Source organism: Ruania suaedae (genome assembly GCF_021049265.1).
Classification (GTDB): domain Bacteria; phylum Actinomycetota; class Actinomycetes; order Actinomycetales; family Beutenbergiaceae; genus Ruania; species Ruania suaedae.
Map to the genome: position 1 here is coordinate 1,365,797 of NZ_CP088018.1, position 112,310 is coordinate 1,478,106.

Sequence of the window (112,310 nt, forward strand, 5' to 3'; positions counted from 1 at the left end):
GTGCGTGAGCACCTGGAGCGGGACGGGCGCGGGCTCGGGGCGCTGGTGGCCCCGAACTTCGCCCTCTCGGCGGTGCTGGCGATGCAGTTCGCCGCGCAGGCAGCCCGCTACTTCGAGTCGGTCGAGATCGTGGAGCTGCACCACCCGAACAAGGTGGATGCGCCGTCGGGCACCGCAATGCACACCGCGCAGGCGATCGCACGAGCCCGGCAGGGGATGCCGGCGGCCCCGGACGCGACCGAGAGCGGCCTCGAGGGCGCACGCGGAGCGCTGGTGGACGGCGTCCCCGTGCACGCCGTCCGGTTGCGCGGCCTGGTGGCTCACGAGGAGATCCTGCTCGGCAACCCCGGTGAGCAGCTGACCATCCGCACCGACAGCTTCGAGCGCTCCTCCTTCATGCCGGGCGTGCTGCTGGCCGTGCGGACCGTCGGCACTCGTCCCGGCCTGTCCGTCGGGCTGGACGCCTACCTGGAGCTCGGCTGAGGAGGCCGGCGCACCCCGGTCACAGCAGGGCCGACCATGCCTCCTCGCGGACCTGCGAGCCGGCGACGTCCAGCACCCGGCGCACCCCGATCGGTTCCAGCCCGGCCGTGGTGAGGAAGTCCGCGCGGACCTGGTCGCCCTCGATCGTCCAGGCGCGCACGTGCGAGGCACCGGTCTTGCGCAGGATGTCGGTGCAGGCCGCGAGCAGGCGGGACCCGTGCCCGGCGCGGACGTGCTCCGGGTCGACCTCCAGCGCCACGACCTCCCCGGTCTCCTCGGTGCCCGGCGCCGGTGCGAGGGCGGCGAAGCCCACGACCGTCGGCCCGTCGCACGCCGTGAGCATCCGGTGCTTGGCCGAGGGCGGCGAGGTGATGGCCGAGCGCCACGCCCGCGCCAGGTCGTCCTCGTCGAGATCGTTCAGCGCCGTGACCGGGAGCGTGCCGGCGTGAGCCGAGCGCCAGGCCTGCGCCTGGATCCTGCCCAGGGCCGGGGCGTCCGAGGCGACCGAGGGCCGCACCGACACGTCGGCGTGCAGGTCGGCGGAGCCGGGGTGGGTGTGCGAGTGAGCCATCGCTCCAGCGTAGGCGGTGGTGATCCTCACAGGCGCCCGGCCTCGCGTACGCGTGTGCGAGCCGCCGGCGCCGGGCGGAGGCGGTAACGTCGTCCCCATGTCCCGCTCGTCGCGCCCCTCGCGCTCCTTCGGTTCGGTCAGCATCGCCATGGTGACTCCGATGAGACCCGACGGCACGATCGATGTCGGCACCGCCCGGCGGCTGGCCCGCCACCTCGTGGACAGCGGCGCCGATGGGCTAGTGCTCAACGGCACCACCGGCGAGTCCCCGACGACGCACCAGCCCGAGAAGGACGAGTTCGTGGCCGCCGTCGTGGACGAGGTCGGCGCCGAGGCGATGATCATCGCCGGCGCGGGATCGAACGACACCGCGCACGCCGTGCGGATCGCCGAGGCCGCCGAGCGCACCGGCGCGCACGGGCTGCTCGTGGTCTCCCCCTACTACAACCGGCCCTCCCAGGAGGGTGTCTACCGCCACCTGCGCGCCATCGTGGAGTCCACCAGCCTGCCGGCGATGCTCTATGACATCCCCGGGCGCACCGGCGTGGCCATCGGCGACGAGATCCTCGACCGGCTCGCCGAGCACCCCCAGATCCGGGCGGTCAAGGACGCGACCGGTAACGTCGCCCAGGGCTTCGACCGGATGCGACGTACCGGGCTGGAGTACTACTCCGGCGACGACAACCTCAACCTGGCCTGGCTCGTGCACGGCGCCTCCGGCGTCGTCTCGGTGGTCGGCCACGTCGAGGCGCAGCGCTACTCCCAGATGGTCGGGGCGGTGGACTCCGGTGACCTCTACCTCGCCCGTGAGCTCTCCGCCCAGCTGGCCCCCGTGGTCGAGGCCATCATGGGCACCGGCCAGGGCGCTGTCATGGCCAAGGCGGCCCTGCAGCTGCAGGGCCACCTCCCGCACCGCTCGGTGCGCTCGCCGCTCGTCGAGGCCCATGCCGCCGAGATGGCAGACTTGCGCACCGCATTGACCCTGCACGGACTACTTGAGGACTCCGATCGATGAGCCATCCCCACCCTGACCTCACGCTCCCCGGCCCGCTGGCACCGGGAGCGCTCCGGATCGTCCCGCTCGGCGGTCTGGGCGAGGTCGGCCGGAACATGGCCGTGCTCGAGTTCGGCAAGCGCCTGCTGATCATCGACTGCGGTGTCCTCTTCCCCGAGGACCACCAGCCGGGGGTGGACCTGATCCTCCCGGACTTCAGCTACCTCGAAGGCCGGATGGATCAGATCGAGGCGATCGTCCTCACCCACGGGCACGAGGACCACATCGGCGCGGTCCCGTACCTGTTGCGCCTGCGCAAGGACATCCCCATCGTCGGATCCAAGCTCTCGCTGGCGTTCATCGCCGCCAAGCTCAAAGAGCACCGGATCAAGCCGGTGCTGCGTGAGGTGGCGGAGGGCCAGCGCCGCAAGTTCGGGGCCTTCGACCTCGAGTTCGTCGCCGTGAACCACTCGATCCCGGACGCGCTCGCCGTGGCCGTGCGCACGCCGGCCGGTCTGGTGCTGCACACGGGCGACTTCAAGATGGACCAGCTGCCGCTGGACTCGCGCATCACCGACCTCCGCGCCTTCGCCCGCCTGGGGGAGGAGGGCGTGGACCTGTTCATGACCGACTCCACCAACGCCGAGGTGCCGGGCTTCACCACCTCCGAGCGCGACATCGGCCCGGTGCTGGACGGAGTGTTCGCGCAGGCCGAGGGCCGGATCGTGGTGGCCTCCTTCTCCTCGCACGTCCACCGCGTGCAGCAGGTGCTGGATGCCGCGGAGGCGCACGGACGCCGGGTCGCGCTGGTCGGCCGCTCGATGGTGCGCAACATGACGATCGCCTCCGAGCTCGGCTACCTGAACGTCCCCGACGGCGTACTGATCGACGTCAAGAAGATCGACGACCTGCCCGAGGACCGGATGGTGCTGATGTGTACCGGCTCGCAGGGCGAGCCGATGGCAGCCCTCTCGCGGATCGCCAACCGGGACCACCGCGTCTCGGTCGGGCCCGGGGACACCGTCATCCTCGCGTCCTCGCTGATCCCCGGCAACGAGAACGCCGTCTTCCGCATCATCAATGGCCTCATCCGGCTCGGTGCGAAGGTGGTGCACCAGGCGAACGCCCGCGTGCACGTCTCCGGGCACGCCTCGGCCGGTGAGCTGCTGTACTGCTACAACATCGTCCGACCGAAGAACGTGATGCCGGTCCACGGTGAGGTGCGCCACCTCGTGGCCAACGGGGCGCTCGCCGTCAAGACCGGCGTCCCGCCCGAGCGGGTCGTGCTCGCCGAGGACGGCGTCGTGGTCGATCTCGTCGACGGGAAGGCGCGTATCGCGGGCGCCGTGCCCTGCGGGTACGTCTTCGTCGACGGCTCGTCCGTGGGTGACGTCACCGAGACCGAGCTGAAGGATCGCCGGATCCTGAGCGAGGAGGGCTTCATCTCGATCTTCGCCGTCGTGGACTCCTCCACCGGCGAGGTGGTGGCCGGGCCGGAGCTCCACGTCCGGGGTGTGGCCGAGGGTGAGGACAAGCTCGCGGCGATCGTGCCGGAGGTGCGCAAGGCACTCGCCGATGCGGCGGCCGGCGGATCCACCGACACCCACCAGCTGCAGCAGGTGATCCGGCGGGTCGTCGGGCGCTACGCCTCGACCAAGCTGAAGCGACGCCCGATGATCATCCCGGTGGTCGTGGAGTCCTGATCCGCTCGGTGCTCTCGGATGGGTCGTCGCCACCCCCGCCGACCCTGCTGTCCGTGGCGGCCGAGCCGGTGAGAGCCGCGCGGTAGCGGCGCTCCCGTTCCTCGGCGTCACCCGGCAGCAGGCCGGCCAGCTCGAGCCCGACGAGCCCGTGCACGAGCGCCCACAGCCGGATCGCCTCGGTCGTGGTCGCGGCCTCGGTGGCCCGCGGGTACCGCCGTGCGACCGCGTCCCTGAGCACCAGGAAGGTGGGTTCGGCCGTGCTGTCGGCGCCCGCGCGCAGTCCGGAGCCGAACATGACCTGATAGAAGTGCGGGTCGTCTAGGGCACTGCGCCGGTACGCGAGGCCGAGGGCGAACAGGTCGGCTGCCGGCTCGCCCGTCCGCGGTGCCGCGACCAGGTGGGCGGCGAAGCGGCGCAACCCCTCCTGGATCACCGCAGCGACGAGCTCGTCGCGCCCACCGAACAGGGCGTAGACGGCGGCCGTGGTGGTCTCGGCGTCGGCGGCCAGGCGCCGCAGCGAGACGCCGTCGGCGCCGTGGGTGGAGACGAGCCGGGAGGCGTGGTCGAGCAGGCGCCGTCGGACGGCGTCGTCGTATCGGCGAGGTCTGGCCACCCGCCCATGCTAAGGCCTTGACATGCCATTTCCGAACAGTGTTTGCTAACGCTGTTCGGAAACCTCGTCACAGGGAGACATGATGCTGTCCGATGCTGCTGCCACCACCGCCGGAATCGTCCTGATCGCCGCCGTCACGGTGACCACGGGCGGAGCGTTTCTCGCCCGGGTCGCCTCGGGCAGGGTGGCGGCCACCGAATTCCAGCGCACCTTCTACCGTGCCGGTCACGGTCACGCCGGGGTGCTCATCGTCTTCGGCCTGGTGTGCCTGATCCTGGCCGAGTCCACCTCGCTGACCGGCGGGTGGGCGTGGCTGGCTCGCTCGGGGGTGCTGGTCGCCGCGATCGTGATGCCCGCCGGCTTCTTCCTCTCGGCGATCGGCGCCGGGCGCACCTCCCCGAGCCGATGGGTCGTGCTGCTCTGGGCGGGGGCCGCCCTGCTGGTCGGAGGGCTCCTCACGCTCGCCGTCGGGTTGCTCACCGGGTGAGGCGGGTGGCGGAAGGGGTGCCGTGGACGGGTCGACTGTGCCACGATCGCCCTATCCGGCTCGAGGAGTGCTCATGGCCCGTCCCGTCCTGCGCGCGTCGCCTGCGCTGCCCGTGCTGCCCGTGCTGATGGCCGTGCTCGCGCTCGTGGCCTGCGCCCCCGACGCCGGTACCGGTAGCCAGGGCGGCACGACACCGGCCTCGCCGAGCCCAGCCGAGGAGGCGGAACCGGCCGAGAGCACGCCGTCCGAGCCCTCGCCCGAACCTACGGCCGAATCCTCGCTCGAGGCGGTCGTGACCGGACCGCAGGCCTGCGGGTCGGTGGTCTCCACCATCGGGGAGACGCTGACGGTCGAGATCATCGCCGGGGACCTCGATTGCGTCGCCGCCGAGGAACTGCTCGACACCTACTACAACGATCCGCCGTCGATCCCGGAAGGCAGTGGCGCCTACCTCACCATCGGCGAGTGGGAGTGCAACTCCTCCTCCAGCCAGGAACCGGGCCGGGCATCCACCTGCCGGCACCCCGGCGGCGGCGAGATCGTGAGCCTGCCTGCTGAGGGCGGCGCGCCGACTCCGGCGGAGGACGGCTACTGCGAGCAGATCGATGACCCCACGCTCGACCAGCTCTTCGGAGACGAGCCCCACGACGAGCAGGTCTGTGAGACCTACATCGCCGGCGAGAATGCGATCGACCAGGCCGACTGATCCGCCTCCGCCCGCGTGTCAGTCGGCGCGCCTGCCGGCCTCGACTGGTTGAGTAGAGCCCGACAGGCCTGTCTCGGCATGCCTGACTGAGGAGGGACGAGACACATCATGGCGACCCGGACGACTTCCCCCGGACGGTCCGCCGCACCAGGACGCAAGAAGAGCACGAGCACGGGTGCCAAGAGTGGCGCCCGGTCCGGTTCGTCGACGTCCCGTGGTCGCGGTCCGCAGCAGCCGGGCAAGCCCGCCCTGCCCATCCGCGTGGTGCGCGGCATCTGGATGGGCGCCGCCCACGTGGTGGGGGGTACGGCCCGCTCGATCGGGTCCGGGGCCAAAGGCCTCGACCCGGCACACCGCCGGGACGGTCTGGCCTTCCTGCTGCTCGCGCTCGCCGTGATCGTCGCCGTGCGCGAGTGGTTCGGGCTCTCCGGGACCGCGGGGGAGTGGGTGCACGCCGCCGCCGCCGGCGGGGTGGGCGTCCTCGCCGTCGCGATCCCGGTGATCCTGGTGTTCCTGGCGGTCCGGCTGATGCGCCATCCCGATCGCCCCGAGGTCAACGGCCGTATCACCATCGGGTTGAGTGCGATCGTGGTGTCCGTGTGTGGCCTCGTCCACGTGGCCTCCGGCCGTCCCGCGCCGCCCGAGTGGTTCGACGTCTTCGGCGCCGGAGGGCTCATCGGCTGGGTCGCGGCGAACCCCGTCTCGACGGCGCTGACGATCTGGGTCGCGATCCCGCTGCTCTCGCTGCTCGGGTTCTTCGGGCTGCTCGTGGTGACGGCGACGCCGGTCGCGGCGATCCCGCGCCGGTTCCAGCAGGGGATCGACTGGATCACCGGCCGCGACGTCGAGGACGTCGAGCCCGAGGATGACGCGCACAGCGGTGGGGACGAGGAGTTCGGGAGCTCAGACGCCGGCGACGCGGCCCGCGAAGCCGTCGGTCGCCGGCGCAAGCGTGCGAGCAAGGCGAAGGCGGGCTCCGCCGTCGAGCCGGGCGCATTCCAGGGCGACGAGGCGTTCGAGCAGGCGGCCCAGGTCGCACCGGAGGACCCGGCCTCGCTCGCGCCTGCGGCAGCCGCCGAGCCGGAGCCCGAGCACGCCGACCCGAGCGAGGGCCTGGCTCCGCCACCGACCGAGGCGCTCCCGGCGCGGGCCGAGCAGCTCGTGCTCGACCCGGGCCTGACGTACACGCTTCCCGGCGACGACGTCCTGCTCCAGGGGCCTCCGCACAAGACCCGCTCAGCGGCCAACGACCGCGTGGTCGAGGCCCTGACGGCGGTGCTGACCGACTTCGGCGTCAATGCCGAGGTCACCGGTTTCACCCGTGGCCCCACGGTCACGCGCTACGAGGTCGAGCTCGGTGCCGGCGTGAAGGTCGAGCGGGTGACGGCCCTGAGCAAGAACATCGCCTATGCGGTGGCCTCGGCGGACGTGCGCATCCTCTCCCCGATCCCCGGGAAGAAGGCGATCGGGATCGAGATCCCGAACGCCGACCGCGAGACGGTCGCCCTCGGCGACGTGCTGCGGTCGGGTCCGGCCCGCCGGACCGAGCACCCGATGGTGATGGGCGTCGGCAAGGACGTCGAGGGCGGCTACGTGGTGGCCAACCTCGCCAAGATGCCGCACATGCTGGTGGCCGGAGCCACCGGCGCCGGTAAGTCCTCCTTCGTGAACTCGATGATCACCTCGATCATGATGCGCTCCACGCCGGAAGAGGTCCGGATGGTGCTGGTCGACCCGAAGCGCGTGGAGCTGACCATCTACGAGGGCATCCCGCACCTGATCACGCCGATCATCACCAGCCCGAAGAAGGCCGCCGAGGCGCTGGAGTGGGTGGTGCGCGAGATGGACACCCGCTACGACGATCTCGCCACCTACGGTTACAAGCACCTCGACGACTTCAACGCCGGGGTGCGCAGCGGGAAGGTGCAGCCGCTGCCGGGCAGCGAGCGCACGATCACCCCCTACCCGTACCTGCTCGTGATCGTCGACGAGCTCGCCGACCTGATGATGGTCGCCCCACGGGACGTCGAGGCCTCGATCCAGCGCATCACCCAGCTCGCCCGCGCCGCCGGTATCCACCTCGTGCTCGCCACCCAGCGACCGAGCGTGGACGTGGTCACAGGGCTGATCAAGGCCAACGTGCCCTCCCGGCTGGCGTTCGCGACATCCTCGCTCGCCGACTCCCGGGTGGTGCTGGACCAGCCCGGGGCCGAGAAGCTGATCGGCCAGGGCGATGCGCTGTTCCTGCCGATGGGCGCCTCCAAGCCCATGCGCGTGCAGGGGGCGTGGGTCACCGAGTCCGAGATCCACGAGGTCGTCGAGCACGTCAAGAGCCAGCTCAAGCCGAGCTATCGCGAGGACGTGATCGTCCCGCAGGCGAAGAAGCAGGTCGACGAGGACATCGGCGACGACCTCGATCTGCTGCTGCAGGCGGCCGAGCTGGTGGTGACCACCCAGTTCGGCTCGACCTCGATGCTGCAGCGCAAGCTCCGCGTCGGCTTCGCCAAGGCCGGTCGCCTGATGGATCTGCTGGAGTCGCGGGAGATCGTCGGCCCCTCGGAGGGGTCGAAGGCGCGCGACGTGATGGTGCAGCCCGATGACCTGCCCGCCACGCTCGCGACGCTGCGCGGTGAGACGCCGCCAGGGGCGGTCGAGGACGCCGAGGACGCCGCGGGCCCGATCGACTACTCCGACGGCGAGGACCAGTCCGATGAGGAGTCCGAGGACGCCTGGTCGCTGACCGACCGGGGCTGACAAGGCCGGGCTGACAGGTCGGGGCTGACAGGCCGTCAGGAGCGGGGGACCACCTCGGGCTCGGGTCCGGTCATCTCGGGTGGGCGCGTGCGCTGGGAGAAGTCGGCGCCGGTGGACTCGGCCATCACCTCACGCACTCCCTCCGCCCGGGAGGCGAGCACCGAGTCGCTGAGGGTCATCCCCTCCGGCTGGGCACCGTCGAGCAGGTCGGCCAGCGGATAGACGTGCTGTCCGCCGACCCGGTCGACCGTCATCGCGGTCCACTCCATCCCGCTCACGCGGACCGGCCCCTCGGCGGGCACCTGCACCGTCGCGGTCATGAACAGGCCGGTCGCGGTCTGGGGCACGCAGCAGGCGTCGTCCTGGTTGGAGATGAAGTTCCCCAGCGACCAGGCGACCCACATGCCCGACCCGTCCGGGCCGCCGTCGAGGAGCTCGTACGGCTGTGGCACGTGCGGATGGTTGCCGATGATTAGGTCGATCTCGCCCGAGGCGGCCAGCTCCTCGGCCAGGGCGCGCTGATCCGCGTTCGGCGCCGACTGGTACTCCATCCCCCAGTGCAGGGTTGCCACGACGAGGTCGGCCCCCTCCTGCCGGGCGGCACGGGCCTGGTCGACGAGCGCGTCGGCGTCGAGCAGGCTGACCGCCCACGGGGCGTCGTCGGGGATCGGCAGGCCGTTCGTGCCATAGGTGCCACCCAGTTGAGCGACGGTCACCGTGCGGCCGCCGCGCTCGAGCCGGTACAGCTGCGGGGTGGCTGCCTCCGCGTCGCTACGCGCCGATCCGGCGTGCCCCAGCCCCACCTCATCGAACACGTCGAGGGTGTGGACGAGGTTGTCGTAGCCACGGTCGAGCGAGTGGTTCGTGCCGGTCGAGCACCCGTCCCAGCCGAGGTCGGCCAGGTTCGCCGGGAGCTCGCCGGGAGCGCCGAAGAGCGGGTAGCCGGTCGGCTCCTCGCCGGGCAGTGCGAGCGGCACCTCCATGTTGCACAGGGCCAGATCGACACCGGTGCTCCATTCCCGGGTGGCCTCGAGCATGGGCGTGAAGTCGTAGCCCTCACCGGTGCGCGCCTCCCGGATCGGGGTATCGTGCGGGAGCACGTCGCCTGCCGCCCCGATGGTGAACTCGGCGTCCTCGGCGGGCTCCGCGGTGGGCTCCGGCGTGCCGTTCTCGGTGGGATCGGCGGGTTCGCTGGTCGGGGAGGGCGCCGAGGTCGTCGTCGAGGTGGGCGGGGAGCCCGACCCGAGCGGGAATGCGAGCGCGGCCGCGACACCCATCCCCACGACCAGGACGAGGACGAGGACGGCGGGAAGGAGCCAGTGCTTGCTGGTGTCGGTCGCCACGGCGGCAGAGTACCGCGACCCGCTGTACACCCGTGCACTGACGCCGGGGGCTGGTTCCCCTACGCTGGGCAGGTGACGAGCTCGCCGGAACCAGCTGCCCACCCGATCTCACCGGTGTGGAACCTGCCGAACGTCCTCACGATGCTGCGGATCGCCCTGGTCCCGGTGTTCGTGGTGCTGCTGTGGCAGGACACGTCGACGATGCGGCTGGCGGCGTTGGGTGTCTTCGTGGCCGCCGCCATCACGGACAAGCTCGACGGGTCGATCGCCCGCGCGCGCGGGATCGTCACCGACTTCGGCAAGATCGCCGACCCGTTCGCGGACAAGCTGCTCACCGGCTCGGCCTTCGTGGTCCTCTCCGTGCTCGGCGATGTCCCGTGGTGGGTGACCGTGCTCATCCTGGTGCGGGAGATCGGCATCACCGTGCTCCGGTTCGTCATGGTGCGGCGCTCGGTGATGGCCGCCTCGAACGGCGGCAAGCTCAAGACCGTGCTGCAGGTGATCGCGATCTGTCTGCTGATCCTGCCCGCGCAGGCCTTGCTCGGGGATCCGGTGGGGGCCGTCGTGAGTGTCGCGGGGCTGGTCGTCCTCTATGCCGCCACCGCGGTGACCGTGGTCACCGGTGTGGACTACTGCTGGCGGGCCTGGCGGATCGCAGCCCAGCAGCAGCCGTGAGCACCGCGGCGGTGCGGGCTGCCGGCCGGGTGATCGACCGGGCGCGGGAGGCCGGGGTCACTCTGGCCGTGGCAGAGTCGCTGACGGCGGGGGCGCTCGCCGCGCGGCTTGCGGACATCCCGGGGGCGTCGGCGGTGCTGACCGGGGGCGTGGTGGCCTACGCCACCGAGGTGAAGGCGGCGCTGCTGGGAGTGGACCGGGATCTGCTGGACCGCGGTGGTCCCGTGCACCCGCAGGTGGCCGTGCAGATGGCCGACGGCGTCCGCGGCCTCCTCGGGGCCGGACTCGGCCTGGCTACGACGGGTGTCGCCGGGCCCGGGCCGGCCGATGGCCGGCCGGCTGGGACGCTCTATGTGGCAGCGGTCCTGGCCGGCGCGCACCCGGAGGACGAGACCCTGGTGCACGTGCGTGGATACCACCTGGCCGGGACCCGGCCGGCGGTCCAGGCCGCGGCAGTCTCGCTCGCGCTGGCTGCGGCCGGTGCGGTGCTGGCTGATCGGACGTGAGCGTGCACGCACTGGGTGGGGGAACAGAACACCGGGGTGCGGCGTTGATCAGGGTGATGATCGAGACCAGGAAGCCCAAGTCGCCTGCACGGCGTGGCGCGACGCGCCCGCCGGCCCGCACCCCGGGTCCACGTGGTGGCACCCGTCACGCGACTGTCACCCGGCCGGGGTACGGTAAGAGTCCCATGAGCAGCACGAGCAACGCAGAGCGAGAGGAGGGACACACCATGGTGGTTCTACGACGAGAGATCGGTGATGTCCTCCGGGGCGCCCGGCAAGGCCAGGGCAGGACGCTGCGTGAGGTGTCCTCGGCGGCACGTGTGTCGCTGGGATACCTCTCCGAGGTCGAGCGCGGTCAGAAGGAGGCCTCCTCGGAGTTGCTGTCCTCGATCTGCTCGGCACTGAACATTCCGCTCGCGGTCGTGCTGCGAGAGGTCTCGGACCGCGTGGCCATCGCCGAGGGCGTGGCGATTCCGGACACCATTCCGCCGGACTTCGTCTACCAGGTCGGCCGGGACCGCGACGAGGATCTCGCGGCCGTCTGACAGTTCCCGCCGGTGTCCTGCACGGAGCTGCCCGGTCAGTCCGGCTGACAGGCGGGGCAGTGGAACGCGGGCCGTTCGTAGGGCGGGTCTCCCACAGGTGCGACAGCGATCATGCTGCCGCACCTGTGGCATAGCAGCCCGGCGCGCCCGTGCACGGGGGTGGGCCGCTCCCGGTGACCGGTGGCCGTCAGCGTCGGGGCATCGGCCGACTGGCGCATCAGGGCGGCGGCGGTCCCGTAGACCGACTCCGGATCCTCCACCCCCGAGGCGGGCCGCCACGGGCTGATGCGATGCCGCCACAGCGTTTCCGCGAGGTAGATGGTCCCGATGCCCGCGGCGACGCTCTGGTCCAGCAGGACGGCACCGACGGCGCGCCCACCCTGACCGCGCAGGTTCTCGGCCGCCCGCGCCAGATCGGGATCGTCGGCCATCAGGTCGGGTCCGAGGTGGCCGAGCAGGCGCCGTTCATCGCGCGTGCGCACCACCTCCAGCATGCCCAGCTCGTCCCCGACGCAGGTCCAGCGCTCGGTGGCCAGCACGGCGCGCACCAGCGGTCGACCGAACGGTTGTGGTGGCATGCGCGTTCGATGGACGAGCCATCGCCCGTCCATCCGCAGGTGGGAGTGCACCGTGCGACCGTCATCGAAGCGCGTCAACAGGTGCTTGCCGTAGGAGACCGTCCCCAGACTGGTGCGGCCGACCAGATCGATCCCGGAGGCGCCCGGCCATCGCAGCTCGGACCGCATCAGCGGCAGGTCGGCCAGCGCCGCCGTCAGCCGGCGAGCCACCCGGCGCAGGACGTCACCCTCGGGCATCGCTCACCTCCGGCGGATCCGCAGGCCGCTCGGGGTGGCGAGGAACCCGGCCTCGAGCAGTGCCTGGGCGAGAGGCGCGTCCGAGCTCAGGGCCGGGACGCCGTCGAGCCGCGTCACCGTGAACCGGCCCAGCCCGCCGGACTGGGCCCGGCGCACGAGCTCGGCCGCGGCGGCTTCCAGCCGGACAGGCTCGGTGCTGAAGCTGAGCACCGAGCGCGCTCCCCGTTCGAGGTAGAGCACCGGCTCGCCGTCGCAGAGGATCACGCTGGCCCCGACCTTGCGCCCGGGCCGGTGCGCAGTGCCCTCGCCGGTCATGCCGACCGGGTCCGGCCAAGAGAGCGCGGCGCCGTAGGGGTTCGCCGGATCCGTCGCGGCCAGGAGCAGCGCCGGACTCGACGCGCCTGCGCCTGTGCCGCGGAGGCGCTCCACGGCATCCGGGACGGCGAACTGAGCCGCTCCGAGACCTTCGACGAAGTACCCCCGCCGCACCTGCCCGCTCTCCTCGAGCGAGGCGAACGCCCGGTAGGCGGTGCCGAAGCCACCGGGGACGGCGAGTGCGGCGCTGCCGCGGGTGACCAGGCCGTCGCGGTCGAGCAAGGCGATGGCCGCCATCGTGGCGCGGCGTGACCCATCGGACCGTGCGCCCACCCGGGACCACCGGCCCACGCCGGTCTCAGGGACCGGCGGGCCACTGTGCAGGGCACGCAGGGAGCGGCCCCGCGGGCGGGCTCGAGGGCGGGCGCGCCGGGCCGAGCCTGCGCCCGGGCGCGGCCGTGCACCCAGGCGCGCGCGCAGCGGCGCGAGGCTGTCGTTGGTGACGCTGCCAGCCCACAGGCACTCCCACAGGGCCGCGAGCACGGCCTCCGACGTCGGTGGAACCTCCTCCTGCCACTCCTCGCGCAGGGTCGTGACCAGGTCGCGGTAGAACAGACCACCACCTCGGCCGAGGATGTCCAGCAGTGCGCGGTGCACCGGCGTCTCGACCGCCAGTTCACCGGCCGGGGCGAGGTCGGCGACCGCGTCGGCCGGGAGCAGCGCGACGAGTCCGTCGTTGCCCGGGCCGGAGCCGGCGCCCACCCAGACCACCTCGCCGGCGGTGGTCAGTTCATCGAGCATCTCCGGCGTGTAGTCGCTGACCCGGGCGGGCAGCACGAGCGATTCCCACGCCGAGGCGGCCACCGGCGTGCCGGCGAGCTGGTCGATGGCGGTGAGGACGCCGTCGGTGCCGCGCAGTGCCTGCACCTGGTGCCAGCGGGGGAGGAAGACTCCCAACCGCGCCGGGGGTACGGCTTCCACCTCCGCGCGGAGGGCGGCCAGACTGCGGCGCCGGATCCGCCGCAGCACGTCGGCGTCGCAGTAGTCCGGCCCAGGCATCGAGGCTCCGGCCGCCGTCTGGGCCCCCGGTGGACGTAGAGCCCCGCTGGTCAGCGCCCCCGCACGCACGAGCTCGGTGACGGTGGCGGTGAGCGCGCCGGGTCCCAGCCCGAGCCAGTGTGCGAGCTCACCGGCGCGGAACGGGCCGTGGGATCGGGCGAATCGCCGCACGAGATCCTCGAGCGCGCGCGGGACGGGTTCGGTGAGCGCCTCGGGTAGGCCCGTCGGCAGGGGGACCCCGAGGGCGTCGCGGATGCGCCCGGCGTCCTCCACGACGATCCACCGGCTCTCACCGGCTACCCGCACCGGGAGCACCCGGCGCTCGCCCTGCAGGGCCGAGAGCCAGTCCGCCACCGAGGCAGGTTCGGTGCATCGCGCGGCCAGGTCGTCCTCGGTCACCGGGCCGAGGCGTCGCACCAGGTCCAGCAGTCCCTCCCGGTCCCGGGCCCGGGCGGACTCCGTGCGCCAGCCGACCTCGTCCTCCACCGAGCGCAGCGCCTGCGGATCCAGCAGGTCGGCGATCTCGGCGCCTTCGCCCAGCAGGTCGGAGAGCAGTGAGGCGTCCAGGGTGAGGGCTGCTGCCCGCCGTTCGGCCAGCGGCGTGTCCTCGCCGTAGAGGAACTGCGCGACGTAGCCGAACAGCAGCGACTGGGCGAACGGGGACGGGGAGGGGGTGCTGACCTCCACCACCTGCACGTCCCTGGCCCGGATCTCCCGCATCAGCGCGGCCAGGGCGTCGATGTCGTAGTCATCCTGCAGGCACTCCCGCACCGCCTCCAGCACGACCGGGAAGTCGGCATGGCCGGCGGCCACCGAGAGCAGCTGGGCACTGCGCTGGCGCTGTTGCCAGAGCGGCTGGCGGCGGTCCGGTCGGCGGGCCGGCAGCAGCAGGGAGCGTGCTGCAGCCTCGCGGAACCGAGCCGCGAAGTGGGCGCTCCCGGAGAGCGCGGCCAGCGCCTGAGCGCGCAGCTCGTCCGGGTCGAGCAGCAGGTCCTCCAGCGTGACCTCGGCGGCCGCCGAGGCTCCCGGCGGGTCCGCGAGGCCCTGCGTGTCCGCTCGCACGGGACCGTAGGGGTCGTCCGCCGGCCCGGACCCGGTCAGCGACCAGGTGGCGTCGGTGTCCGGGAGCCTGAGCACGATGCCGTCGTCGGCGTGCATCGCGGCCACGTCCATGCCGAAGCGTTCCCGCAGCCGGGCGGAGAGGATCAGCGCCCAGGGCGCGTGGACCTCCGCGCCGTAGGGGGAGTGGATGACCACCCGCCAGTCCCCGAGCTCGTCGCGGAAGCGCTCGACCACGATCGAGCGGTCGGTGCTCAACCGGCCGGTGGCACTCTGCTGCTCACGCAGGTAGGTGAGCAGGTTCTCCTGCGCCCACGCGTCCAGGCCCCAGTCCTGGACGGCCTCGGGGGTGATCCCGCGGTCGGCGACCTCGCGCACCATGGCACCGATCGCGCGACCGAGCTCAGCCGGCCGCCCGGGTCGGTCGCCCTTCCAGAACGGCAGTCGGCCGGGTAGACCCGGTGCGGGGGAGACGAGCACCCGATCGGGCGTGATGTCCTCGATGCGCCAGGTGGAGGAGCCGAGGGTGAAGGTGTCGCCGGTGCGCGACTCGTAGACCATCTCCTCGTCGAGTTCGCCCACGCGCTTACCGCCGCGTGCGCTCGCATCCTGCCCGACGACATAGACTCCGTACAGGCCACGGTCGGGGATGGTGCCGCCGCTGGTGGCGGCCAGCAGCAGCGTGCCGGGGCGCCCGGTGAGGGTGCCGGCCACCCGGTCCCAGGTCAGGCGGGGGCGTAGATCGGCGAACTCCTCGCTCGGGTAGCGCCCGGCGAGCATGTCCAGCACGGCGGTGAGCACACGGTCGCTCAGGTGGGTCAGGGGTACGGAGCGGCGCATGAGCGCGGCGAGCTCCTCGACGGTCCACACCTCCTGCGCGCACATCGCCACGATCTGCTGCGCGAGCACGTCGAGCGGATTCGCCGGGACGTGCACCTCCTCGATCGCGCCGTCACGAGCCCGCGCGGAGGTGGTGGCCGCGGCGAGCAGGTCACCGCGATGCGTGGGCAGGACGACGCCGCGGGAGAGGGCGCCGACCTGGTGACCGGCGCGTCCGATGCGTTGCAGCGCGCTCGCCACCGACGGCGGTGCTCCGACCTGGACGACGAGGTCCACGGCGCCCATGTCGATGCCCAGCTCGAGCGAGCTGGTGGCGACGACAGCCGGCAGGGTGCCGTTCTTGAGCGCAGTCTCGGTCGCGGTGCGTTCCTCGCGGCTCATCGATCCGTGGTGGGGGCGCGCGATGATGGCGTCGGCGGGAAGGTGGTCCGGCTGCGGAAGCGCGGTGCCCGACTGTGCGGGGAGCTCGGCGGCCCAGGCCGATCCCTCGTCGAGCTCGGAGCCGAGCCCGAGCCGCTCGGCGTAGTGCTCGTTGATCCGGGCGGCCAGGCGTTCGGCGCCGCGCCGCGAGTTGGTGAACACGATGGTGGAGGTGTGGCTGGTGATCAGGTCGACCACGCGTTCGGTGACGTGGGGCCAGATCGAGCTGCCGGACGGGGTCTTGCCCTCGGGCACCATGCCGGCTGCGTCGCCGCTGAGATCCGCGCCTGAGCCGGGACCGGAGGCCGCTGAACTCAGATCGGAGAGGTCCGGGACGGGGACGACGACATCGATCTGGAGTTCTTTGTCCACGTGGGGCTGGACGATGCGGGTGGAGCGGCCGCCTTCGTCCAGGCTGCGGCTCCCGGCGAGATAGGCGGCCACCGATTCCGGCGGGCGCACGGTCGCCGAGAGGCCGATGCGCTGGGCAGGCCGCTCGAGCAGAGCGTCCAGGCGCTCGAGCGAGATCGCCAGGTGGGCGCCGCGCTTGTTCCCGGCCAGGGCATGCACCTCGTCGATGATCACGGCCTCCACACCGCGTAGTCCCTCGCGGGCGGAGGAGGTCAGCATGAGGAACAGTGACTCGGGGGTCGTGATGCAGATGTCCGGTGGGTGGGTGGAGAATCTGCGGCGTTCGGAGGCTGGGGTGTCGCCGGTGCGGACGCCGACCTGGACGTCGTTGACCGAGGCGCCCTGCGCCGTCGCGGTCTGGGTGATCCCCACCAGCGGCGAGCGCAGGTTGCGCTCGACGTCGGCGGCGAGGGCCTTGAGTGGCGAGACGTAGAGGACGCGGCAGCGTCGAGAGCGCTCGGCGGGCTGGGTGCCGGTGAGCAGTTGGTCCACCGCCCAGAGGAAGGCAGCCAGTGTCTTTCCTGAGCCCGTCGGCGCGATGACCAGAGCGTGCTGGCCGGAGGCCACGGCCTCCCAGGCGCCCGACTGCGCGGTGGTCGGGGCCTCGAACGCACTCGTGAACCAGCGACGGGTGGCGTCGCTGAATGCGGTCAGCGCATCGCCAGGTGGGCCGGCGTCGGAGGTTCGGGGCACGAACCTCATTGTGCCGCGCCGGGCTGACATCGTGCCCTCCGGACCTCGTGCCCTCCGGACATCGCGCCGGCCGTCCTGAGTTCGGGCTGGCATCGTGCCCTCGTGACATCCCGCCGGGCCGGCACGGCGCATCGGCTGTCAGAAGGGCGGGGCATCGTCATCGAGCGGGTGGTGCCCGTCCCGTTCGAGGTCGACGGTGGTGCCATCTCGCTTGCGCCGGTAGCGATGCCCGGTGGGGGTGATCCACTCGAACACGCCGGGCTCGGGCTGGTTCAGGGTGAAGTCGCCATGGGTCTTGAGCAGATGATCGCGGGTGCACAGGGCTCCGAGGTTCGCGTCGCTCGTGCGGCCGCCACGGTCATAGGCGGTGGTGTGGTCGAGCTGTGCCTCGATCGCGCGATGTGAGCAGCCCGGGCGGACGCACGTCCCGTCGCGAGCGCGGATGCGATCGGCCATTGCTGCCGGTGGCGTGTACCGCGTCCGCCCGAGGTCGACGGGCGCGCCGGTCACGGGATCGGTCACCATCCGGCGCCAGATCCCACCCGCGGCGAGGGCGCGAGCGGTAGCCGGGGCGATCGGGCCGTATCCGTCGAGCTCGGGCACCTCGCCGAGGGTGAGGGCTGGAGGATCGGCATCGATTCCGAAAACACCGGGGGAGCGGGAGTCTCCTGCTGCCGGGAGCAGTTGATCGAGTCCGACGGTGACGTGGACGCTGGGCCGGTGGCCGTTGCGCGTCGCCAGCGGCCATCCGTCCGCTTCAGCGGGACCGGAGTGCGGGCCGGACGCGGCCAGGACGCCGGTGCCCAGGGCCTGATGCCCGAGGCCGGTCAGGATGTCGAAGCGCAGTTGCTCGAGCGTGCGTTCATCACCACCGGCCCTGGCGGCCCGCGCCGCACCATCGAGGGCCAGGTCGAGGGTGAGCACATCCGCCACGGGTCCTTCCACGCGTAGGGAGGCCACGCTGTCGGGAAGGGCTCGTGGGCGGCTGACACGCCGTTGACTTCGGCGCCGGCTCGCGCGGGCATGTGCTTCGTCCGGATCGACTGCGATCAGCGCGGCCGCGACGTCGGCGCGAACCTGGGCCGGGGTGCGCCCTGGGGCACGGTCGAGGACGGAGTCCTCCACCGCGAGGGCGATCTGCCAGGGGACCTGCTCCAGCCCGTCGGCGATCGCCACGGCGCGAGGGCGGTCGATCGCTCCGGTCGCGAGCGCGTCGTCGGTACGGGTGAGCACCGTGGCGAGCTGCTTGCCACGTCGCACCAGGTCATGCCCCTCCCGGGTACTGCACCGCAGCCGCAGGGCCAGACAGTCGCCGGCCACGCCGACCGGGCCGTTGGTGTGCTCGGCCATCGCCTCGGGGTTCAGCGGTGCCCGGCCGGCGAGGGTGGCGGCGGCCCGCAGCTGGATCTGTTGCGCGCGGGAGGTGACTCGGGCGGCGGCGGCCGCGACCTCCACGAGCGCCGACTCGTCCAGTTCGTCGAGATCGATACTCTCCAGTTGAGCGAGCAGCGGCGCTCCGCCCGGTTGATCACGCAGTCGTTCGTCCCAGGGGGTGCGGTCCTCGACGACGACGGCGAGCATCCCGAGCTCGATCTCCGAGAGGGCGGACCAGGACAGTTCCAGACCGGCCTTCCGGCCGGCCTCCATGTCATCCCTCTGCGAGTCGAACATACGTTCTATCCTACGGTGGTTCGTCGGGACCCGCAAGGGGTCGGCGGACACCCGTCGGGCACGGCCCCGCCCCTTCGCTGCGCTCGTCTCTCGCTTATCCCTCGCCATGTTTCCTACGGTTCCACGACCCTCTGACATCGCCGGTGGACGTAGGCTGGTGGTGTGAAGCACTCCGAGTTCCAGGTCGCGATGCGGGACACCTTCGGTGCCTACGCGCCCTCGCTCGCCGAGGATCTCGTGCTGGCGCCGCTCGGCAGCCGCACCGCGAATCAGGCGCTGGCCGACGGCGAGTCGCCGAGGAACGTCTGGGCGGCGATCTGCGAGGTCAACGAGTTGCCGGAGTCGGTGCGGTGGCGGCATCGGCGGGCGGAGCGGTCGCGCTGACGGAGCGGCGCGCGGGCATGCGCCGGCGGCTGGGTCGACCACGCGTGCGTACCGCGGCCGGCGGGCGACCGTCGAGGGGGCGCAGGAGCCTCGCCACCCATTGATCGCGGCGCGCCCGGCGCGTCGATGCTGCGATCGAACACGCGTTCGCCTACTGTGTGCACAGACGTAGGAACGGTGACGCGTCGTCCACAACCCGTGGTCGGCCGGATCCGGATGTCGGTGGTCGGACATAGCCTGCGTTCGAGGTTGCCGCCCGGAGAGGGCGGGTCCCTGAAAAGACCAGTCCCATCCGAGAACGAGGCGGATCACCGCCCATCAGACGAAGAAGGTGAACCATGGCTGCAGCACCCGCAGCAGATCGCAGCAAGGCTCTCGACGCCGCGCTCGCACAGATCGATCGGAACTTCGGCAAGGGCTCGGTGATGCGCCTCGGCGACGACACCCGGCCCCCGGTGGCAGTGATCCCGACCGGGTCCATCGCCCTGGACGTCGCTCTCGGAGTCGGCGGACTCCCGCGCGGACGCGTCATCGAGGTCTACGGCCCGGAGTCCTCCGGTAAGACGACCGTGGCACTGCACGCGGTCGCCAACGCTCAGAAGAACGGCGGCATCGCTGCCTTCATCGACGCCGAACACGCGCTCGACCCGGAGTACGCCAAGAAGCTCGGCGTGGACACTGACGCGCTCCTGGTGTCCCAGCCGGACACCGGTGAGCAGGCGCTGGAGATCATGGACATGCTGATCCGCTCCGGTGCCCTGGACATCATCGTGATCGACTCGGTGGCGGCACTGGTGCCGAAGGCCGAGATCGAAGGCGAGATGGGCGACAGCCACGTGGGTCTGCAGGCGCGGCTGATGTCGCAGGCGCTGCGCAAGATCACCGGTGCGCTGAGCTCCTCGGGCACGACCGCGATTTTCATCAACCAGCTCCGCGAGAAGATCGGCGTGTTCTTCGGGTCCCCCGAGACGACCACGGGTGGCAAGGCGCTGAAGTTCTACGCCTCGGTGCGTATCGACGTGCGCCGGATCGAGACCCTCAAGGAGGGTACGGACTCGGTGGGTAACCGTACCCGCGCCAAGATCGTGAAGAACAAGATGGCCCCGCCGTTCAAGCAGGCCGAGTTCGACATCATCTACGGCGTCGGGATCTCGCGCGAGGGCAGTCTCATCGACCTCGGTGTCGAGCACGGGATCGTCCGCAAGTCCGGTGCCTGGTACACCTACGAAGGTGACCAGCTCGGCCAGGGCAAGGAGAACTCCCGCCGATTCCTCAAGGACAACCCCGAGCTCGCAGTCGAGATCGAGGAGAAGATCAAGACCAAGCTCGGCATCGGCGTCAAGCTCGAGGCGGTCGAGGAAGCAGCCGACAAGGCGGAGGCTGTCGACTTCTGACCCGGCCGCGAGCGGTCCGCCGGCGGCGTGACACCCAGGCCGTCGGCGGCCGCTCGACTCATCGATCGTCGAGGTTGACCGGAGATCAAGCCGAGCACCCAGGGGAGTGGTTCGACGTGAGGACTCGACGCAGGGGCGCGCCCGGTCAGGACCCACCTGATCGCGGCGCAGCGGCCCAGGATGCCGAGCCCGACCCGGAGAACGTGGCGCGCACCATCGCGTTGCGCAAGCTGAATGCGGCACCGCAGTCCCGCGCACAGCTCGCCGAGGCCATGGCTGCCAAGGACGTGCCGGACGAGGTGGCGGAGAAGGTGCTCGACCGGTTCACCGAGGTCGGGCTCGTGGATGACGCCGCCTACGCCGAGATGTTCGTGCGCAGCCGCCACAACGATCGAGGACTCGCGCGGCGTGCCCTTGCCCAGGAACTCCGGCGCAAGGGCATCGAGGGGGATGTGGCGGACGAGGCGCTCGAGGCGGTGCAGCCCGAGGACGAGCATGAGCGCGCCCGGGAGCTGGTCCGGCGCAAGGCGCGCAGCACCACGGGGCTGGAGTTTCAGAAGCGGCGCCGCCGGCTCGTGAGCATGCTCGCGCGCAAGGGGTACGGTCCCGCTGTGGCACTCAGCGCCGTGGATGAGGTGCTGCGCGATGAGGCCGAGGAGGTAACAGGGCAGGAAGCCGAGCAGCACGAGGGGTTCCTGGAGACCCCCTGACGCACGCGGAGCCACAGAGGGTCCCGCTCACGACTACAGGCCTGCTGGTGTAGCGGCACCGCGCTTGTCACATGTTCCCGGTTTCGTCCCTGGTGTCGGCCGTGCCGGCAAGGCCGGTCGTGATGCCGACGCGGGGTGCGGCCTTGCCGGCAGCGCCGGACCGACCGCCGATTCGGCGCGCCAGCCGCCCGGCGACGAACGACAACACCACGTTGATCACGATGAACATCACGGCGGCGACGGCGAAGGCCTGCAGGATCGGGAATGGCGCATTGGAACCGATCAAGCGAGCCGAGCGCAGCAACTCCGGATAGGTGATGATGTAGCCGAGTGCGGTGTCCTTGAGGATGACGACGAACTGGCTGATCAGGGACGGCAGCATGGCGATCAGCGCCTGCGGCAACTCCACGGAACGCAGCGACTGACCGCGGGTCATGCCGATCGCCAGCGCGGCTTCGCCTTGGCCCTTCGCCAGCCCGTGCACGCCGGAACGGACCAGCTCGGCGATGATCGAGCCGTTGTAGAGGGTCAGGCCGATCACGACCCCGAACAGTGGCGCATCCTCGGGCGTGACATTCAGCACGAGTGCCGCAGTGAACCAGCCGGCGATCATCATGATGAGCACCGGCACAGCGCGGAAGAACTCCACGATCAGGCTGCAGAATCCGCGGATCACCGGATTCCGGGCGAGTCGGCCCACCCCGAAGAGCAGGCCGAAGATCATCGCGAGCACGATCGAGTACGCAGCAGCCGTCAGCGTGTTCTGCAGCCCGGGGAGGAAGTAGAACTGCCACGTGTCCGGCTCGATCATCGCGGCCCACTTGGCTGGATCGAACTGGCCCTTCTCCGCCATCTGGACGATGGCCCAGGCCAGGATCCCGAGGACGAGGATCGTCCCAGCGACGTTGCCGATCCTGATATTGCGACGCGCCTTGGGGCCGGGGGCGTCGAACAGGACTGATTGTGCGCTCATCGGGACACCGCCAGACGTCGTGAGAGGTAGGTCGTCACAAGCCCGACCGGGACCACGATGATCACGAAGCCGACCGCGATGGTCAGGAAGATGGGAACGACGTAGTTCGCATCGTTCTCGATCATCGACCGCATCAGCACCGAGATCTCGGGGACGGATGCGGCGGCGGCGACCGTGCTGTTCTTGATCAAGGCAATCAGGGTGTTGCCCAGTGGTGCGATGGCGCCCCGAAGCGCCTGCGGAAGGATCACGAGCCGGGCTGCAGGAAGGAAGGCCAGACCGATCGCGCGAGCGGCCTCGGCCTGGCCGACCGGCACGGTGTTCACTCCTGATCGGATCGACTCGGTCACGAAGGATGCGTGGTAGATCGTCAGCGCCACCACGGCCAGCCAGAAGAAGTTGGTCGCGAAGTCGTCCGAGAACTGAATACCGAGTTGCGGCCAGAGCACGAGAATCCCCGAGGCCATCACGATGGTGAGTGGCGTGTTCCGCACGAGGTTCACGTAGCCCGCGCCGGCGAGCTGCAGGGAGGGGATCGGTGAGATACGCATCATGGCCAGGACGGTGCCCAGCACGAAAGCGAAGATCGCGGCGAAGAAGGTCAGCTTCAGGTTGACCCAGTAGGCACCAGCGATGTCGTAGGTGGAGAGGACCTCGAGGAAGTCACTCACCGGCACACCACCTTCGTCAGGTCGGGCCTCGATGTCACGAGGCGATCAGCGGGGACATGCGTGTGGTGGCGGCCGATCGTGCCGCCACCACACGCACTCCGGTCAGGACGAGCAGCCGCGCATCTCCGGCGGGTTCAACTCGCTGTTCGGCGTGTACCCGGTGCCGTCGGTGTTGGACGTCACCGCTTCTTCCCACGAGCCGTCGTCGATCATGGCCTGGATCGCTGCGTTGATGTCCTCGCAGAGGTCCGAACCATCGGGAAGGCCGACGCCGTAGTTCTCCTCGGAGAACGGGCTGCCGACCACCTGCAGGCTCCCGCTGCCCTCGGCAGCGGCGAGGCCGGCGAGGATGATGTCATCGGTCGTCACGGCGTCGACCTGGCCGCCGGTGAGGAACTGGATGCACTCGGAGTACCCGGGCTGCTCGATGAGGTTGGCGCCCGCCGCGTACTCGTCCACGACGCGCTGCGCAGATGTCGAACCCGAGACGGAGCAGAGGTTGAGCTCGTCCAACGACTCCGGCCCCGTGATGGTGCCCTCGTCCTCGGCACGGATGAGCAGGTCCTGACCCGCGACGAAGTACGGCCCGGCGAAGTCGACGGCCTCGTCGCGTTCGTCGGTGATCGAGTAGGTCGCGAAGATCATGTCGACCTGCCCGTTCTGCAGCATCGTCTCGCGCTGTGCCGACGGTGCTTCGACGAACTCGATCTGATCCGGCGAGTACCCGAGCTGCTCGGTGACGTAGAGCGCCACGTCGACGTCGAAGCCCGTGTAGTCACCACCGTCCTGGAAGCCGAGACCCGGCTGGTCGAACTTGATGCCGATCCGCAGGCCCTCGGACATCTCGCCACCGTCGTCGGTCGCTTCGCCGCCGTCGTCGGTCATCTCCTCGCCGCCGGTCTCCTCCTGCTCGCCCGGCTCGGCGGTGCTACAGGCCCCCAACGTCAGTGCCCCCACGGCGGCGAATGCCGCCAACGCTACGCGTGTGCTCTTCATGATGTCTCCTTCAGGTTGTGCGGGAGTGGTTCGCCGGGCTGCGAGGGTTCCTCGACGGCCCGGGCTTCTCAGTGCGCCAGGATCTTCCCGAGGAAGTCCTGGGCACGATGGCTCTGTGGATCGGTGAAGAACTTCTCGGGTTCGGCCTCCTCGACGATCTGGCCGTCGGCCATGAAGACCACCCGGTCGGCCGCCTTGCGCGCGAATCCCATCTCGTGGGTGACGACCACCATCGTCATGCCCTCCTTGGCGAGGGCGACCATGGTGTCGAGCACCTCGTTCACCATCTCCGGGTCCAGCGCCGAGGTGGGCTCGTCGAAGAGCAGCACCTTCGGCTCCATCGCGAGCGCGCGGGCGATGGCGACCCGCTGCTGCTGTCCGCCGGAGAGCTGTGCCGGCAACTTCTCCGCCTGGTTGGCCACCCCGACCCGCTCCAGCAGCTCCATGGCGCGCTTCTTCGCCGTCGCGGGCTTGGCCCGCTTGACCTTGATGGGACCGAGCGTGACGTTCTCGAGGATCGTCTTGTGCGCGAACAGGTTGAAGGACTGGAACACCATGCCGACGTCGGCGCGCAGCCTGGCCAGCGCCTTGCCCTCCTCCGGCAGCGGCTGCCCGTCCAGGGTGATCGTGCCCGAGTTGATCGGCTCGAGGCGGTTGATCGCCCGGCACAGGGTCGACTTCCCGGATCCGGACGGGCCGATCACCACCACCACCTCGCCCCGATGCACGGTGAGGTTGATGTCCTGGAGCACGTGCAGATCGCCGAAGTACTTGTTGACGTCGGCGAGCACAACGAGCGGCTCGCCGGAATGGCTTGGCACCTGGTCGCCGTCGGGTGTGACGGAGTTCACGGAGCTGTCAGTCATAGACGCAACCTAACTCCTCTGTGTGACGCGGGGGAGGCACATCGGTCACAGAACGGACACGATCCGTTCATCGACCCTCGTGCGGCAGCCGCGTCGGAGCCCCGCGCCGGGGGCCGGGCAACCGCGAGATCCTGCCGACGAGCGCGTAGAATCAGCACGCGTGAGCACCCTCGACCGCCCCCGCACCTACATGGTGCGCACGCTCGGCTGCCAGATGAACGTGCACGACTCCGAGCGCATGGCCGGCCTGCTCGAGGACGCCGGCTACACGCCGGCTACCACCCGCGGTGCGGGCTCGCTGATGGCCGAGGCCCAAGGGGCCGATGTCGTGGTGATCAACACCTGCGCCGTCCGGGAAAACGCCTCGGATCGCCTCTACGGCAACCTCGGCCAGCTCGCCAGCCTGAAGAAGACCAACCCGCACCTGCAGATCGCCGTCGGCGGCTGCCTGGCCCAGCAGGACCAGGGCGGCATCGTCGATCGCGCGCCCTGGGTGGACGTCGTCTTCGGCACCCACAACATCGACGTCCTGCCCGCCATGCTCGAGCGCGCCCGGCACAACGAGACCGCGCAAATCGAACTGGAGGAGTCGCTCAAGACGTTCCCCTCCACGCTGCCCACCAAGCGGGAGAGCGCCTACGCCGCCTGGGTGTCCATCTCGGTCGGCTGCAACAACACCTGCACCTTCTGCATCGTGCCGCACCTGCGCGGCAAGGAACGCGACCGTCGACCCGGGGACGTGCTTGCCGAGGTGGAGGCCGTCGTGGCGCAGGGAGCCATCGAGGTGACCCTGCTCGGCCAGAACGTCAACTCCTACGGCGTCGGGTTCGGCGACCGGGGCGCCTTCGCCAAGCTGCTGCGGGCCACCGGCAGGATCGACGGCCTCGAGCGGGTCCGGTTCACCTCCCCCCACCCGGCGGCGTTCACCGACGACGTCATCGAGGCGATGGCCGAGACCCCGAACGTGATGCCGCAGCTGCACATGCCGCTGCAGTCCGGCTCGGACCGGGTGCTGCGGGCCATGCGCCGCTCCTACCGCAGCGCGAAGTTCCTCGGCATCCTGGACCGGGTCCGCGAGCAGATCCCGCGCGCCGCGATCACCACCGACATCATCGTCGGCTTCCCGGGGGAGACCGAGGAGGACTTCCAAGCCACCCTCGACGTGGTCGAGGCGTCCCGGTTCGCCAGCGCCTTCACCTTTCAGTACTCCCCGCGCCCGGGCACGCCGGCTGTGGATCTACCCGACCAGGTACCGCCCGAGGTGGTCGCCGAGCGGTACGCGCGCCTGGCAGCACTGCAGGACCGCATCTCGGAGGAGGAGAACGCCGCGCAGGTGGGCCGCACCCTCGACGTCCTGATCGCCCAGAGCGAGGGCCGCAAGGACACCGCCACCCAGCGGCTGACCGGGCGCGCCGAGGACAACCGCCTCGTCCACGTCGGGCTGCCCGAGCATGTGGCCGGCCTGCCCGAGATGGAGCGGCCGCGCCCCGGGGACATGGTCACCGCGACCGTCACCCGCTCCGCGCCCTACCACCTCATCGCCGACTCCGGTCTTGCCGGTGGCACCTTCGCGGTGCGTCGCACCCGCGCCGGGGATGCGTGGCAGGCCCGCCAGGAAGGCGGGCACTCCCACGGCGCGCCCGGATCTCCCGACGGCGGCCCGCCCGCCGGCGCCCCGGTCACCCTGGGCATGCCCTCGCTGCGCGTGCGCGCCTGACACCGTGGCTGATCCACCGCTGATCGCCGTCGTCGGCCCCACCGCGACCGGCAAGTCCGATCTCGCCCTCGACCTGGCTGAGTTGCTGGGCAGCGAGGCCGGCGGTGAGACCGGAGCCGAGATCGTCAACGCCGATGCGATGCAGTTCTACCGGGGCATGGACATCGGCACCGCCAAGCTTCCTCCGGCCGAGCGTCGAGGCATCGCCCACCACCAGCTCGATGTGCTGGAGGTGACCGAGGAGGCCAACGTGGCCCACTACCAACAGCAGGCCCGAGCCGATGTGGCGGCGATCCACGCGCGCGGCCGCGCGGCGATCGTGGTGGGCGGCTCCGGCCTCTACGTGCGCGCTCTGCTGGACCGGATCGAGTTCCCCGGCACCGATCCGCAGGTCCGGGCCGCGTGGGAGCGGCGCGCCGCCGACGAAGGGCCAGGGATGCTGCACCAGGAGCTCGCCCGGCAAGACCCCGAGGCCGCGAGCCGGATCGATCGTGCCAACACCCGCCGGATCGTACGGGCGCTGGAGGTCATCGAGCTCACCGGCCGGCCGTACTCGGCGAACCTGCCCGACCACACCTACGAGATCCCGGCCGTGCAGATGGGTCTCGACCTGCCCGACGACGACCTCGACCGGCGCATCGCCGCCCGGGCGCGGCGGATGTTCGCCGACGGGCTGGCCGCCGAGACCGAGCTCCTGCTCGAGGAGGGTCTTCAGCAGGGGCGCACCGCCTCCCGGGCCGTCGGGTACGCGCAGGCCATCGCCTGGATCCGGGGGGAATGCACGGAGGCCGAGGCCATCGAGAGCACTGCCGTGGCCACCCGTCAGCTCGCGCGCCGCCAGCGCAAGTGGTTCCGGCGCGACCCCCGCCTGACCTGGCTCGCCCCGGGGCCGGACCTGCTCGACCGGGCACGTAGGCTGAGCGCGTGAACGCAGCGGATCTGCCCACCTTCGTCAAGGGCCACGGCACCGGCAACGACTTCCTCCTGTACGCCGACCCCGACGGCGTCGCCGACCTGACCGCCGAGATGGTCGCCGCGGTGGCCGACCGGCACACCGGCTTCGGAGCCGACGGCGTGATCCGGGCTGTGCGCACCAGCGCGCCCGGTCTCCCCGCGGGGATCGCCGGGAGCGAGGCGGAGTGGTTCATGGACTACCGCAACGCCGACGGGTCGATCGCCGAGATGTGCGGCAACGGCATCCGCGTGTTCGCGGCCTTCCTGCGCCACGAGAGCCTGCTCGACCTGCCCGAGGGCGCCACCACCGCCATCGCGACCCGGGCAGGGGTGCTGCAGGTGCGCCGCGAGGGCGAGGAGTACGCCGTCGACATGGGTGTGTGGTCGGTCCCCGGCGGTGCGGAGGCGCTCGCCGAGGGCTTCGACGTCAGCGTCGTGGTGCCCGGCCTGAGCGAGCAGCGCCCCGGCCTGCGCCTCGATCTGCCGAACCCGCACACCGTCGTGGCGGTCGAGTCGGCCGAGGAGCTCGAGGAACTGGACCTGCACCGGGCTCCCGGGGTCGACCCGGTCCCCGACCACGGCACCAACGTCGAGTTCGTGCTGCCGCTCGGGGAGCAGGAGGTGGACGAGGTCGACCGGGACGGTCAGGTCACCGGCACCGTCACCATGGGGATCATCCGGATGCGCGTGCACGAGCGCGGCGTGGGAGAGACGCTCTCCTGCGGCACCGGTGCCTGCGCCGCGGCGCTGGCCGTGCGGACCTGGTTCGGCGACGGCGCCCCCGACGAGTGGCAGGTGCAGGTCCCGGGCGGCACGCTGCGCGTGCGCGCGCTCGCCGGCCAGCACGTGGAGCTGGCCGGACCGGCCGAGCTGGTGGGGCGCGTCACGCCGCTGTAGCGGGCCTCAGGCGCCGCGGACCTGCAGCACCCGGAAGCCCTTCGCGCTCGCGACGCGGTCGGCCGTCAGCCCGAGCTCGGCCGTGATCCAGCGTTGCAACGAGTCCGAGCCGAGGTTCTTGGCCACCACGAGGTGGGCCAGCGCCCCGGGACGCAACCGGGGCAGCCAGGTGCGCAGCAGCTTGTGCAGGGCGGGCTTGCCGATCCGGATCGGAGGGTTGGACCAGAGCGCGTCCAGCCGCAGGTCCGGTTCCGCGCCGAGCAGGTCCTCCGGTCGCCACGCCTCGACCCCGTGCCCCGCCCCGTTCAGCCGGGTCAGCTCCAGTGCACGCTCGTTGACGTCGACGGCCAGCACGCGGGCGCCGGGGCTCGCCTGGGCCAGCGCCAGCGCGATCGGCCCCCAGCCGCAGCCGAGGTCGAGCAGGATTCCCGACGGCGGAGGGTCGCCCACGGTCTCCAGCAGCACCGTGGTGCCGGGGTCGAGCCGTTCGGCCGAGAACACGCCGGAGTCGACCTGCACCGAGGTCCGGGTGCCCCGCAGGGTGACGGTGAGCGTGCGCCGTCGGCCGGGTCCCTCGGGTGAGGTGAAGTAGTGACTGCTCACGAGCGTCCACCCTACTGACGTCACCTCCCTGCACGTGCCGGTGCGCGGCACCTCCGACGTGTGCTCTGGGTGAAATCCCTTGGCCGCCACGCGCGCAGGTGGGATCGTAGAGGATCGCTTCCTGATCGAGAGGACACCATGACCGAACCTTCCGCCCGCACGACCCCGCCGCAGCCCGGGCCCTCCACCGAGGACCGCGCGCAGGACGTCGTGGCTCGCATCCTGGCACGGGCGGGAACGGCCATCCAGGCCACCGATGACGAGCACGGCTCCCACGGCGGTGATCAGCTCGACCTCGACGAGCGCGCCGCGCTCCGGCGGGTCGGAGGGCTCTCGACCGAACTCGAGGACGTCACCGAGGTCGAGTACCGGCAGCTGCGGTTGGAGCGCGTGGTGCTGGTCGGCCTGTGGACCCGCGGCACCGCCGAGGCCGCCGAGGTCTCGCTGCGCGAGCTCGCCGCCCTGGCCGAGACGGCCGGTTCGGAGGTCCTCGACGGGCTGTTGCAGCGCCGCTCCGCGCCGGATCCGGGCACCTACATCGGGTCGGGCAAGGCGGCAGAGCTCGCCGACGTCGTCAAGAGCACCGGCGCGGACACGGTCATCGTCGACTCCGAGCTCGCTCCCTCCCAGCGCCGCGCGCTGGAGGACGTGATCAAGGTCAAGGTGATCGACCGCACGGCGCTGATCCTCGACATCTTCGCCCAGCACGCCAAGTCCCGTGAGGGCAAGGCGCAGGTCGAGCTCGCCCAGCTCGAGTACCTTCTCCCGCGCCTGCGCGGCTGGGGTGAGTCGATGTCGCGCCAGGCCGGTGGCCGCGCCGCCGGCGGTGAGGGCATCGGCTCCCGCGGGCCAGGTGAGACCAAGATCGAGCTCGACCGGCGCCGCATCCGCACCCGCATGTCCAAGCTGCGTCGCCAGATCGCCGGGATGGCACCGGGCCGCGCCGCCCGCCGGAGCTCGCGTCGCACCGGAGCCGTGCCCTCGGTGGCGATCGCCGGGTACACCAACGCCGGGAAGTCCTCCCTGCTCAACCGGCTCACCGGAGCCGGGGTGCTGGTGCAGAACGCCCTGTTCGCCACCCTGGACCCCACCGTCCGCCGGGCCGAGACCGAGGACGGGCGGCTGTTCACCCTGGCCGACACCGTCGGATTCGTCCGGAACCTGCCCACCCAGCTGGTGGAGGCCTTCCGCTCCACCCTGGAGGAGGTGGGCGAGGCCGACGTGATCGTGCACGTGGTCGACGCCTCCCACCCCGACCCCGAGGGCCAGCTCACCGCCGTGCGGGACGTGCTCCGCGACATCGAGGGTGTCACCGACATCCCGGAGATCGTCGCCCTGAACAAGGCTGATCTCGCCGAACCGGAGACCATCGCCCGGTTGCGCACGCGGGAGCCGCGGGCGATCGCGGTCTCGGCCCGGACCGGCGCCGGCGTGGCGGAGTTGCAGGCGAGGATCGCCGAACTGCTGCCACGGCCCGCCGTCGAGGTCGATCTGCTGGTGCCCTACTCCCGCGGTGATCTGCTTCACCGCGCCCACACGGCCGGCGAGGTGATCTCCATCGATCACCTGGCCGAGGGGACGCACCTGGTCGCTCGGGTGGACGAGGCGCTCGCGGTCGAGCTCGACGCGGCTGCCCGCGCTGCCTCCTGAGGGTCCACAGCCGGTCGGTCGCAGTCGGCCCGGGCGGGCCGCACGCGCTACCGTCGTCGGGTGGCTGCTGAGGTGAGGACCGCGACCGACGGGTCGGGCGAGACCGCGACTGCGCATGCCATCGACGCGGTGCTCGACGCGGTCGTGGAGTCGATGGGCGGTGCACGCCGGGAGGGGCAGCACGCCATGGCGCGCGCGGTCGCCGACACCCTCGACGACGGCGCCCACCTGCTCGTCCAGGCCGGGACCGGGACGGGCAAGTCGCTCGCCTATCTCGTGCCCACCCTCGCCCGCGCCGTCGGCTCCGGCCAGCGTGCCATCGTCTCGACCGCCACCCTGGCGCTGCAGCGCCAGGTGATCGGGCACGACCTCCCGCTCGTGGCCGACGCGCTGGCCGAGCACCTTCCCCGGGCCCCCGAGGTCGCCCTCCTCAAGGGCTGGCACAACTACGTGTGCAAGCACAAGCTGGCGGGCGGCTACCCCGAGGACGAGGAGGGAACGCTGTTCTCGGCCACGGAGGCGGCGCCGTCGGCGGCGGAGGAGCACCCGGGGCAGGCGGCGGTGGACGACTCGCTCGGCACCCAGGTGGTGCGCCTGCGCGAGTGGGCCGCCGAGACCGAGACCGGCGACCGCGACGACCTGGTGCCCGGCGTCAGCGAGCGGGCGTGGCGGCAGGTCTCGATCACCTCGATGGAGTGCCTGGGGCAGAAGTGCCCGCTGCTGGCCGAGTGCTTCCCCGAACGCGCGCGCACCGCCGCCCGGGAGGCGGATCTGGTCGTGACCAACCACGCGATGCTCGGGATCGCTGCCTCCGGCTCGCCCAAGGTGTTGCCCGAGCACGAGATCCTCATCGTCGACGAGGCGCACGAGCTCGGCGACCGGGTCACGGCGCAGGCGACGGTGGAACTCTCGGCCGCTGTGGTCGAGCGCACCGCCCGGACGGCTCGCCGTCACGGCGGCATCGCCCTCGCCGGGATGGACGACGCCGCCGCCGAGCTGCGCACGCTGCTGATGCAGGTGCCCGAGGGCCGGCTGCCGGCGGGTCTGCCCTCGGAGCTGACCGGCGTCGTGCGCTCGGTCGCCGACGCCGCACGCGAGGGTATGTCCGCGATGAAGGGCGAGGGCAAGGGGGAGGCCGCCGGTGGGGTGACCATGGCCAAGAGCGCGCTGCTGGTGCTCTTCGAGGTGGCGGACCGGCTGCTCTCGGACCGGGTGACCGACAAGACCGATGTGCTCTGGTGCGAGCGCGGCCGCCGACCGGGGGAGGCCTCGCGACTGATGGTCGCACCGCTGGACGTCGCGGGACCGATCGCCGGCGAGCTGCTGGCCGGACGCAGCGCCGTGCTGACCTCGGCCACCCTCGCCCTCGGTGGCACCTTCGAGGCCACTGCCGGCGCGCTGGGCCTGCGCGCCGGCAGCTACCGCGCCGAGTCGGTGGCCTCGCCGTTCGACTACGGCCGGCAGGGGATCGTCTATGTGGCACGGCACCTGCCGCCGCCGGGACGGGACGGGACGGACGAGCGCGTGCTCGACGAGATCGAGGCACTGGTGGCCGCGTCCGGAGGCGGCGCCCTCGGGCTGTTCTCCTCACGCCGCGGCGCGCAGCTCGCGGCCGAGGCGATGCGCGAGCGGCTGGACACACCGGTCCTGCTGCAGGGCGAGGACGTGCTGCCGACGCTGGTGCGGGAGTTCGCGGCCGATCCCGCCGCCTCGCTGTTCGGCACGCTCTCGCTCTGGCAGGGGGTGGACGTCCCGGGGCAGTCGAGCCGGCTCGTGCTCATCGACCGCATCCCCTTCCCGCGTCCCGACGACCCGGTCAAGGCGGCCCGGGCCGAGGCCGTGGCTGCCCGCGGCGGGAACGGCTTCATGGCCGTCTCGGCCACCCACGCCGCGCTGCTGCTCGCCCAGGGCGCGGGCCGGCTGATCCGCTCGACATCCGATCGTGGGGTGGTCGCGGTGCTCGACCCGCGCGTGCGCACCGCACGCTACGGAACCTTCCTCACCGCGAGTCTGCCGCCGCTGTGGCCGACAACCGATCGTGACGTGGTGCTGGCCGCCCTGCGACGACTGGCGTCGTCGTGAGCGCGGGCGCGGGCACGATCGCCGTCGTCGGAGCCGGTGCGGTGGGCGCCACCTACGCCTATGCGGCTCTCATGCACGGCGTGGCGCGGCGGGTGGTGCTCTACGACGTCGACGGAGCCAAGGTGCGGGCGGAGGCGCTCGACCTGGCACACGGGATCGAGTACGTGCCGATGGGCAGCGTGGAGGGATCGGACGAGATCGACATCTGTGCCGGCGCGGATCTGGTGGTGGTGACTGCGGGCGCCAAGCAGCACCCCGGGCAGAGCAGGATGGACCTGGCCGGCACGACCGTCGCACTGATGCGGACGCTGCTGCCCGGCCTGGTCCGGGTTGCTCCCGACGCCGTCTATCTGATGGTCACCAATCCGGTCGACGTGGTCACCTACGCCGCCCAGCAGATCTCAGGACTGCCACCGGCCCGGGTCCTCGGCTCGGGCACCGTGCTGGACTCCTCCCGGCTGCGTTACCTCGTCGCGACCGCCTGTGGTGTGGCCGTGCGCAACGTCCACGCCTACGTCCTCGGTGAGCACGGGGACTCGGAGGTCGCGATCTGGAGCTCGGCGACCATCGGGGGCGTGCCCGCTCGTGAGCTCCCCGAACTCGGTGCGTCGGTGCGCGACCGCCTCGCACGGGAGGTGGTCGAGTCCGCCTACCGCATCATCGAGGGCAAGGGCGCCACCAACTACGCGATCGGTCTCGCTGCCACCCGCATCAGCCAGGCCATCCTGCGCGCCGAAGGTGCCGTGCTGCCCGTCTCCGGCCTGCTGGAGGGATACCACGGGATCTCCGGGGTCTGCCTCTCCGTCCCGTCGGTCGTCGACGGCACGGGTGTGTCCCGTCAGCTGGAGATCCCCCTCGATGACGCCGAGCTCGCGGCACTGCGGGCCAGCGCGGACTCGGTCCGGGAGACGGCGCGGCGCTGCGGGCTCTGACTGCCGGCCGGCGCCGTGCTCAGAGCGAGCGCAGCACGCTCACGACCCGGCCGAGGATCTCGGCGTCGGTGCCGTCGATCGGGCTGTAGGCGGGGTTCGCGGGGAGCAACCAGAGCGCCTCGGACGTGCGCTTGAGGGTCTTGACGGTGGCCTCGCCGTCGATCATGGCGGCGACGATCTCACCGTTCTCGGCCACCTTCTGCTGCCGGACCACCACCCAGTCGCCATCACAGATGGCGGCGTCGATCATCGAGTCACCGACCACCTTGAGCAGGAACAGGTCACCCTCGCCGACGAGCTGGCGGGGGAGTGCGAAGACGTCCTCCACCGCCTGCTCGGCGAGGATGGGTCCGCCGGCGGCGATCCGGCCGACCACCGGGACGTAGGTCGCGCGCACATCGGCCTGGCCACCGTCGTGCAGGGTCAGCTCCTCCGGCTCCGCCGCGACCTCCTGTGCGTCATCGGGGTGGATGATCTCGATCGCACGGGTGGAGACCGGGTCCCGGCGCAGGTAGCCCTTCTTCTCCAGCAGGTGCAGCTGGTACTTCACCGACGACGGGCTCGCCAGTCCGACCGACAGGCCGATCTCCCGCATCGTCGGCGGGTAGCCCTTCTTCTCGAGGCTCGTGCGGATCGAGTCCATGATCTTGCGTTGACGCGGGCTGAGCCCGTCCGGTCCAGGACGGTCCTTCGGGTCTGATTTCGCGCGGCTCACGGCGTCCTCCAAGGGGCCTCGGGTCTCGACGGTGGAGTCGATGTCGGTGGTCGGTGGTGTGCTCTCCAGAGTCGATGTTCACCCTACGGCGAGCGTCGCAGCATCGGAAACATCTGTTCGACTGGCGTGTCGACAACTGTCGCACATGCGTGCTACGGTCGCAACAGATGTTCGACGAACGAGTGTTCGATGCCAGCTGGCTCGAATTGCTCCCGAGAGCACGATCGAGAGGAGAGCGCAGATGAGCGCCCTTGCCCTTCCGACCCCGGAGTTTCGCCCCGCCCCCGCCCGTCCCCGCCACCTGGTGGCGGTACCGGAACTCGTGCCGGCGCCCCCAACGCAGGATGCGCGGTCGTCGGCTGACGCCGCCACCGGCCCTGCGCGGCTGACGCGCCGCGGGCAGGTCGTCCTCAGCCTGCTGGCGTTCGTCGCGGCGGCCGCGCTCGGGTCGGCGCTCGGTCTCGCGCTTCCTGCTGACGAGTCCGCACCGGCTGCGGTGGCGACGGTCACCGTCGGTGCCGGCGAGAGCCTGTGGGTGGTGGCCGAGGGCGTGGCCGCGCCGGGTGAGGATGTCCGCCCCGTGGTCGAGCAGATCATGGCGCTCAACGGACTCACGGACTCGACCGTGCACACCGGCCAGCAGCTGAGCGTGCCGGCGGCGGGATGACGTCGTGCCCGTGACGGCCCGTCCGTGGCGGTCCGCCCGTGCCTGCACGCGGACGGCCGGGTCCTGTCCGCCGCTGCCCAGATCTAGTAGTTACACTAGTGTGACTGCCGCAGATCTTGGGTTCTTGCGGCCTCGTCTCGACGAGAGGTATCCCGACCGGTGCACTGTCCGTTCTGTCGCCACGGCGACTCGCGCGTGGTCGATTCGCGCACGGCGGACGACGGCGCCTCCATCCGCCGCCGGCGGCAGTGCCCTGAGTGCGGGCGGCGGTTCACGACCGTCGAGAGCACGAGCCTGAGCGTCGTCAAGCGTTCCGGTGCCGTGGAACCGTTCAGCCGGGACAAGATCATCGCGGGTGTGCGCAAGGCCTGCCAAGGCCGCCCGGTCTCCGATGACGATCTCGCCCTGCTCGCCCAGCAGGTCGAGGAGGCCGTCCGCTCGACCGGCGTGGCCGAGGTCGACGCGCACGAGGTCGGCCTGACGATCCTCGGCCCGCTCCGGGCGCTGGACGAGGTGGCCTATCTGCGCTTTGCGAGCGTGTACCGGTCCTTCTGCTCGCTGGAGGACTTCGAGGCAGCGATCACTGCGCTGCGAGAGGACCGGGCGCAGGCCCGGTCCCTGCCCTGAGACGGCCGTCGGTGGCTCGGGAGGGGAAGCCCGGGCCACCGACGGCGACACCCCGGGGAGGCTCCCGGCGGCGCGGTGCCGGGCTCAGAGCCGGCTGGACCTGTTCGCCCAGATGTTCACGCCGCCGTCGTGAGCGTGCTCGTCGATGGCGGCCAGTTCCTCGCGCGTGAAGTCCAGGTGGTCCAGCGCGCCGAGCGTGTCATCGAGCTGGTCCACGCTGGAGGCCCCGATCAGCGCGGTGGTGATCCGTGGGTCGCGGAGCACCCAGGCGATGGCCATCTGCGCGAGGGTCTGGTTGCGTCGCTCGGCGATGGCGTTCAGCGCCCGGATGCGGGCCAGGTTCTCCTCGGTCAGGAACGAGGTGCGCAAGGGCCCCTCGCCCGCTGCGCGCGATCTCTCCGGGATGCCGTGCAGGTACTTGCGGGTCAGCATCCCCTGGGCGAGCGGCGAGAAGACCGCGGCGCCGAGGCCGACGTCGTCGAGCACGTCCAGCAGGCTCTCCCCGCTCCCGTCCGGCTCCTCGACCCACCGGTTGATCATCGAGTACGAGGGCTGGTGGACGACCAGGTCGAGACCGATCCGGCTCGCCACCGCCATCGCCTCACGGGTCCGCGCCGCCGAGTAGGAGGAGATGCCTGCATAGAGTGCCTTGCCGGAATCGATGGCGCTCTTGAGCGCGCCGAGCGTCTCGTGCAGCGGTGTGGTCGGGTCGAAGCGGTGGCTGTAGAAGATGTCGACGTAGTCGACCCCCAGCCGCCGCAGCGAGGCGTCGAGCGAGGCGAGCAGGTACTTGCGCGAGCCGCCCTCACCGTACGGGCCGGGCCACATCCGGTATCCGGCCTTGGTGGCCACGACGAGCTCGTCCCGGTGGGCCCGGAGTTCGCCGGTGAGGAGCCGGCCGAACACGGTCTCGGCGGCACCGGGCGGGGGCCCGTAGTTGTTGGCGAGATCGAACTGGGTGATCCCGCGATCGAAGGCGTGGAGCACGATATCGCGCTGGGTCTGCAGGGAGCGGTCCGTCCCGAAGTTCTGCCAGAGTCCGAGGGAGATGGCCGGCAGGTCGAGGCCGGACCGGCCGCAGCGGCGCCACGGCATCGAGTCGTAGCGCGAAGGTGCGGCGTGATACGGCGTCGTCATGCCACGATGCTATTTCCCTGGTGGTAGCCGAGCATCCGGTGCACGCTGGGGGAGGGCCGAGTACCGCCGTCCGGGCCCGGGCCGACCGGCCCCTCAGGGCGCGACGACAGGAGGACCTGTGGCACACGCACCGCATGCAGAGGAGGCCGGCGCGCCCGAGCGGGAGGATCCGATGGCAGCGGCCAAGGCTCGGATGCGCGAGGCGCTCGACCGCAAGGCCGAGCGTGACCACCCGAGCGCCCAGGGCGCGCGCAACACCGGCCAGGTGCACGGACCCGAGGTCGAGGGCAGCGGGGGTCGGCGAGTCTTCCGCCGCAAGTCCGGCTGACCGACCAGCTCCCGGGCCCGGCGTGGGTCCGGGAGCGTGCGTCTGTGCGTCTGTGCGTCTGTGCGTCTGTGCGTCTGGGTCTGTGTGTCTGTGTGAGTGTCAGTCCTCGGCCCCTGGACGCAGCGCGCGAACGCGGATCGTCGCCTCCATGGCCTCCAGCCGGGCGATCGTGTCCGCCGGCAGGTCGCTGCCGACGTCGGTGACGACGTAGCCGGTCGAACCGGATGTGCTCAGGGTCTGACGCTCGATGTTGACCCCCGCGCTCGAGAGCGTCTGGTTGACCGCCGCCAGCACGCCCGGGACGTTGTGGTGCAGGTGCGCGATCCGCAGCGTCTCCTGATCGGGCCGGTCCAGAATGAGGGCGGGCAGGTTCACACTGAGCGCTGTGGCCCCGTTCTCGAGGTAGTCGCGCAGCTTGCCGGCCACGAACGTGCCGATGTCCTGCTGAGCCTCCTCGGTCGACCCGCCGACATGCGGGGTGAGGATCACGTTCGGCAGGTCCCGCAGCTCGGAGTCGAACGCGTCGCCCTGGCTCTTGGGCTCGTGCGGGAACACATCGACCGCGGCACCGGCGATGCGGCCCTCGAGCACCTCCCGGCGCAGCGCGGCGTAGTCCACCAGGAACCCGCGGGAGAGATTGAGGAAGATCGCGCCGGCCTTCATACGACCGAACTGGCCGGCCCCGAACATCCCGGCGTTCCCGGCGCGGCCGTCGACATGGAGCGTCACCACGTCGGCCTCGTCCAGCAGCGCGTCCAGGCTGGGCATCCGCCGTGCATTGCCCAGCGCCAGCTTCTCGGCGGTGTCGTAGAAGATCACCCGCATGCCGAGCGCCTCGGCCACGACCGAGAGCTGGGTGCCGATGTTGCCGTAGCCGACGATGCCCAGCGTGCGGCCGCGCACCTCGTGGGCGCCGCTGGCGGACTTGTCCCAGATCCCGGCGTGGAGCGACTTGTCCTTCTCGGTCAGCCGCCGGGTCAGCGCGATGATCTCGGCGAGCGCGAGTTCGACCACCGATCGGGTGTTCGAGAACGGGGCGTTGAACGCCGCCACGCCCGCCTCGGCCGCAGCGCGCAGGTCGATCTGGTTGGTGCCGATGCAGAACGCGCCCACGGCCAGCAGGTCAGGGGCGTTCTCGAGCACGCGCTGGGTGAGGTTGGTCTTGGACCGCAGGCCCAGAACCTGGACGCCACGGAGCGCCTCGATCAACTCGTCCTCGTCGAGCGCACCGGGCCGGGTGCTGACGTCGAAGCCGGAGCCCTGCAGAAGTTCACTGCCGAGGTGATGGATGTTCTCGAGGAGGAGTGCCTTGACCACGGCCCCATCGTGCTCCTGCCGGCGCCGAAGTCCCAATCGTTCTCAGGTGCTGGACGCCTCGAGGCCCGCGGGCAGCGGCTCGGTGTGGACCATGTGCAGCCGACGGGTCGGGCGTGTCATCGCCACGTACAGGTCGCCGGGCCGCCCGGCCTCGGCGAGGATGCGCGCGGGCTCGGCCAGCACCACGACGTCGAACTCGAGCCCCTTGCTCGCCGTCGGATCGAGCACCACGACCTCCTGGGTGAGGTCGATCCGCCCATGTCCGCCGAGCGCGTCCACGACGGCGGAGCGCAGCCCGGTCGGCACGATCACGGCCAGGCGGCCGCCGTCGAGGCGGGCACGCTCCTGGGAGACGACGTCGGCGAGCGTGGTCAGCAGGTCCTCGGCTCGGGAGACCGCGACGGCGTCCGGCACCTCACGTGCCGAGGTGACCGGCGTCGGGGGATGGTCGGGGTCCGCAGCAGTCATCATGGCGCGGGCGGCCGCCATCACGCTGGCGGGCGTGCGGTAGTTCACGGTGAGCGTCGAGGTGCGGTACCGGCCGCGCAACGGGCGTTCCAGCATCTGTGACCAGCTGCGTGCACCGGAGCGGCTGGAGGTCTGCGAGACGTCGCCGACGATCGTCATCGAGCGGGTGGGGTTGCGCCGCAGCAGGGCGTGCCACGCCATCGGTGAGAGCTCCTGGGCCTCGTCGATGACGACGTGCCCGTAGGTCCACCGGCGGTCGGCCAGGGCCCGCTCGGCCGTGGTCAGCTCCGGACCCGAGGAGGAGAAGCGTTCGGCGACGGTCTGGGCGTCGATCAGGCCGTCGCCGGCCCCGGACTGCTCCAGCATCTCGCGCGCGTACTCGACATCGGCCTCACGCCGGCTCTGATCGGCCTGTGATCTGGAGCGTTCCGCCTCGTCGTCCTCACCGATGCGTTCGGCCGCCTCGTCCACCAACAGCACGTCCGCCGGCGTCCAGGGTTCGCCGCGCCCGCGCTCGAGCAGCCGGCGATCCCGGGCGGACAGCCGGGGCGCGGCCTCGGCGAGCCGGTGGGGTTTGGCGTAGAGGTCCTCGAGGAGACCGGTCGCCGACAGCGGCATCCAGCACAGGTTCAGGGCGATCCGGACATCGCGCGAGCCGCGCAGCTCCTCGATGATGTCGGCGCGGTCGTCCTCTCCCACACCCGGCACCTTCTCCGAGTACTGCGCGGCCAGCGACGAGAGCATGTGACGCACGAATGTCACCCGGGCCACATTGTGCGGGGAGCGCGTGCGGCGGGCCCGCTCCTGCGCCCGGCGCACGTCGTCCTCGAGCAGGCGCAGCCGGACCGAGCCGACCACGAGGTCCCGCTCGGGCAGCACCCGCTGGCGGGCACGGACGGCTGCCGCGATGATCGAGCTCCACTCACGGCGGCCCTTGATCTCGGCGACCTCGTCGCTCTCGGTGCCGGTGGCGTCGATCCCCGGCACCAGGTCCGCCATCGTGATCGCGACCACGCCGGTCTCGCCGAGGGAGGGCAGGACCTTCTCGATGTAGCGCAGGAACACCCGGCTCGGCCCGATCAGCAGCACTCCGGAGCGCTCGATCCGCTGACGGTGGGCGTACAGCAGGTAGGCCGCGCGGTGCAGCGCGACCGCGGTCTTACCGGTGCCCGGCCCGCCCTCGACAATCAGGACGCCGTCGAGCCCGGAACGGATCACCGCGTCCTGCTCGGCCTGGATGGTGGCGACGATGTCGCCCATGCGTCCCGTGCGCTGGGCGTTCAGCGCCGAGAGCAGGGCGCCCTCGCCGGACAGCACGACGTCGGTGTCTGCGACGGCGTCCAGATCCAGCACGTCGTCCTCGATGCCGACCACCTGGCGGTCCTTGGTCTGCAGGTGCCGGCGCAGCACCACGTCACCGGGATGGGCGGCCGTGGCCTGATAGAAGGCGCGCGCGGCCGGCGCACGCCAGTCGGTGAGCATCGGCACGTGCTCGGCGTCGGAGAGGCCGAGGCGGCCCACGTAGCGGCGCTCGTCCCCGGCCAGGTCGAGCCGGCCGAAGACGAGGCGCTCCTCGACCGCGTTGAGCTGGGCGAGCCTGTCCTCGTACAGAGTGGCGAAGGCGTCCCGCTCGGAGCGGTTCTGGTGACTGCCCGTCGCGCCCGTGCGGCGCACCGCGCCGAGACGGGTGCGGGTGTGCTCGCGCAGGTCGTCGAGACGTGCGTAGACGCGGTCCAGATGCTCCTGTTCGAGCCGGTGAGCCACCGAGGAGTCCGCCGAGGCAGGATCGGGCACCGCATCGCTAGAGGCCACGTATCGGCGCTCCCTTTCGTGCTCGGGTCGTGAGGCGACGATCTATTATCCACGATGACGCCGGGCTCTCGGGCGCCCGGCGGCGACCGGCGCGGCAGGGTTTCGCTGCGGGTGAACGAGGGAATCGTGAGCACCCGGCCACTGTTGCCGCGTGCAGTCAATGGACGTGCTGGGCGAGGCGAAGGATGAGGATGAGCGATCCCCGGGAGCTGTACCGCGTGGTCGAGGACCCGCCGGAGTTGCACGAGGACGAGTCACCGGTGCTCGTGCACGCCATGCAGGGTTCGATCGATGCCGGCCACGCCGGGCACCTGCTGGCGCGCCACCTCACCGAGAAGCTGCCGTCGCGGCGGCTGCTGGAGTTCGACGTCGACCGGCTGGTGGACTACCGCTCGCGCCGGCCCGTCATGACCTTCGACGAGGGCACCTGGACCGAGTACGACCAGCCCGAGCTCGTCGTCGACCTCGTGCGTGACGACGACGGCGCCCCGATGCTCCTGCTGCACGGGATGGAGCCGGACCTGCAGTGGGAACGATTCGTGCGTGCCGTCGGCACGGTGGTCGAGGACTACCGCGTGGGGTTGACCATCGGCGTGCACGGGATCCCGATGGGCGTGCCGCACACGCGCCCACTCACGGTGACCGCCCACGCCTCGCGCGGGGAGCTGATCGAGGCCTACCCCAACTACTTCTCCCGGGTGCAGGTACCCGGCAGCGCCGCAGCGCTGCTCGAACTGCGGCTCGGCCAGGAGGGGCGCGATGCGATGGGCTTCGCCGTCAACGTGCCCCACTACCTGGCGCAGTCGGAGTACCCCCAGGCTGCCGCCGAACTGGTCCGGCACGTCACGCGCGTGTCCGGGATGAGCCTGCCGGTGGGTGACCTGGAGGCGAGTGGCGCGCAGGTGCGAGGCGAGGTCGACCGCCAGGTGTCGGAGTCGGAGGAGGTCACCGCCGTCGTCCGGGCGCTGGAGCGCCAGTACGACTCCTTCGTGGAGGCCTCCGACGACGAGACGCGGCAGGCGCTGCGACCGGCGATGGAGGAGTTGCCCAGCGCCGAGGAGCTCGCGGCCCAGTTCGAGGCCTTCCTGGCCGGCCGGGAGGAGCCCGACGGCGACCGGTGACCCTGCCGGCCTGCCGGCCTGCGTGCTGGTCACGGTGATCGACGCCGGACAGTGGCGATCGGACGCGGGTGCGTGCCAGAATTTCGTCGTTGCAGACGTTTCACCACGTACGACCCGGGGCACGCGCCTGGCGGTGCGGGTCTCACGGCCGACCGGCGGTCCACCGTCGGCCGACCGCGCTGGCGTGCGGCGAAGCATTGCGGCACCACCAGCGGTGGGCACAAGGGCCCGCCGACCCACGTCCCCGGAAGGACATGCACGACATGGCACAAGGAACCGTCAAGTGGTTCAACGCGGAGAAGGGCTTCGGCTTCATCGCCCAGGACGGCGGCGGCGACGACGTCTTCGTCCACTACTCCGCCATCCAGTCGGACGGCTACCGCACCCTCGACGAGGCGCAGCGGGTGGAGTTCGAGATCACGCAGGGTCCGAAGGGCCCCCAGGCGGAGAGCGTCCGCGCCGTCTGAGCGGATCGACGCCGGTGGCCCGTACCCGAGTCGGGTGCGGGCCATCGGCGTCTGCGGGTGCAGCTAGGACGCCGGCGGCGCGCTCGGGTCCCGCAGCGGTGGGAAGGTGCCCACGAGTTCGCCGAGGCGCCCCCCGACCAGCAGTGTCGCCGGCACCGGCAGCGTGCGCATCCGCCGGTCGAGGGACGCCTCCGGTAGCGGCGACATCGAGGCGATCACCACGAGGTTGCCGTAGCGGCGGCCCTTGAGGACCGCAGGTTCGGCGACCACGGCGACGTGCGGGAAGACCTCGAGCACGGTGGCCACCTCGCGACGGGCGTGGTCCAGCGGCGGCCGGTCGGCGGTGTTGAGCAGGTACACGCCGTGGGCGTCCAGGGCCGCCGCGGCGGCCTGGGTGAACTCGACCGTGCACACGTGCGCGGGTGGTCGCCGCTCGGCGAACACGTCCCGGACGATGACGTCCTTGCTCCCGGGATGCACGCCCTCGATCGCCTCCCGCGCGTCCGCGACGCGGATCCGCAGCGCCGGCGAGCGCGGCAGGTCGAACCACTGCCGGACGTACTCCGCGAGCCGGGCATCGATCTCGACGGCCAGCTGGCGCGAGCCCGGCCAGGTGGCGTCCACCGCGCGGGGGAAGGCACACCCCGCGGCACCCAGGTGAACGGCCCGCAGCCGGGCGCCCGGGTCGAACATCTCCTCCAGCGCGGCCATCATCTGTTGCATGTACTCGAACAGCAGCCGGCGGGGGTCGGCCAGGTCGAGATGGGAGCTCTCGGCCCCGTCGAGCAGCATCATCACGCCCGTCGGATCCGCACTGTCGGTGGTCAGCTCTACCGTGGTCATCGAGGTCGGGACGGGACCTGCCGGCAGTGCCTGCACCGCAGCGGTCCCCGTCGAACGCGCGGGGGTGGACGAGCCCCCGCGGCGGGAGGCGGAGCGTCGCGGCATGGACACGACGGTACCGCCCCGCACCTCACCCGCCAGAACGACAGCCCTTGACTCCGGTCGAACCGATGTTCGATAATGGAAGGGCGGTCGACGAGGAGCACGAGCGGCAGGAGGTCCCGCCATGGTCGGAACGACAGCAGGGCAGTTGCTGCGCCGAGCGCAGCTCGAACTGGGGCAGGTCCACTCGGACGGCGATCTGGCCGGCTCCTTCCTGCACGCCCACATGGCGGCGCTGCGCGCGGGCGCCGCGGTGCTGGCCCTCCACCCCGGCCACAGCACCTCACGCTCACGCCGCCGGCAGGTGCGCAGCGTGTGGGAGCAGCTCGGCGAGTGCGGACCCGAGTGGGAGCCGTGGGCTGCCTACTTCGCGCAGGGGGCAGCGGTTCGGGCAGCGATCGAGACCGGGCGGCCCGTGGACCTGAGCGCGCACCATGTCGAGGAGGTGGTCGCCGCGGCCACCGACCTGGTCGATCGTGTCGCCCAGGTCGCGCGCGAGCGACAGCCCAGCGCCCCGGCGTTGGCGTCATGACCGGGGCCCGGCGGTGAGCCGTGCACCGCGGAGTGCCGACGCGCGACGCGACTGGGGAGCGGACGACTCCCAGACCCCGATCCTGCACGTGGACATGGACGCGTTCTTCGCCTCGGTGGAGCTGCTGCAGCGGCCGGAGCTGCGCGGCCGGCCGGTCATCGTCGGCGGGCGCCACCGGGGGGTGGTCCTGGCGGCGACCTACGAGGCCCGGGCGAGCGGAGTGCACTCGGCGATGCCGATGACGCGCGCCCGCGTGCTGTGCCCGCAGGCGATCGTGATCCCGCCCGACCACGGCAGGTACCGCGAGATGTCTCGCGGCGTGATGCGCATCCTTGGTGACATCACCCCGGTGATCGAGCCGCTGGGCATCGACGAGGCGTTTCTCGACGTCTCCGGTGCCCGCCGCCGGCTCGGGCCCCCGGCCGCGATCGCCCAGGCGCTGCGCGCCCGGATCGCCGAGGAGCTGGGACTGCCGGCATCGGTGGGGATCGCCTCGACGAAGTTCGTGGCGAAGCTCGCCTCGAGCCATGCCAAGCCCGACGGGATGCTGCTCGTGCCGCGCGCCGCGACGGTCGGGTTCCTGCATTCGCTCCCGGTCGGGGCGCTGTGGGGGGTCGGTGAGAGAACCGAGGCGCACCTCGCTCGGCTGGCGATCCGCACGGTCGCCGACCTGGCGCACACCCCCGCCGACACCCTGCGAGCGGCGCTGGGGGAGTCCGGTGGCCGGCGGCTGCTCGATCTGGCGTGGGGCCGTGACCCGCGCGCGGTCGAGCCGGTCCGGCGCGAGAAGTCGATCGGTCATGAGCAGACCTTCGCCGAGAATCTGCGCGCCCGTGGAGATCTGGACGCCGTCCTGCTCGACCAGGCTCACCGGTGTGCCGCCCGGCTCCGATCAGCCGAGCTGCTCGCCGGCGGTGTCGCGATCAAGGTGCGCGACGCGGACTTCACCACCCTCACCCGCTCCCGGGCGCTGGACGCTCCCACGGATGTGGCCCACGAGCTCTATCGCCTCGCACGCCAGCTCCTCGCCGGGGTCTCGGTCCCGGCCGGAGGTGTCCGGCTGCTCGGCCTACGGTGCGAGTCGCTCACCGAGGCCGCCCGCACCGCCGTCCAGGTCAGGCTCGACGATGCCGGCACCGAACGGCGCGATGCCGAGGTGGCGATGGACCGTATCCGGCAGCGGTACGGACTGTCCTCGCTGACGGCTGGATCTCTTCTTCCGGTCCCAACTACCGAGAATGCTCGCGGCGACTTATCCTGATACGAAGACGAACCCCCGCAGGTGGGGGTACCTGGAACCGATCGGGAGGTGCGATGCCTCTCTCCGAGTACGAGCAGCGCGTGCTGGAGCAGATGGAGCAGCAGTTGCGCTCCGACGACCCCAAGCTGGCGAACGCGATCTCCGGCACGGCTGTGCGACGTCCGCGCAATGTCGTGCTCGGGACGCTTCTCGGCCTGGCGGGCGTCGGAATGTTGGTCGCGGGCGTGGCGACGTCCTACGTCATCCTGGGCATCGTGGGATTTCTGGCGATGTTCGCCGGTGTGATGCTCGCGATCTCGCGCCCACGCGGAGCTGCTGCGCACGAGACGCACGAGAGCAACGTGCGTCCCTTGAAGCAGAAGACGGACGGATCGTTCATGTCCCGGCTCGAGGAACGCTGGGACAAGCGACGCGACGACAGCGGCTGACCGGTTCCCCGGCGGCTGGCATAGCCGAGTGCAGCGGTGCCCGTCCCCGACGGCCATCGCTGCGCTCGGTGTCGCCCGGATCTCGCTAACGCGTGGGCGTCAGCCCTGCGCCGATCGTGCGCACCCAGCCGGTGATCTGCTCGCTCGGGGTCTGCGTCTGTTCCCGGCCGTAGCGCTCGGCCTCGACCGCGCGGGCGAACTCCTCCAGTGCCCGGGCCCCGGCCGGGTCGAGGACGCCGTGGCCCGCATGGGCGATCGCGCGGGGCGTGCTCTGGGCCGTGACCTCGACGCCGGCTCGCTCGAGCCGAACGAGGGTGCGCCGCCACGCGGGCTCGATTCCGGCCCGTCCCAGCGCTGCGCGCCGCCCAAGCCACAGGCTCGCCACCGCGGCGCCGAGGCTCAGGACCAGGGCCGCCGCCAGGGCCCACCACTGCTGCAGATCCGCCGAGCGGGCGCCACCCGAGGGCGTCTCGGCCCCGGCCTGCGGGTCGTCCTCCTCCGGGGTCTCCTCGGCCGGTTCCTCCGGGTCCTCCGCGGGGGGTGCGGACGGCTCCTGGGCCTCGGCCGGCTCCTCCGTCTGCTCCTCGTCCTGCTCCGGCGCCCATTCCGGTGCCGTCCCGGTCTGCTGGGAGGGCGTGGGCTCGAACCGGACCCATCCGCTGCCCGGGAAGTGGATCTGGGGCCATGCGTGGGCCGAGTGCGAGCCGATCGCACCGCCGTCGTCGGTGCCGCTGCCGGGGAGGTAGCCGATCGCGATCCTGCTCGGCAGGTCCAGGCTGCGGGCGAGCATCACCATCGTGGTCGCGAACTGCACGCAGTAGCCGCGACGATCGTTGAGGAAGTCCCAGACGGCGTCGGTCGTGCGCACTCCCGTGACCGACTCCGTGTAGGTGAACTCCGCCGGATCGCGCAGGTAGTTCTGCAGCGCCAAGGCCTCCTCGTAGGCCGTCTCGGCGCCGGCGTCCTCGACGATCTCGCGCGCGAGATCGCCGATGTCCTCCGCGTACCCGGTTCCGGGAAGCTCGAGCAGCTCCGGCTCGGCCTGCTCAGCGCGAGGGTCGGATCTGCGCAACAGCTGCGGGTCCAGGTCCCGCCGGTGCAGCGTGACCTCGTAGGTGAGCGAACTGCCCGGCTCGGCGCGGTCGACCTGGAGCTCGTCCGCGCCGGGATCGTAGCTGGTGCCGTCCGGCGCCGACACGGTTCGTGGCTCCCCGGGCAGCAGCAGACGGTCCTGACGCAGATCGCCGACGGTGATGGTGACGCTCTCGCCGGAGGTGCGGCTGACCGGCTCGGGCCAGAGCAGCTGGCGCTCGTCCTCGACCGGCAGAACCTCGTCGGTGGCTTCCCGGCGACGGTCCCACGTCGATCCGTCGAACTCGGTCATCGTGTAGGCGTGCAGCGGGCCCAGTTCCTGTGGGGACATGCCCGTGTAGGTGATCACCTCCTCCTCCGAGCGCCGGAGCAGGTCGTCGCGCAGGTCGAGCCCCAGCTCGAGCCGGGTGAACTGTGCCTGTCCGAGCTCGGCCGGGGTGTGGATGCGGACCGGGTTGGGTAGGGCCGCCATCGAGGGGGCGACCACCAGCGCCAGGACCAGGCTGACCGCGAGGCTCGCGCCGGTGGCGATCGGCCATGCCGGGACACGGCGCCGTCCGCCTGAGCCGCCTGGCCCGTCCGCACGGGTCGCACGTGCCGCGCGCTGCGGCGCAGCCGAGGTGGCGAGGACCGCCAGGAACGCCGCCCCGTTCGCTGCCAGCAGCACCGGCCCCACCCGGGCGTCCAGCAACACCGGGACGCACCACAGCGCCAGCACCGGCACCATCGACCACACGGGTGCGCGGCATCCCACCGCCACGAGCTCGGCGAGCAGGAACGCGAGGAGGGCGCCGGCGACCACCAGCATCCCCACGCCCTCCTGATCGGTGATCGGGGGCAGGACCACCTGTGTGTGAGCGATCGCCTCGCGTACGAGGCGATCGAGGTAGGCGATGCTGTCGGCGTCCGGGACTCCTGGCACCGCCGCGACCTGGCGCGAGTACCAGCCGTGCACCACTGCTGTTCCCAGCACCAGCGCGGCGAGGGTGGGCACCAGCACGCGGCGGGTGCGCGAGCGCAACGCCACCAGCACGGCGGAGACGAGCACGAGCACGATCACCAGCTCCGGTGCCCACAGCGAGACCGCGACCAGGCTGGACATGGTGGCGGTGCTGGTCAGGATCAGCGCAGCGACGGCCGCCGTGCGCGCGAGGCCGATCACGCGTGGCTCCCGAGCAGATCTGCCCATGCGTCGTCGGCGGCGGTTCCCGGGCCGGCGACGCGCACGGCCCAGCCCGCACCCGCCAGGATGGTCGCTGCGTCGTGCCGGTCATCGGTCAGGAGCGCCATCCGCCGACCCGTCCATGCGCTCAGGGCCGTCGCCGTCTCGGGCGAGGGGGCGCGCAGGGCGGCCAGGCAGAGGGCTGCCCCGGACTCGGAGGGCAGTGCGGCGGTGGAGGCCGGGTGCTGTGCGCGCGCGAAGACGTCGAGCGCGGTGGCGGTGTCGGCGATGGTGACGCTGTCGGTGGCGACCGTGCCCCCCGCGCGGGACCACGTCGCGGTGGTGCGCACCCGGAAGCCGTACTCGATCATGGCGACCGTCATCGACGCCGCCGCGCCGACGAGCCACTCGGTCCCGGTGGCAGGCCCGCTCGGCTCGGCCGGTCCGACGTCGAGCACGAGGGCGGCCACCTGGTCCTGCGTGGGCTCGTCCTGGCGGGTGAGGAGTTCGCCGTGGCGGGCGGAGGCCCGCCAGTGCACCCGGCGCAGATCATCACCGGGGCGGTACTCGCGGAGGGTGAGATCGTCCGGGGTGCGATCCGGGCGGCCGGCCGCCGCGTGGGCCGAGAGACGGTCGGCCCACGCCCGCACGAGTCCGCTCAGATCGGTCAGGGCCGGCCACACGATCAGGTCGTCGCGACCGGGCGCCGCGTATCTGCTGCGGGCGAGCCGGAGCGGATCGTTGCGCACGATCACTGCCGGACCGATCGAGTAGACGCCGCGGACCGGGGGCCGCATCAGGTAACCGTTCGCCGTCGTCGACTCGCGGTTCATCCCTGCCGGGATGCGCTCGCGCAGCGACGTCCACGCGTCGGAGCCGCGGCTGCCGGCCCCCAGCTGCACCTGGACGAGATCACCCGCGTGGGGCCGTCGGGGTTCGATGGTGCGCACCAGGTCCGGCCGGGGGCCGATGATCCGCCGCCCTACCAGCCAGACGATGCTCACCACCGGAGCGGTCAGTGCGAGGGCCGCCAGCGTGGCGATCTCCGGCGACCTCATCGCGGAGGCGAGGAAGGCGAGGCCGGCCCCGGCGATCAGCAGACCTGCCCCTCGTGCGGTCGGGCGCATCAAACCTACCGGTGGACCGGGACGGACGAGGTGACCTCGGCGAGGACGTCGTCGACGCCGGTGTGCGCCAGGCGTGCCGCGCGGGTGAGCATCACGCGGTGCCCGAGCACCGGCTGGACCAGGGACTGCACGTCGTCGGGCAGGACGAAGTCGCGACCGTCCATCAGAGCGACGGCGCGCGCGAGCGCCATCAGGTGCAGGCCGGCGCGCGGTGAGGCCCCGAGCGAGAGCGAGGGGTGCTCGCGGGTGGCACGAACGAGGTCGAGGACGTAGCGCAGCACCTGGGCAGAGGCATGCACGGCCCGAGCGGCACTCACGGCATGCCGGACGTCCTCGAGGGAGAGCACCGGCTGCACGCGGGTCAGGGGATCGCTCTCCCCACCGGTGGTGAGCAGGTCCAGCTCGTCGGTGGCAGGCGGATAGCCGATGGAGATCTGTGCCATGAAGCGATCCCGCTGTGCCTCGGGGAGGGCGTAGGTGCCCTCCATCTCGACCGGGTTCTGCGTGGCGATGACCATGAACGGCCGCGGCAGGTCGTGCGTGGCGCCGTCGACGGTGACCTGGCGTTCGGCCATGCACTCGAGCAGTGCCGACTGGGTCTTGGGGGAGGCCCGGTTGATCTCGTCCCCGATGACGACGGTGGCGAACACGGGGCCGGGATGGAAGTCGAACGCCCCCGTCTCCTGGCGGTAGACCGTCACGCCCGTCAGATCCCCCGGCAGCAGGTCCGGCGTGAACTGGACACGTCCCACCGACCCCTCCACCGACGCCGCCAGGGCCTTGGCGAGAGTGGTCTTGCCCACCCCGGGCACGTCCTCCAGCAGCAGGTGCCCCTCCGCCAGGAAGGTTGCGATCGTCGTCCGGATCGCGTCCGGGCGTCCCCGCACCACGGTCTCGAGCGCGTCCCGGAGACGGGCGATCGAGAGCGCGGTCTCGGTCAGTGTTCCCTGCTCGGTCATGGTCCGAGGGTACGGGGCCACCGCCCGCCCCGTGGGACACGGGAGGGCCGGCTGTGGCTGCAGTCGGCGCGAGGGGGTCAACCCGCGGTCGCGATCCTCCACTTTCCTCCACCGGCTCTGGCCTGCGCTTTTGCCCCATTCTCGTGCGGAAAACTCCCGATTGGTGCTTGCAAGTGGAGGGAAGTGGAGTAATGTGGGGGCCACCGGAGCGGAGTGGGAAGGAGGTGGACCTTGTTCCTCGGCACGTATGAGCCGCGACTGGACGACAAGGGCCGCCTGATCCTGCCTGCGAAGTTCCGGGAGCCGATGTCGGCCGGAATCGTGATCACCCGTGGTCAGGACCGGTGCCTGTACGCCTATCCGCGTACCGAGTTCGAGCGGATCCTCGCCCGGATGCAGGACGCGTCCACCACGTCCAAGCGCAACCGGGACTACATGCGGGTGTTCCTCTCCGGCGCCTCGGACGAGATCCCGGACAAGCAGGGACGGGTGACCATCACGGGCAACCTGCGCAACTACGCGGGCCTCGGCCGTGAGCTGGCGGTCATCGGTGCCGGGACGAAGGTCGAGATCTGGGATCTGCAGGCCTGGAACACCTACCTGGACGAGAACGAACAAGCATTCGCCGACATCAGCGAGGAGGTCCTGCCCGGACTATGACGGCTCCGGCCCACCGATCGCCCTGCTCGGTCTCTCACCGCGACTCTGACGCACTTCCCCGGCGCCAGAGCAGGCGGGGGGAGTCCTGGTCGGGTGAGCGGAGGGCCACCCGACCACCCCAGTGAGGAGGGCCCCTCCACTTCCCTCCACCCCGACGGGCCCCCTCATCCGCATCCATCCATCGGCACCACCAGAGAGGCCAGCACGTGACGACATCGCCGGACCGGCACCTCCCCGTGCTGGCGCAGCGGTGCCTCGACCTGCTCGAGCCCGCGGTGGGAACACCCGGAGCGGTGCTCATCGATGCGACCCTCGGCCTCGGCGGACACGCCGAGGCCGCGCTACGTCGGTTCCCCGGCCTAGTGGTCGTGGGGATCGACCGGGACCCGGAGGCGATCGCCGCTGCGAGCCGCCGGCTGGCGGACTTCGGCGAGCGCTTCGTGCCCGTCCACGCCGTCTATGACGAGATCGCGCAGGTCGCGACCGTGCACGCCGGCGGTCGGGCTCAGGGGATCCTGTTCGATCTGGGTGTCTCGTCGATGCAACTGGACGAGGCAGAGCGCGGCTTCTCCTACGCCCAGGATGCTCCGCTGGACATGCGGATGGACCAGAGCACCGGGCGGACGGCGGCCGAGCTGCTGGCGCAGGAGCCGGAGAGTGAGCTGCGCCGGATCCTGTACGCCTACGGCGAGGAGAAGTTCGCCCCCCGGATCGCCCGCGCCCTGGTGCGCGCCCGGCAGGAGCGGCCCGTGGCGCGTTCCGGCGAGCTCGTCGACCTCGTCCGGGCGAACATCCCGCACGCCGCGCGCCGCACCGGCGGCAACCCGGCCAAGCGGACCTTCCAGGCGCTGCGCATCGCCGTCAACGCCGAGCTGGAGGTGCTGGCCCGCGCGATGCCGGCGGCCCTCGACTCGCTGGCCCTGCACGGTCGGATCGTCGTCGAGTCCTATCAGTCGCTGGAGGACCGCCTGGTCAAGCGAGCACTCGCTGCCGGGGCGACCTCGACCGCTCCCCCCGACCTCCCGGTCCCGCTGCCCGAGCAGGAGCCGACGTTGCGGCTGCTCACCAGGGGTGCCGAGCAGGCCGACGACGCCGAGCGCGAGCGCAACCCCCGCTCGGCGTCGGTGCGTGTACGGGCCGCCGAACGGATCCGCGAAGGGAGCCCCTCATGAGTGCACTACCGCTGCGCTCGCGGCCGCTGCCGGCCGGCGGGACCCGGTGGCGCCCGCGGCTGCGCATCGTCCGGGCACCGGAGGCCGGGCGCAGCCGGGTGCCGTTCATCATGCTCTGCCTGGGCATCCTCGGGGCCGCGCTGCTGAGCGTGCTGCTCCTCAACACCTCCATGGCGGCCACCTCGTACGAGATCCACGAGCAGCGGATCGCCCTGGCACGGCTGTCGGAGCAGCAGCAGACGCTGGCCCAGGAGGCGGACCGACTCGCCTCACCCACCCAGCTGGAGCGCGCGGCCGCAGAGATCGGGATGGAACCGGCGGGTCAGATCAGGTATCTGGTCCTGTCCGAGGGCAGGATTCTCGGTGAGGACGAGGCCCTCGTCGGCGAGGACTGAGACCACCGGTAGACGAGCGCGAGGCACGCAGAGATCGAGAGGACGAGACGATGGCATCAGGACGGGCCAACCCGGTCACCGCCGTCGGCACGCCGGAACGGCGGCAGGCGGTGTTGCTCGCGATGCTGCTGATCGTGCTGCTCGCGTTCACCGCGCGCCTGGTCTGGGTACAGCTCGTCCAGGGCCCCGGCCTGGCAGCCGCCGCTCAGGCAGCCAGGAGCTACACCTACACCGATCACGCCGCTCGTGGGGCGATCCTCGACAGCAACGGCACCGTGCTCGCCACCTCGGTGCAGACCTACCGTGTCGTGGCGGACCTGACCGCGATCCCCGCCTACCAGCCGCGCGACGCCGACGGCGAGATCACCGGCTATGGCGCCGCCGCCGCCGCCCGGGACCTGGCGGCGATGCTCGACCGCGACCGCAACCGGCTGGGGGCCGAGCTCGTGGGCGAGGACCGCTATCACATCGTCGCCCGCGAGGTGACGCCGGAGGTGTGGCAGGAGATCGCCGCCCTCAACATCCCCGGCATCTCCGCCGAGCAGACCGCCGAGCGCTCCTATCCCAACGGCAGCACGGCCGGCCAGATCGTCGGATGGGTCAACGACGAGGGCGACGGCGCCGCCGGCCTGGAGTCGACGCTGAACTCCCGGTTGCTCGGCACCGACGGGGAGTTCACGGTGGAGATCGGGGTCACCGGCCAGGTCATCCCGACCGGTCAGAACGCCTCGGCGCCTGCCGTCCCGGGATGTGACGTCCACCTGACCATCGACTCCGACCTCAACTGGTTCGCCCAGCGCACCATCGACGAGACCGTCGACACCTACGGTGCCGACTGGGGCGCCGTCGTGGTGGTCGACGTCGAGACCGGCGAGCTCCTGGCCCTGGCGGACTCGGATGCGGTGGACCCGCGCGATCCCGGCGCCTCACGCTACGCGGGCTCGAACGCGGTGCAGAGCGTGTACGACCCGGGGTCGACCGGCAAGGTCCTGACGGTCCTGTCCGCGCTCGAGGAGGGCGTGGTCACGCCGACCACGGCGGTCGATGACCCCTACCGCCTGACCACCGACAACGGCCAGACCTTCAGCGACCACAGTGAGCACCCCGACCAGGTGCTCACCGTGACCGGGGTGCTGGCGGAGTCGGCGAACACCGGCACGGTGAACATCGGCACGCTGATGAGCGACGAGACGCGATACGAGTACATGCAACGCCTCGGCTGGGGCAGCGAGACCGGCGTCGGCCTGCCGGGCGAGACGGCCGGCCTGTTGCCCCACTACGAGGACTGGGACGGCCGTCAGCGTTACACCACGATGTTCGGGCAGGGCCTGTCGGTGAACCTGCTGCAGAACACCGGCGTCTTCTCCACCATCGCCAACGACGGGGTGCGCATGCCGATGAGCATCGTCGACGGCTATGACTGTGCCGACGGCTACGAGGAGGTCGACCCCGGCGAGCCCGTGCGGGTGGTCTCGCAGGATTCGAGTGAGCAGATGATCCGGATGCTCGAGAGCGTCGTCAGCGACTCCGGCACGGGGGAGCGGGCTGCGATCGACGGCTACCGCATCGCGGGCAAGACCGGCACGGCGCAGATCCCGGATGGTAGCGGCGGTATCAGCGACGTGGCCGCCTCGTTCGTCGGGATCGCCCCGGCGGACGATCCGCGGATCGCCGTCGGCGTGGTGGTCTACCGGCCCGACAGCGGCTTCTTCGGAGGCACGATCGCGGCCCCGGTGTTCCAGGACGTGACCTCCTTCGCCCTGCAGTCCCTCGGGGTCCCGCCCAGTAGTGAGCCGGCCGACCCCTACCCGCTCCAGCCCGACGGTCAGTGACCGCCGCCGACCCGACGGACGGTAGATTCCATCTCCATGAACGCCACTCCCGCGGCCCGGACGACGGCAGACCTCGCCGCCGCCTTCGGGCTCGATCTGCTCGAGCCGGCCGGCGGCCACCCCGCCGCCGGCCGGCCCGTGACCGGTGTCAGCCTCGACAACCGGCTGACGGCGGCCGGTGACCTCTTCGCCGCCCTTCCGGGCGCCCGCACCCACGGCGCCGAGCACGCCCCCGCTGCCGTGGCCGCCGGCGCGGTCGCGATCCTGACCGACCGCGACGGCGTCGCACGTCTCGAACGGGCCGGTCTCGAGGTGCCCGTCCTGGTCGCCGCCGATGTGCGCGGCGTCCTCGGCCTCGTCAGTGCCGAGATCCTTCATCGTCCGGCGGAACGGATGCGCACCTTCGCCGTCACCGGGACCAACGGCAAGACCACGACGTCGTACCTGCTGGAGGAGATCCTCGGCGCGCTGGGGCGCACCACCGGGCTGATCGGGACCGTCGAGCTCAAGGTCGCCGGCGAGCGCACACCGGCGAAACTGACCACACCGGAGGCACCGCAGGTCCAGCACCTGCTCTCCCGGATGGCCGGGTCGGGGGTGACGGATCTGGTGATGGAGGTCTCCTCCCACGCGCTGGCGCTGCACCGCGTGGACCCGATCGTCTTCGACATGGTCGGCTTCACCAACCTGACGCCGGACCACCTCGACTTCCACGTCGACATGGACTCCTACTACCGCGCCAAGGCGGACCTCTTCACCCCTGCGAGAGCGCGGCGAGGCGTGGTGCTGGCCGAGGACCGGTGGGGTCGTCGCCTGGCCGAGGAGGCCACCATCCCCGTGGCCACGATCGGGATGCAGACGCCACCGGCCCGGCCGGACCCGGACACCGACTGGCTGATCTCCCTCACCCACGCCCGCCCGGACCACACCGAGTTCACGGTGACTCACCGGGACGGGCGGAGCGTGTCCACCCAGGTGTGGATGCCTGGACGGTTCAACGTTCTCAACGCCGCGGTGGCCGTGGTGATGGCCCTCGAGTCGGGCATCTCGGCCGCCGACCTCCACCACCATCTGCGGCGAGGCCTGCGGCCCACGGTCCCGGGTCGGATGGAACTGGTGGGCGAGCAGCCACGGTGCATCGTCGACTTCGCGCACAATGCCGATGCGCTCGAGCTGGTGCTGCGCGCGCTGCGGCCGACCACCCGCGGGCGCCTCGTCGTCGTCTTCGGGGCGACCGGGGAGCGGGACACCGCCAAGCGCCCGCGGATGGGTGAGATCGCGGTGCGCCACAGCGACGTGGTGGTCATCACCGACGACGACCCGCACGACGAGGATCCTGCGACGATCCGCGGTGAGGTGATGGCCGGCGCGCTCCGGGCGGTCGGCGCCGAGCAACGCACGGGCCGCACGATCGACCTGTTCGAGGTCGCTCCGCGCTCGACGGCGATCCGCCGCGCCGTGGCAGCGGCCGGGCCGTCCGACACCGTGCTGGTCGCGGGCCGGGGCCACGAGACCATCCAGGAGGTCGCCGGGGTCGAGCACCACCTCGACGACCGGGAGGAAGTGCGCGCCGCACTCGCCGAGCGAGCCTCCCGCGGGACCTCATGATCGCGCTCACCCTGGCCGAGATCGCGGCCCTCACCTCCGGCCGGCTCCACGACCGGAGCCCGGCCCCAGTGCCCGGCTCCGGACCTGCCGAGCTGGTGCAGGTCACCGCCGAGGCCGTCATCGACTCCCGCCGGGCCATGCCCGGGAGCCTGTTCGTCGCGGTCGCCGGCGAGCGGGTCGACGGCCACGAGTTCATCGACGCGGCCGCCGCGCAGGGTGCGGTGGCGGCGCTGGTCTCACGGCCCGTCCCCGACAGTCCTGTGCCCACGGTCCTCGTCCCCGACGTCCAGCTCGCCCTGGGCGCCCTGGCGCGCGAGGTGCTGGCCCGGCTGCGTGAGAGCGGCGCGATCAGCGTCGTCGCGATCACCGGATCCGTCGGCAAGACCAGCACCAAGGACCTGTTGGCCCAGCTGCTCACGCCGCTCGGGGACCTGATTGCCCCACCCGGATCCTTCAACAACGAGCTCGGCCTGCCGCTGACCGTGCTGCGCGCCACCGAGAGCACGCGTGTGCTCGTGCTCGAGATGGGGGCGGACCGCCTCGGCAACCTGACCTATCTGACCTCCATCGCCCCACCGGACATCGCCGTCGTGCTCGCGGTCGGCACCGCGCACCTGGGTGGCTTCGGGAGCGTCGAGGCGATCGCGGTGGCCAAGGCCGAGCTGGTGCAGGGTCTGCGACCGGACGGTGTCGCGGTGCTCAACGCCGACGACCCGCGGGTGGTGGCGATGGCCGAGCTCTCCGCCGGCGCCCACGTGCAGAGCTTCGCGCAGGTCGCCGACGCGCACGTCCGCGCCGGCGATGTCGTGCTCGATGCCGAGGGGCGCGCGACCTTCACCCTGCGTTCCGGCGCGGGCGAGGCGCGGACCCGGCTGGCGCTGGTCGGACGCCATCAGGTGAGCAACGCCCTCGCCGCTGCCACGGTCGCGCTGGCCCTCGGGCTCACGGTCCAGCAGGTCGCAGACGGGCTGAGCGTCGCCGCCGCGCTCAGCCCGCACCGGATGCACGTCCAGCCATGGGGTCGGCGTACGCTCATCGACGATGCCTACAACGCGAACCCGGACTCGATGCGGGCGGCGCTGGACGCCCTCGCGGCGATCGCCGGAGGCCGTCGCCGGGTGGCGGTCCTGGGCGAGATGCTCGAGCTGGGTGACATCAGTGAGTCCGCTCATGAGGAGATCGGCCGGTACGCCGCCCGCAGTGGAGCGGCGCTCGTCGTCGCCGTCGGCAGTGGCGCCGAGGCGCTGGCGCGCGGTGCCCGGGCGTCGGGCGTGCCCGACGTACGAGCGGTCGCTGACGTGAGCGTCGCCGAGCAGGTCCTGGCGCAGCACCTGGGCGAGGAGGACGTCGTGCTCGTGAAGTCCTCGAACTCGGCAGGCCTGGCCGCTCTCGCCGACCGGTTGCTGGGCGCGGGGGGCGGCGCGTGATCTCCATCCTCGTGGCCGGCGCGGTGGCGCTGGTGGTCTCGTTGCTCGGGACGCCGCTGTTCATCCGCTTCCTCGTGCACCGCAACTACGGCCAGTTCATCCGGCAGGACGGCCCGACGGCGCACTTCACCAAGCGTGGTACGCCCACCATGGGCGGGGTCGTCATCATCGTGGCCACGCTCGTGGCGTACACCTTCGCCAACGCGGTCACCGGCAACGTGCCGAGTGCCTCCGGGCTGCTGCTGCTCTTCCTGATGGTGGGCCTGGGCGTGGTGGGGTTCCTCGACGACTTCATCAAGATCAGCCGGCAGCGCTCGCTCGGGTTGAGTCCCACCTGGAAGATCGTCGGCCAGGGCCTGATCGGCGTGGCTTTCTCGGTGCTGGTGCTGCAGTTCCCGAACGAACGGTTCCGGACGCCGGCGAGTACCGAGCTCTCGTTCTCGCGGGACCTCGGCATCGATCTGGCCTTCGCCGGAGCCACCCTCGGGCTGCTCCTGTTCGTGATCTGGGCCAACTTCCTCATCACCGCCTGGTCGAATGCGGTCAACCTGACGGACGGCCTCGACGGGCTGGCCACCGGTGCCTCGATGTTCGTCTTCGGCGCCTACACGCTGGTCACCATCTGGCAGACGAACCAGTCCTGCCAGGTGTTCTCGAGCGTGGGCCCGAGCTGCTACGAGGTCCGGGACCCGCGTGACCTGGCGATCGTGGCGGCGGCGATCGTCGGCGCGTGCTTCGGTTTCCTGTGGTGGAACGCCTCGCCGGCGAAGATCTTCATGGGCGACACCGGCGCCCTCGCCCTCGGTGGTGCCCTCGCGGGGATGACGATCCTGACCCGCACCGAGATCCTCGGGGCGATCATCGGCGGCCTGTTCGTGGTGATCATCCTCTCCGACGTCATCCAGATCGGCTTCTTCAAGGCGACCGGGCGGCGCGTGTTCAAGATGGCCCCCCTGCACCACCACTTCGAGCTGATGGGCTGGGGCGAGGTGACCATCGTTATCCGGTTCTGGATCATCGCCGCGCTGTGTGCCAGCCTCGGCCTCGGCATCTTCTACGCCGAGTGGGTCGCCGGATGATCGACGCGCTGCGCGGCCGGGACGTGCTCGTGGCCGGCCTGGGGGTCTCCGGCCGAGCGGCCGTGGAGGCGTTGGTCGAGGTCGGAGCCCGCGTCACCGCCGTCGACGCCGACCCGGCCCGTGCCGACGGCGTGCCGCCCGGCGTGCGGGTCCTCACCGGGTCACCGGCGATGGTGACCGAGGGCATGGCCGCGCACCCTCCCGAGCTCGTCGTCGCCTCGCCCGGGTGGCGCCCGTCCTCGCCGGTGCTGCGCGCCGCGTCCGAGCACCGGGTCCCGGTGTGGAGCGAGGTCGAGCTCGCTTGGCAGATGTGCGCCCCGGACGTGCGGTGGCTGACGATCACCGGGACGAACGGCAAGACCACCACCGTCGGCATGCTGGAGCAGATGCTCCTCGCCCGCGGCTGGCGCGCCCAGGCGGTGGGCAACGTCGGCACCCCGATCACGACGACGGTGCTGGCAGCCCGGGCCGGTGGGGACCCGATCGATGCCCTCGCGGTAGAGCTGTCCAGCTTCCAGCTGCACTACACCCACTCGCTCTCCCCGGTGGCGTCGGTCTGCCTGAACATCGACGCCGACCACCTCGACTGGCACGGATCCATGGATGCCTACGCCGGGGCGAAGGCACGCGTGTACTCCCGCACCCGGAGGGCGTGCGTGTACAACGCGGCCGATCCGCGCACCCGGCAGATGGTCGAGGAGGCGGACGTGATCGAGGGAGCACGCGCCGTCGGGTTCACCCTCGGCATGCCCGCGATCGGCCAGGTGGGCATGGTCGAGGACCTGCTCGCCGACCGTGCCTTCGCTCCCGACCGGCAGACCCACGCGGCCGAGCTCGCCACGCTCGAGGACCTGAGACATCTCGGCGGTGCAGCGAGCCCCGGCAGCACCCTCGAGGTGGCGCCGCACATCGTGGCCAACGCGCTCGCCGCCGCCGCTCTCGCCCGTGCGGCCGGAGTCGAGCCGGAGGCGATCGGCGCCGGTCTGCGGGCCTACCGGCCCGGGGCGCACCGGATGAGCGAGGTCGCCGAGGTCGGCGGGGTGCGCTACGTGGACGACTCCAAGGCCACCAACGCCCACGCCGCCGCGGCTGCGCTGGCGGCGATGGAGCCGGGCCGGACCATCTGGATCGCGGGGGGCCTGGCCAAGGGGGCCGAGCTGGGGGGCCTGGTGGCCGCCCACGCCGACAGGCTGCGTGCCGTCGTGGTGATCGGCCGCGATCCCGAGCCGGTCGCGGGTGCGCTACGACGACACGCGCCCGACATCCCACGCCTGGTGGTCCCCGCTGGTGAGACTGACGTCATGGAAACGGCGGTCGAGGCGGCGCGGGGCCTGGCGCACCCGGGCGATGTGGTGCTGCTCGCCCCGGCGTGCGCATCGATGGATCAGTTCGACTCCTACGCCGCGCGCGGTGACGCCTTCGCGGCAGCGGTCCGCTCCCTGGAGGAGCGCTCGTGAGCACCGCCGCACCCGCCCGACGGCGGCCCACCAGCTCATCCCGTACGTCGTCGCCCCGTCGGGCCCCGGCACGCAAGCCCGCAGCGCCCAAGCCTGCAGCACGCAAGCCTGCGGCACGCACCCGGCGTGCTGCCTGGACCGAGAGCGCCGCGTGGCAGTCACCGGTGACCAGCTACTACCTCATCGGCGGCTCGACGCTGCTGCTGCTCGCGCTCGGGTTGATCATGGTGCTCTCCGCCTCCTCGATCCCCTCCCTGCGCGACGGCGGCTCGATCACCAGCGGGTTCCGGAACCAGGCGCTGTACGCCGTCCTCGCCCTGCCCGTGGCCTACGCGATCTCGCGGCTGCCGGTGGGGTGGATCCGCTGGCTCGCCTGGCCGGCGATGCTCGGCACGCTGGCGTTGCAGGTGTTGCTGTTCACCCCGTTGGCCGTCGCTGAGGGTGGTAACGCCGCCTGGGTGCAGCTCGCCCCGGGCGTGGTCTTCCAGCCCTCGGAGTTCGGCAAGTTCGGTCTGGCCGTCTGGCTGGGTGCCGTCCTGGCCACGAAGGGCCGGCTGCTGCGGCACTGGTCCCACGTGCTCTTCCCCGCTGTCGTGGTGGCGGGCCTGTTCCTGGGCACGGTGCTCTACAGCCACGACGTCGGCACCGGGCTGATCCTCATCATGCTCGCCGGGGGAGCCCTCTGGGTGGCCGGGGTGCCGCTGTCGAAGTTCGTGGTCGCGGGCTCGGCCGTGATCGCCGGCGTGGCCTTCCTGGTGATCTCCTCGCGCAACCGCACCGCGCGCGTCATGCAGTTCCTCGGCATGGGCGGTGGTTCGGACCCGCTCGGCGCGGACATGCAGCCCCGGCGTGCCCTCGAGGGTCTCGGTACCGGTGGGATCTCCGGCGTCGGCCTCGGCGCCTCGCGGGAGAAGTGGCTCTGGCTGCCCGCCGCCGAGGATGACTACATCTTCGCGATCATCGGCGAGGAGCTGGGACTGCTCGGCTGCCTGCTCGTCCTCGGTCTCTTCGCGGCCCTGGCGGTCGGTTTCTCCCGGGTCATCCGCCGCCACCCGGACCCGTTCGTGAAGATCGCCACCGCGGCCATCGGCTGTTGGGTGCTGGGGCAGGCGCTGGTCAACATCGCCGTGGTCATCGGCCTGCTGCCCGTGATCGGCGTCCCGCTGCCGTTGCTGTCCAAGGGCGGGTCGGCGCTGGTGACCACCATGGCAGCGCTGGCCGTGGTGCTCGCGTTCGCGCGCTCCGAGCCCGGGGCACGGGAGGCGATGGCAGCCCGGCGCGGGTCGATGCGCCGTTCCCTCGCGGTGATCGCCTCCGGAGGCCGCGGGCGTGGCTGACCACATCGTGCTCGCCGGCGGGGGATCGGCCGGGCACGTGAACCCCCTGCTGGCCACGGCCGCCGAGCTGCGCGCCCGCGAGCCCGGGCTCGCGCTGACCGTCCTCGGGACGGCCGAGGGACTGGAGGCCGAGCTCGTGCCCGCCGCGGGCCTGGAACTGACGGTGATCGACCGGGTGCCGATGCCCCGGCGGCCGAACGCCGACGCGCTCCGGTTCCCGGGGCGGTGGCGACGGGCGATGCGCACGGCCGGTGCCGCCGTCGCCGGTGCCCGGGCGGTGGTGGGATTCGGCGGCTATGTGGCGAGCCCCGCCTACCTGGCGGCGCGCCGGCTCGGAGTCCCGATCGTGATCCACGAGCAGAACGCGCTGCCGGGCCTGGCGAACCGGCTCGGAGCCCGCTGGGCCGACGCCGTCGGGGTCACGTTCTCCGGCACGCCGCTCCCGCGGGCGCGCTGGGTGGGACTCCCGCTGCGCCGCACGATCTCCGACCTGCTCGCCGAACGGGCGCAGGACGCGCCCGGACGTGCCGCTGCGGCGGCGGCGACCCTGGGGCTGGACCCTGGCCGGCTCACCGTCGTGGTCACCGGTGGCTCCCTCGGGGCGCGCCGGCTGAACGAGCAGGTGCCGCTCGTGGCCGCCGAACTCGTGGCCGCCGGCGCGCAGGTCCTGCACGCCACCGGGCGCGGCAAGCTCGAACCGGTGCGCGCCGCCGTCGCCGCGATGGCGCCGGAGGTGGCCGCGCACTACCACGCGGTGGACTACCTCGGCGAGATGCACGAGGCCCTCGCTGTCGCCGACCTGATGATCGGCCGGGCGGGCGCCGGGACGGTCGGTGAGCTCGCCGCCCTGGGCATCCCGGCCATCTACGTGCCGCTCCCGGTGGGCAACGGCGAGCAGCGCCGCAATGCCGCCGGCGTGGTGGACGCGGGCGGGGGACTGCTGGTCGAGGACCCGCAGCTGACACGCGCGTGGCTGCTCGAGCACGCGGTCCCCCTGATCGGGCAAAGGGGCCGGTTGCGGTCGATGGCGCAGGCGGCGGAATCCGCCGGCGTCCGCGACGGGGCAGCCCGCCTGGTCGACCTCGTTGATGAGGCCGTCGCGCGGAGGTCGGCGTGAGGGTGCACCTGGTCGCGATCGGCGGCGCCGGGATGTCGGTGATCGCCGAGCTGCTGCTCGCCGGTGGGGCGCAGGTCTCCGGGTCCGACCGGCAGGACTCGCCGGTGCTGCGACGGTTGGCCGGGCTGGGTGCCACGGTGCACGTGGGTCACGACGCCGAGCACGTCCGTGGCGCCGACCGGGTGGTGGTCTCGTCGGCGATCGGCGCCGACAACGTCGAGGTGCGGGCAGCCCGGGCCGCCGGTGTCGAGGTCGTGCACCGGTCGGTCGCCCTCGCTCAGGCCGCGGCCGGGAAGGACTTCGTCGCGGTGGCCGGCGCGCACGGCAAGACGACCACGTCCGCAATGCTGGCGGTCGCGCTGGACCATGCCGGTCTCGACCCGTCCTTCGCGATCGGTGGCGCGGTGCTGGCACTCGGGTCCGGGGCCCGGGCCGGGCGGGGCTCGGCGTTCGTCGCCGAGGCCGACGAGTCCGACGGGTCCTTCCTCAACTACACGCCCCGGGTGGCGGTGGTGACCAACATCGAGCCCGATCATCTCGACCACTACGGGACGGCCGCGGCCTTCGAGGCCGCCTTCGACGCCTTCGCTGAGCGCGTCGTCGGGGGAGGGGTGGTCATCACCTGCGCCGACGACGCCGGCGCTGCGCGCTTCGCCGCCCGGCTGGGATCCAGCGGGATCCGGGTGCTCACCTATGGCACCGGCGCGACGGCGGACGTGCGTCTGGAGCGGGTGCGGCTGGACGCCGGCGGTGCCGGGGCGCGACTCGTCGGCCCCGGGGGCGAGGTCCAGCTCGAACTGGCAGTGCCCGGCGAGCACAACCTGCGCAACGCGGCCGCGGCGTGGTGCGCCGGCGTCGAGCTGGGCGTGCCGGGGGAGACGATGGCCGCCGGGCTGGCGTCCTTCACGGGGACGGCCCGCCGGTTCGAGCACCGGGGCAGCGCCGCCGGCGTGCGAGTGGTCGACGACTACGCGCACAACCCGACCAAGGTCGCCGCTGCCATCCGCACCGGCCGGGGCGCGGCCGGCGAGGGGCGCCTGCTGGTCCTGTTCCAGCCCCATCTGTTCTCCCGCACCCGGATGTTCGCCACGGAGTTCGCCGAGGCACTCGGTACGGCCGACGAGGTGGTGCTTACCGCCATCTACCCGGCCCGTGAGGAGCCGGTGCCTGGGGTCACCTCGGCACTGGTGGCCGACCGGGTGCCCCAGGCGCGCTACGTGCCCGATCACCGGCGTGCGGCCCACGCCGTCGCGGACATGGCACGCGAGGGGGACCTCGTGATGACCATCGGCGCCGGCGACGTCACCGAGATGGCCGACGTGATCCTGCAGCGGCTGCGGGAGCGCTCGTGAGAGCCCCGGCTCAGCCGCGCCGGCGCGCCTCCGAGCCGCCTTCCCGGCCCACACCCGCCCCGCCCCGCGCCGCCCCGCGCCGCCCCGACCCGCGGCGCCGCAGCAAGCAGCGCGAGCCCGCTCCCACGGCTCCCGCCGCGGGCCCCTCGGCGATCGGTCAGCTGGCCGACCGGCTCCGGGAACGCCGAGCCGCCGTCCGCCGGCTGCGCTGGCGCATGGTGACGGCCATCGCGCTCTCGGTGCTGGTCGTGGCTGCGCTGGCCTGGGTCGTCCTCGCCTCCCCGCTGCTCGTGGTCCGTGCTGCGGACGTGGAGGTCACCGGAACCACCACGCTCGTCCCGGAGGCCGAGGTGCTCGAGCTCGCGGCCGGTACCCACGGAGAGCCGGTCGCGCGGGTCGACACCGGTGCCCTCGCCGAGGAGATCCGCGCCCTGGCAGCCGTGCGCGACGTGCAGGTCCGGCGCGCCTGGCCGAACGGGCTCTCGATCGCCATCGACGGCCGCGTCCCGGTCGCGACCGTCGCCGACGGCGACGAGTACGCCGTCCTGGACGCCGAGGCCGTCACGGTGGCACGACGAGCCGAGCCGATCGAGGGGCTCGCGCAGGTCACCGTGCCCCTCGGCGAGGGGGGGGCGGCCGCGGCGCTGGAGGCGGTGCTGACGGTGCTCGCGGCGCTCCCGGACGATCTGGGTGAGCAGGTCATCAGCGCCGGTGCGCAGACCCCGTACCAGGTCCGGCTCACGCTGGCCGACGGTGCCGAGGTGGTCTGGGGCAGTGCCGGCGAGAACGAGCTGAAGTCCGAGGTGCTGCGCACGTTGCTGCCCACCGGTGCGGGTGTGTACGACCTGTCCGCGCCGCGCGCTCCCGTGACCTCCGACTGAGACCCGCCGGCGACACACCCGCGGATGTCGTTGCCCTGGTGGGGCACGAGACCTAGCGTCATGGGTGCCAGGAAATGACATAACTCTTACCTTCAAGTTGAGGGTTAGGGTTTGGGACGTGGGTCAGCAGAACCCGAGCACGAGCACCGGACGAGAGGGATCGACGTGGCGGCACCGCAGAACTATTTGGCGGTCATCAAGGTGGTCGGGATCGGCGGTGGGGGCGTCAACGCCGTCAACCGCATGATCGAGGTCGGGTTGAAGGGCGTGGAGTTCATCGCCGTCAACACCGATGCGCAGGCCTTGCTGATGAGTGATGCCGACGTCAAGCTGGACGTCGGGCGAGAGCTGACCCGGGGGCTCGGCGCCGGCGCCGACCCCGAGGTCGGCAAGAAGGCCGCCGAGGACCACACCGAGGAGATCGAGGAGGTCCTGCGCGGGGCCGACATGGTCTTCGTGACGGCCGGCGAAGGTGGCGGCACCGGCACCGGTGGCGCACCGGTGGTGGCAAAGATCGCCCGGTCGCTGGGTGCCCTGACCATCGGTGTGGTGACCCGGCCGTTCACCTTCGAGGGGCGCCGTCGTGGCGTGCAGGCCGATTCCGGGATCGAGGCGCTGCGTGCGGAGGTCGACACGCTCATCGTCATCCCGAACGACCGGTTGCTCTCGATCAGCGACCGGAACGTGTCGGTGCTGGACGCCTTCAAGTCGGCCGACCAGGTGCTGCTCTCCGGTGTGCAGGGCATCACCGACCTGATCACCACGCCCGGCCTGATCAACCTGGACTTCGCCGATGTGAAGTCCGTCATGCAGGGCGCGGGCACAGCCCTGATGGGCATCGGTTCGGCGCGGGGCGAGGACCGGGCCGTGCAGGCCTCCGAGCTGGCGATCTCCTCGCCGTTGCTGGAAGCAAGCATCGACGGCGCCCACGGGGTGCTGCTGTCCATCCAGGGTGGGAGCGACCTGGGCCTGTTCGAGATCCACGAGGCGGCCCGGCTGGTGCAGGAGGCGGCTCACCCCGAGGCGAACATCATTTTCGGTGCGGTCATCGACGACGCCCTCGGCGACGAGGTGCGGGTGACGGTCATCGCCGCCGGCTTCGACCAGAACGCGCCCGGGCGACCGGGAGCCAGTGCAGCGGCACGGCAGGCCCAGGCGGCCGCCGCACCGGCGGAGCGTGAGGCTCCTGCCGTGCCGGCGCGTGCCGAGGAGCCGGAGGTCGAGACCGAGACCGAGACGGTGCCGCCGAGTCCGCCCGCGCCCGAGCCGCAGCGGGACCACGAGCCCCGCCCGACGGCGAATCCGCTCGAGGTGCCGCGGGTCTTCGATGAGGACTCCCGCCGCCGCGACGACGACCTCGACGTGCCCGACTTCCTCAAGTGAGGTGCTGACCGCCGACCTGGGCCCGGGAGTGCTCGGCGGGTTCATCACCCGCGCCGGTGGCGTCAGTCGCGCTCCCTACGACTCGCTCAACCTCGGCGGACACGTCGGTGACGACCCGGTGCTCGTCGGCGCCAACCGCCGGGCACTGAGCGACCGTATCGGCGCGCCGACGGTGTTCCTGGACCAGCGGCATTCCGCAGACGTTGCGGTGGACCCGGCACCGGGCGAGGAACCGGTAGCCGATGCCCTGGTGCTGACAGGAGCCGGTGCTGCCGCTGCCGTGCTGGTGGCGGACTGCGTGCCGGTCCTGCTGGTCGGTCTCGATGCCCGTGGGCGGCCCGGTGCGGTGGCGGCCGTCCACGCCGGTCGGCGCGGTCTGCTCGGTGGGGTGGTGACCAGAGCCATCGAGGCAGTCGCGGCCACCGGGCACGTGGTCCGGCGAGCGGCCATCGGCCCCGCCATCTGCGGGCGGTGCTACGAGGTGCCCGACCAACTGCAGCAGGAGTCGCTCGCCCTGCTGCCCGAGCTCGAGGCCCGGACCTCGTGGGGCACGCCCGCCCTCGACCTGCCCGCCGGCGCGCGAGCCCAGGTGGAGTCGGCCGGGGTGGAGCACGTGGACGTGCACGCGGCCTGCACCCGGGAGGATGCTCGCTGGTACTCCTACCGGCGCGAGGGCACGACGGGACGCTTCGCCGGCGTGATCCGGCTCGACCGTCCCGACCGGGAGCGACACGCCGACGCGCTTGGCGCGGCTGCGGTCGGCACCTGGTCTAGCGTCTAGACCAATGCCGACCGTCCGGTCAGCCCGAGCAGAAGAGGAGCAGGCATGGGAGCGCTGCGCAAGACGATGCTGTACCTCGGCCTCTCCGAGGCCGAGGCTGAGCGTGAGGAGCGGTACGCCGAGGAGCCCTATGCCGAGGGCTACGAGCCGCTCGCGCACGAGCACGACGATGACGACGACTACACCGGCGCGGTCCAGGAGGCCCAGGTGACCCCGATCAGTCAGGCAGCCTCCCACAGCGGCCACAACCTGCGCCGGATCACCACCGTGCACCCGCGCTCCTACACCGACGCCAAGTCGATCGGTGAGGCGTTCCGTGCCGGCACCCCGGTCATCATGAACCTGACCGACATGTCGGACGCGGAGGCCAAGCGCCTCGTCGACTTCTCCGCCGGCCTGATCTTCGGCCTGCACGGCAGCATCGAGCGCGTCACCAACAAGGTGTTCCTCCTCTCCCCGGCCACCGTGGAGGTCGCCAGCGAGCGCCGCGAGCCGGAGACCACCGCGCGATTCTTCAACCAGAGCTGACGTGGGCTGGCTCTTCGGGATCCTCTACATCCTCGTCCTGCTCTTCCTGGTCGCCATGCTGGTCCGGATGGGCTTCGACTGGGTGACCTACTTCGCGAGGGACTGGAAGCCGCGGGGCCTGGCCTTGGTGGTCGCCGAGATCGTCTACACCCCGACCGACCCGCCGTTGCGTGCGCTCCGGCGGTTGATCCCGCCGCTGCGACTCGGCGGGATCGCGCTGGACGTCGGCTTCATCATCTTGCTCTTCGGCTGCTGGATCCTGCTCGCGATCCTGTCGACGCTGGCGTCAATGTGACGCGTACGATGTGATCATCCGCTACGGTGATCGCCGAACCCCCATAACTTCGTGTCAGCACCATCGCTGAACCGACCGACACAGACCGAGGTGACGAGAATGGCTCTGCTCACGGCAGACGACGTCCTCAACAAAAAGTTCCAACCCACCAAGTTCCGTGAGGGGTACGACCAGGACGAGGTGGACGACTTCCTCGACGAGGTCGTCAACACCCTGCGTGTCGTGGGCGGCGAGAACGAGGAGCTGAAGGCCAAGCTCGAGGCCGCGGAGCGTCGTATCGCGGAGATGTCCGGCGGTGCCCCGGCACCGGCCGAGGCCCCTGCCGAGCAGACCACGCAGTTCTCCCCGGTGGCTGCCGAGGAGCCCGCGGAGGAGGCCGTCGCCCCGGAGCAGCCGGTGCACGAGGCGCCCAGCGAGGATGCGGTCACCGCCGCGCCGGCCGCCCCGGTCGCCGAGAACGGGACCGAGCCGGAGTCGGCCACGGGCATGCTCCAGCTTGCCCAGCGTCTGCACGACGAGTACGTGAGCAACGGTAAGGCCGAGGCTGACCGCCTTCTCTCGGAGGCGCGCCTGGAGGGTGAGCGCATCACCCGTGAGGCCGACGACCAGCGCAACCGCACGCTCAGCCAGCTCGAGAGCGAGCGGTCACTGCTCGAGCGCAAGATCGACGAGCTGCGCGTGTTCGAGCGTGACTACCGCACCCGTCTCAAGAGCTACCTCGAAGGCCTGCTCACCGACGTCGAGGGCCGCGGCAGCATCGGATCGCAGTACGGCGCGGACGAGAACGAGGCACGGCGGCCGTAGCCGCACCTGCACACTGACCATGACGGCGGGTCCCCACCGATCGGGGGCCCGCCGTCGTCATGATCGAGGAGACGTACCGCCATGACAGGCGCAGCACCCGGGGCGCACCAGCCGTCCGACGCCGCTGGGGCGGTGGGCCGCAGGCCGCTCGCGCTGATGGCCGGACCGGCACTGGCGATCCTCGTCCTCGACCAGGCCTCCAAGCAGCTGGTGCTGGGCCGCCTCGAGGAGGGGACCTACCAGCCGGTCCTCGGCGACCTGCTCGGGCTCAGCCTGGTGTTCAACCCGGGAGCGGCCTTCTCCTTCGCCGAGGGGGCCACCTGGCTGTTCACCGTGGCCGCCGTGGTGGTCACCGCGGTGATCGTGGTGCTGGCGCGGCGGGTGCGCTCGCGCGCCTGGGCGCTGGTCCTGGGAGGCCTGCTCGGGGGCAATCTGGGCAACCTGATCGATCGCCTACTGCGTGACCCGGGCTTCGGGGTCGGGCACGTGGTCGATTTCATCAACTACGCGGGCTTCTTCGTCGGCAACGTGGCCGACATCGCGATCGTGCTGGGCGCGATCGGCATCGCGATCCTGAGCCTGCGCAGCATCCCGTTGAGCGGCGTGCCGAGCCAGGAGGCCCACGACGACGCCGACAGCACCCCCACGGACGAGGGGCGGCATGGCTGACGTCCGTTCCTTGCCCGTGCCCGACGCCTTGGCGGGCGAGCGGGTCGACGCGGCGCTCTCGCGGATGCTCGGGCTCAGCCGTACCAAGGCGGCCGAGCTCGCCGCCGACGGTGGCGTGCTGCTGGACGGGCGCCCGCTGGGCAAGTCCGACCGGCTGACCGCGGGCGGCTGGCTGGAGGTGACCATCCCCGATCTCTCCCCGCAGCCGGTGCTCCCGCCGGAGCCGGTGCCCGGGATGGCCATCCGGCTCGACGACGACGACGTCGTGGTGGTGGACAAGCCGGTCGGCGTGGCCGCTCACCCCAGCCCGGGCTGGAGCGGACCCACGGTGGTCGGCGGACTGGCGGCGGCCGGCTACCGGATCGCCACCTCCGGGGTGGCCGAACGCCAGGGTGTGGTGCACCGCCTGGACGTGGGCACCTCCGGCCTGATGGTGGTCGCCAAGAGCGAGCGGGCGTACACCCTGCTGAAGCGGGCGTTCAAGGAGCGCACCGTCGAGAAGGTCTACCACGCCGTCGTGCAGGGCCACCCCGACCCGACCAGTGGCACCGTGGACGCCCCGATCGGGCGCCACCCCAAGCATGACTACAAGTGGGCGGTGGTGGCCGACGGACGCCCGAGCATCACCCACTACAGCACGCTCGAGGCCATGCGCGCAGCGAGCCTGCTGGAGATCCATCTCGAGACCGGGCGCACCCACCAGATCCGGGTGCACATGTCGGCGCTGCACCACCCCTGCGCGGGGGACCTGACCTATGGGGCGGACCCGGTGCTGGCACGTCGACTCGGGCTGCAGCGCCAGTGGCTGCACGCGATGCGCCTGGGGTTCACGCACCCGGGCACCGGCTCCTGGGTCGAGGTGAGCAGCAGCTATCCCGCCGACCTGCAGTCGGCGCTGGACGGTCTCCGGGATGGCTGAGCCGGCGGTCGTCGTCGAGCGTGTCGATCCGGCGGACCCGACGGCCCTGGCGCGCGTGCACCGCATCCGGTTCGAGGTCTTCGTCGACGAGCAGGGGGTCGCCCCGGCCGACGAGCTCGACGATCGCGACGCCGGCGCCGTCCATCTGCTCGCCATCGGGTCCCGCGCCGGGGCGCCGCAGGCGCAGGACCTGGGCACGGCCCGTCTGCTCGACGACGGTCCCGGCCTGGCCCACGCCTCCCGGGTGGCGGTGCGTCGGCCCGGCCGCGGTCGCGGCGTCGGGCGGATGCTGATGGCTGCACTGGAACGGGAGGCGCTGGCCCTACATGCCGATCGCGCCGCGGAGATCCGGATGGTGCTCTCCGGGCAGGAGTCCGCGCTGGGTTTCTACGCTGCGCTGGGCTACGCCGTCGGCTCCGAACGGTACCTCGACGCCGGGATCTGGCATCGCGACGCCGTGAAGGTGCTGCGGCCCGGAGGCTCCTGAGTGGACTGGTGGGCACTGGCCGCGGCCCTGGGCTACTGCGCGCTCTCGGCGGTGGTGATGGTGCTCCCGGCCGAGGCTTACCTGGTCGGCGCCGCGGTGGTCACCGACGCACCGCCGCTGGGGCTGGCCCTGGCCGGAGCGATCGGCCAGGTGGGCGGCAAGATGCTGTCCTACCTGGTGGGGCGCGGCGTGCTGGACCTGGCACGGTTGCGGGTGCGGCCGAACGAGCGCTGGCGCGAGCGGATGCGGCGGGTCGAGCAGTGGTGTGCCGAGCACAGCTGGGGCCCGCTCGCGGTCACCGGCGTCAGTGCGTTCGCCGGGGCTCCGCCCTACGCCCTGGTGGCCGTGCTCGCCGGCTCGCTGCGGATGCGGTGGTGGGTCTTCGGCGCCACCTCGCTGGTCGGCCGGTTCGCCCGGTTCTGGGCCGTGGTGAGCGTGCCGCACCTGCTGCCGGACGCGCTGTTCGGGATCTGATCAGCCGCGCAGCTGGGCCAGGCGTGCCATCGCGGCCGCGATCGTGGCCTCGGACTTGACGAAGGTGAACCGGAGCCACGTGCGCAGGTCCTCCTCCACCGGCGAGCCCTCGGTCGTGAACGCCGTGGCCGGGACCGCCACCACCCCGCACAGCTGCGGCAGCCGCCGGCAGAGCTCGTCACCGGTGGCGATACGGGATCCGGCGAGAGCGCCCCGCAGCAGGTCTGCGGCGTCGGCCATCACGAAGTAGCTGCCCGCGGCGGGGGCCGGAGCGAAGCCCGCCGCACGCAGTCCGGAGGTCAGCTGGTCGCGGCGACGCGCGAGGGAGTCCCGCAGCGAGGGCAGCCACCCGGCGTCGGGGCCGGTCGAGGTCTCCAGGTCGAGCGCGAGCGCGATCGCGGGCTGGAACGGGGCGCCGCTGGTGTAGGTGAGGAACTGCTTGACCGTGCGCACCGCCTCGACGAGCTCGGCCGGCCCGGTGGCCCACCCGATCTTCCAGCCGGTGACCGAGAAGGACTTCCCGGCCGAGGAGACGGTCAGCGTCCGCGCCGCCATCCCCGGCAGGGTGGCGATGGGGGTGTGCACGAGGCCGTCGTAGGTCAGGTGCTCGTAGACCTCGTCGGTGACCACGATCGCGTCGTGCTCACGGGCCAGGCGGGCCACCTCCGCCAGCTCGGTCGCCTCGAGCACCGCACCGGTGGGGTTGTGGGGGCTGTTGAGCAGGATCACGCGGGTGCGGCTGGTGACGGCGGCGCGCAGGCTCGCCAGGTCCACCCGCCACCCGCTGGCGCCGGGGACCAGTGCGGCGCGCGTGTGGCGCGCGCCCGAGAGTGCGATCGTGGCCGCGTAGGAGTCGTAGTAGGGCTCCAGGGTGAGCACCTCGTCGCCGGGGCCGGCCAGGGCCAGCACCGCCGCCGCGATCGCCTCGGTGGCGCCGGTGGTCACCAGCACCTCGGTGTCGGGGTCGAGGTCGATGCCGTAGTGGCGCTGCTGGTGCGCTGCGATCGCGCGCCGCAGCTCGGCCACCCCGGGCCCGGGCGGGTACTGGTTGACGCCGTCGCGGATGAGCTGGGCGGCCGCGTCGGTGACGGCGGCCGGGCCGGGCTCGTCCGGGAAGCCCTGCCCGAGGTTGACCGCCCTCGTGTGCACCGCCAGTGCCGTCATCTCGGCGAAGATCGTCGGCCGGGTGGTGCCGTCGGGCGTGAGCAGCCCGGCGGCGCCGGCCACCTGCTGCCAGGGTGCGGGGGAGGGGGTCATACCTGCTCTCCGGATGGGGGTCGTGCCAGCGATCGTAGGCCCTTCGGGCGCCGGTGGCGGACGGCTGCTGCGGGGGTCGGACCTCGTAGACTGACCCCCATGTCAGCCGACTTCGTCCACCTGCACGTGCACACCGAGTACTCGATGCTGGACGGGGCGGCCCGGCTGGACGATCTGTTCACCGAGGCGCAGCGGCTGGGGCAGAGTGCGGTGGCGATGACCGACCACGGCTATCTCTTCGGTGCCTACGACTTCTGGTCCAAGGCCCGCAAGTACGGGATCAAGCCGATCATCGGCGTCGAGGCCTATGTCACGCCCGGCACGAGCCGGTTCGACAAGACGCGCGTGCGGTGGGGCGAGGCCGACCAGGCCGGGGACGACGTCTCCGCCCGCGGCGCCTACACGCACATGACGATCCTCGCCAAGGACACCCCCGGGATGCACAACCTGTTCCGGATGAGCTCGCTGGCCTCGCTCGAGGGGCAGCTGGGCAAGTGGCCACGGATGGACCGGGAGCTGCTGGAGACCTACAGCCAGGGGCTGATCGCCACCACCGGATGCCCCTCCGGCGAGGTGCAGGTCCGGCTCCGGCTGGGCCAGTACGAGGAGGCGGTGCGGGCCGCCGGTGAGCTGCAGGACATCTTCGGCAAGGAGAACTACTACGTCGAGCTGATGGATCACGGCCTCGACATCGAACGCCGCGTCACCAAGGACCTGCTGCGGCTGGCCAAGGAGATCGGCGCCCCGCTGCTGGCCACCAACGATCTGCACTACACCTCCCGGGAGGACGCCCATGCCCACGAGGCGCTGCTGTGCGTGCAGTCCGGCTCCACCCTCGAGGAGCCCACCTACGACCAGGGCGGCAAGCGGTTCGCGTTCGGCGGCAGCGGCTACTACCTGAAGTCGGCCGAGGAGATGCGCGAGCTGTTCGCCGAGTTCCCCGAGGCCTGCGACAACACCCTGCGGGTGGCCGAGCAGTGCGAGGTGGCCTTCACCGAGGAGGTGGGCCGCTACATGCCCCACTACCCGGTGCCCGAGGGGGAGGACGAGGTCTCCACCTTCGTCAAGGCGGTCGAGACCGGCCTGCAGGAGCGTTACGGCGGTGTGGTGCCGGAGGCCTCGCGCAAGCAGGCCGAGTACGAGATCGGGGTCATCACCGGGAAGGGGTACGCCGGGTACTACCTCGTGGTCGCCGACTTCATCAACTGGGCCAAGGAGAACGGCATCCGGGTGGGCCCGGGCCGCGGGTCCGGGGCGGGCTCGATCGCCGCGTACGCGATGAGCATCACCGAGCTCGACCCGCTCGAGCACGGGTTGATCTTCGAGCGCTTCCTCAACCCCGAGCGTGAGTCGATGCCCGACTTCGACATCGACTTCGACGAGCGCCGTCGTGGTGAGGTGATCAAGTACGTCAGTGACAAGTACGGCGAGGACAAGGTCACCTACATCGTGACCTACGGCACCATCAAGGCCAAGCAGGCGCTGAAGGACTCCTCGCGCGTGCTCGGCTACCCCTTCGCCATGGGGGAGAAGCTGACCAAGGCCATGCCGGCCGCCGTCATGGGCAAGGACGTCTCCCTGGCCGGGATGTTCGACCCCGACGACAAGCGGTACGCCGAGGCGGACGAGTTCCGTCAGGTCGTCCAGTCCGATCCGGACGCCCAGCGGGTGCTGGAGACCGCCCGCGGGCTGGAAAACCTCAAGCGGCAATGGGGGGTGCACGCCGCCGGTGTGGTCATCGCCAGCGAGCCGCTGCTGGACATCATCCCCATCATGCGCCGCGAGCAGGACGGCGCCGTGATCACCCAGATCGACTTCCCCGCGGGGGAGGACCTGGGCCTGGTCAAGATGGACTTCCTCGGCCTGCGCAACCTCACCATCCTCGACGACGCGCTCGACAACATCGTCATCAACGGCAAGGAGCCGGTGCGGGTGGAGGACCTGCCGCTGGATGACCGCGCCACCTATGAGCTCCTGGGCCGCGGGGAGACGCTGGGACTGTTCCAGCTCGACGGCGGTGGCATGCGCTCGCTGCTGCGGATGATGAAGCCGGACAACTTCGAGGACATCTCCGCCGTCGGTGCGCTGTACCGGCCGGGACCGATGGGGGCGAACTCCCACACGAACTACGCGCTGCGCAAGAACGGCCAGCAGCCGATCACCCCGATCCATCCCGAGCTCGCCGAACCGCTCGAGAGCATCCTCGGCACCACCTACGGCCTGATCGTCTATCAGGAGCAGGTGATGGAGATCGCGCAGAAGTTGGCCGGCTACTCCCTGGGCCAGGCCGACCTGCTCCGGCGCGCGATGGGCAAGAAGAAGAAGTCGGTGCTCGATGCCGAGTACTCCAACTTCGAGGCCGGGATGACCGCCAACGGTTACTCCGCGAACGCCGTCAAGACGCTCTGGGAGATCCTGCTCCCGTTCTCCGACTACGCCTTCAACAAGGCCCACTCGGCCGCCTACGGAGTGGTCTCCTACTGGACCGCCTACCTCAAGGCCCATTACGCCTGCGAGTACATGGCGGCGCTGCTGACCTCCACCCGGGACGACAAGGACAAGTCGGCCCTGTATCTGGGCGAGTGCCGCCGGATGCGGATCACGGTCCTGCCGCCCGACGTCAACGAGTCCGCCGCGCAGTTCACCCCGGTCGGGACCGACATCCGGTTCGGGTTGGCGGCGGTGCGCAACGTCGGGCAGAACGTGGTGGCCGCGATCGCCAGGGCCCGGGAGGAGAAGGGGGAGTTTACCTCCTTCACCGACTTCCTCGACAAGGTGCCGGCCGTGGTGTGCAACAAGCGCACCATCGAGTCCCTCATCAAGGCCGGCGCCTTCGACTCTCTCGGCCACACCCGCCGGTCGCTGCTGATGATCCACGAGCAGGCGGTGGACGCCGTCATCGGGGTCAAGCGCAAGGAGGCCGAGGGTCAGTTCGACCTGTTCGCCGGACTGGGCGGCGACGGCGACGACGGTGCGGGTGCCTCCGGCTTCGCCGTCGAGGTGCCCGAGCTGCCCGAGTGGGACAAGAAGCAGAAGCTCGCCTTCGAGCGCGAGATGCTCGGACTGTACGTCTCCGACCACCCGCTCTCGGGCATCGAGCACGTGCTCACCCAGGCGGCCGACGTCTCCCTGGCCACGCTCACCACCGACGAGACCCGGCCCGACGGGTCCACGGTCACCATCGCCGGGCTCATCACCTCCTTGCAGCGGAAGATGTCCAAGCAGGGCAACCCGTGGGCCGCGGTGACGATCGAGGACATGGAGGGCTCGGTCGAGGTGATGTTCTTCGGCGAGACCTACCTGGCCTACTCCACGGTGCTCGCCCAGGACCAGGTCGTCGTCGTCAAGGGCCGCATCCGGCGCCGGGACGAGACCCTCTCGCTGCAGGCGATGGAGGTCACGCTGCCCGATGTCACCGTGGGCGAGTCGGCCCCGGTGATGGTGCGTATCCCCGAGGCCCGGTGCAGCGAGCCGGTGCTGCTGCAGCTGCGGGACGTGCTCTCCACCCATCCCGGGGTGAGCGAGGTGCATGTGCGGCTGACGGCACCGGGGCGGGCGACCGTGATGCGGCTCGAGGATGCCCTGCGGGTGGAGCGCACCCCGGCGCTGTTCGGTGACCTCAAGGCCCTGCTGGGACCGAACTGCCTGACCTGAGGTGGACGCCGGCGCCTCAGCCGGTGACCTGCAGCCGGCACGCGCCGGTCGGCAGGTCCACCTCGACCTCGTCCCCGACGACGAGCTGACGGCCGCGGCGGGTCTCGACCTGGCCGTTCACCCGGACCGCCTCGTCGGCCAGCAGCAGCCGGGCGCCGGCACCGTCCTCGACCAGCCCGGCGAGCTTGAGCAGCTGTCCGAGGCGGATCATCTCGTCGCTGATGGGCACGGTCTGGACGTCGGCGCGGGTCATCGTGCCATTATCGCCCGGCCGTAGACTCGGGACCATGTTGCGCACCATCGATCTGCGAGGACGACCCCTCACCGCGGCCGAGCTCCGGGCGGTGCTGCCCCGGGCCGAGGTCGACATCGACGTGGCCACCGAGCGGGTGCGCCCGATCCTGCACCGCGTGCGCCACGAGGGCGCCGCCGCGCTGGCTGATCTGGCCAAGCAGTTCGACGGCGTCCGCCCGCCCAGCCTGCGCGTACCCCGCGCTGCGCTCGCCCAGGCGCTGGACGCCCTCGACCCCACCGTGCGTTCGGCGCTGGCGGAGGCGATCCGGCGCGCCCGCCTCGGCCACGAGGCGCAGCTGCCGGCGGAGACGACGACGACGCTCGGACCCGGCGCGCAGGTACGCCAGCGCTGGGTTCCGGTGCAGCGGGTGGGGCTGTACGTGCCGGGTGGACTGGCCGCTCTGGTCTCCTCGGTGGTGATGAATGTGGTCCCCGCCCAGGTCGCGGGCGTGACGTCACTGGCGGTGGCCAGCCCTCCGCAGAAGGACAACGACGGTCTTCCCGATCCGACGATCCTCGCGGCATGCGCCCTGCTGGGTGTGGACGAGGTCTATGCCGCCGGGGGAGCGCAGGCGATCGGGATGTTCGCCTACGGGGTGGTGAGCGGGACGGACGGCGCCGGCAGTGCTCCTGATGAGGCGAACAGCTGTCCGCCGGTGGACGTGGTCACCGGCCCGGGCAACATCTACGTCGCGGCGGCCAAGCGTGCGGTGCTGGGCATGGTGGGGATCGACTCCGAGGCGGGCACCACCGAGATCGCGGTCCTCGCGGACGACTCCGCGGACCCGGCGTTCGTCGCCGCCGACCTCATTTCCCAGGCCGAGCACGATCCGGCCGCCGGGTCCGTGCTCGTCACGGCCTCCGCACGCCTGGCCGAGGCCGTGGCCGCCGAGATCGGCGCCCAGGTCGATACGGCCGCGCACGCCCAGCGGATCCGGACCGCGCTCACCGGGGCGCAATCGGCGATCGTGGTGACCGACGATCTCGACCACGCCGTCGAGGTGGTCAACGCCTACGCCGCCGAGCACCTGGAGATCCACACCGTCGATGCGGACGCCGTGGCCGAGCGGATCCACAACGCCGGGGCGATCTTCGTCGGACCCTACTCGCCGGTGCCGCTGGGGGACTACATCGCCGGCTCCAACCACGTCCTGCCCACCGGTGGCACCGCCCGCTACGCCAGCGGCCTGGGGGTGCAGGCGTACCTGAAGTCGGTCCAGGTGGTCCGTTACGACTCCGTCGGCCTGGAGCAGGTCACCGACGATCTGGTCACCCTCGCCCGCTCCGAGGACCTGCCCGCCCACGGGCGCGCCGCGACACTACGACGCGAGCGCGCTCGCTGATCAGGGTCCGGCCTCAGGGTCGCGCTCAGGGCGATCCCGGATGTGCCGCCCGGTCCGGCGACGTAGGTTGAGGTCATGACACGATTCTTCGAGTCCATCCGCCGCATCGGCTACCGCCGCGGGCCCGGTCGCCTGGTCGGGGGGATCTGCGCCGGCCTCGCGGCGCAGGCCGGGATCAGCGTGGCGCTGGTGCGGGTGCTCACGCTCGTGGCGTTCCTGCTGCCGGGTGTGGGCCTGCTCGCCTATCTCATCGCCTGGCTGCTGACCCCGTGGCAGAACGGGAGCATCCCGCTCGAGCGCTTCCTGGACCGCCGCGGGGGCACCAGCACCGTCTGAGGCCGCGCGCGCCTACACTGGTTCGCGTGCCCGACACTCCCGTCACCGATCTGCCGCTGCGCGCCGACCTCGTCGGCCAGCAGCCCTACGGTGCCCCGCAGCTGGACGTCCCGCACCTGCTCAACGTCAACGAGAACCCGTACTCCCCGCCGCCCGAGGTGATCGAGGACATCGCCGCCTCCGTCGCGGCGGTCGGCGGGAGCCTCAATCGGTACCCCGACCGTGACTTCCGGGACCTGCGCGCCGATCTGGCGGCCTACCTGGAGCGTGAGTCCGCCGCGACCGGGCTCACGGCCGACCACGTCTGGGCGGCGAACGGGTCCAACGAGGTGATGCTGCACCTGTTGCAGGCCTTCGGTGGCCCCGGCCGGACCGTGATGTCGTTCGCGCCCACGTACTCGATGTACCCGGAGTACGCCCGCGACAGCCTCACCACCTGGGTGGCCGGCACGCGGCGGGAGGACCACTCCCTCGACCCCGAGGCGACCATCGCCCACATCGAGCAGGTGCGGCCGGCCGTCGTGCTGCTGGCGAGCCCCAACAACCCGACGGGCACGGCACTTCCGCTGGCGGATGTGCACGCGATCGCACGGGCGTGCGCCACCACGGGCCCCGACGGCGCGGCCACCGTACTGGTGATCGACGAGGCCTATGCCGAGTTCCGGCGCAGCGGGACCCCCTCGGCACTGACCGTGCTGGCCGACTACCCGCACCTGGCGGTCGCCCGGACCATGTCCAAGGCCTTCGCCCTGGCCGGCGCGCGGGTGGGCTATCTGGCCGCCGCCCCCCGGCTGGTGGACTGCCTGCGCATCGTCCGCCTGCCCTACCACCTCTCGGCGGTCACCCAGGCCGTCGCCCGAGCCGCGCTGCGGCACACCGACGCCCTGCAGGCCCAGGTGGCCCAGCTGCGCACCGAGCGCGACGCCTGCGTGAGCTGGCTGCGCGAGCGGGGCTTCACCGTGGCCGAGACCGATGCGAACTTCGCGCTGTTCGGCCCCTTCGAGGACCGGCACGCGGTCTGGCAGGGCCTGCTCGACCGTGGTGTGCTCATCCGGGAGACTGGTCCCCAGCAGTTCCTACGGGTCTCGATCGGGACCGAAGCCGAGATGGCCGCCTTCCGCGGCGCACTGAAGGAGGTGACGGGCCGATGAGCCAGTCAGAGGAGCAGCCGAGGCGGATCGCGCGGATCGAGCGCACCACCTCCGAGTCCAGCGTGAGCGTCGAGGTCGACCTGGACGGCACCGGTGTGGTGGACGTGTCCACCACCGTGCCCTTCTACGACCACATGCTGACCGCCCTGGGCAAGCACTCGCTGATCGACCTGACCGTACGGGCCACCGGCGACACCGAGATCGACGTGCACCACACCGTCGAGGACACCGCGATCTGCCTGGGCCAGGCGCTGCGCCAGGCGCTGGGGGACAAGTCCGGGATCGCGCGCTTCGGTGACGCCATGGTCCCGCTGGACGAGGCCCTCGCACAGGCGGTCGTCGACGTCTCCGGGCGCCCCTTCCTGGTGCACTCCGGCGAGCCCGCGGGCCAGGAGTACCACCTGATCGGTGGTCACTTCACCGGCTCGCTCACCCGGCACGTGTTCGAGGCGCTCGCCTTCCACGCCGGTATCTGCCTGCACGTGCGCGTGCTCGCGGGCCGGGACCCGCACCACATCGTGGAGGCGCAGTTCAAGGCACTGGCACGGGCGTTGCGGGCCGCGGTGGCGCCCGACGCCCGCGTCTCGGGGGTGCCCTCGACCAAGGGACTGCTGTGACCGGCCGCGAGGACGAGGCGTCGGACTTCGACGCCGAGGCCTTCGAGGCGGCGTTCGCCCGTGAGTTCGGGGAGACGACCGAGCCCGACGACGAGCCGGGCCCGGGTGCACCACCCGAGCCCGAGCCCGAGCGCAAGCGGGTGGTCGCGGTGGTGCTCACGCCCATCGCCTCCGCCCCGGCGCTGGCCGGGCTGTGCGCGATCGCGAAGATCGACGCCGACATCATCCCTACCGGCCGTGGGGCCGTGGCGGCACGGATCATCGAGACCGCGGGCGACGACCCCAGCGAGCTGCTCGGAGGTCCGCCTCCGGAGGCTGACGCGCTCGCCGCCACCCTCTCCCGCACCGCCCAGGCCGGGGTGGTGCTCCTGACCGCCCGCCTCGGTGCGGGCGCGGAGGGCATCACCGGCACCATCACCGGTCGCCAGTACACCGGTGGTGAGGCCGCCGAGGAGGTCTCCGCCGGGCTGATGCTCGCCCACGCCGACAACGTGGTCGAGCAGATCCTGCTCGGCAGCCTGGCACCGGCCGACGCCCCGGGCCGGCTGGCCCCGCAGGAGCTGAGCCGCTGGCAGGCGGCGCGGCTGATGTCCAAGGCCACCCGGAAGAAGCGCCCGTGAGCGCGCCACGCGTCGTCGTGCTCGACTACGGCTCGGGCAACGTGCGCTCCGCTGTACGCGCCCTGGAGCGGGTCGGCGCCGAGGTGGACCTGACGGCCGACCCGGGTGCGGTCATGGTCGCCGACGGGTTGGTGGTGCCGGGGGTGGGCGCCTTCAGCTCGGTGATGGCGGGCCTGCGGGCGGCGGGCGCGCCGCGCCTGGTTGATCGCCGCCTGGCCGGGGGACTGCCGGTGCTGGGCATCTGTGTCGGACTGCAGGTGATGTTCACCCGCGGCGAGGAGCACGGCCAGCCGGCCGACGGGCTCGACCAGTGGTCGGGTGTGGTCGAACGCCTGGATGCCCCGGTCGTGCCGCACATGGGCTGGTCGACGGTGGAACCCCCCGCCGGCAGCGCCCTCTTCGCCGGGATCGAGCACGAGCGCTTCTACTTCGTCCACTCCTACGCCGCGCGCAGCGCCCCCGACTTCGTCGAGGTGACCTGGGCCGAGCACGGGCAGACCCGGTTCGTCGCGGCCGCCGAGAACGGTCCGCTGCGCGCCACCCAGTTCCACCCGGAGAAGTCCGGGGACGCCGGAGCCGAGCTGCTGCGCAACTGGCTCGGCACGTTGTGAACGACCCGACAGTGACCAAGCCCGTGAAAGAGGACCCCGCGTGACCACTCGCCTGCAGCTGCTCCCCGCCGTCGACGTCGCCGACGGCCAGGCCGTCCGCCTGGTCCAGGGCGAGGCAGGGTCGGAGACCCGCTACGGCGCCCCGATGGACGCCGCCCTGGCCTGGCAGGCCGATGGTGCGGAATGGATCCACCTGGTCGACCTCGACGCCGCCTTCGGCCGCGGATCCAATGCCGAGCTGCTCGCCGAGGTGGTCGGCGCGCTGGACGTCGACGTCGAGCTCTCGGGCGGGATCCGCGACGACGACTCCCTCGAGCGGGCACTGGCGACCGGGTGCCGGCGGGTGAACCTCGGTACGGCGGCGCTGGAGAACCCGGAGTGGACGGCGGCCGCGATCGCCAGGCACGGGGACCGGATCGCCGTCGGGCTGGATGTGCGCGGTACCACGCTGGCCGCGCGCGGATGGACCCGGGAGGGCGGCGACCTGTGGGAGGTGCTGGCCCGGCTCGACGCCGACGGCTGCTCACGGTACGTCGTCACCGACGTCACCAAGGACGGCACGCTGCAGGGTCCGAACCTCGATCTGCTGCGGCAGGTGTGCGAGAGCACCGAGGCCCCGGTGGTCGCCTCCGGTGGGGTCTCCAGCCTGGCCGACCTGGCGGCGCTGCGGACCCTGACCGACACCGGCGTCGAGGGCGCCATCGTCGGCAAGGCGCTCTACGCCGGTGCCTTCACGCTGCCCGAGGCGCTGGACGTCGCCGGGAGGCCGTGATCTCCTCTCGCGAGGGCCGTGCCCTGCCGCCGAGCTCCCCCTATGCCGGCGACGACGGCTCCGCCCCTGCCGCGCTGGCGGCCGCACTGTCCCGGCCCGAGCAGGAGCGCCTGCCCGCGGTGGTCGCGGCCCTCGCCGGGGTCCGGGTGCTCGTACCCGTGGTGGCGCAGGTGGAGGAGATGGCGGAGCCCGACGAGCACGGTGTCGCGGGGGAGAAGTCCGCCTCGGCCGCCATGGTCACGGTCGCTGCGCCCGACGGCCGCGCCGCCACCCCGGTGTTCTCGAGCCTGGACGCGCTGCACCGATGGCGCAGCGATGCCCGGCCCATTCCGGTGGAGGGCCCGCGGGCGGCGCTCGCCTCCGTCTCCGACGCCGACGGGCTGGTGGTGCTCGATCCTGGCGGCCCGGTCACGGTGCTGCTGCCCCGGCCCGCCGTCTGGGCGCTGGCCCGCCAGCGCACATGGGTCCCGGCGATCGAGGACCCAGAGGTACGCGCCGCCGTCGGACGCGCGGTGGCGGCCGTCCCCGAGGTCGGAGCCATCCGGGTGGAGCCGGGCCGGCAGGCAGAGATCCGGGTGGTCCTGGGCTTGCCGGCGGGTCTGGCGCGGGAGCGGGTGGAGGAGCTGCTCGCGGCGGCGAGCCGGGTGCTGGCCGCCGACGAGACGGTGACCGAGCGCGTGGATTCGTTGGAGCTGGCGGTCCGCGCGCTGTCGTGAGCCACGTCGCAGCCGAGGCCGGGGCCGGCCCCTGCAGCAGCGGGGGTCCGCGTGCTATTCTTGGGGCTGACCAATCGGCTCTGACTCGTGAGTTCGCCACCTCGGTGGTGGACGATCGATCCAGTGCCGGTGTGCAAGCGGAGACTCTCCCACCCTTGCTCGACCGGAAGCGACCCAGTCGCCTCCGACGGAGCCCGGGTCCAGGTCGAGGAACTTGCGTCCTCCGTCGTACCCAGGTACGGCGCCACCTGACACCTCCGTGCGCACGTCGCCCGGAGGTTTTTTCATGGCGACGGTGAACTGACGTCCATCTCAGGTGAGGAGCACCACATCAGCGAGCCCCGTATCAACGATCGGATCCGCGTGCCCGAGGTACGCCTGGTCGGACCGGGCGGCGAACAGGTCGGCGTCGTGCGCGTCGAAGACGCCCTCCGATTGGCTCAGGAGGCCGATCTCGACCTGGTCGAGGTCGCCCCGACCGCACGTCCGCCCGTGTGCAAGCTCATGGACTTCGGCAAGTACAAGTACGAGGCCGACATGAAGGCGCGCGACGCGCGGCGGAACCAGGCCAACACGGTCCTGAAGGAGATCCGGTTCCGGCTGAAGATCGATCCGCACGACTACGGCACCAAGAAGGGCCACGTCGAGCGGTTCCTCAAGGGCGGGGACAAGGTCAAGGTCATGATCATGTTCCGCGGCCGTGAGCAGTCCCGCCCGGAGATGGGCATGCGGCTGCTGCAGCGCCTGGCCGACGACGTGGCCGAGCTCGGCCACGTGGAGAGCGTGCCCCGCCAGGACGGGCGCAACATGACGATGGTGCTCGGCCCGAACAAGAAGAAGTCCGAGGCCCGTAACGAACAGCGTCGCCGCAAGGACCAGGACGCCGAGGACGCTGCCACCGCAGGGTGAGGCAGCGCTCTGACAGAGAAGAAGAGGGAACGATGCCGAAGAACAAGACGAACTCCGGTGCCAAGAAGCGCTTCCGGGTCACCGGGTCCGGGAAGGTCATGCGCGAGCGTGCCCGCCACGTGCACAAGTTCCAGGAGCGCAGCAGCCGCAACGCTCGCCGCCTCGTGAACGACGTCGAGGTCGCCCCGGCCGACGTGAAGAACATCAAGAAGCTGCTCGGCAAGTAACGCCGGCCCCCGAACGCAAGGAGTAAGACGTGGCACGCGTCAAGCGGGCGGTCAACGCCCAGAAGAAGCGCAGGACAGTTCTCGAGCAGGCCAGCGGGTACCGCGGGCAGCGCTCGCGGCTCTACCGCAAGGCCAAGGAGCAGGTCACTCACTCGCTGAGCTACTCCTACCGTGACCGCCGGGCCAAGAAGGGTGACTTCCGTCGCCTGTGGATCCAGCGCATCAACGCCGCGGCCAGGGCTCAGGGCATGACGTACAACCGCCTCATCCAGGGCCTCAAGGCCGCCGGTGTCGAGGTCGACCGTCGCGTGCTCGCTGACCTCGCCGTGCACGACTCGGTGGCGTTCAACGCCCTGGTCGCTCAGGCGAAGGCGGCCCTGCCGGAGGACATCAACGCTCCCAAGAGCCCGGCTGCCTGAGGCGGCTGATCAGCTCCGCTGATCACACTCACGACGGCGCCCCTTCCGTTCTGCGGAAGGGGCGCCGTCGTGCTGTGGTTCAGGCTTCCGCGGTTAGTGCTGCTTTCGCGAGGCGATAACCAGCAGGTAGACGACGACACTCACGGCAATTACTACGAAGGCAAGTTGGCCGAAGACCGGGTTCATGGCCGCCTCCTAGTCGCGGTTGAAGTTGTGCGTTGACCAGGCGCTAGTGAGCACCCAGATGGTCTGCAGTTGGGGTACCGATGTTGGGCCGAGGTCGCAGTTGAACCGGTGGTCCGCGCGGGCTGGCGCGCTGCCGGAACTGACACTCCGGTTGATCGTCAGGCTGCTGTTCGTGGGCGTCGATGGACCGCACCATTGTTGTGCAGTGCTGGGGTAGACCTGGTCAACACGACCAGCACCGCTCTTTACGGAGTAGTCGAAATAGAAGGATCCACTGACAACTGGCGGGGTCATGCTGTCGTAGATGAAGCAGTCTGCCCGACGTATCCAGCCATTCTGGCTCGGAAGTGAGTTGCAGCCCGACGGCGTCGATTGGATCGAGATGTCGCCCGACGCCGCCATCTCATCTCTCGCTTCGCTCAGATTGTCTGCGATCTCACTGAAGTCGACGCTGGCGCTGTCGAACTCAACGATCGTGTCGCTCGGATCATCGATAGGGCCCGATTGGACGAGTGACAACCCGAGCGAGCCGTCGGCGTAGACGGAGACCGCGGCGACGAGCGCACCGTTCTCCGAACGCTCGATGCGGACCGGGTCAGTATTGTCGAGCGCGTCCGGGACCTCGTCGGAGACCGCAGTGACTGCGTCCTTGTCAACTAGGTCCTCCGCTACGGAGGCAGCTCTCATGGCTTCGGATTCAGTCGCACCGAAAGCCTGCATTAGTGAAAGATTTGCCACCGTAGCGCTTGGTTCAACCAAAGTTAATGGTTCCTCTGCAGTGGCGCCGAAGTACGGCCAGATCAAGGGATCGTCAGGTGTGGAAGCCTGCGCAGGGGCAGTCAAACTCAGCGCGGCGACCAGAGCCCCCCCGTGACGTACCCAAAATTCTTGCGGTTCAACATGCTCGATCTCTCCCTCGGAATGGTGCAGGACCGGCGAAGCCCCCCGGCCCTGTGTCCAGGCTCACACTTTCCTACCTGGGGGTCAACCGCCGGGGTGCCGTCTCAATCACTGGTTCCGTCGGACCATGGACCGCCAGGGCCGACATGCCCGGTCATCATGGGCCGGATGACGGAGGCGGCCGCCTCCCACTCCGACTCCTCGATCGCCTCGCCCGGGCAGCCGAACCGCAGTGCCAGTACCTGGCTGGACCGGGAGCCGTCGTAGTGCTGGACGTTGGCCACGCGCGCGAGGCCGCGCACGGACTCCTCGCCGGTCGTCCAGTCACCGCTCGCGACCATCAGCGTGTGCGCCGGATCGTTGCCCTCGCCGGCACCGCTGGTGACGAGCTCACGCTCTGCGGTGCCCGGATCAGGCGCCCCGTCGGCCTCGGCCATGGCCGCCACCTCGTCGAAGGAGGCGGCGCGCACGTCATCGGCGACGTCGTCGGTGCTCGCGCCGCGGGCGGAGAGGGTGCACCCACCCTCGGCCACGAGCACATCGGTCCATTCCGTGCCCAGATCCACGAGCACGCCCGAGCGCTCATAGCCGGTCGGCGCCTCCAGCACCGCGATCGACGGCAACTCCTCCTGCGGCTCGGTCGCGTCCGTCGCCGTGGGGGCCTCGGACTGGCTGCTCGGTGGTTCCTCGCCGCTGCAGCCCGCGAGAGCCAGGAGTGCGACGGAGATCGGGAGGAGCCCGCGCCGCATGCCGGTGGTGGTCATCATCGTGCCTCCGCTCGTGGTTCTCTCTACGAGGTCATGTCCGGCACCGGCCTGGCGATTACCGGGCGCGTGCCGACGACGTCGCAGTCGGGCCGCGAGCGGGTCAGGACTTCTCGCGTTGGAGGTCCTCCAGCGTCAGGTCACCCTGGCGCACCGCACGCAGGATCCAGTACGTGCGCGCCAGGCGGGGCAGGGTGATGACGACCAGCCCACCGATCATGTTGAGCGGGATGACCGCCGCGAACCACCCCACGAACTGCAGCACGCTGATCTCGGCGCCGGCGAACATGGCCGCGAAGATGATCATCGCGTTCAGGGCACCGTGTAGCAGCCCTAGTCCGATCACGAGGAACCCCGAGATCATGCACACGATCGCCACGGCGACATCGTTGGTGGTGCCCTTGACCATGCGGGTGGACAGCGTGATCGAGGCACCGGCGAGGAGCGAGAGGCCGATCAGCGCGCCGACGGAGCCCGGCTCGAGGTAACTGTTCGCGCTGTCGATGAGGGTGGTGTGATAGCCGGGAAGAGCCAGCACGATCAGCCAGGCGAAGGCGATCCCGCCGGCCAGGTTCCCGACCAGCATCACCGACCACAGCCGGACCAGCTGCCACCAGGTTCCCTGGCCCGCCAGGATCGCGTTGATCGGCAGCAGGAACTCCTCGGTGAACAGCTCCGAGTGCGCCAGCTTCAGCGCCAGGAGCCCGACGCCGAAGGCCATCCCGGCGAGGATGTCGGAGCCCGTGGCCTGCTTGACGAGCACGAGCGCCAGGACGCCGAAGCCGATGTCGATCCCGCCGAACAGCCCGGTGGCGATCAGCTCGACCCACCGCCGGTTCAGCCGCTTGGTGCCTTCCTGGACGGTGTCGGCCGCCTCGGCGAGCAGTTCGTCCTCGACGTCGAGGTCGTTGCTGCCGATGCGTTGGCGCTGTCGCTTCTGGTCGACCATCGCGTCAGCCTACGGACCCGAGGCGATCCGCGCTCACGGACCCGCCCGGCGAGCCCGGCCTGCCACGATCGGCGGGCTCTGGAGCGGCTACGGCTGAGGCCGATCCCGGCTCGTCTCCGCATGGGGCGCAGGGGCGGTCGATGGCGGCTCCGCCGAGGACGTCGCCGGCCCATCCGGCCCACCCACGTGCGGCGGCGGACCGGCCTGCCACGGCGGAGTGGCCGGCCCCTGGGGCCGTCGCCGCGAGGCGATCAGGACGAGCAGGGTGACCAGGACCGCCGTTCCGACGACGAACAACACCCCGATCACCAGGATCCAGAAGACAGGACTCTTCAGCATGTCAGCCCCCTCAGCGACGCGTTCCCGGCGACGCTACCGGGCCGATCGCGAGTTGTCAGCCCGTGCGGCAGAGCCCTGGTGTGCCGGGCAAGGGCACGAGCCGCGATACTGGAGCGCGTGGAACCCGACCTCAGCAACGCGACGTCCGACCGCGTCCGCGCCGTGCGCGCCCTGTCCCAGGGGTCCGTGCGCTCGCGGCGCGGTCAGTTCCTGGCCGAGGGCCCGCAGGCGGTACGCGAGGCTGTGCGCTTCGCGGCCGCGCAGGTGCGGGACGTGTACCTGACGGTGGAGGCTGCGCAGCGATACCCGGAGATCACCGACGCCGCGCAGGCGGCCGGCCTGTACAGCCATCTGGCCACGCCTGAGGTGCTGGCCGCGATGAGCGCGGACGCCCAGGGCGTGCTCGCCGTGCTGCGCCACGAGGACCAGCAGCCCGGAACGCCGCAGCTCGCCGGCGCGCAGCTGGTCGCGCTGGCCCACCAGGTGCGCGACCCCGGCAACGCCGGCACCGTGATCCGCGCGGCCGACGCCGCCGGCGCCGACGCCTGTGTGCTCACCCGCGGCAGCGTCGACGTGCACAATCCCAAGGTGGTGCGCTCGAGCGTCGGATCGCTCTTCCACCTGCCGGTGCTCACGGGCACCGATCTCGCGACCGTCCTCGCCGCCGCACGCGACGCCGGCCTGCAGATCCTCGCCGCCGACGGGTCCGGTGAGCTGGATCTGGACGATCTCGCCGACGCGGCCGGCCGGACCGCGCACCCGGACGACGCCCTCGACGCCACCGACGCCCCCGACCTTGCCCGTCCGACGCTGTGGATCTTCGGCAACGAGGCCCATGGCCTGGCCCCCGAGGACCTCGACCGCGCGGACGCCGTGGTGCAGATCCCGATCCACGGCTACGCCGAATCCCTGAACCTAGCCATGGCGGCCACGATCTGCCTGTACGCCTCGGCCCGGGCCCAACGAGCGGCCCGACGACAAGCCCACCGCGCGGCGCACCGCTGACCGATCCACGACGACGGGAGTCGCCTTGTCCCTGCACCTCACCGCTGCCCCGGGCCGGGTCACCAGGCTCACCGCACGCATCCTGGCCCGCGCCCGCGCCGGCGCCGGGTCGCAGCGGACCCTCATCGGCATCATCGGCGCCCCCGGCGCCGGCAAGTCCACCCTCACCGACGCCCTGCAGGCCGACCTCGCCGGCCACGGGCTCAGCTCCGCCGTCGTGGGCATGGACGGTTTCCACCTCGCCCAGGCCGAGCTGGAGCGCCTCGGCCGGGCCGATCGCAAGGGGGCGATCGACACCTTCGACGCGGACGGGTACCTCGCCCTGCTGCGCCGGTTGCGTGATCAGCGCCCCGGCGACGACACCATCTACGCGCCGCGGTACGTGCGCGGCACGATCGAGGAGTCGATCGGGAGTGCGGTGCCCATCTCCGGTGATGTGACAGTCGTCCTGACCGAGGGCAACTACCTCCTCGCCGAGGCCCCGCCCTGGAACGAGATCGCGAGCATCGTCGACGAGACCTGGTACCTGGCCACCGATCCGGTGGGCAGGCGTGAGCGGCTCCTCGCACGCCACCTCGCCAACGGCAAGACCATGGAGCGGGCACTGGCCTTCACCGACGGATCCGATGCGCGCAACGCCGAACTGATCGAGGCGACGGCTCCACGCGCGGACGTCCAGGTGTCCTGGCAGGACGGCTGAGGAGATCCGGGGAGTCTCATCGCGGGGCCTCCGCGCGATCCGGTCCGCGGCCTGCGCGGACGTCCCTCATCAGTTGTGGGGTGCGGTGCCGGGCCACCAGGGTCAGCCATCGTGACGCCGGATAGGCCAGCCGGCGGACGAAGTAGTTCACCTGCTCGACCACCGCGAACAGCCACAGCCCGACGCCCAGGACCATCACGCCGGGCGTCGAGGCCCACCACATCAGTGCCCCGAGACTTCCCGCCAGCACCACCGGGTTCGCCCACCTGAACGCGGCGTAGATCCCCGCCAGGGGCGATGGCATCGCTGCGACACCCACCCAGCGCAGCGCGAGCAGCCAGTAGGCTCCCGCCTGGACCAGAATCAGCACCAGCGGGACCATGGCCAGACCGAGGGCGATCTGGTCCTGTGCCGTGAACCGGTCCCGGACCAGCAGATACGCCATCGAGAATGCCGTGGCCGCCGCCAGCTCGCCGGTACCCAGGCGCCGGTAGGTGGCGCGGAGGTGGTTCAGGGAGTGCACCCGGGCAGCCTAGGACCGCCCGGTAGGCTCGCAGGGATGAAACGCTCCCGGCCCCGCCAGCTCGTGGCGTGGCTCACGACGGCGATCCTCGCGGTCGCCGGCCTGCTCGCCGGTGGGACGGTGCCGGCGAGCGCGAGCACCGGCGGGTCCGCGCACGCGCTCGCGGTGGACGCCGTGGTGGCGGACCTGCAGTGGGACGTGCAGGTCGAGGGGGCCGCCGGGGCGCTCTCGGGACTGCTCGACACCCTCGCCGGCCAGTCCGCCGTGGATGGCCTCGAGGTGCGCGGCGTGGAGGCGCAGACCCCTCCGGCCCCCGAGGGCGGCGATGGCGAGGCCGTCGGTCCCTACGAGATCGGCAGCCTGCTCACCTTCCGTCAGGTCAACGCCCACAGCACCCGGGTCGAGGACGGGGACCTGAGCGCACGCTCCACCGTCGAGGGTGGCACCGTGGACCTGCTCGGGACCCAGGTCCTGGACATCGGCACGATCTCGGCCGCCGTCGCCATGGCGCCCGAGGGTGAGGCGCAGATCGAGCGGCAGGTGAGGGGTCTGGAGGTGTTCGGCCGCCAGGTCGGTGCCGACCCGCAGGTCGACCTCACCCGGGAGCTGACCAGCGCCGATGTGCTCGACGCGCTCACCGAACAGGTCCCGGGGCTGACCGCCGCCGCCGATGTGGTGGGCGCCGCCGTCAGCGGAGGCGGCTCGATCCACGTCCTCGCCAGCGGGCGGGACAGCGAGAGCGCCGACGGCGCGGATGCCGTGGGCCTGCACCTGTCGGTGAGCACCGAGGCCAGTCTGCGGCTGTGCCTGCCCGACGGCAGCGGCGGGTGCACCGGCAGTGTGACGGTGAGTGCCGCCGCCACCGTGCTGGACGCCACCTTCGCCGAGGTGCGGGTGGAGCGGCCCGATCCGGTACCCGGCGTACCCGCCTGGCAGATCGTGGCCGGCGTGGTCGGCTCGCTGGTGCTGGCCGGCCTGCTGGGGTGGGCGATCGTCGAAACCGTGCGGATCCGGCGCCGGGGGGAGCGGCCGTGAGGGTGTTCGCGGCGCTGTGGCCTCCCGAGCGCGTCCTGGACCATCTGGAGATCGCTCTCGCCGAGGTGATCGGGCCGGGCGCTCCCGCGCTGGGCCGCGTCCCTCGGGAGAACCTGCACCTGACCCTCGCCTTCTACGGCGAGATTCCCGACGGCGCAGCCCCCGACGTACGCGCCGCCCTCGCCGAGGAGGCCACCACCACAGGCCCGCTCGCGCTGAGCCTGTCCGGCTCGGGGTCGTTCACCGACCGGACGCTGTGGATCGGGCTGGCGGGGGAGGTGACCGCCCTGACCGACCTGATGGTCGCCTGTGCCCGCGCCCCGTACGCCGGCGTCGGGGACGTCCGGCGCCCGCGTCCGCATCTGACCGTGGCGCGTACCTCCCGCCGGGCCGGCGCCGGTAGCAGGGCCGGCCACTCCCGGCGCCGTCGCGACCGGGAGGCCGCCGGACCGTCGGCCGTCTCGGTCGCGGCCCGGGCGCTCGCGGTCTACCGCGGCCCGGACTGGGTGGCCGAGGAGATCGCCCTCGTCTCCTCCCGTCTGGGCGAGGGCCCCGGCGGCGGGCCCCGCTACCGGACGATCGACACCCTCCCGCTGGGGCAGTAGCGGGTTGAGCACTGCGCGGCTCCGAGCAGACCCGCGCCGGAGGCGGCACACTGAGCGGGTGGACCTGCCGATCGATCTGCCCCTGACCCCGATGCTCGCCAAGGCCGCGAAGGCCGTGCCCGCCGCCGATGCGGTCGAGGGGGGTTACACCTACGAACCCAAGTGGGACGGGTTCCGTGGCATCCTGCTGCGCGACGGCGACGAGATAGAGATCGCCTCCCGCGGCTCCAAGCCGCTGACGCGGTACTTCCCGGAGATGGTCGAGGCGGTGCGCGCCCACCTGCCCGCCCGGTGCGCGATCGACGGCGAGATCGTGGTCCGCTCCGGTCAGCCCGGGTCCCAGCGGCTGGACTGGGAGGCGCTCTCGCAACGCATCCACCCGGCCGAGTCCCGGGTGCGGCGGCTCGCGGCCGAGACCCCGGCCGAGTTCGTCGCCTTCGACCTGCTGGCCCTCGACGACGAGAACCTCACGACCGCCCCGTTCACCGAGCGCCGCGCCCGGCTGGAGCAGGTGCTCGGTGCGCTCGCCGAGGACGCCCCGATCCACCTCACCCGCGTCACCGGCGATGCGGCCGTCGCCCAGGACTGGTTCGAGCGATTCGAGGGTGCCGGCCTGGACGGGGTGGTCGCCAAGGCGAACCGGTCGCGCTACGAACCCGGCAAGCGCACGATGATCAAGGTCAAGCACGCCCGCACGGCCGAGGCGGTGGTGGTCGGCTACCGGGTGCACAAGTCCGGCCAGGGGGTGGGCTCACTCCTGCTCGGGCTCCACACCGACGAGGGCCAACTCATCAACGTCGGCGGGATCGCCGCCTTCACCAACGCCCGGCGCCTGGAGTTGGTGGACGAGCTCGAACCGCTCGTGGAGCGCGACGACGATGGCGACGCCGTACGCGGGGAGACCGACCGATCCCGGTTCAGCTCCAGCAAGGACGTCAGCTTCGTGCGGCTGCGCCCGGAGCGGGTGGTCGAGGTGAGGTTCGATCAGCTCGAGGGGCACCGGTTCCGCCACGCCGTGACGTTCCTGCGCTGGCGCCCGGACCGGGATCCGACCTCGTGCACCCTCGACCAGGTCGATCGTGCCGTGGCCTACGACCTGGGCGAGGTGCTGGCGCGGTGACCACACCACCGATCTGCCCGAGGTAGATGGACGCTGCTACCAAGGGTAGAATGGGTCCATGGGTCTGAACATCAAGAACGAGGACACGTCCGCCCTGGTGCGGCAGCTCGCGGAGATGCTGGGGACCAGCCAGGTGGGGGCCGTCGAGGACGCCGTCCGCCACCGGCTGGCGGAGGTGCGCGCCACCGGCGACTACCAGCGGGTGAGGTCGCAGGCCATCCTCGAGCTCGGCGCGGAGTTCCGTCGACGCCTGACGCCGGCTCAGATCGACGCGCTCCGGCACGCCGAGGACGACCTCTACGACGATGCCGGGCTACCTCGATGATCGTCGATACCTCAGCTCTCGTCGCGGTGCTGCTGGGTGAGGGTGATGCTGAGGCCATCGCCGACGCGCTCGCGCGCGGACCTGTCCGCATCTCTGCTGCCACCCTCGTTGAGGCGCGTGTCGTCCTCCTGGCCACGGTGGGCCCAGAGGGGCGTCGCCGGCTCGATGCTCTCCTGCAGGAAGCCGAGGTCGAGGTCGTCCCGACCGATGCCGCGCAGGCGGACATCGCGGCCGATGCCTACCGGGACTACGGCAAGGGGACAGGACACCCTGCCGCGCTGAACCTGGGCGACTGCTTCAGCTACGCGCTGGCCACCGCACGCAGGGAACCCTTGCTGTACAAGGGCGAGAACTTCTCCCACACGGATGTGCGTCCGGCGCTGCCGGGCGCTTAGGAACCGGGTGAGGCAGGGGCACCCTCCGGCTACTCCTCGACCCGGTTCCCCTGCGCATCCCAGTGCCCGGCGACCTTCTTGCTCGGCTGCACCCGCGGCGGCTCGCCCGGCATCTTCGGGTACTCCGGCGGGAACGGCATCTCGCCCAGTCCGTCGGCCACGTCCTGCTCCCACATCCGCAGCGCCTGGCTGAGATCCCCGACGGCGTCGTCCAGCCCCGCCCACGCGTCGCCCTGGCTCGCCAGCAGGCCGGGCACCGTGAGGACAGTGAAGTCCGCGCTGGAGATCTCCTCCAGCTCCTCCCACCGCACCGGCATCGAGACCGGCGCCCCCGCCAGCGGGCGGGGGGAATAGGCCGAGGCGATGGTGCGGTCCCGGTTCGCCTGGTTGAAGTCGACGAAGATCTTGTCCCCCCGCTCCTCCTTCCACCAGGCGGTGGTCACCAGCTCGGGTAGCCGGCGCTCGAGCTCCCGGGCGATCGCGATCACGCCGTGACGCACGTCGAGGAACTCGTGCTCGGGGGCGATGCGGGCATAGACGTGCAGGCCACGGCTGCCGGAGGTCTTCACCCACGGGGTGAGGCCGAGCTCGCGGAGCAGGTCGCCCAGCCCCTGCGCGGCGGTGACGATGTCGGCCCAACCTCGGCCCGGCTGCGGGTCGAGGTCGATCCGCAGTTCGTCGGGGTTGTCGGTGTTCGCCGTGCGCACCGGCCACGGGTGAAAGGTGATCGTGTTCATCTGCACCGCCCATACGGCGGTGGCGATCTCGTCGACCACCAGCTGCGGGTGCTTCCTGCCCGAGGGGTAGGTGCACATCACCGTGCGGGTGTACTCCGGCACACCCCGCGGCGGGTTCTTGGAGAAGAACTCCTCCCCGCCCACCCCCTGCGGGAAGCGCTGCAGCGTGACCGGGCGGTCGCCGAGCGCTCGCAGCAGCGGGTCGCCCACCGCAGCCACGTAGCAGGCCAGATCCCATTTGCTGATCCCCGGCCAGATCTCCCGATCGGGGGAGGAGATCCGCACCTCCCGTTCGCCGTCGGGGGAGGGGACGGTGAGCATCTGCGCACTGCTGGCCATCCTGCGACCCTAGCCAGCACCGGCTCCGGCGGGTAGAGGCCACGCACGACGGCGGCCGCTCAGCAGGTGAACGGCCGCCGTCGGGTGGGGGTGCTCAGAGCGAGCGGTAGGCCTCGCCGAGGCGCCTGGCACCCTCGTCGATCTCCTCCGGGGTGACCCCGGAGTAGGCGAGGCGGATGGCGTTCTTGGAGTCATCGAGCAGGAAGTCGCTGCCCTTGACGATCTGCACCCCGCGCGCGGCGGCCGCGTCGAAGAGGGCATCGCCGTCCACGCCCTCGGGCAGGTCCACCCAGAGGAAGTAGCCGCCCTCCGGCTCGACGAACCGGGCGTCCGGGACGTGCTCGCGCAGGCCGTCGCACAGGCGCTGGGCGCGCTCGGCCAGCGCCGTCTTCACGGTCTCGATCGAGGTGTCGAAGGACCCACCGCGCACGAACTCGTTCACGATGGACTGGGCCACCATGTTCGGCGAGATGTAGGTGCCGGTGGCGAGCTTGGCGATCTTGGCGATGATGTCCGCCTCGCCCACCAGGTAGCCCACCCGGATGCCCGGGCACACGGTCTTGGAGAACGAGGACGCGTAGACGACCTCACCGCCGGTGGCCAGCGAGAGCATCGTCGGCTGCGGCTCACCGGAGAAGCGCAGCTCCACGTAGGGGTCGTCCTCGAAGATCGTGAAGTTCTGCTCTCGTGCCAGCTCCACCAGCGCGCGGCGCTTGTCGCCGCTGAGGGAGTAGCCGGCCGGGTTCTGGAAGTTGGGGATCAGGTGCGCCAGCGCGACCGGGTTGGCTCGCACCAGTTCGGTGAGGGCGGCGACGTCGACCCCGTCCTCCTCGAGCGGGACGGCGCGAAGGTCGGCCCCACGGCCCTTGAGGGAGAGCAGGGTGCGGTCGTAGGAGGGACGCTCCACCACCACGGTGTCCCCGGCCGAGACGAGGGTCTCGAACAGGAAGGCGTCGGCCTGCATGGACCCGTTGGTGACGAGCACCTGGTCCTCGGCGACGCCGTGCCGGTCGGCGATCCAGGCGCGCAGCGGCTTGTAGCCCACCGACGTGCCGTAGGCGAACGAGCCGGCCGGGTCGTTCGTGAACGCGCGGTCGGCGGCGGCGCGCAGGCCCTCGACATCGATGATGTCGAGCGAGGGGGCGCCTCGGGCAAAGGAAATCGGAGCGGGTTCGGTTGCCATGCGCTCAGCGTAGTTCGGGAAGCCAGGTCGGTGCGCGACCGTCTCGTCACTCGAGTGCCAGATAGCCTCCAGGTGTGCCTGATTCCGCCCGCCTGACCATCGAGCCGCTCACTCTGCCGGGGACGCTGCCCGCGCCGGACCCGCTGCCGCACCCGGGCAGCATGACCGAGGCGGGCTTCGCGCTCGCCGAGGATCTCCCACCGGACCTGATCGAGCGCTCCCGCCAGGGCTGGCCCCGGTCCATGCACCCGTACCTGCAGCAGGACCGCTACGGCCGCGTCCTGTCCGACCTCACCCTCGAGACGGTAGTGCTGGAGAACGAGCACCTGCGCGCGAGATTCGTCCCCGCGCTCGGCGGCCGGCTCTTGTCGCTGGTCACCCTGCCCGACCGCCGGGATCTGCTCTACGCCAACCCGGTGCTGCAACCGGCGAACCTGGCGTTGCGCAATGCCTGGTTCGCCGGTGGGGTGGAGTGGAACATCGGCACTAAGGGCCACACCGCGCACACCATGGACCCGCTGCACGCGGCCCGCCTGCGGACCGCCGCCGGTGATCCGTTGCTGCGGATGTGGGAGCTGGACCGCCTGCGCGGCACGGTCTTCCAGGTCGACGCCTGGCTTCCCGCCGGCGCGCGGGCGCTGCACATCTATGTCCGCATCCAGAACCCCGGGCCGGCGCCGGTGCCCATGTACTGGTGGTCCAACGCCGCCGTTCCCGAGGCCGACGACGTCCGCGTGCTCGCCCCGGCTACGTCCGCCTTCTCCACGGCGACCGACGGCCCGGTGCGCCACGTCCGGGTGCCCCGGCGCGGTGACGTCGATGTGTCCTACCCGACCCGGTCGGTCCACGCCGCCGACTACTTCTTCGACATCCCGACGGCCGCCCGCCCCTGGGTGGCGGCCGTCGGCGCGGACGGTCACGGTCTGCTGCAGGCCTCCACCGACCGGCTCCGGGGTCGCAAGATGTTCTGCTGGGGCACCGCGCCCGGAGGAGCCCACTGGCAGGACTGGCTCAGCCCGGCCGGCGGCCGGTATCTGGAGATCCAGGCCGGGCTGCTGCCCACCCAGTTCGAGCACACGATGGTGCCGGCGCGCCAGGCGTGGGACTGGCTGGAGGTCTACGGGGACGCCGCCTTCGATCCCGAGCTCGCGCACGGCAGCGACTGGAGCGCCGCCGTCGAGAGCGGGACGCGAGCAGCCCGGCAGCTGCTCCCCGACCCCGACGCCGCCCTGGCGCTGGCCCGTGGACGAGCCGACGAGCCACCTGAGGAGATTCTCGCTGCCGGGTCGCCGTGGGGCGGGCTCGAGGCCGTCCTGGGCGGCGATCGCCTCATTTCGCCCGGGACCCCGTTCCCGGAGCCGGAGACCACCGACCTGTGGTCGGCGCTGGCGGCGGCACCGAACCTGGCCGCCACCCTGCTGCGCGAGGCCGACCCGACGGCGTGGCCGCCCTCGTACGCCGCCGGCGACCGGTGGCGCGCACTGCTGGCCGCCCAGGAGCCGGGGTGGGCGCGGGATTACCACCTGGGCGTGCTCGCTCACGCCGACGGGAGGCTGGACGAGGCCGTACGTCACTACCGCGGCTCCCTGCTCCACACCGAGTCCGCCTGGGCCCGCCGAGGCCTCGGCCAGGTGGCCGCCGAGCAGGGGCGCTGCGAGGACGCACTCGCCGAGCTGACCCGCGCCCTGGACACGCCGGGAGTCGCCGGGACCGATGCCGAGCTCTCGCTCACGACCGAGGCGATGACCGTGGCCTTGCGGGCTGGACGGGCGCAGGAGGCGCTCGCGATCGTCGCCCGGGCTGCTCCGCCGGTCCAGCGCGCGGGCCGGGTGCGCCTGCTGCACGCGCGCGCCGCCTGGACGACCGGCACCGCCGGGGGCGCCGCCACGGCGCGCGAACTGCTGCAGCAGGGGATCGAGGTCGCCGACCTGCGTGAGGGGGAGCGCGAGCTGAGCGACCTGTGGCAGGCCGCCTTCCCGGGGGAGCCGGTGCCGGTGCGCTACGACTACCGGATGCGCTGAGCGCTCAGCGCCGGACCCATCCGAGCGCCCCGGGATGACGCACCGAGGTGCTCGCCACCTCCGCGGCCGTCCGCAGCGCCTCGAGTGCGCCGGCACCACCGGCGACGGCGTGCGCCCACGCTCCGTGCAGCACGTCACCGGCGCCCAGGGTGTCGACGATCTCCTCCGGCGGGACGGCCGTCACAGGCACCGTCGTCGTCCCGCCGCCCCGGCGTACCGTGATCGGCCCACCGCCGGCGCTCTGCGCCACCAGTTGCGGTCCGAGGGTGGCGACCGCCGCGAGCGCATCAGTGGTGCCCGGCCAGGCGAAGTCCTCCGACAGCAGCACCTGATCGAGGTGGGCGAACAACTCCAGTGACTGCGGCTTGTAGGAGCCGCCGTCGAGAAGGGTGGGAATCGCGTGCTCCCGGGCGGCGCGGCACAGCGCCAGGGAGGCCTCCGGCAGGTGCCCGTCGACCAGGACGCACGCGGCGCCGTCGGCGAGCTGGGCCAGACCGGTCAGATCGGCGAGCTCGCGGGCGGTCGCGGCGTTCGTGGAGACGACAGCGCGCTCACCGGTCGCCTCGGTGACCAGCACGGTGGAGACCGGTGGGGAATCGAGGGTGCCGAGGTCCAGCACGCGCACCCCTGCCTCGGTCAGGGCGGTGTGCGCCAGGGCGGCCAGCGGCCCCGTGCCCAGGGCGGTGACCAGCGTGGTGGGCGAACCCAGCGCCGCAGCGGTCAGTGCCGCGTTGGCGGCGGGGCCGCCGACGGCCAGGCGCAACTCGCCGGCGAGGACCTTCTCGTTCGCGGCGGGCAGTCGCTCCACCACCTGGGTGATGTCGAGGGTGGTCAGACCGCAGCAGAGGACGGACCGGCTCATGCCGGTGTCTGGGGGGAACCGTTCCGGCGCCGCAGCTTACGGATGCGGGCGAGGACGAACCACAACAACAGCAGCGCGACGATCACCACGACGACGGTCGAGAGGATCCCGCTCCAGCGGGCCAGGACCGGTTCGATGGTGGGGCCGAAGGCGAACCCGAGGCCGATCCAGAGGGTGTTCCAGACGGCCGAACCGAGGAAGGTGTAGAGGGTGAAGAGCCCGAAGTTCATGCGTTCGATCCCGGCGGGGATCGAGATGAACGAGCGCACCATCGGTACGCACCGCCCCGCCAGCACCGCCACCGCACCCCAGCGGGTGAACACGGCCTCGGCCTTGTCGAAGTCCTCGACCTCCAGCAGCGGGGTGCGGCGTACGAGCGCCCGCGTGCGTTCCCGCCCGAACGCAGCCCCCAGTGCGTACCAGACCCACGCGCCGACCAGCCCGCCGATCGTGGCACCGGCGACCGCGCCCCAGAAGCTGATCCGCCCGTCCCACGCGAGGAAGCCTGCTCCCGGGAGCACCGCCTCCGAGGGCATGGGCGGGAAGAACGTCTCGATGAACAGCGCCAGCCCGACGCCGACCTCGCCCACGCTCGTCATCAGGGACAGCACCCACCCGATGAAGCCCTCGTACTCAGCGGCGGGCGCGACGGCCTCCCGGGCGATCGTGGGCAGCATGAACGTCCTCTCGGGGGGCGCGATGATGGAGATCCCAGGGTCTCACGACGGGTCGCGCTCACCGTCCCTCTAGACTCCTCTGTGGTCCACCCGACGGCGAAAGGTTGGCATGTCCGCCCCCGAAGTCCCCTCCCCGCTCGATCCCGACGGCGTGGGTGCAGCCCTGGAGGCCGCCCTCGCCGACATCGCCGCCGCGGGCGACCTGGACGAGCTCAAGGCCGCCCGCATCGCTCACACGGGCGACAAGAGCCCGCTCGCGCTCGCGAACCGCGAGATCGGCACCCTCGACCCCGCCGACAAGGCCGCGGCCGGCAAGCTGCTCGGCCAGAGCCGCGGGCGCGTGAACAAGGCCATCGCCGCCCGCCAGGGCGAGCTCGAGGCCGAGCGCGATGCGCACGTGCTGCGCACCGAGACCGTCGACGTGACCGTGCCCCCGCAGCGGATCGCCCGCGGCGCCCGCCACCCGCTCGACGTGGTCATGGACGAGGTCGCCGACTTCTTCGTCGGCATGGGCTGGGAGATCGCCGAGGGCCCTGAGCTCGAGCACGAGTGGTTCAACTTCGACGCCCTCAACTTCGGTCCGGACCACCCGGCCCGGCAGATGCAGGACACCTTCTTCGTGGCGCCCTCCGACGGCAAGCCCGCTGAGGGCGTGCTCGACCCGGGCTCGGCGGAGCATCTCGTCCTGCGCACCCACACCTCGCCGGTGCAGGCGCGCACGCTGCTCGAGCGCGACCTCCCGGTCTACATCGCCTGCCCCGGGAAGGTCTTCCGCACCGACGAGCTCGATGCCACCCACACCCCGGTCTTCCACCAGGTGGAGGGCCTGGCGGTGGACAAGGGCCTGACGATGGCGAATCTGACCGGCGTGCTGGACCACTTCGCCCGCGCCATGTTCGGGCCCGAGGCCAGGACCCGGCTGCGGCCCTCCTTCTTCCCCTTCACCGAGCCCAGCGCCGAGATGGACCTGTGGTTCCCGGGTAAGAAGGGCGGACCGGGCTGGATCGAGTGGGGCGGCTGCGGCATGGTCAACCCGAACGTCCTGCGCGCCTGCGGCGTGGACCCCGAGGTCTACTCCGGCTTCGCCTTCGGGATGGGGATCGAACGCACACTGATGCTCCGGCACGGGATCGAGGACATGCACGACATCATCGAAGGCGATATCCGCTTCTCACGGGAGGGGGTCCGCTGATGCCGCTCGTCCCGCTGACATGGCTGCGTGAGCACGCCGACGTCCCCGCCGGTACCACCGCCGAGCAGCTCGCCGCCGATCTGGTCCGGGTCGGGCTGGAGGAGGAGACGATCCACACCTCCGGCGTGACCGGGCCGCTGGTCGTCGGCCGTGTGCTCGCGGTGAGGCCCGAGGAGCAGAAGAACGGCAAGACCATCAACTGGTGCCTGGTGGACGTGGGCGCCGAGCACGCCCCGGACTCCGCACCCGAGGGCGCCGACGAGGCGGCGACCGGCCTGCCCCACCACCCCCGCGGCATCGTCTGCGGCGCCCACAACTTCGGCGCCGGCGACAGCGTGGTGGTCGCCCTCTCCGGCGCGGTGCTGCCGGGGGACTTCGCCATCGCCTCCCGGAAGACCTACGGCCACCTCTCCGACGGCATGATCTGTTCGGCCAAGGAGCTGGGACTGGGCGAGGACGGGGAGGGCATCATCGTGCTGGCCGACCCACCCGCGCCCGGCACCGACGCCCTCACCCTCCTCGGCCTCGCCGACGAGGTGCTCGAGATCAACGTCACCCCGGACCGGGGCTACTGCTTCTCCATGCGCGGGGTGGCACGGGAGTACGCCCACTCCACCGGCGCCGCGTTCACCGACCCGGGCCTGGTGGCCCCGGCCGGTTCCGCGCCCCAGCCGCCGCAGGCGACGGCGGACGGTTTCGCTGTCGAGCTCGCCGACGAGGCCCCCATCCACGGGGTGCCCGGCGCCGACCGGTTCGTCGCGAGGATCGTGCGCGGCATCGACCCGGAGGCCCAGACCCCGGACTGGATCGCCACCCGGTTGCGCCAGGCGGGGATGCGCCCCATCTCGCTGACGGTCGACGTCACCAACTACGTGATGCTCGACCTCGGCCAGCCGCTGCACGCCTACGACCTGGCCACCCTCGCCGCCCCGATCGTGGTGCGCCGGGCCCGGCCGGGCGAGAAGCTGCTCACCCTCGACGACGTCACCCGCACCCTGGACGGGGACGATCTGCTCATCACCGACTCCGCCGGTGGCGAGGGCGCCCGCATCCTCGGCCTGGCCGGCGTCATGGGTGGGGCCGAGACGGAGGTCTCCGGCTCCACCACCGACGTCCTCGTCGAGGCCGCACACTTCGACCCGATCACCGTCGCCCGCACGGCGCGGCGGCACAAGCTCCCCAGCGAGGCCGCGAAGCGGTTCGAGCGCGGCGTCGACCCGGCCCTGCCGGCCATCGCCGCCCAGCGGGTGGTCGACCTGCTGGTCGAGCTCGCCGGGGGGACGGCGGACGCTGCCGTCACCGACGTCGACCACACCCACGCCCCGGAGCCCATCGCCCTGGACGCGTCCCTGCCCGGGCGCACCGCCGGGGTGGACTACCCGGCCGAGACCGTCGCCGAGACCCTGCGCAGCCTCGGCGCCGGCGTCGAGAGCGACGACGGCGAGGGGGCCGCCCTGCAGGTCACCCCGCCCACGTGGCGCTCCGACCTGCGCTCGCCCGCGGACCTGACCGAGGAGGTCATCCGGCTGCAGGGTTACGACCAGGTGCCCTCGGTCCTGCCGACGGCCCCTCCGGGGCGAGGCCTCAGCGCGCGGCAGCGATCCCGCCGCCGGGTGGCGGACCTGCTCGCCGACGCCGGCCTGGTGCAGGTGCTCACCTACCCGTTCGTGGCACCGGGGCGCCGGGACGAGCTCGGCCTGCCGGCCGAGGACTCCCGACGGCGGTCGGTGCGGCTGGCCAACCCGCTCTCCGAGGCGCAACCGCTGATGCGGACTACGGTGCTGGAGACCCTGGTCGACGCAGCGGCACGCAACATCGGCCGCGGGCTGAGCGACCTGGCCATCTACGAGCTCGGCCTGGTCACCCTGCCCGACGGCAGGAGGCGTGAATCGGTACTGCCCGAGCTCGGCGTGAGACCGAGCCAGGAAGACCTGGACGCCGTCCGCGAGGCCGTCCCGCACCAGCCCCTGCACCTGGCCGCCGTGCTCACCGGCCACCTGGTGCCGGCCTCGGTGCACACCGTGGCGCGGACGGCTGACTACGCCGACGCCATCGATCTGGTCCATCGGGTCGCCGAGCTGCTGCGCGTACCCGTGACGGTCTCGGCCGACGCCGAGCGGGCGCCGTGGCACCCGGGCCGGTGTGCGCGGTTCGCCCGGGCGGACGGCACCGTGGTGGGGTGGGCCGGTGAGCTCGCGCCGAAGGTGACCCAGGCGCTCGACCTGCCCGCCCGTACCGTGGCGCTGGAGGTCGACCTGGGCGCTCTGCTGGACGACGCCCCGGCCCAGCCGACCCAGTTCCGGGCGATCTCGGCCTTCCCGGCCGCCAAGGAGGACATCGCCCTGGTGGTCTCCGACGGCGTCCCCGCCGCCGAGCTGCTCGCCACCGTCCGCGAGGCCGCGGGTGACCTGGCCGAGGAGGTCCGCCTGTTCGACGCCTACCGGGGCGCATCGCTGGGTGAGGGGCAGGTCTCGCTGGCGTTCGCGCTGCGCCTGCGCGCCCCCGACCGCACGCTCACGGCGCAGGACTCGGCGCAGGTGCGCGAGGCCGTCGTGGCGCTCGCGGGCCGGCGGCACGGGGCCGAGCTGCGGAGCTGATCAGCTCGGGTCGGACGCCGGCTGGGGCGGTCGCGGGACGAGCACGACCGCGACCACGGCCAGCGCGGCCAGGGCGCCGAGCACCGGCGTGCGGGTCCCGGTCAGGTCCACCGTCCAGCCCGCCAGGGTCGGTCCGATCGCCGAGCCGACCCCGCGCGCGAGGGCGAAGGCCCCCAGGATCAGGCCCACCGAGCGGACCTCGGTGAACTCGACCGTGTAGACGCTCTCCATCGTGGAGTAGGCACCCACCCCGATCCCGGCGAGCACCACGAACGCCAGCGCCGCCACCCACGCCCCGGAGAACGGCAGCAGCAGCGCGGGCAGCCCGAACAGCAGCAGGCACACCCGCACCACCGTCCGGTGCGGCACCCGGTCGAGCACCCAGGGCAACGGGAGTCGCCCGGCCAGCTGGAACCCGCCCCGCGCCCCCGCCAGGGAGGAGGCCAGTGCCAGGGTGAGTCCGGCGTCGACCATCGCCGGTACCTGGAACAGCAGCAGCACCGACATCATCGCCCCGCCCACGATTCCCAGTGCCAGGAGTCGGCGCAGCGCCGGGTCACGAACGGCGAACGCGAGACCGGCCGCCAGCGATCCGGCGGAGCCCTCCACCGGTGGCACCCGCCGCACGAGCACCGCGACCCAGGCCATCACCAGCGCCACCAGCACACCGGCCCCCGCCAAGCTCGCCCGCCAGCCCCAGTGCGTCGCCGTCCACGCCATCACCGGCAGGAAGATCGGGCTGGCCATCGCCCCGAACAGGGTGTTGCGGGTGATCGCCCGCGTCCGGCCGCCGGGCGCGACCCGGGAGATGATCGCGTGGGCGATCGCGTAGTACCCCACCGCGCCGACGCACGCCTGGGCCACCACGGCGGCGACCACGAAGACCAGCGGATGCTGCGCCGTCGCCGCTCCGGCACTGCCGGCGCAGGTGCCCACGGCCGCCAGCACGAACACCGGCCGCGGGCCGGTCCGGTCCATGGCGCGCCCGGCGAGCACGGAGCCGATCCCCACCAGGAGCAGCGCCAGCCCGTAGGCGCTCGTGAGCGTGGCCTGATTCCAGCCGGTCTCCTGCGCGATCGGTTCGACCAGCACGCCGTACCCGTAGTACCAGGTGCCGAAGGCGCACAGCACCAGCACACCGAGCGACCAGGTCAGCCCGGCGCCGAGCCGCTGGTTCACGGGAGCAGCAGCACCTTGCCCGTGGTGGCTCGGCCCTCGAGCGCGGTATGGGCGCCGGCGGCGTCGGCCAGCGGGAAGCGGGCACCGATCCGCACCTGGAGCGTCCCCTCGGCGACGGCGTCGAACACCTCCCGCGCGCGCCACGCGCGTTCCTCGGCGTCGGCGATGTAGTGGAACAGCGTCGGCCGGGTGACGAACAGGGAGCCTGCCCGGTTGAGGCGCTGCAGATCCACGGGTGGCACCTGACCGCTGGCACCGCCGAAGAGCACCAGCAGCCCACGACGGCGCACGCTCGCCAAGGAGGCGTCGAAGGTCGCCTTCCCCACGCCGTCGTAGGCGACGTCCACGCCCTGGCCCTCGGTGAGGTCACGCACCAGCGCAGGTAGCTCCTCGGTGAGGTCGGTGAGCTGGTCGTACCGGATCACCTCGGCAGCTCCGGCCGCCCTCGAGAGCTCTGCCTTCTCCTCGGTGGAGACGGTGGTGAGGACCCGCGCGCCCCTGGCCACGGCCAGCTGGGTGAGCAGCAGGCCGACTCCGCCGGCCCCGGCGTGCAGCAGCACCGTCCGGCCGGGGCCGAGGTGGGTGACGCCCTCGACCAGCATGTGCGCGGTCATGCCCTGCAACGGGATGGCTGCCGCGACCTCGGCGCTGACACCCTCCGGGACGGGGAGGGCCTGGGCGGCCTCGACCAGCACCTGGTCGGCATAGCTCCCGCTCACCGAGGACGCCCACGCGACCCGGTCCCCGGGCCCGAGGTGCTCGACGCCGTCGCCGACGGCCTCGACCGTCCCGGCTCCCTCGCCGCCCGGGGTGAGGGGGAAGTCCACCGGATACACCCCGGACCGGTGGTAGGTATCGATGAAGTTGACCCCGGCGGCCTCGCTCCGGACCAGGACCTGCCCCGGACCGGGATCGGGCACCGGCACCTCCTGCAGGGTCATGACCTCCGGTCCACCGGCCTCGTGCGCGACGACTGCATGCATGGCATCCAACCTACGCCGTCGCCGGCGGCTCACGCCGGGTGCACGCCGTGGCGGTGCAACCAGGCCAGCCAGTGTGCCGGCCAGGCGGCCACGGCATCGGTCTCACCCAGGGCCAGGCCGATCCCGTGCTTGCCGCGGGGGTAGACGTGTCCCTCGACCTCGACCCGGACCGAACGCCAGGCGGAGATCGCCGCGAGCGTGTTCTCCACCGGCACGACAGCGTCATCGGCGGTGTGCCAGACGAAAGCCGGTGGGACATCGGCATCGACCCGGTTCTCGATGCTGAGGTCGACCGCCAGCTGCTCCGGGTGGTCCTGCCCGAGCAGGGCGATCCGGGAACCGAGGTGCGCATGATCGACCAGGGAGAACACCGGGTAGTTCATCGTCACGAGGTCCGGCCGGCGCAGCGGGTCGTGTGTACCGGTGCGTGTCGCGAGTGCCTGTCGCTCGGCCCGGGTGACGGTCGCGACGGTCCCGGCCAGGTGGCCACCGGCCGAGGAACCGGCCAGCACGAGCGGGCCGCGGACGTCACCGTGCACGCCCGCGCGCAGGTCAGCCAGGGCGAGGAGGACCTGCTCGAGGGCGGCGGGATAGCGGGCCGGCGCCACCGGGTAGTCGAGACTGGCGGCCGCGATCCCCTGGTCGGCCAGCCAGGCCGCGATGCCGGGCCCCTCGTGGTCGGACCGGCCGGCGTACCCGCCTCCGGCCAGCACGAGGACGAAACCACGGGCTCCGTCCTGGAGCAGTCGGGGGGTCCGGGGCGCGAGGTGCAGCGGAACGCGCGTGGTCGACATGGGCGCCCAGCGTATCCTTCGAGCACCCGACCCGGACCCGGGTCCCGGCACCTGGGAGGGCCGATGACGATCGAGGTGGGCGCCGCCGTCCGCATCGTCGACGTCCCGGTCGGGACGCCGATGTCCGGGTATGCCGGCCGGGCCGGCCCGAGCCAGGGGGTGCTGAACCCGACGTCGGTGCGGGCGCTGGTGCTGGGTTCCTTCGCCCTGGTCACCCTCGACGTGTGCGCCGTTCACCCGCGGACCACCGAGGCCATCGCCGCCGCGGTGCGGACCCGCACGACCCTGGTGGAGGCGTGCGTGGTGACGGCCACGCACACCCACGCCGGGCCGTGCGCCGCGTTCGGGCGGGTTGGCGGCCACGATCCCCAGGTGCACGAGGACCTGGTGCGTGCCGCGGCCGAGGCGACCGCGGCGGCTGCCCGATCGCGCCGGCCGTGCGAGGTGGCGATGGCCCGGGCCGGCGGGGCCGGCGTGGCACGCAACCGCCGCCACCCCGGGCGCGCGATCGACCCACCGGTGTGGCGACTGACGTTCCGCGCGGGTGGGGCGGTGGTGGCCGACCTGGTCAGCTACCCGTGCCACCCGGTGGTCCTGGACGCCTCGAACCGGTTGATCGCGGCCGACTACCCCGGCGCCCTGCGCGAGACGATGGAACAGGCCGCCCCGGGCAGCGTCTGCCTGTTCCTGACCGGCGCAGCCGGTGACGTCAACACCGGCGACCCGGCGGAGGCCTCCTACGAGGAGTCGGCCCCGGGTGAGCGCAGCACCGAGGAGGCCGACCGCATCGGCCGTCATCTGGCGTCGATGGTGCTGGCGGCCGAGCCGGCCCCGGTCCCGGTCGACGCCGTCCGCTACATCCGGCAGCGCGTGCCGGTCCCCTTCGCTCGCCCGGACGCCACCCAGCGGGAGGCTCAGGTGCGGTGCTGGCGCGCCGGCCGCGGCAACGCCGGTCCGGGTCTGCGCCGCGTGCTCGACGCCTGGATCGCCTGGGCCGAGGCCGGCGTCGTGGCGGATCCGCCGCCCTGGGACGCGCCCGTCACGGTGGTCGACCTCGGCGTGCCGGTGGTGCTCCTACCCGGCGAACCCTTCCTGCAGACCGCCGAGGAGATCGAGCAGGCCCTCGGCCGACCAGTGCTCGTGGTGGGATACGCCGACGACGTGCCCGGGTACCTGCCACCGGCGGGGGAGTACCCCCACGGCGGCTACGAGGTCCTCGACGCCCACCGGTACTACGGCATGCCGGCGCCGTTCGCTCCCGGATGCGCCGAGCGGATCGCCGACGCAGCGGTGACGGCCGTGACGGCGATGTCCGGTCAGCGCGGCGGGTAGGGGACCGGCTCCTTCTCGTGCAGCAACGCCACCTCCGTGCGGCGCTCGATGACCTCCTCGCGCAGGTCCTCCATGTCCCGCAGCACCCGCTTGCGCGCGCGCTTGCTCAGCAGGTCCACGTACAGGCGGCCGTTGGTGTGGTCGGTCTCGTGCTGGAAGCACCGCGCCAGGTAGCCCTCGGCCTCGAGCGTGACCGGGGCCCCGGCGATGTCGACCCCCCGGACCCGTACGTGCAGGGGACGGAACAGGTCAGCCCCCGGGCCGGGCACGGACAGGCACCCTTCCTCCACCTCTTCGGTCTCGGTGCCGAGCACCTCGATCTCCGGGTTGGCGACGTGACCGACGTGCCGGGCGCCGTCGGACTCGGTGAGGTCGTAGACGAAGAGCCGCAGGTCCACGCCCACCTGGTTGGCGGCCAGGCCCACGCCCTCGGCGACCAGCATCGTGGCGAACATGTCGTCCACGAGGGTGCGCAGCTCCTCGCTGCCGAACGCGGTGACATCGGCGCAGCGCTCGTGCAGCACGTCCTCGCCGATCTCGGTGACGCGCAGCGCTCGGCCGCGGACGGCCTCGGGTGGGACGGCAGGGTAGTCCTCGACCTCGCTGCCCTGGACGATCGTGGTGCTCATGGGCGTCCATTCTTCCGCATCGGCGCGCCTGGTTGTGCGCGCCCACCGTCGGTATGTATAGTTATTCATATGACTGTATCGGTCGCGATCGCCGGCGCCAGCGGATATGCCGGGGGCGAGGTGGCGCGCCTGCTGCTCGCCCACCCCGAGGTCCGGATCGGCGCCCTCACGGCGCACTCCAGCGCGGGGGAGCAGGTCGGCGCCCACCACCCGCACCTGCGCCGACTAGCCGGCCGCACCTTCGGGCCCACCACCGCCGAGGCGCTGGCCGGCCACGACGTCGTCGTGCTGGGCCTGCCCCACGGCGCCTCGGGGGCCATCGCCGCTGAGCTCGCGGGCAGCGGCACCCTCGTCCTCGACCTCGCCGCCGACCACCGGCTCACCGACGCCGCCGACTGGACGACGTTCTACGGAAGCGAGCACGCCGGCCACTGGCCCTACGGCATGCCCGAGCTTCTGCACGACGGCGAGACCGCCGCGGGCGCCCAGCGAGACATCCTCACCGGTGCGGACCGGATCGCGGTCCCCGGCTGCAATGTCACGGCCGTGACGCTCGGCATCCAGCCCGGCGTGGCCGCGGGCGTGGTCGATGCCGGTGACGTGGTCGCCGTGCTCTCGGTCGGATACTCCGGCGCGGGCAAGGCGATGAAGGCGCACCTGACCGCGGCCGAGGGAATCGGCTCCGCCGCGCCGTACGCCGTCGCCGGGACGCATCGGCACGTGCCCGAGATCGAGCAGAACCTGCGGCGGTCCGCTCCCGCAGACGGCGGCCCGGTGCGCCTGTCCTTCACCCCCGTGCTGGTTCCGATGTCCCGCGGCATCCTCGCCACCACGACGGCGCCCCTCGCCCCGGGCGTGGACGCGGCCGGCGTGCGCGCCGCCTGGGAACAGGCCTACGCCGAGGAGCCGTTCGTCGAGCTCCTGCCCGAGGGCCAGTGGCCCACCACGGCAGCCACCATCGGCGCCAACAGCGCCCTGGTGCAGGTGGCGGTCGACCACCGCGCCGGCAGGGTGGTCACCGTCTGCGCCCTCGACAACCTCGTCAAGGGCACGGCCGGTGCGGCCGTGCAGTCCATGAACCTCGCCCTCGGCCTGCCCGAGGGCCTGGGCCTGAGCACGGAAGGAGTCGCCCCGTGAGCGCAGCAGTGGCGGGTATCACGAGCCCGGCCGGGTTCCGCGCCGCGGGCGTGGCCGCCGGCCTGAAGTCCTCCGGCGATCCGGACGTCGCTCTCGTGGTCAACGACGGGCCGGAGAAGGTCGGCGCGGCCGTCTTCACCACCAACCGGGTGGTCGGCGCGCCGGTGCTGTGGTCACGCCAGGTGGTCAGCGACGGGGTCGTGGAGGCAGTGCTGCTCAACTCCGGCGGCGCGAACGTGTGCACCGGGCCGGACGGCTTCGCCGACACCCACCGCAGCGCCGAGCGAGCCGCGGAGGCGCTCGGCGTCTCGGCCGCGGACGTGGTGGTCTGCTCCACCGGCCTCATCGGTGAGCGGTTGCCCATGGACCGGCTGCTGCCCGGCGTCTCCGCAGCGGCGGACGCGCTCACCGGCGAGGGCGGTCTCGCGGCCGCCCGCGCGATCATGACCACCGACTCGGTCCCCAAGACCACCCACGTGGTGCGCCAGGGCTGGAGCGTGGGCGGGATGGCCAAGGGCGCCGGCATGCTCGCCCCGGCGATGGCGACCATGCTCAGTGTGGTGACCACCGACGCCGTCGTGGCCCCGGAGGTGGCCCGCCGGGCGCTGGCCGCCGCCACCACGGTCACCTTCGACCGGGTGGACTCCGACGGGTGCATGTCCACCTCGGACACGGTGGTGCTGCTCGCCTCCGGTGCCTCGGGGGTGAGACCGTCCGAGGACGAGCTCACCGAGGCCCTCACCGCCGCCGGCGCCGACCTGGCCCGGCAGCTGGTCGCCGACGCCGAGGGCGCCTCGCACGACATCGCCGTCGAGGTCGTCGGCGCCACCACCCCCGACGCCGCACTCGCCGTCGCACGTGCCGTCACCCGCTCGAACCTGGTCAAGGCCGCCGTCTTCGGCAACGACCCGAACTGGGGCCGCATCCTCGCCCAGGTGGGTACCGTGCCGGTCGAGGTGGCGCCGTTCGAGGCCGACCGGGTGGACGTGAGCATCAACGGCGTGATGATCTGCCGGTCCGGCGCGGCCCACGCCGACCGCACCGAGGTGGACCTGGCGGCCGCCCGCGAGGTGCGCATCCTCATCGATCTGCACGCGGGCGCCGCTGAGGCGACCGTCTGGACCAACGATCTGACCCACGACTACGTCCACGAGAACAGCGCGTACTCCACATGAGCGATCCCACGCCCTCCACCGAGGACTCCTTCGTCTTCAACACCGAGACCGACCTGCAGCCCGGCCAGAAGGCCGAGGTACTCATCCAGGCACTTCCGTGGCTGGAGCGCTTCTCCGGCGCCGTTGTGGTGATCAAGTTCGGCGGCAACGCCATGGTCGACGCGAACCTCGAGCGTGCCTTCGCCGAGGACGTCCGCTTCTTCCGCTACGCCGGCCTCAGGCCGGTCGTCGTGCACGGAGGCGGCCCGCAGATCTCGGCGATGCTGCAGCGCCTGGGAATTGCCTCGGAGTTCCGTGGCGGGCTGCGCGTGACCACCCCCGAGACCATGGACGTGGTCCGGATGGTGCTCACCGGCAAGGTGCAACGGGACCTGGTGAGCAGGCTGAACGAGCGTCAGCCCCTCGCCGTCGGGATCTCCGGGGAGGACGGCGGCCTGTTCACCGGCCGCAGACGCCAGGCCACGGTCGAGGGCGAGCTCGTCGACGTCGGGCTCGTCGGTGACGTGATCGAGGTCAACGCCGGCGCCGTGGTCGATCTGCTCGACGCCGGCCGCATCCCGGTGATCTCCACCATCGCCCCCGACGTCGACCATCCCGGTGAGGTGCTCAACGTCAACGCCGACACCGCGGCGGCGGCCCTGGCCACCGCTCTGGGTGCGACGAAGCTCGTCGTGCTGACCGACGTGGAGGGCCTCTACGGCGACTGGCCGGACACGACCTCGTTGATCCGCCAGATCGGTGCCGATCAGCTCGAGGCGATGATGCCCGGCCTCGCCTCGGGCATGGTGCCGAAGATGGAGGCGTGCCTACGCGCGGTGCGCGGCGGCGTCCCGCAGGCCCACGTGATCGACGGGCGCCAGCCCCACTCGCTGCTGCTGGAGATCTTCACCAGCGAGGGTGTGGGCACGATGGTGCTCCCGGAGGAGACCCCATGAATGAGCTGACCGACATCGTCCGGCCCACCGGCGCGCTCAGCCAGGCCGACTGGACCGGCCGCTACACCGGCGCGTTGATGAACACCTTCGGCGCCCCGCAGCGGGTGTTGGTGCGCGGGGAGGGGTGCTACGTCTGGGACGCCGACGGTGAGCGCTACCTCGACCTGCTGGCCGGGATCGCCGTCAACAGCCTCGGGCACGCCCACCCGACGCTGACCGGGGCCATCTCCGCTCAGCTCGGCACGCTCGGCCACATCTCGAACTTCTTCGCCTCCCCGGTGCAGATCACCCTGGCCGAACGGCTCGCCACCCTCACGGCCGCAGGCCGGCGCCCGACGGCGGCCCGCACCTTCCTCACCAACTCCGGCACGGAGGCGATCGAGGGAGCCTTCAAGCTGGCCCGCCGCCATGGCGGCAGTGCTCGCCCGCGGATCCTGGCGCTGGAGGGCGCCTTCCACGGGCGCACCATGGGAGCGCTGGCGCTGACCGCCAAGCAGGCCTACCGCGAGCCCTTCGAACCGCTGCCCGGCGGGGTCGAGCACCTGCCGTTCGGTGACGTCGCCGCGCTCGAGCAGGCCTTCGCCACCGACGGCGACCGGGTGGCCGCCCTCGTGGTGGAGCCGCTGCAGGGGGAGGCAGGCGTGCGCCCGCTGCCCGCGGGCTACCTCGCCGAGGCACGGCGCCTGACCGCCGAGCACGGCGCGCTGCTGATCCTGGACGAGGTGCAGACCGGGGTGGGCCGCACGGGCGAGTGGATGGCCTTCCACCACGACCACATCGGTGGCGGCATCACCCCCGACGTGGTCACGCTCGCCAAGGGCCTCGGGGGCGGCTTCCCGATCGGGGCGCTGGTGGCGCTCACCGAGGAGGCGGCCACGCTGCTCGGCCCCGGCCAGCACGGCACCACCTTCGGCGGCAACCCGGTGGCGTCGGCGGCCGCACTGGCCACCCTGCACGTGATCGAGCGCGACGAGCTGCTCGCCCGCGTGCGCCGCACCGGTGCTGCCGTGCGCGAGCAGATCGCCGCTGCCGGCCACCCGCTCGTGGCCGGCGTCCGTGGCGAGGGTCTGCTGCTGGCGATCGCCCTCACCCAGGAGATCGCCCCGGACGTGGCTCGGGCCGCGCTGGCGGCCGGCTTCGTCGTCAACCCCGTCGCGCCGGATGCGATCCGGCTGGCACCACCGCTCATCCTGACCACCGAGCAGGCGCGCACCTTCACCGACGCCCTGCCCCAGATCCTGCAGAAGGCGACTGCGTCATGACCACCACGACCGACCGCACACCCGGTGACCAGCCGGGATTGCGTCACTTCCTCGCCGATGACGACCTCACCTGGTCCGAGCAGCGGGAGGTGCTCGAGCTCGCCGCCGCCCTCAAGGCCGACCCCTACGGCCGGCAACCACTGGCCGGCCCCGCCTCGGTGGCCGTCATCTTCGACAAGCCCACGCTGCGGACGCAGGCCTCCTTCACGGCGGGCATCGCCGCCCTCGGCGGCTACCCGATGCTGGTGGACGGCCGCCTTGCCCAGATCGGTATCCGCGAATCCGTCGCCGACACCGCACGCGTGCTCGGCCGGATGACGGCCGCGATCGTGTGGCGCACCTACGCCCAGTCCGCGCTCGAGGAGATGGCCGCGTACTCGGGGGTCCCGGTGGTCAACGCCCTCACCGACGCCTACCACCCGTGCCAGATCCTGGCCGACCTGCTCACCGTCGCCGAGCACACCGGCGGCTTCAGCCCGCAGGGCCCGGCGCTGGCCGGCCGCACGTTCGCCTACGTCGGCGACGGCGCCAACAACATGGCCCACTCCTACCTGCTCGGCGGCGCGCTGGCCGGGATGCACGTACGCATCGGCGCCCCGGACGGGTACCAGCCCGATCCGGCCGTGGTGAAGCGGGCGGCCGCCCTGGCCGCGGGGACCGGCGGGTCGGTGACCATCGTGGAGGAGGCGACGGCCGCCGTCACCGGTGCAGAGGTGGTGGCGACCGACACCTGGGTCTCGATGGGCCAGGAGGAGGAGAAGGACGAGCGTGAGGCGCCGTTCCGGCCCTACCAGGTCGATGATGCTCTCCTGGCCGGCGCCGAGCCCGGCGCCGTGGTCCTGCACTGCCTGCCCGCCTACCGCGGCAAGGAGATCACCGAGGACGTGCTCGAAGGACCTGCCTCGAGGGTGTGGGACGAGGCCGAGAACCGCCTGCACGTGCAGAAGGCGATCCTGACCTGGTTGCTGGACAGGTGAGCGCAGGCCGATGAGCGTCCCCGCCACCAAGACCGCCCGGCACGCCCTGATCCGCCAGGTGATCAGCACCGGCGCGGTGCGTTCGCAGGGTGAGCTGCAGCAGCTGCTCGCCACCCGCGGGCTCTCCGCCACCCAGGCCACCCTCTCGCGCGACCTCGAGGAGCTGCGTGCGCAGAAGGTGCGAGCGGGTGACGGCCACCAGCAGTACACCGT

At 71.9% G+C, this 112,310-nt stretch carries 110 protein-coding genes (2 of these 110 running past the window's edge); 76 read left to right on the forward strand and 34 right to left on the reverse strand.

The genetic code is table 11. From position 1 onward, the window contains the following. On the forward strand, window positions 1-483 hold the 3' portion of the coding sequence (dapB, locus tag LQF12_RS06265) for a 4-hydroxy-tetrahydrodipicolinate reductase (protein WP_231055111.1). 294 nt of this gene lie to the left of the window's left edge; 483 of the gene's 777 nt are visible here — the last part of the coding sequence; its start codon lies off the left edge, out of view; its stop codon occupies window positions 481-483. Window positions 484-502: 19 nt separating this feature from the next. Here dapB and LQF12_RS06270 read toward each other — a convergent pair whose 3' ends face one another. Then, window positions 503-1,054, reverse strand: coding sequence for a GNAT family N-acetyltransferase (locus LQF12_RS06270; RefSeq protein WP_231055112.1), 552 nt, complete (start codon window positions 1,052-1,054; stop codon window positions 503-505). 97 nt (window positions 1,055-1,151) lie between these two features. On the opposite strand from LQF12_RS06270, the gene dapA reads away from it, so the two are divergent. Both dapA and LQF12_RS06280 read left to right on the forward strand, forming a co-directional pair. Beyond that, window positions 1,152-2,069, forward strand: coding sequence for a 4-hydroxy-tetrahydrodipicolinate synthase (gene dapA / locus LQF12_RS06275; RefSeq protein ID WP_231055113.1), 918 nt, complete (start codon window positions 1,152-1,154; stop codon window positions 2,067-2,069). After that, entirely contained in the window at window positions 2,066-3,751 is a 1,686-nt protein-coding gene (locus LQF12_RS06280) for a ribonuclease J (protein ID WP_231055114.1), read from the forward strand. The genes dapA and LQF12_RS06280 overlap by 4 nt, the downstream gene beginning before the upstream one ends. Here LQF12_RS06280 and LQF12_RS06285 read toward each other — a convergent pair. Then, window positions 3,726-4,364, reverse strand: coding sequence for a TetR/AcrR family transcriptional regulator (locus LQF12_RS06285; RefSeq protein ID WP_231055115.1), 639 nt, complete (start codon window positions 4,362-4,364; stop codon window positions 3,726-3,728). The two genes, LQF12_RS06280 and LQF12_RS06285, sit on opposite strands and share 26 nt — an antisense overlap. Window positions 4,365-4,443: 79 nt before the next feature. Between LQF12_RS06285 and LQF12_RS06290 the strand changes: the two genes are divergently transcribed. The 3 genes from LQF12_RS06290 (at window position 4,444) to LQF12_RS06300 (ending at window position 8,311) form a co-directional block, all read left to right on the forward strand. After that, window positions 4,444-4,851, forward strand: a complete 408-nt coding sequence (locus LQF12_RS06290; protein ID WP_231055116.1) for a hypothetical protein — start codon at window positions 4,444-4,446, stop codon at window positions 4,849-4,851. 73 nt (window positions 4,852-4,924) lie between these two features. After that, window positions 4,925-5,557 carry a hypothetical protein gene (locus LQF12_RS06295; RefSeq protein WP_231055117.1) on the forward strand — a complete coding sequence of 211 codons (633 nt, stop codon included), beginning with the start codon at window positions 4,925-4,927 and terminating at the stop codon, window positions 5,555-5,557. A 108-nt stretch (window positions 5,558-5,665) separates the two neighbouring features. Beyond that, the gene (locus LQF12_RS06300) at window positions 5,666-8,311 is read left to right on the forward strand and encodes an FtsK/SpoIIIE family DNA translocase (protein ID WP_290370739.1); all 2,646 of its coding nucleotides are present in this window, start codon (window positions 5,666-5,668) and stop codon (window positions 8,309-8,311) included. A 35-nt stretch (window positions 8,312-8,346) separates the two neighbouring features. On the opposite strand, the gene LQF12_RS06305 is transcribed toward LQF12_RS06300, so the two are convergent. Then, window positions 8,347-9,654, reverse strand: coding sequence for a CapA family protein (locus LQF12_RS06305; RefSeq protein ID WP_231055118.1), 1,308 nt, complete (start codon window positions 9,652-9,654; stop codon window positions 8,347-8,349). A gap of 72 nt (window positions 9,655-9,726) precedes the next feature. Here LQF12_RS06305 and pgsA point away from each other — a divergent pair, with 72 nt between their 5' ends. The 3 genes from pgsA to LQF12_RS06320 all read left to right on the forward strand — a co-directional run bounded on the left by pgsA (window position 9,727) and on the right by LQF12_RS06320 (window position 11,380). Beyond that, the gene (pgsA, locus tag LQF12_RS06310) at window positions 9,727-10,329 is read left to right on the forward strand and encodes a CDP-diacylglycerol--glycerol-3-phosphate 3-phosphatidyltransferase (RefSeq protein WP_290370740.1); all 603 of its coding nucleotides are present in this window, start codon (window positions 9,727-9,729) and stop codon (window positions 10,327-10,329) included. Beyond that, a complete protein-coding gene (locus LQF12_RS06315) occupies window positions 10,326-10,835 on the forward strand; it encodes a CinA family protein (RefSeq protein ID WP_231055119.1) in 510 nt (169 codons plus the stop codon). The genes pgsA and LQF12_RS06315 overlap by 4 nt, the downstream gene beginning before the upstream one ends. Window positions 10,836-11,062: 227 nt before the next feature. Further along, a complete protein-coding gene (locus LQF12_RS06320) occupies window positions 11,063-11,380 on the forward strand; it encodes a helix-turn-helix domain-containing protein (protein ID WP_231055542.1) in 318 nt (105 codons plus the stop codon). 35 nt (window positions 11,381-11,415) lie between these two features. Here LQF12_RS06320 and LQF12_RS06325 read toward each other — a convergent pair whose 3' ends face one another. From LQF12_RS06325 to LQF12_RS06335, 3 genes are all read right to left on the reverse strand, one after another. Beyond that, window positions 11,416-12,195 (reverse strand): DNA-formamidopyrimidine glycosylase family protein, encoded by a 780-nt coding sequence (locus LQF12_RS06325; RefSeq protein ID WP_231055120.1) that lies wholly within the window; start codon window positions 12,193-12,195, stop codon window positions 11,416-11,418. Between the two features lie 3 nt (window positions 12,196-12,198). Beyond that, the gene (locus LQF12_RS06330; RefSeq protein ID WP_435531224.1) at window positions 12,199-17,001 is read right to left on the reverse strand and encodes an Lhr family ATP-dependent helicase; all 4,803 of its coding nucleotides are present in this window, start codon (window positions 16,999-17,001) and stop codon (window positions 12,199-12,201) included. Window positions 17,002-17,130: 129 nt separating this feature from the next. Continuing rightward, window positions 17,131-18,663, reverse strand: a complete 1,533-nt coding sequence (locus LQF12_RS06335) for an HNH endonuclease signature motif containing protein (RefSeq protein ID WP_231055122.1) — start codon at window positions 18,661-18,663, stop codon at window positions 17,131-17,133. A gap of 162 nt (window positions 18,664-18,825) precedes the next feature. Here LQF12_RS06335 and LQF12_RS06340 point away from each other — a divergent pair, with 162 nt between their 5' ends. From LQF12_RS06340 to LQF12_RS06350, 3 genes are all read left to right on the forward strand, one after another. Then, entirely contained in the window at window positions 18,826-19,047 is a 222-nt protein-coding gene (locus LQF12_RS06340) for a DUF3046 domain-containing protein (RefSeq protein ID WP_231055123.1), read from the forward strand. Between the two features lie 338 nt (window positions 19,048-19,385). Next, on the forward strand, window positions 19,386-20,441 hold the full coding sequence (gene recA, locus LQF12_RS06345; RefSeq protein ID WP_231055124.1) for a recombinase RecA: 1,056 nt from the start codon (window positions 19,386-19,388) through the stop codon (window positions 20,439-20,441). Window positions 20,442-20,557: 116 nt separating this feature from the next. Continuing rightward, a complete protein-coding gene (locus LQF12_RS06350) occupies window positions 20,558-21,151 on the forward strand; it encodes a regulatory protein RecX (protein ID WP_231055125.1) in 594 nt (197 codons plus the stop codon). Between the two features lie 67 nt (window positions 21,152-21,218). Here LQF12_RS06350 and LQF12_RS06355 read toward each other — a convergent pair whose 3' ends face one another. The 4 genes from LQF12_RS06355 to LQF12_RS06370 form a co-directional block, all read right to left on the reverse strand. Beyond that, complete coding sequence (locus LQF12_RS06355; RefSeq protein WP_354004703.1) at window positions 21,219-22,004, reverse strand: amino acid ABC transporter permease; 786 nt, start codon at window positions 22,002-22,004, stop codon at window positions 21,219-21,221. A 116-nt stretch (window positions 22,005-22,120) separates the two neighbouring features. Next, window positions 22,121-22,795 carry an amino acid ABC transporter permease gene (locus tag LQF12_RS06360; RefSeq protein ID WP_231055127.1) on the reverse strand — a complete coding sequence of 225 codons (675 nt, stop codon included), beginning with the start codon at window positions 22,793-22,795 and terminating at the stop codon, window positions 22,121-22,123. 102 nt (window positions 22,796-22,897) lie between these two features. Then, window positions 22,898-23,791 (reverse strand): glutamate ABC transporter substrate-binding protein, encoded by an 894-nt coding sequence (locus LQF12_RS06365; RefSeq protein WP_231055128.1) that lies wholly within the window; start codon window positions 23,789-23,791, stop codon window positions 22,898-22,900. 68 nt (window positions 23,792-23,859) lie between these two features. Next, complete coding sequence (locus tag LQF12_RS06370) at window positions 23,860-24,657, reverse strand: amino acid ABC transporter ATP-binding protein (protein WP_231055129.1); 798 nt, start codon at window positions 24,655-24,657, stop codon at window positions 23,860-23,862. 190 nt (window positions 24,658-24,847) lie between these two features. On the opposite strand from LQF12_RS06370, the gene miaB reads away from it, so the two are divergent. The 3 genes from miaB to dapF are packed head-to-tail and all read left to right on the forward strand — an operon-like array spanning window position 24,848 to window position 28,225. After that, the gene (gene miaB / locus LQF12_RS06375; protein WP_231055543.1) at window positions 24,848-26,374 is read left to right on the forward strand and encodes a tRNA (N6-isopentenyl adenosine(37)-C2)-methylthiotransferase MiaB; all 1,527 of its coding nucleotides are present in this window, start codon (window positions 24,848-24,850) and stop codon (window positions 26,372-26,374) included. Between the two features lie 4 nt (window positions 26,375-26,378). Then, the gene (gene miaA / locus LQF12_RS06380; RefSeq protein WP_231055130.1) at window positions 26,379-27,302 is read left to right on the forward strand and encodes a tRNA (adenosine(37)-N6)-dimethylallyltransferase MiaA; all 924 of its coding nucleotides are present in this window, start codon (window positions 26,379-26,381) and stop codon (window positions 27,300-27,302) included. Next, window positions 27,299-28,225, forward strand: a complete 927-nt coding sequence (gene dapF / locus LQF12_RS06385) for a diaminopimelate epimerase (RefSeq protein ID WP_231055131.1) — start codon at window positions 27,299-27,301, stop codon at window positions 28,223-28,225. The genes miaA and dapF overlap by 4 nt, the downstream gene beginning before the upstream one ends. A gap of 6 nt (window positions 28,226-28,231) precedes the next feature. On the opposite strand, the gene LQF12_RS06390 is transcribed toward dapF, so the two are convergent. Then, window positions 28,232-28,828 (reverse strand): class I SAM-dependent methyltransferase, encoded by a 597-nt coding sequence (locus tag LQF12_RS06390; RefSeq protein ID WP_231055132.1) that lies wholly within the window; start codon window positions 28,826-28,828, stop codon window positions 28,232-28,234. A 138-nt stretch (window positions 28,829-28,966) separates the two neighbouring features. On the opposite strand from LQF12_RS06390, the gene hflX reads away from it, so the two are divergent. The 3 genes from hflX to LQF12_RS06405 all read left to right on the forward strand — a co-directional run bounded on the left by hflX (window position 28,967) and on the right by LQF12_RS06405 (window position 33,492). Further along, complete coding sequence (hflX, locus tag LQF12_RS06395) at window positions 28,967-30,478, forward strand: GTPase HflX (protein WP_231055133.1); 1,512 nt, start codon at window positions 28,967-28,969, stop codon at window positions 30,476-30,478. 153 nt (window positions 30,479-30,631) lie between these two features. Further along, the gene (locus LQF12_RS06400) at window positions 30,632-32,560 is read left to right on the forward strand and encodes an ATP-dependent DNA helicase (RefSeq protein ID WP_231055544.1); all 1,929 of its coding nucleotides are present in this window, start codon (window positions 30,632-30,634) and stop codon (window positions 32,558-32,560) included. After that, a complete protein-coding gene (locus LQF12_RS06405) occupies window positions 32,557-33,492 on the forward strand; it encodes an L-lactate dehydrogenase (protein WP_231055134.1) in 936 nt (311 codons plus the stop codon). Before LQF12_RS06400 ends, LQF12_RS06405 begins: the two co-directional genes overlap by 4 nt. A 19-nt stretch (window positions 33,493-33,511) precedes the next feature. Here the strand turns inward: LQF12_RS06405 and lexA are convergent, their stop codons facing one another. Beyond that, window positions 33,512-34,135, reverse strand: coding sequence for a transcriptional repressor LexA (gene lexA, locus LQF12_RS06410; protein ID WP_231055135.1), 624 nt, complete (start codon window positions 34,133-34,135; stop codon window positions 33,512-33,514). Between the two features lie 313 nt (window positions 34,136-34,448). Between lexA and LQF12_RS06415 the strand changes: the two genes are divergently transcribed. Both LQF12_RS06415 and nrdR read left to right on the forward strand, forming a co-directional pair. Next, on the forward strand, window positions 34,449-34,874 hold the full coding sequence (locus LQF12_RS06415; protein ID WP_231055136.1) for a LysM peptidoglycan-binding domain-containing protein: 426 nt from the start codon (window positions 34,449-34,451) through the stop codon (window positions 34,872-34,874). Between the two features lie 159 nt (window positions 34,875-35,033). Further along, the gene (nrdR, locus tag LQF12_RS06420; RefSeq protein WP_231055137.1) at window positions 35,034-35,501 is read left to right on the forward strand and encodes a transcriptional regulator NrdR; all 468 of its coding nucleotides are present in this window, start codon (window positions 35,034-35,036) and stop codon (window positions 35,499-35,501) included. Window positions 35,502-35,585: 84 nt separating this feature from the next. Here nrdR and mgrA read toward each other — a convergent pair whose 3' ends face one another. Next, window positions 35,586-36,638 carry an L-glyceraldehyde 3-phosphate reductase gene (gene mgrA / locus LQF12_RS06425; protein ID WP_231055138.1) on the reverse strand — a complete coding sequence of 351 codons (1,053 nt, stop codon included), beginning with the start codon at window positions 36,636-36,638 and terminating at the stop codon, window positions 35,586-35,588. 118 nt (window positions 36,639-36,756) lie between these two features. Here mgrA and LQF12_RS06430 point away from each other — a divergent pair, with 118 nt between their 5' ends. After that, complete coding sequence (locus LQF12_RS06430) at window positions 36,757-36,966, forward strand: DUF5302 domain-containing protein (RefSeq protein WP_231055139.1); 210 nt, start codon at window positions 36,757-36,759, stop codon at window positions 36,964-36,966. Between the two features lie 99 nt (window positions 36,967-37,065). Here LQF12_RS06430 and serA read toward each other — a convergent pair whose 3' ends face one another. Together serA and LQF12_RS06440 are read right to left on the reverse strand one after the other, a co-directional pair. After that, window positions 37,066-38,283 carry a phosphoglycerate dehydrogenase gene (gene serA, locus LQF12_RS06435; RefSeq protein WP_231055140.1) on the reverse strand — a complete coding sequence of 406 codons (1,218 nt, stop codon included), beginning with the start codon at window positions 38,281-38,283 and terminating at the stop codon, window positions 37,066-37,068. 42 nt (window positions 38,284-38,325) lie between these two features. Then, a complete protein-coding gene (locus tag LQF12_RS06440; RefSeq protein WP_231055141.1) occupies window positions 38,326-40,563 on the reverse strand; it encodes a HelD family protein in 2,238 nt (745 codons plus the stop codon). A 191-nt stretch (window positions 40,564-40,754) separates the two neighbouring features. On the opposite strand from LQF12_RS06440, the gene LQF12_RS06445 reads away from it, so the two are divergent. Both LQF12_RS06445 and LQF12_RS06450 read left to right on the forward strand, forming a co-directional pair. Beyond that, the gene (locus LQF12_RS06445) at window positions 40,755-41,684 is read left to right on the forward strand and encodes a proteasome assembly chaperone family protein (protein WP_231055142.1); all 930 of its coding nucleotides are present in this window, start codon (window positions 40,755-40,757) and stop codon (window positions 41,682-41,684) included. A gap of 263 nt (window positions 41,685-41,947) precedes the next feature. Beyond that, window positions 41,948-42,151: a cold-shock protein gene (locus tag LQF12_RS06450; RefSeq protein WP_231055143.1), complete on the forward strand. Its 204-nt coding sequence runs from the start codon at window positions 41,948-41,950 to the stop codon at window positions 42,149-42,151. A 63-nt stretch (window positions 42,152-42,214) separates the two neighbouring features. On the opposite strand, the gene LQF12_RS06455 is transcribed toward LQF12_RS06450, so the two are convergent. Next, the gene (locus LQF12_RS06455) at window positions 42,215-43,099 is read right to left on the reverse strand and encodes a spermidine synthase (protein ID WP_231055144.1); all 885 of its coding nucleotides are present in this window, start codon (window positions 43,097-43,099) and stop codon (window positions 42,215-42,217) included. 121 nt (window positions 43,100-43,220) lie between these two features. Here LQF12_RS06455 and LQF12_RS06460 point away from each other — a divergent pair, with 121 nt between their 5' ends. From LQF12_RS06460 to LQF12_RS06470, 3 genes are all read left to right on the forward strand, one after another. Continuing rightward, entirely contained in the window at window positions 43,221-43,628 is a 408-nt protein-coding gene (locus LQF12_RS06460) for an SAV_6107 family HEPN domain-containing protein (RefSeq protein WP_231055145.1), read from the forward strand. Window positions 43,629-43,641: 13 nt separating this feature from the next. Then, window positions 43,642-44,889 carry a DNA polymerase IV gene (dinB, locus tag LQF12_RS06465; protein ID WP_231055146.1) on the forward strand — a complete coding sequence of 416 codons (1,248 nt, stop codon included), beginning with the start codon at window positions 43,642-43,644 and terminating at the stop codon, window positions 44,887-44,889. Window positions 44,890-44,969: 80 nt separating this feature from the next. Beyond that, window positions 44,970-45,317, forward strand: a complete 348-nt coding sequence (locus LQF12_RS06470; RefSeq protein ID WP_231055147.1) for an SCO2097 family morphological protein — start codon at window positions 44,970-44,972, stop codon at window positions 45,315-45,317. Between the two features lie 85 nt (window positions 45,318-45,402). Here the strand turns inward: LQF12_RS06470 and LQF12_RS06475 are convergent, their stop codons facing one another. The 3 genes from LQF12_RS06475 to LQF12_RS06485 are packed head-to-tail and all read right to left on the reverse strand — an operon-like array spanning window position 45,403 to window position 49,657. Beyond that, a complete protein-coding gene (locus tag LQF12_RS06475; RefSeq protein WP_231055148.1) occupies window positions 45,403-47,571 on the reverse strand; it encodes a transglutaminase TgpA family protein in 2,169 nt (722 codons plus the stop codon). Then, window positions 47,568-48,698 (reverse strand): DUF58 domain-containing protein, encoded by a 1,131-nt coding sequence (locus LQF12_RS06480; RefSeq protein ID WP_231055149.1) that lies wholly within the window; start codon window positions 48,696-48,698, stop codon window positions 47,568-47,570. Before LQF12_RS06480 ends, LQF12_RS06475 begins: the two co-directional genes overlap by 4 nt. Window positions 48,699-48,703: 5 nt before the next feature. Further along, window positions 48,704-49,657 carry an AAA family ATPase gene (locus tag LQF12_RS06485; RefSeq protein ID WP_231055150.1) on the reverse strand — a complete coding sequence of 318 codons (954 nt, stop codon included), beginning with the start codon at window positions 49,655-49,657 and terminating at the stop codon, window positions 48,704-48,706. Between the two features lie 231 nt (window positions 49,658-49,888). Between LQF12_RS06485 and mraZ the strand changes: the two genes are divergently transcribed. The 21 genes from mraZ (at window position 49,889) to LQF12_RS06590 (ending at window position 70,314) form a co-directional block, all read left to right on the forward strand. Next, entirely contained in the window at window positions 49,889-50,317 is a 429-nt protein-coding gene (gene mraZ, locus LQF12_RS06490) for a division/cell wall cluster transcriptional repressor MraZ (RefSeq protein WP_231055151.1), read from the forward strand. Between the two features lie 206 nt (window positions 50,318-50,523). Next, window positions 50,524-51,489 carry a 16S rRNA (cytosine(1402)-N(4))-methyltransferase RsmH gene (rsmH, locus tag LQF12_RS06495; RefSeq protein ID WP_231055152.1) on the forward strand — a complete coding sequence of 322 codons (966 nt, stop codon included), beginning with the start codon at window positions 50,524-50,526 and terminating at the stop codon, window positions 51,487-51,489. Then, window positions 51,486-51,884 carry a cell division protein FtsL gene (gene ftsL, locus LQF12_RS06500; RefSeq protein ID WP_231055153.1) on the forward strand — a complete coding sequence of 133 codons (399 nt, stop codon included), beginning with the start codon at window positions 51,486-51,488 and terminating at the stop codon, window positions 51,882-51,884. The genes rsmH and ftsL overlap by 4 nt, the downstream gene beginning before the upstream one ends. Before the next feature lie 50 nt (window positions 51,885-51,934). Further along, window positions 51,935-53,716 carry a peptidoglycan D,D-transpeptidase FtsI family protein gene (locus LQF12_RS06505; RefSeq protein WP_231055154.1) on the forward strand — a complete coding sequence of 594 codons (1,782 nt, stop codon included), beginning with the start codon at window positions 51,935-51,937 and terminating at the stop codon, window positions 53,714-53,716. A gap of 36 nt (window positions 53,717-53,752) precedes the next feature. After that, on the forward strand, window positions 53,753-55,324 hold the full coding sequence (locus tag LQF12_RS06510) for a UDP-N-acetylmuramoyl-L-alanyl-D-glutamate--2,6-diaminopimelate ligase (protein WP_231055155.1): 1,572 nt from the start codon (window positions 53,753-53,755) through the stop codon (window positions 55,322-55,324). Then, window positions 55,321-56,751 (forward strand): UDP-N-acetylmuramoyl-tripeptide--D-alanyl-D-alanine ligase, encoded by a 1,431-nt coding sequence (locus LQF12_RS06515; protein WP_231055156.1) that lies wholly within the window; start codon window positions 55,321-55,323, stop codon window positions 56,749-56,751. Before LQF12_RS06510 ends, LQF12_RS06515 begins: the two co-directional genes overlap by 4 nt. Further along, complete coding sequence (mraY, locus tag LQF12_RS06520) at window positions 56,748-57,830, forward strand: phospho-N-acetylmuramoyl-pentapeptide-transferase (protein ID WP_231055157.1); 1,083 nt, start codon at window positions 56,748-56,750, stop codon at window positions 57,828-57,830. The genes LQF12_RS06515 and mraY overlap by 4 nt, the downstream gene beginning before the upstream one ends. Continuing rightward, window positions 57,827-59,287, forward strand: coding sequence for a UDP-N-acetylmuramoyl-L-alanine--D-glutamate ligase (gene murD, locus LQF12_RS06525; RefSeq protein ID WP_231055158.1), 1,461 nt, complete (start codon window positions 57,827-57,829; stop codon window positions 59,285-59,287). Before mraY ends, murD begins: the two co-directional genes overlap by 4 nt. Before the next feature lie 164 nt (window positions 59,288-59,451). Beyond that, window positions 59,452-60,624, forward strand: a complete 1,173-nt coding sequence (locus tag LQF12_RS06530) for an FtsW/RodA/SpoVE family cell cycle protein (protein WP_231055159.1) — start codon at window positions 59,452-59,454, stop codon at window positions 60,622-60,624. Further along, entirely contained in the window at window positions 60,617-61,741 is a 1,125-nt protein-coding gene (murG, locus tag LQF12_RS06535) for an undecaprenyldiphospho-muramoylpentapeptide beta-N-acetylglucosaminyltransferase (protein ID WP_231055160.1), read from the forward strand. The genes LQF12_RS06530 and murG overlap by 8 nt, the downstream gene beginning before the upstream one ends. After that, complete coding sequence (gene murC / locus LQF12_RS06540) at window positions 61,738-63,093, forward strand: UDP-N-acetylmuramate--L-alanine ligase (protein WP_231055161.1); 1,356 nt, start codon at window positions 61,738-61,740, stop codon at window positions 63,091-63,093. The genes murG and murC overlap by 4 nt, the downstream gene beginning before the upstream one ends. Next, window positions 63,090-63,974, forward strand: coding sequence for a cell division protein FtsQ/DivIB (locus tag LQF12_RS06545; RefSeq protein ID WP_231055162.1), 885 nt, complete (start codon window positions 63,090-63,092; stop codon window positions 63,972-63,974). Before murC ends, LQF12_RS06545 begins: the two co-directional genes overlap by 4 nt. A gap of 165 nt (window positions 63,975-64,139) precedes the next feature. Further along, window positions 64,140-65,357 carry a cell division protein FtsZ gene (gene ftsZ / locus LQF12_RS06550; protein ID WP_231055163.1) on the forward strand — a complete coding sequence of 406 codons (1,218 nt, stop codon included), beginning with the start codon at window positions 64,140-64,142 and terminating at the stop codon, window positions 65,355-65,357. Window position 65,358: 1 nt separating this feature from the next. Continuing rightward, complete coding sequence (locus LQF12_RS06555) at window positions 65,359-66,138, forward strand: purine nucleoside phosphorylase YfiH/LACC1 family protein (RefSeq protein WP_231055164.1); 780 nt, start codon at window positions 65,359-65,361, stop codon at window positions 66,136-66,138. Between the two features lie 45 nt (window positions 66,139-66,183). After that, on the forward strand, window positions 66,184-66,666 hold the full coding sequence (locus LQF12_RS06560) for a cell division protein SepF (protein ID WP_231055165.1): 483 nt from the start codon (window positions 66,184-66,186) through the stop codon (window positions 66,664-66,666). A gap of 1 nt (window position 66,667) precedes the next feature. Continuing rightward, window positions 66,668-66,961, forward strand: coding sequence for a YggT family protein (locus LQF12_RS06565; RefSeq protein WP_231055166.1), 294 nt, complete (start codon window positions 66,668-66,670; stop codon window positions 66,959-66,961). Between the two features lie 99 nt (window positions 66,962-67,060). Beyond that, complete coding sequence (locus LQF12_RS06570) at window positions 67,061-67,765, forward strand: DivIVA domain-containing protein (RefSeq protein ID WP_231055167.1); 705 nt, start codon at window positions 67,061-67,063, stop codon at window positions 67,763-67,765. Between the two features lie 81 nt (window positions 67,766-67,846). Beyond that, the gene (gene lspA / locus LQF12_RS06575; RefSeq protein WP_231055168.1) at window positions 67,847-68,434 is read left to right on the forward strand and encodes a signal peptidase II; all 588 of its coding nucleotides are present in this window, start codon (window positions 67,847-67,849) and stop codon (window positions 68,432-68,434) included. After that, the gene (locus LQF12_RS06580; protein WP_231055169.1) at window positions 68,427-69,353 is read left to right on the forward strand and encodes an RluA family pseudouridine synthase; all 927 of its coding nucleotides are present in this window, start codon (window positions 68,427-68,429) and stop codon (window positions 69,351-69,353) included. The genes lspA and LQF12_RS06580 overlap by 8 nt, the downstream gene beginning before the upstream one ends. Next, window positions 69,346-69,840, forward strand: coding sequence for a GNAT family N-acetyltransferase (locus LQF12_RS06585; RefSeq protein WP_231055170.1), 495 nt, complete (start codon window positions 69,346-69,348; stop codon window positions 69,838-69,840). Before LQF12_RS06580 ends, LQF12_RS06585 begins: the two co-directional genes overlap by 8 nt. Beyond that, the gene (locus LQF12_RS06590) at window positions 69,841-70,314 is read left to right on the forward strand and encodes a YqaA family protein (RefSeq protein ID WP_231055171.1); all 474 of its coding nucleotides are present in this window, start codon (window positions 69,841-69,843) and stop codon (window positions 70,312-70,314) included. Here LQF12_RS06590 and LQF12_RS06595 read toward each other — a convergent pair whose 3' ends face one another. Then, on the reverse strand, window positions 70,315-71,571 hold the full coding sequence (locus LQF12_RS06595; protein ID WP_231055172.1) for an aminotransferase class I/II-fold pyridoxal phosphate-dependent enzyme: 1,257 nt from the start codon (window positions 71,569-71,571) through the stop codon (window positions 70,315-70,317). A 99-nt stretch (window positions 71,572-71,670) separates the two neighbouring features. On the opposite strand from LQF12_RS06595, the gene dnaE reads away from it, so the two are divergent. Continuing rightward, window positions 71,671-75,225 carry a DNA polymerase III subunit alpha gene (gene dnaE, locus LQF12_RS06600; protein WP_231055173.1) on the forward strand — a complete coding sequence of 1,185 codons (3,555 nt, stop codon included), beginning with the start codon at window positions 71,671-71,673 and terminating at the stop codon, window positions 75,223-75,225. A 16-nt stretch (window positions 75,226-75,241) separates the two neighbouring features. Here dnaE and LQF12_RS06605 read toward each other — a convergent pair whose 3' ends face one another. After that, window positions 75,242-75,478: an RNA-binding S4 domain-containing protein gene (locus LQF12_RS06605; protein WP_231055174.1), complete on the reverse strand. Its 237-nt coding sequence runs from the start codon at window positions 75,476-75,478 to the stop codon at window positions 75,242-75,244. Window positions 75,479-75,512: 34 nt separating this feature from the next. Here LQF12_RS06605 and hisD point away from each other — a divergent pair, with 34 nt between their 5' ends. The 11 genes from hisD (at window position 75,513) to rplT (ending at window position 83,240) form a co-directional block, all read left to right on the forward strand. Further along, the gene (gene hisD / locus LQF12_RS06610) at window positions 75,513-76,862 is read left to right on the forward strand and encodes a histidinol dehydrogenase (protein WP_231055175.1); all 1,350 of its coding nucleotides are present in this window, start codon (window positions 75,513-75,515) and stop codon (window positions 76,860-76,862) included. Between the two features lie 75 nt (window positions 76,863-76,937). After that, window positions 76,938-77,198, forward strand: coding sequence for a PspC domain-containing protein (locus LQF12_RS06615; protein WP_231055176.1), 261 nt, complete (start codon window positions 76,938-76,940; stop codon window positions 77,196-77,198). 26 nt (window positions 77,199-77,224) lie between these two features. After that, window positions 77,225-78,349, forward strand: coding sequence for a histidinol-phosphate transaminase (locus LQF12_RS06620; RefSeq protein ID WP_231055177.1), 1,125 nt, complete (start codon window positions 77,225-77,227; stop codon window positions 78,347-78,349). After that, window positions 78,346-78,966, forward strand: coding sequence for an imidazoleglycerol-phosphate dehydratase HisB (gene hisB / locus LQF12_RS06625; protein ID WP_231055178.1), 621 nt, complete (start codon window positions 78,346-78,348; stop codon window positions 78,964-78,966). The genes LQF12_RS06620 and hisB overlap by 4 nt, the downstream gene beginning before the upstream one ends. Further along, window positions 78,963-79,586 (forward strand): hypothetical protein, encoded by a 624-nt coding sequence (locus LQF12_RS06630; RefSeq protein WP_231055179.1) that lies wholly within the window; start codon window positions 78,963-78,965, stop codon window positions 79,584-79,586. Before hisB ends, LQF12_RS06630 begins: the two co-directional genes overlap by 4 nt. Next, window positions 79,583-80,197, forward strand: a complete 615-nt coding sequence (hisH, locus tag LQF12_RS06635; protein ID WP_231055180.1) for an imidazole glycerol phosphate synthase subunit HisH — start codon at window positions 79,583-79,585, stop codon at window positions 80,195-80,197. Before LQF12_RS06630 ends, hisH begins: the two co-directional genes overlap by 4 nt. 40 nt (window positions 80,198-80,237) lie before the next feature. Beyond that, entirely contained in the window at window positions 80,238-80,969 is a 732-nt protein-coding gene (gene priA, locus LQF12_RS06640; RefSeq protein ID WP_231055181.1) for a bifunctional 1-(5-phosphoribosyl)-5-((5-phosphoribosylamino)methylideneamino)imidazole-4-carboxamide isomerase/phosphoribosylanthranilate isomerase PriA, read from the forward strand. Continuing rightward, window positions 80,966-81,685, forward strand: a complete 720-nt coding sequence (locus tag LQF12_RS06645) for an SseB family protein (protein ID WP_231055182.1) — start codon at window positions 80,966-80,968, stop codon at window positions 81,683-81,685. Before priA ends, LQF12_RS06645 begins: the two co-directional genes overlap by 4 nt. A 363-nt stretch (window positions 81,686-82,048) precedes the next feature. Then, on the forward strand, window positions 82,049-82,594 hold the full coding sequence (infC, locus tag LQF12_RS06650; protein ID WP_231055183.1) for a translation initiation factor IF-3: 546 nt from the start codon (window positions 82,049-82,051) through the stop codon (window positions 82,592-82,594). Window positions 82,595-82,626: 32 nt separating this feature from the next. Then, window positions 82,627-82,821 (forward strand): 50S ribosomal protein L35, encoded by a 195-nt coding sequence (rpmI, locus tag LQF12_RS06655; RefSeq protein WP_231055184.1) that lies wholly within the window; start codon window positions 82,627-82,629, stop codon window positions 82,819-82,821. A gap of 29 nt (window positions 82,822-82,850) precedes the next feature. Beyond that, window positions 82,851-83,240 carry a 50S ribosomal protein L20 gene (gene rplT, locus LQF12_RS06660; protein ID WP_231055185.1) on the forward strand — a complete coding sequence of 130 codons (390 nt, stop codon included), beginning with the start codon at window positions 82,851-82,853 and terminating at the stop codon, window positions 83,238-83,240. Between the two features lie 195 nt (window positions 83,241-83,435). Here the strand turns inward: rplT and LQF12_RS06665 are convergent, their stop codons facing one another. The 4 genes from LQF12_RS06665 to LQF12_RS06680 form a co-directional block, all read right to left on the reverse strand. Then, a complete protein-coding gene (locus LQF12_RS06665; RefSeq protein ID WP_231055186.1) occupies window positions 83,436-84,230 on the reverse strand; it encodes a hypothetical protein in 795 nt (264 codons plus the stop codon). A 200-nt stretch (window positions 84,231-84,430) separates the two neighbouring features. Beyond that, window positions 84,431-85,093, reverse strand: coding sequence for a hypothetical protein (locus LQF12_RS06670; protein ID WP_231055187.1), 663 nt, complete (start codon window positions 85,091-85,093; stop codon window positions 84,431-84,433). A gap of 100 nt (window positions 85,094-85,193) precedes the next feature. Further along, a complete protein-coding gene (locus tag LQF12_RS06675; RefSeq protein ID WP_231055188.1) occupies window positions 85,194-86,039 on the reverse strand; it encodes a formate/nitrite transporter family protein in 846 nt (281 codons plus the stop codon). Window positions 86,040-86,126: 87 nt separating this feature from the next. Next, window positions 86,127-86,378, reverse strand: a complete 252-nt coding sequence (locus LQF12_RS06680) for a hypothetical protein (protein WP_231055189.1) — start codon at window positions 86,376-86,378, stop codon at window positions 86,127-86,129. A 108-nt stretch (window positions 86,379-86,486) separates the two neighbouring features. On the opposite strand from LQF12_RS06680, the gene LQF12_RS06685 reads away from it, so the two are divergent. Next, window positions 86,487-87,383: a TrmH family RNA methyltransferase gene (locus LQF12_RS06685; RefSeq protein WP_231055545.1), complete on the forward strand. Its 897-nt coding sequence runs from the start codon at window positions 86,487-86,489 to the stop codon at window positions 87,381-87,383. Between the two features lie 25 nt (window positions 87,384-87,408). Continuing rightward, complete coding sequence (locus LQF12_RS06690) at window positions 87,409-88,083, forward strand: nucleoside/nucleotide kinase family protein (RefSeq protein ID WP_231055190.1); 675 nt, start codon at window positions 87,409-87,411, stop codon at window positions 88,081-88,083. Between the two features lie 16 nt (window positions 88,084-88,099). Here the strand turns inward: LQF12_RS06690 and LQF12_RS06695 are convergent, their stop codons facing one another. Next, window positions 88,100-88,606 carry a hypothetical protein gene (locus tag LQF12_RS06695; RefSeq protein WP_231055191.1) on the reverse strand — a complete coding sequence of 169 codons (507 nt, stop codon included), beginning with the start codon at window positions 88,604-88,606 and terminating at the stop codon, window positions 88,100-88,102. A gap of 36 nt (window positions 88,607-88,642) precedes the next feature. Here LQF12_RS06695 and LQF12_RS06700 point away from each other — a divergent pair, with 36 nt between their 5' ends. From LQF12_RS06700 to LQF12_RS06720, 5 genes are all read left to right on the forward strand, one after another. Then, window positions 88,643-89,641, forward strand: a complete 999-nt coding sequence (locus tag LQF12_RS06700) for a hypothetical protein (protein WP_231055192.1) — start codon at window positions 88,643-88,645, stop codon at window positions 89,639-89,641. Beyond that, window positions 89,638-90,246 carry an RNA 2',3'-cyclic phosphodiesterase gene (gene thpR, locus LQF12_RS06705; RefSeq protein WP_231055193.1) on the forward strand — a complete coding sequence of 203 codons (609 nt, stop codon included), beginning with the start codon at window positions 89,638-89,640 and terminating at the stop codon, window positions 90,244-90,246. The genes LQF12_RS06700 and thpR overlap by 4 nt, the downstream gene beginning before the upstream one ends. Before the next feature lie 91 nt (window positions 90,247-90,337). Continuing rightward, window positions 90,338-91,366, forward strand: a complete 1,029-nt coding sequence (locus LQF12_RS06710) for an ATP-dependent DNA ligase (protein WP_231055546.1) — start codon at window positions 90,338-90,340, stop codon at window positions 91,364-91,366. Window positions 91,367-91,424: 58 nt separating this feature from the next. Continuing rightward, entirely contained in the window at window positions 91,425-91,691 is a 267-nt protein-coding gene (locus tag LQF12_RS06715; RefSeq protein WP_231055194.1) for a type II toxin-antitoxin system VapB family antitoxin, read from the forward strand. Continuing rightward, entirely contained in the window at window positions 91,688-92,086 is a 399-nt protein-coding gene (locus tag LQF12_RS06720; protein WP_231055195.1) for a type II toxin-antitoxin system VapC family toxin, read from the forward strand. Before LQF12_RS06715 ends, LQF12_RS06720 begins: the two co-directional genes overlap by 4 nt. Window positions 92,087-92,115: 29 nt before the next feature. On the opposite strand, the gene ligD is transcribed toward LQF12_RS06720, so the two are convergent. Both ligD and LQF12_RS06730 read right to left on the reverse strand, forming a co-directional pair. Beyond that, window positions 92,116-93,162 (reverse strand): non-homologous end-joining DNA ligase, encoded by a 1,047-nt coding sequence (ligD, locus tag LQF12_RS06725; protein WP_231055196.1) that lies wholly within the window; start codon window positions 93,160-93,162, stop codon window positions 92,116-92,118. A 94-nt stretch (window positions 93,163-93,256) separates the two neighbouring features. Further along, window positions 93,257-94,345: an aminotransferase-like domain-containing protein gene (locus tag LQF12_RS06730; RefSeq protein ID WP_231055197.1), complete on the reverse strand. Its 1,089-nt coding sequence runs from the start codon at window positions 94,343-94,345 to the stop codon at window positions 93,257-93,259. Between the two features lie 74 nt (window positions 94,346-94,419). Between LQF12_RS06730 and LQF12_RS06735 the strand changes: the two genes are divergently transcribed. Next, window positions 94,420-96,366, forward strand: a complete 1,947-nt coding sequence (locus tag LQF12_RS06735) for a DUF5107 domain-containing protein (protein WP_231055198.1) — start codon at window positions 94,420-94,422, stop codon at window positions 96,364-96,366. 4 nt (window positions 96,367-96,370) lie between these two features. Here LQF12_RS06735 and LQF12_RS06740 read toward each other — a convergent pair whose 3' ends face one another. Continuing rightward, window positions 96,371-97,228 carry a PfkB family carbohydrate kinase gene (locus LQF12_RS06740; protein WP_231055199.1) on the reverse strand — a complete coding sequence of 286 codons (858 nt, stop codon included), beginning with the start codon at window positions 97,226-97,228 and terminating at the stop codon, window positions 96,371-96,373. Continuing rightward, window positions 97,225-97,905 carry a DedA family protein gene (locus tag LQF12_RS06745; RefSeq protein ID WP_231055200.1) on the reverse strand — a complete coding sequence of 227 codons (681 nt, stop codon included), beginning with the start codon at window positions 97,903-97,905 and terminating at the stop codon, window positions 97,225-97,227. Before LQF12_RS06745 ends, LQF12_RS06740 begins: the two co-directional genes overlap by 4 nt. A gap of 109 nt (window positions 97,906-98,014) precedes the next feature. Between LQF12_RS06745 and pheS the strand changes: the two genes are divergently transcribed. Together pheS and pheT are read left to right on the forward strand one after the other, a co-directional pair. Then, complete coding sequence (pheS, locus tag LQF12_RS06750) at window positions 98,015-99,097, forward strand: phenylalanine--tRNA ligase subunit alpha (RefSeq protein ID WP_231055201.1); 1,083 nt, start codon at window positions 98,015-98,017, stop codon at window positions 99,095-99,097. Beyond that, complete coding sequence (gene pheT / locus LQF12_RS06755) at window positions 99,097-101,694, forward strand: phenylalanine--tRNA ligase subunit beta (RefSeq protein WP_231055202.1); 2,598 nt, start codon at window positions 99,097-99,099, stop codon at window positions 101,692-101,694. The genes pheS and pheT overlap by 1 nt, the downstream gene beginning before the upstream one ends. On the opposite strand, the gene LQF12_RS06760 is transcribed toward pheT, so the two are convergent. From LQF12_RS06760 to LQF12_RS06770, 3 genes are read right to left on the reverse strand one after another with little or no spacing between them, the layout of a single operon-like run. Beyond that, a complete protein-coding gene (locus LQF12_RS06760; RefSeq protein ID WP_231055203.1) occupies window positions 101,695-102,873 on the reverse strand; it encodes an MFS transporter in 1,179 nt (392 codons plus the stop codon). Continuing rightward, entirely contained in the window at window positions 102,870-103,856 is a 987-nt protein-coding gene (locus LQF12_RS06765) for a quinone oxidoreductase family protein (RefSeq protein ID WP_231055204.1), read from the reverse strand. Before LQF12_RS06765 ends, LQF12_RS06760 begins: the two co-directional genes overlap by 4 nt. Before the next feature lie 29 nt (window positions 103,857-103,885). Next, window positions 103,886-104,650 (reverse strand): alpha/beta hydrolase, encoded by a 765-nt coding sequence (locus LQF12_RS06770; protein ID WP_231055205.1) that lies wholly within the window; start codon window positions 104,648-104,650, stop codon window positions 103,886-103,888. 63 nt (window positions 104,651-104,713) lie between these two features. Between LQF12_RS06770 and LQF12_RS06775 the strand changes: the two genes are divergently transcribed. Beyond that, complete coding sequence (locus LQF12_RS06775) at window positions 104,714-105,982, forward strand: neutral/alkaline non-lysosomal ceramidase N-terminal domain-containing protein (protein ID WP_231055206.1); 1,269 nt, start codon at window positions 104,714-104,716, stop codon at window positions 105,980-105,982. Here LQF12_RS06775 and def read toward each other — a convergent pair. Next, window positions 105,967-106,611, reverse strand: a complete 645-nt coding sequence (gene def, locus LQF12_RS06780) for a peptide deformylase (RefSeq protein WP_231055207.1) — start codon at window positions 106,609-106,611, stop codon at window positions 105,967-105,969. The two genes, LQF12_RS06775 and def, sit on opposite strands and share 16 nt — an antisense overlap. Window positions 106,612-106,680: 69 nt before the next feature. Between def and argC the strand changes: the two genes are divergently transcribed. The 6 genes in view from argC to LQF12_RS06810 are tightly spaced (at most 10 nt apart) and all read left to right on the forward strand, a layout consistent with a single transcriptional unit that may run on beyond the window. Next, the gene (argC, locus tag LQF12_RS06785; RefSeq protein WP_231055208.1) at window positions 106,681-107,748 is read left to right on the forward strand and encodes an N-acetyl-gamma-glutamyl-phosphate reductase; all 1,068 of its coding nucleotides are present in this window, start codon (window positions 106,681-106,683) and stop codon (window positions 107,746-107,748) included. Further along, on the forward strand, window positions 107,745-108,923 hold the full coding sequence (gene argJ, locus LQF12_RS06790) for a bifunctional glutamate N-acetyltransferase/amino-acid acetyltransferase ArgJ (protein WP_231055209.1): 1,179 nt from the start codon (window positions 107,745-107,747) through the stop codon (window positions 108,921-108,923). The genes argC and argJ overlap by 4 nt, the downstream gene beginning before the upstream one ends. Then, window positions 108,920-109,858 carry an acetylglutamate kinase gene (argB, locus tag LQF12_RS06795; protein ID WP_231055210.1) on the forward strand — a complete coding sequence of 313 codons (939 nt, stop codon included), beginning with the start codon at window positions 108,920-108,922 and terminating at the stop codon, window positions 109,856-109,858. Before argJ ends, argB begins: the two co-directional genes overlap by 4 nt. After that, window positions 109,855-111,120 (forward strand): acetylornithine transaminase, encoded by a 1,266-nt coding sequence (locus LQF12_RS06800; protein WP_231055211.1) that lies wholly within the window; start codon window positions 109,855-109,857, stop codon window positions 111,118-111,120. The genes argB and LQF12_RS06800 overlap by 4 nt, the downstream gene beginning before the upstream one ends. Beyond that, window positions 111,117-112,097, forward strand: a complete 981-nt coding sequence (gene argF / locus LQF12_RS06805) for an ornithine carbamoyltransferase (protein ID WP_231055212.1) — start codon at window positions 111,117-111,119, stop codon at window positions 112,095-112,097. The genes LQF12_RS06800 and argF overlap by 4 nt, the downstream gene beginning before the upstream one ends. A gap of 10 nt (window positions 112,098-112,107) precedes the next feature. Beyond that, window positions 112,108-112,310, forward strand: the 5' end (the start) of a protein-coding gene (locus LQF12_RS06810; protein ID WP_231055213.1) for an arginine repressor. 325 nt of this gene lie beyond the right edge of the window; only the first 203 of its 528 coding nucleotides appear in the window; its start codon is at window positions 112,108-112,110; its stop codon lies beyond the right edge, outside the window.

What these genes read in the sequence shown, in the direction of transcription:
- LQF12_RS06800 (WP_231055211.1), top strand. Translation starts at nt 109,855, where the DNA reads ATGAATGAGCTGACCGACATCGTCCGGCCCACCGGCGCGCTCAGCCAG.
- LQF12_RS06580 (WP_231055169.1), top strand. Translation starts at nt 68,427, where the DNA reads ATGGCTGACGTCCGTTCCTTGCCCGTGCCCGACGCCTTGGCGGGCGAG.
- lexA (WP_231055135.1), bottom strand. Translation starts at nt 34,135, where the DNA reads ATGGACTCGATCCGCACGAGCCTCGAGAAGAAGGGCTACCCGCCGACG.
- LQF12_RS06775 (WP_231055206.1), top strand. Translation starts at nt 104,714, where the DNA reads ATGACGATCGAGGTGGGCGCCGCCGTCCGCATCGTCGACGTCCCGGTC.
- LQF12_RS06615 (WP_231055176.1), top strand. Translation starts at nt 76,938, where the DNA reads ATGACACGATTCTTCGAGTCCATCCGCCGCATCGGCTACCGCCGCGGG.
- LQF12_RS06300 (WP_290370739.1), top strand. Translation starts at nt 5,666, where the DNA reads ATGGCGACCCGGACGACTTCCCCCGGACGGTCCGCCGCACCAGGACGC.
- ligD (WP_231055196.1), bottom strand. Translation starts at nt 93,162, where the DNA reads ATGGCCAGCAGTGCGCAGATGCTCACCGTCCCCTCCCCCGACGGCGAA.
- LQF12_RS06675 (WP_231055188.1), bottom strand. Translation starts at nt 86,039, where the DNA reads ATGGTCGACCAGAAGCGACAGCGCCAACGCATCGGCAGCAACGACCTC.
- LQF12_RS06570 (WP_231055167.1), top strand. Translation starts at nt 67,061, where the DNA reads ATGGCTCTGCTCACGGCAGACGACGTCCTCAACAAAAAGTTCCAACCC.
- LQF12_RS06365 (WP_231055128.1), bottom strand. Translation starts at nt 23,791, where the DNA reads ATGAAGAGCACACGCGTAGCGTTGGCGGCATTCGCCGCCGTGGGGGCA.
- LQF12_RS06670 (WP_231055187.1), bottom strand. Translation starts at nt 85,093, where the DNA reads ATGATGACCACCACCGGCATGCGGCGCGGGCTCCTCCCGATCTCCGTC.
- LQF12_RS06740 (WP_231055199.1), bottom strand. Translation starts at nt 97,228, where the DNA reads ATGAGCCGGTCCGTCCTCTGCTGCGGTCTGACCACCCTCGACATCACC.
- lspA (WP_231055168.1), top strand. Translation starts at nt 67,847, where the DNA reads ATGACAGGCGCAGCACCCGGGGCGCACCAGCCGTCCGACGCCGCTGGG.
- LQF12_RS06460 (WP_231055145.1), top strand. Translation starts at nt 43,221, where the DNA reads ATGGTCGGAACGACAGCAGGGCAGTTGCTGCGCCGAGCGCAGCTCGAA.
- rpmI (WP_231055184.1), top strand. Translation starts at nt 82,627, where the DNA reads ATGCCGAAGAACAAGACGAACTCCGGTGCCAAGAAGCGCTTCCGGGTC.
- LQF12_RS06400 (WP_231055544.1), top strand. Translation starts at nt 30,632, where the DNA reads ATGGGCGGTGCACGCCGGGAGGGGCAGCACGCCATGGCGCGCGCGGTC.
- dnaE (WP_231055173.1), top strand. Translation starts at nt 71,671, where the DNA reads ATGTCAGCCGACTTCGTCCACCTGCACGTGCACACCGAGTACTCGATG.
- LQF12_RS06455 (WP_231055144.1), bottom strand. Translation starts at nt 43,099, where the DNA reads ATGCCGCGACGCTCCGCCTCCCGCCGCGGGGGCTCGTCCACCCCCGCG.
- LQF12_RS06770 (WP_231055205.1), bottom strand. Translation starts at nt 104,650, where the DNA reads ATGTCGACCACGCGCGTTCCGCTGCACCTCGCGCCCCGGACCCCCCGA.
- mgrA (WP_231055138.1), bottom strand. Translation starts at nt 36,638, where the DNA reads ATGACGACGCCGTATCACGCCGCACCTTCGCGCTACGACTCGATGCCG.
- argF (WP_231055212.1), top strand. Translation starts at nt 111,117, where the DNA reads ATGACCACCACGACCGACCGCACACCCGGTGACCAGCCGGGATTGCGT.
- LQF12_RS06445 (WP_231055142.1), top strand. Translation starts at nt 40,755, where the DNA reads ATGAGCGATCCCCGGGAGCTGTACCGCGTGGTCGAGGACCCGCCGGAG.
- dapA (WP_231055113.1), top strand. Translation starts at nt 1,152, where the DNA reads ATGTCCCGCTCGTCGCGCCCCTCGCGCTCCTTCGGTTCGGTCAGCATC.
- LQF12_RS06605 (WP_231055174.1), bottom strand. Translation starts at nt 75,478, where the DNA reads ATGACCCGCGCCGACGTCCAGACCGTGCCCATCAGCGACGAGATGATC.
- LQF12_RS06330 (WP_435531224.1), bottom strand. Translation starts at nt 17,001, where the DNA reads ATGAGGTTCGTGCCCCGAACCTCCGACGCCGGCCCACCTGGCGATGCG.
- pheT (WP_231055202.1), top strand. Translation starts at nt 99,097, where the DNA reads ATGCCGCTCGTCCCGCTGACATGGCTGCGTGAGCACGCCGACGTCCCC.
- LQF12_RS06485 (WP_231055150.1), bottom strand. Translation starts at nt 49,657, where the DNA reads ATGACCGAGCAGGGAACACTGACCGAGACCGCGCTCTCGATCGCCCGT.
- ftsL (WP_231055153.1), top strand. Translation starts at nt 51,486, where the DNA reads ATGAGTGCACTACCGCTGCGCTCGCGGCCGCTGCCGGCCGGCGGGACC.
- LQF12_RS06280 (WP_231055114.1), top strand. Translation starts at nt 2,066, where the DNA reads ATGAGCCATCCCCACCCTGACCTCACGCTCCCCGGCCCGCTGGCACCG.
- argC (WP_231055208.1), top strand. Translation starts at nt 106,681, where the DNA reads ATGACTGTATCGGTCGCGATCGCCGGCGCCAGCGGATATGCCGGGGGC.
- hisD (WP_231055175.1), top strand. Translation starts at nt 75,513, where the DNA reads ATGTTGCGCACCATCGATCTGCGAGGACGACCCCTCACCGCGGCCGAG.
- LQF12_RS06730 (WP_231055197.1), bottom strand. Translation starts at nt 94,345, where the DNA reads ATGGCAACCGAACCCGCTCCGATTTCCTTTGCCCGAGGCGCCCCCTCG.
- LQF12_RS06510 (WP_231055155.1), top strand. Translation starts at nt 53,753, where the DNA reads ATGAACGCCACTCCCGCGGCCCGGACGACGGCAGACCTCGCCGCCGCC.
- def (WP_231055207.1), bottom strand. Translation starts at nt 106,611, where the DNA reads ATGAGCACCACGATCGTCCAGGGCAGCGAGGTCGAGGACTACCCTGCC.
- LQF12_RS06595 (WP_231055172.1), bottom strand. Translation starts at nt 71,571, where the DNA reads ATGACCCCCTCCCCCGCACCCTGGCAGCAGGTGGCCGGCGCCGCCGGG.
- argB (WP_231055210.1), top strand. Translation starts at nt 108,920, where the DNA reads ATGAGCGATCCCACGCCCTCCACCGAGGACTCCTTCGTCTTCAACACC.
- LQF12_RS06270 (WP_231055112.1), bottom strand. Translation starts at nt 1,054, where the DNA reads ATGGCTCACTCGCACACCCACCCCGGCTCCGCCGACCTGCACGCCGAC.
- LQF12_RS06680 (WP_231055189.1), bottom strand. Translation starts at nt 86,378, where the DNA reads ATGCTGAAGAGTCCTGTCTTCTGGATCCTGGTGATCGGGGTGTTGTTC.
- LQF12_RS06560 (WP_231055165.1), top strand. Translation starts at nt 66,184, where the DNA reads ATGGGAGCGCTGCGCAAGACGATGCTGTACCTCGGCCTCTCCGAGGCC.
- LQF12_RS06715 (WP_231055194.1), top strand. Translation starts at nt 91,425, where the DNA reads ATGGGTCTGAACATCAAGAACGAGGACACGTCCGCCCTGGTGCGGCAG.
- LQF12_RS06355 (WP_354004703.1), bottom strand. Translation starts at nt 22,004, where the DNA reads ATGGCGGAGAAGGGCCAGTTCGATCCAGCCAAGTGGGCCGCGATGATC.
- LQF12_RS06325 (WP_231055120.1), bottom strand. Translation starts at nt 12,195, where the DNA reads ATGCCCGAGGGTGACGTCCTGCGCCGGGTGGCTCGCCGGCTGACGGCG.
- LQF12_RS06295 (WP_231055117.1), top strand. Translation starts at nt 4,925, where the DNA reads ATGGCCCGTCCCGTCCTGCGCGCGTCGCCTGCGCTGCCCGTGCTGCCC.
- LQF12_RS06320 (WP_231055542.1), top strand. Translation starts at nt 11,063, where the DNA reads ATGGTGGTTCTACGACGAGAGATCGGTGATGTCCTCCGGGGCGCCCGG.
- LQF12_RS06700 (WP_231055192.1), top strand. Translation starts at nt 88,643, where the DNA reads ATGAAACGCTCCCGGCCCCGCCAGCTCGTGGCGTGGCTCACGACGGCG.
- LQF12_RS06505 (WP_231055154.1), top strand. Translation starts at nt 51,935, where the DNA reads ATGGCATCAGGACGGGCCAACCCGGTCACCGCCGTCGGCACGCCGGAA.
- miaB (WP_231055543.1), top strand. Translation starts at nt 24,848, where the DNA reads ATGGTGCGCACGCTCGGCTGCCAGATGAACGTGCACGACTCCGAGCGC.
- LQF12_RS06745 (WP_231055200.1), bottom strand. Translation starts at nt 97,905, where the DNA reads ATGCTGCCCACGATCGCCCGGGAGGCCGTCGCGCCCGCCGCTGAGTAC.
- hisB (WP_231055178.1), top strand. Translation starts at nt 78,346, where the DNA reads ATGAGCCAGTCAGAGGAGCAGCCGAGGCGGATCGCGCGGATCGAGCGC.
- LQF12_RS06720 (WP_231055195.1), top strand. Translation starts at nt 91,688, where the DNA reads ATGATCGTCGATACCTCAGCTCTCGTCGCGGTGCTGCTGGGTGAGGGT.
- LQF12_RS06585 (WP_231055170.1), top strand. Translation starts at nt 69,346, where the DNA reads ATGGCTGAGCCGGCGGTCGTCGTCGAGCGTGTCGATCCGGCGGACCCG.
- LQF12_RS06335 (WP_231055122.1), bottom strand. Translation starts at nt 18,663, where the DNA reads ATGTTCGACTCGCAGAGGGATGACATGGAGGCCGGCCGGAAGGCCGGT.
- LQF12_RS06450 (WP_231055143.1), top strand. Translation starts at nt 41,948, where the DNA reads ATGGCACAAGGAACCGTCAAGTGGTTCAACGCGGAGAAGGGCTTCGGC.
- LQF12_RS06480 (WP_231055149.1), bottom strand. Translation starts at nt 48,698, where the DNA reads ATGCGCCCGACCGCACGAGGGGCAGGTCTGCTGATCGCCGGGGCCGGC.
- LQF12_RS06370 (WP_231055129.1), bottom strand. Translation starts at nt 24,657, where the DNA reads ATGACTGACAGCTCCGTGAACTCCGTCACACCCGACGGCGACCAGGTG.
- murD (WP_231055158.1), top strand. Translation starts at nt 57,827, where the DNA reads ATGATCGACGCGCTGCGCGGCCGGGACGTGCTCGTGGCCGGCCTGGGG.
- LQF12_RS06765 (WP_231055204.1), bottom strand. Translation starts at nt 103,856, where the DNA reads ATGCATGCAGTCGTCGCGCACGAGGCCGGTGGACCGGAGGTCATGACC.
- pheS (WP_231055201.1), top strand. Translation starts at nt 98,015, where the DNA reads ATGTCCGCCCCCGAAGTCCCCTCCCCGCTCGATCCCGACGGCGTGGGT.
- LQF12_RS06515 (WP_231055156.1), top strand. Translation starts at nt 55,321, where the DNA reads ATGATCGCGCTCACCCTGGCCGAGATCGCGGCCCTCACCTCCGGCCGG.
- LQF12_RS06710 (WP_231055546.1), top strand. Translation starts at nt 90,338, where the DNA reads ATGCTCGCCAAGGCCGCGAAGGCCGTGCCCGCCGCCGATGCGGTCGAG.
- hflX (WP_231055133.1), top strand. Translation starts at nt 28,967, where the DNA reads ATGACCGAACCTTCCGCCCGCACGACCCCGCCGCAGCCCGGGCCCTCC.
- LQF12_RS06415 (WP_231055136.1), top strand. Translation starts at nt 34,449, where the DNA reads ATGAGCGCCCTTGCCCTTCCGACCCCGGAGTTTCGCCCCGCCCCCGCC.
- LQF12_RS06290 (WP_231055116.1), top strand. Translation starts at nt 4,444, where the DNA reads ATGATGCTGTCCGATGCTGCTGCCACCACCGCCGGAATCGTCCTGATC.
- recA (WP_231055124.1), top strand. Translation starts at nt 19,386, where the DNA reads ATGGCTGCAGCACCCGCAGCAGATCGCAGCAAGGCTCTCGACGCCGCG.